The following is an 84,986-nucleotide window of genomic DNA, read 5'->3' as shown; positions in this document are numbered from 1 at the left end:
GCGAAGTGGCTAAACGCGGCGGACTGTAAATCCGCTCCTTCGGGTTCGGCAGTTCGAATCTGCCCCCCTCCACCATTATTTTAATAAGCTTTGAGTAATGGACAAGATATTGTCCCTTTTTTTCTTTTTGGGCTATAGCCAAGCGGTAAGGCAACGGACTTTGACTCCGTCATTCGTAGGTTCGAATCCTGCTAGCCCAGCCATTTAGAGCCATTAGCTCAGTCGGTAGAGCATCTGACTTTTAATCAGAGGGTCGAAGGTTCGAGTCCTTCATGGCTCATTTTGCGGAAGTAGTTCAGTGGTAGAACATCACCTTGCCAAGGTGGGGGTCGCGGGTTCGAATCCCGTCTTCCGCTCCAAAATTTTATACGACTATTTTAAACCTTAAATGCATTGCATTTTAAGGTTTTTTTTATTATAAAAACCATTAAGCCCTGCGATAAGAAGAATTGGCACGCATCAAAAGCAAGAATTAAACTATTCAGCTACCGTTTTATTGGTACTAAAGAGGCTCTTTACTCTTGAGAAACGATTTGCGAGACTGAACTAAGCTAATAAGGTATGATAGAAGTTAAGTGTGTACTTTTAAAACCATTATATAAGCGATCTATAGATTAAAGAGTATTAGCATAAAGGTTCGGTGAATGACATTGCCTGATCGATAGGGGAAAAGGTGCTCTTTAAGTAATGCCAGTACGTTTGAAGAAGTTAATCTGGTTATGATATATATCAACAAATCCTGTCGATTATATATAGATGTTTTATAAAGAATCTACGGTTTGTTTGAGAGGTAGGTTAATTCAAGAATAAGGCATGGGGTCAAACGTAAAGAAAAACGACATTGAATGATAAATAGTGAAGGGCACAGGAGAAAATTTATATGACTGTCTCCTGGCTGTATACTTAGTACAGTAAAAGTTGACCCTTATCCGGAATGGATGAGGCAATGAATAGGGCCTATTCATTCTGGGTCTAAATATAATGAGTGAAACTAATACCAATTGGGATTTTGTTAGCCGTCAGTGGATACCAGAGATCATCATTCCACAAAGAAAAGCAGCAACCTTTTTAGGATTACTGCTTTACATATCTTGTGTGAGTTTGATAGAGATTGATTAATGAGTCCAGTTCAGTACTTGCTTTGATGACATCAGAGTCAAGCATTGAAGTTGAAGAGGCAAGTAGTATCATTCTTTGGCGGCATTGTTCAATATCCTTCATAAGTATATGTAGTTCCAAGTCTTCACTCCTATCTGCAAGAGGTTTTGTTACCTTTATTACCCATATTTATAAAGATTAAACAGTGTGTCAATGTAAAAAACAAAAATTATTTTTTATTGAAACTTTTCTCAAGGCCAGTGCGTATAAATGCTGAAGGCCGCCAATGCGGAGGATGGACAATTTGGAAGGACTTATTAAAGAAAGAATACAGGAAGTGCTGGGTGGTAAACAACAGGCATATGAAGACATCGTTCAGTTTTATAAAGACAGAGTATTTCAATTGTGCTATCGCATGCTGGGTGACCGCCATGAAGCAGAGGATGTGGCACAGGAAGCTTTTTTACGGGCATATATGAATATACACACTTTCCAGATGAACCGAAAGTTCTCCACCTGGTTATACCGGATTGCTACAAATTTATGTATAGACCGTATACGTAAAAAGAAGCCGGATTATTATCTCGATGCAGAAGTAGCAGGTACAGAGGGGCTTGATATGTATTCACAGATTCCATCGGATACAAAGTTACCTGAGGATGAACTGGAGAGTTTAGAGCTTAAAGAAAAAATGCAAAAGGAAATTCAGAATCTGCCTGAAAAATACCGCTCAGTTATTGTATTAAAATATGTGGATGAGTTATCTCTGAAAGAAATTAGTGAAATCCTTAATTTACCGGTAGGAACCGTGAAAACACGAATTCATAGGGGAAGAGATGCACTGAGAAAATCGATGCGATCTATATAAATGAGGTGGATTAAAATGAAACAATGCCCAGAAAACATCGCAGATTATATGCATGATTATCTCGACGATGACATTAATGAAGAACATTCCAATGTGCTTCTTTCGCATATAGCAGAATGTGATGAGTGTAAGAAAACCTTTCACGAGTTGAGTAAAACAGTTGCCTTTCTTCAAAGTAACCATATTACAGCACCTAGCGGATTTACCGCAAATGTAATGAGAAATCTACCTAAACAATCGAAAAGGCGAAGGTTTGAAAAATGGCTGCAGCGCAATCCAGTGTTAATTGCCGCTTCGCTCTTTATTCTATTGATGGGCAGTAGCTTATTTTCCTATTGGGGAGAGGATGAACAGTTCTCATTCTCTAAAGACCCTAACTTGGTCGTCGAAGGACAAACTGTGATTGTTCCGGAAGGAAAGACGGTCAAAGGGGACCTTGTTGTCAAAAATGGAGATATAAAAGTTGAGGGCAAAGTCAATGGGAACGTAACGGTTATTAATGGAGATAACTATTTAGCAGGAGCTGGTGAAGTGACTGGAAATATAGAAGAGATTGATCAACTGTTTGAATGGATTTGGTTTCATACTAAGGATATAGCATCAAGAGTTTTTTAATCTATAGATAGAAATAGACCTATTTAAGGCAATCCACCGCGGATGGCCTTTTTCTTTTTCTATCAATGAATTTGGGACTGAATTCTTAGAGTTTGTGGAACAGTATGTTATAATAGTGGGGTTATACAACATAGCGGTATATACACCGTTCATGGGAAAGGACATGACTGGAGGAAATGACATGCCGTTTCTAAACAACTTTTCTTTATTAGATTATATTATAAACATAACCGACATCTTTCTCGTTTGGTTTGTTTTTTATAAATTATTGCAAATTATTAAAGGGACAAAAGCCGTACAGCTATTACGTGGAATCCTTTTAATTGTGATTGGACGCTTTGCGAGTGAAATCCTTGGCTTAAATACAATGAGCTATTTAATGGAAAATGTAATGACTTGGGGAGTTTTAGCCATCATTATTATCTTTCAGCCTGAATTACGACGAGCGCTCGAACAGTTGGGGAGAGGCCGTTTATTTTCCAGGACAAATTTTCAGGAAGAGAATGTGCAGGAGCAAACAATTGAAGCTATTATTAAATCGACAACCTATATGGCCAAGCGCCGGATTGGTGCCCTTCTTTCAATTGAAAGAGAGACGGGTCTTAATGATTATATTGAGACAGGTATACGTCTCGATTCCAGAGTGTCATCTGAGTTATTAATTAATATTTTTATACCGAATACACCACTGCACGATGGAGCGGTAATTCTGCAAAATGGCACAGTTGCTGCAGCAGCATGTTATCTTCCTTTATCTGAAAGCCCATTTGTTTCAAAGGAACTGGGAACAAGGCACAGGGCGGCGCTGGGAATAAGTGAAGTTACCGACAGCTTGACAATCGTTGTTTCGGAAGAGACAGGGAATATTTCTTTAACGAAAAACGGAGAGCTTTATCGGAATCTTTCGTTAGATGAACTGCAAAATATGCTTGAAAATGAATTGTCCATAAATAATAAAACGACCTCTTCGAATCTTTGGAATTGGAGGTCGAGAAAAGATGGATAAACTTATTTCTAGCAGTTGGTTTATGAAAATTGGGGCTTTTCTGATTGCACTATTCCTGTTTTTCTCTGTCAATAGTAACCCAATCAATAATTCCAGTAATCCTTATAATACACCTTCAAGCACAGAAACAGCCACGATTAAAAACGTGCCTGTTGAGGTTTATTATGATACCGATAATTTAATTGTCAGCGGGATACCCGAAACTCTGGATATTACGATTGAGGGACCTAAGAGTATAGTTATAACTGCTAAATCTACAATGGACTTTGAGATTTATGTAGACTTATCCGATCCTAAAATTGGTTCTCAAAAGGTACCAATCAAGGTAAAGAATTTATCGGATAAAATTAACTATACACTGACACAGGCCAATGCAACAGCAGTGGTAGAGGAGAAGGTAACAGAGAACTTCAAAGTCGAGGCTGAATTTGATAAAACACTATTAGCAGAAGGATATTCATCAGACCCGCCATATCTAAGTCCAACAGAAGTGGAAATAACGGGTGCCAAGAGCCATGTCGATAAGGTTTCTGTTGTAAAAGCAACTGTTAAAACGGACTCACATGTAACGAATGATATTCTAACTGAAGCAACAGTACAGGCATTTGATAGCAATATGAACTTGTTAGATGTGAATATTGAACCTAGTACAGTTGATATCTCGATAAATGTAAACAGTCCTTCAAAAGAGGTCAGCCTATCTGCTAAAGCTACAGGAGCACCGCCTGAAGGAGTTAAAATTGAAAGTATTAAAATTGATTCGGAGACAGCTACCATCTATGGAGGAGAATCCATTCTTAAAGATATAAAGGAGATAACGGTACCTGTTGATGTCAGCAATATTGATGAGGATACTGTAATTGAAATTCCAGTCAGCTTGCCTGATGGAGTGGTTGGATCTTCTATAGATACGGTTAAAGTGACAATTAAGATAAAGAAGGAAAATACTCAAACAATCTCGAATATACCTATTGAAATAAAGGGACTAGACAATGAGAAATATGAGGCGGAAATTCTTAATCCTTCAAAAGGGATGGTGGACCTGGCCATTGAAGGCGAGGCATCTAAGATTAAATCCCTGAAATCCAGTGATTTTGATATATTTATCGAGGTAAAAGAGTTAAATGTAGGAAACCATACAGTACCCTTAAAGGTGAATGCACCAGATGAGGTACATTGGGAACTGCCTAACAATAGTAAGACAATTACAGTGGAAATCTCAGAAAAAAGTTCAGATGGATAACAACCTACACTCTTTCATAAGACAGTTAGGTATATATAGGCAATAAAATATGAAGTGTATTAGTAGAAGGAGAGATTTTTAATGGGTAAATATTTCGGTACAGATGGTGTGAGGGGTGTAGCAAATAGCGAACTGACACCGGAGCTTGCTTTTAAGCTAGGCCGATTTGGAGGATATGTGTTAACAAAACATAATGAAAACCGTCCAAAAGTAATCATTGGCCGTGATACAAGAATATCCGGCTTCATGCTGGAAAGTGCCCTTGTAGCAGGTCTGCTCTCAATTGGAGCGGAGGTCATGCGCTTGGGAATCGTTTCAACACCTGGAGTTGCTTATTTAACAAAAGCATTAGGCGCAGAAGCAGGTGTAATGATTTCTGCCTCCCATAACCCTGTAGCGGATAATGGTATTAAATTCTTCGGATCTGATGGGTTTAAGCTTTCAGATGATCAGGAAGAAGAGATTGAAGCATTATTAGATATGGAAGAAGATCAACTCCCAAGACCAATCGGAGAAAACATTGGTAGAATCAATGATTACCTCGAAGGTGGGCAAAAATATATTCAATACTTAAAACAAACGGCGGACGAGGATTTCACAAATATCCATGTAGCCCTCGATTGTGCACACGGAGCTACTTCTTCTTTAGCAACACACTTGTTTGCTGATTTAGATGCTGATGTTTCGACTATGGGTGCTTCACCAAATGGTCTTAATATTAATGAAGGAGTCGGATCCACGCATCCAGATAAGCTGGCTGAATTTGTTCTCGAAAAGGGAGCGGATGTTGGTCTGGCTTTTGATGGAGATGGAGATCGATTAATAGCTGTCGATGAGAAAGGTAAAATCGTTGATGGAGATCAAATTATGTTCATTTGTGCAAAATACATGAAAGAACATAACCGCCTTAAGCATAATACAGTTGTTTCAACAGTTATGAGTAATATGGGATTTTATAAAGAATTAGATGTAAACCAAATCTTAAGTGCGCAGACAGCTGTTGGAGATCGGTATGTTGTAGAAGAAATGAAAAAAGGTGGATATAATCTTGGCGGAGAGCAATCAGGGCATATTATTTTCCTTGATTACAATACAACAGGAGACGGATTGCTGACAGGTGTACAGCTCATTAATATTATGAAGCTGACAGGTAAGCCACTTTCAGAACTTGCAGGCGAAATGAAAGTTTATCCACAAAAACTTGTTAATATCCGTGTAACAGATAAGCATCATGTAACGGATAATGATAAAGTGAAGGCAATTATTGATCAAGTGGAAGAGGAAATGAGCGGAAACGGGAGAATTCTTGTTAGACCGTCCGGAACTGAACCACTCGTTCGTGTAATGGCTGAGGCACCTACACAGGAACAATGCGATCAATACGTTGAGAGAATTGCCGATGTTGTAAGGGCAGAGATGGGCTTATAATAATAATCAATAACAATTAATGCATAAGGGGAACAGTTCTTCCTCTTATGCATATTTTATATATGTATAGCTGAATTATGAGATTTAAATGTATATTTTTGTAAATGTTGACGGAATGAGAGCAAATAGTGTATGCTGAAAATTGAGTTCAAAATAGAAGAGGAGGGAAGATGTTATTTAGTTATTAAAGCGCCAGGACTGGAGTAACCCAGTTGACGAGGTGGAGGTTATCGATCTTTCGGCGGATGCCTTCCGGTTGCATGCACAACTGACCCTCTTTTTACTAAATCAGTTTGGTGACAAATTGGACAGAATAAAAAGAGATGCATATATCAACTAAAAATTATTCAGAGATAAGGGGGCAAGTGTGCCCCCCTGGGCATTCTTGTTCCCTTCATCTTTTTTATAGGAGGATAAACAAGTATGTGTGGAATCGTAGGATATATTGGACATCAAGATGCTAAAGAAATTTTACTAAAAGGCTTAGAAAAGCTTGAATATAGAGGATATGATTCAGCTGGTATTGCTGTTATGAATGAGAACGGTGTACATGTGTTCAAAGAAAAAGGAAGAATAGCTGATTTACGTGAAAGCGTAGATTCATCTGTACAATCTTCTAAAGGAATTGGACACACTCGCTGGGCAACTCATGGAGTACCAAGCATAAGAAATGCTCACCCTCACCAAAGTTCGAATGGACGTTTTACGATCGTTCATAACGGTGTAATTGAGAACTATGAATTATTAAAGAGGGAGTACCTTCAAGATACTGATTTAGTGAGTGATACGGATACTGAGGTAATCGTTCAGCTTATCAGCAAATTTGTTGAAGAAGGACTTAACGTAGAAGTAGCTTTTGCAAAGGCTCTGGGTCTATTGCATGGTTCATATGCAATTGGCTTACTGGATGCACAAGATGAAGAAATCATTTATGTAGCTAAAAATAAAAGCCCATTATTAGTAGGTGTAGGTGCTGATTTCAATGTAATCGCTAGTGATGCGATGGCTATGCTGCAAGTAACAGACCAGTTTGTTGAACTTATGGATAAAGAAATTGTTCTTGTTACAAAAGATCAAATCACCATTAAACAATTGGACGGTACAGTAGTTACTCGTGAGCCTTACACAGCACAGCTGGATGCAAGCGATATTGAAAAAGGAACGTATCCGCACTACATGCTAAAAGAAATTGATGAGCAGCCTTTAGTAACTCGTAAAATCATTCAAGCTTATCAGAATGAAGCGGGTGAGCTAAAAATAGACGACGCAATTATTAATGCGATAAATGAAGCGGATCGTCTGTACATTGTTGCTTGTGGAACAAGCTATCATGCTGGCCTTGTTGGAAAACAAATGTTTGAAAAAATGGCGAAAGTACCGGTAGAAGTTCATGTAGCTTCCGAATTTGGCTACAATATGCCTTTACTATCAGAAAAACCATTGTTCATTTTCATTTCCCAAAGCGGAGAAACAGCAGATAGCCGTGCCGTACTTGTGCAAGTAAAAGAGATGGGCTACAAAGCCTTAACGATTACTAATGTACCTGGGTCAACATTGTCTCGTGAAGCTGACTTTACGTTGTTATTACATGCTGGTCCTGAAATTGCGGTTGCATCTACTAAAGCATACACAGCACAAATGGCTGTATTAACAATCCTGGCGGCTGTTGTGGCGAAAGAAAAAAATCAATTAGCAGATTTTGATGTAGTAAAAGAATTGGGAATCGTTGCGAACGCAATGGAGGCTCTATGTGATGACAAAGATAAATTCGAAATGATTGCACGCGAATATCTTGCTGTTACACGTAATTGTTTCTTTATTGGACGTTCTGTCGATTATTTCGTTGGCCTTGAGGGTGCGTTGAAGCTAAAAGAAATTTCCTATATTCAAGCGGAAGGCTTTGCCGGCGGTGAACTAAAACACGGTACAATTGCCTTAATTGAAGAAGGAACACCTGTTATTGCTTTGGCAACACAGGAAGCTGTAAACTTAAGCATCCGTGGTAACGTAAAAGAAGTGGTTGCACGTGGCGCTAACCCTTGCATCATTTCCATGAAGGGACTTGATCAAGAAGGAGACGCATACGTACTTCCAGAAGTTAACCCAATGTTAACACCTCTTATCTCTGTAATACCATTACAACTAATTGCTTACTATGCATCCCTTCACCGTGGCTGTGATGTGGATAAACCTCGTAATCTAGCAAAATCGGTTACGGTTGAGTAAGGAATCAATATAGTATAAACTCAATACCCAGCTACTCTTCGTTTGAAGGGAGCTGGGTTTTTTGAATTTGATAGAGGAAATTTTAGATGTACAATTAGTAAACTCATCCTTACTAGGTTATTTCTAAAGGTTAAGACTAAATGGGCTGTACACAAGAGCAAGTATATCTGGCTTCCCAGTACAGCCTATTTGTATATTCATACTCCCTAATTTACGAAAAATATAGAGGAGAATACAAATATAAGTTTGATAGACTAATGAGTCTGCACATTTTACATATTACTAAGCCGGTAATGATTTAATTTTGTTGAAGAGTTAGTAACTGTTTTCTCAAACAAATCACTCTTATAACGGAATACTATCCTTTAATAAAATTATACAAAAATTATATTTTTTCTATATATTTTGGTTTAAGTATCCGTGATTACGTGAATATAGTAAATGATTACAAAAAACTTACAAAGGGGAAATGAAAATTGAGTATTCTACAGAAAATAGCACTTGTATTAACGATCATTGGAGCTATAAATTGGGGGCTGATAGGTTTGTTTCAATTTGATCTTGTAGCAACTTTATTTGGAGGACAGGATGCCATTCTTTCTCGAATCGTCTATGCGTTAGTAGGTATTGCTGGTTTAACTAATATTGGGTTGCTCTTTGCTCCATCAAAGGAATCACGTATTGCGGCTTAATGATAATTTTAATCTCCCCCCTCTGTAAAGAGGGGGGTGTTTATGGGAAGATAGATGAGCTGACCAAAGATGAGGTCCTTTTCCTTGGACCTCTATTTGCCTAATGGGTGAACCTCAGGTGAGCTAATGAATTTTTATAGAGAAGAACGTAAGCGGTATATACATATTCTTGTTTAAGTTAGAAAATGGATAAAAAGTTCAAAATTGAGTAAGACACAGATAGCCCCGTGTAGTATCTTTTTATAGCTTCCCTCTTCATCCTCCTTTTAGCATAAATTTAAAAAGGTCGGCATATCGACCAAATTCATAAATGAAAATGATTGACAACATTCTGTAAAATCATGTAATGTATTATGTAACCGGTTACATATGGTACCGGTACCATATTTTGTTTGGAGATAAAATGGCTACTATAAAAGATGTTGCAAAGTATGCAGGAGTTTCTGTAGCGACTGTATCGAGATATTTAAATCAAGGCTACATAAGCGAAAAGGCACGTATGCAAGTAGAGGATGCAATTAAAGAATTAGGATATCTGCCCAGTATAATTGCTAGATCCTTGAATACAAAGCAGACAAATGCAATTGGGCTCATCATACCAGATATAACAAACCCTTTCTTTCCAGAGCTGGCAAGAGCAGTGGAAGACGCAGCATATGAAAATGGCTACACGGTTATTCTCTGCAATACAGATGAGCAGGCGGAGAAAGAACGCCAATACATTGAAACACTAACGAGAAAGTATATAGCAGGTATTATTTTGGCAACAAACGAGTTGGATAAGGAATATTACAAAAGCCTTAATGTCCCATTAGTGGCGCTTGATCGGTCAATTGGCGAAGGTTTTCCTACAGTAATGACCCAGAATATAGAAGGGGCGAAACTCGGATCTGAATTTTTGCTTAGGCAGCAAATCAATCATCTTGTTTGTTTACGCGGCCCAGATGGACTGAAGCCGGCTGATGATCGATTGAAAGGATTTTTACAAGCTACTGAAACCAGCCAGATTAAAACTACTATACTTGAGTGTCCATTTGATTTTAATGAGGCTGAGCAGATTGTTTTTAAATTATTGAAGGAGGACTCATCGATTGATGCAATTTTTGCCTGCAGTGATGTTTCGGCAATAGGAGCATTAAAAGCAGCCCATTCTCTCAAAATAACAGTGCCCGATCAATTGCAAATTCTCGGATTTGATGGGATTATGCTTGGACAGATGACGACACCTGGGTTATCGACAGTAGCACAAAATATTTATGAGCTTGGTTCTAAAGCAACTAAATTACTGATTAAACAAATTGATGGAGAATTACTCGAACAAATGACTGAATTTGTAGCTCCGCAATTAACCATAAGAGATTCAACAAAGGGGGCAATTCAATGATTACCATAATAGGAAGTATAAATATGGACTTAGTTTGCCAATCAGGGCTATTTCCTCAGCAGGGTGAAACAGTACTGGGAGAGCGGTTTGAAACAATTCCTGGTGGAAAAGGAGCTAATCAAGCAGTTGCTGCAGCCCGCTTAGGCAGCCAGGTTGCGATGATCGGTGCAGTGGGTAACGATAGCTTTGGTGACATGCTGATTGATAACCTTGAAAAAGAAAAAATTGATACAAATGGTGTAAGCAAGGTATCTGAAAGCACTGGTATAGCTAATATCATTGTGCATAATCAGGATAACCGCATTATTGTTGTGCCAGGTGCGAATTTTAAAGTAGATAAGACCTTGATAGACAAACACCGCAGGACAATTGAACGGTCAAAACTGGTCATCATGCAGCTTGAAATTCCGGTGGAAACAGTAGAATACACTTTGGATTTATGTTCCGAATTAAAGGTTCCCGTAATTGTAAATCCTGCTCCAGCCCAAAATTTCCGAGTGGAATGGATGGATAAGATTACGTTTTTAACACCTAATGAAACAGAATGCAATGTAATATGGGGTCTTTCAGCAGAACAAGCAGTTAGAGAGTACCCAAATAAATTAATAGTGACCTTGGGAGATAAAGGAGCTATGTATAGTGATGGTAATGAGATTATCCATGTAGAAGGATACAGAACGACCCCGGTTGATACGACGGGTGCAGGCGACACATTTAATGGCGCTTTTGCTCATGCCTATGTAAACGGAAAATCTCTTAATGATGCAACTCATTTTGCCAATATTGCAGCTTCGTTATCGGTTGAAGGATTTGGCGCTCAAGGCGGAATGCCTGGAATAGATGCGGTTGAGGCAAGGTTAAGGGGGAAGCTTGATGAAGAAAAAGGGAATCATTAATCGTGAATTAGCCGGTATTTTTGCCAAGCTTGGCCATACAGATCAGATTGTGATTGCTGATTGCGGACTTCCAATTCCAGATGGAACTGTATGTATCGACTTAGCCTATAAGCTCGGAGAACCAGGATTCATTCCTGTTTTGGAAGAGGTTTTAAAAGATTTGGAAGTAGAGCAGGTCTTTATAGCAGAGGAAATGAAGGAAACAAATCCTGATATAAACCACTACGTTCATGAATGCTTCAATGATATACAGAAGGTAACGCATGAGCAATTTAAAATACAAACAAAGGCAGCTAAAGTAATCATTCGTACCGGTGAAGCTTCGCCATATGCAAATATTATTTTACAGAGTGGCGTTATTTTTTAACAGAGGGTGGGTGAACGGCAAATGATTCAGATGTCCGGTATTTCAAAAGCATTCAGTGGTAATGTCGTACTCAGGGATGTCCAATTTGAATTGCTTAACGGAGAAATTCATGCGCTTATGGGAGAGAATGGAGCAGGAAAATCTACACTGATGAAAATCATGTCAGGTATTTATACGAAGGACAGCGGAGAGGTAAGAGTCGACGGTCAATTGATGGATTTTAAGTCGGCGAAGGATTCTGAGAACCAGGGTATCCATGTGATTCATCAGGAGTTAAATATTTTACCTGACCTTACCGTGGCCGAAAATCTATTTCTCGGCAAGGAACTAGAGTATGGACTTGGAGTTTTGAAACGTAAAGAAATGGAACAGGAAACAAAAAGGCTATTGAAAAAGCTAGGCCTGGATGTTCATCCACGGACCAGAGCGGGAGACTTATCGGTCGGGAAGCAACAAATTATTGAGATTGCAAAAGCGATTGCTTCTGAAGCCAAATATATTGTTATGGATGAACCTACTGCTGCCTTGACAGACCGTGAAATCCAAACCCTGTTTAAAACAGTTAGAGAGCTGAAAAGCAAGGGGATTTCATTCGTCTATATTTCCCACCGTATGGAAGAGATATTTGCAATTTGTGATCGGATTACGGTATTGCGTGATGGAGAATATGTAGGAGTGAAGGAAATCTCGGAGACAACATTCGATGAAATCGTTGCTATGATGGTTGGACGTCAGTTAGGAGAACGATTCCCTTCCAGAAATGCCAAGATAGGCAACAAGAAGCTGGAGGTGAAGGGTTTAAGTGCGGATAATGCCTTTCAGGATGTGTCATTTACCTTGCATCAAGGGGAGGTATTGGCACTCTCAGGATTGATGGGGGCTGGTAGAACTGAAATAGCAGAAGCTCTATTTGGACATAGGAAATCTACCCAGGGGGAGATTTTTATTGATGGTCAGAAGGTCCAAATTAAAACTCCCATAGAAGCTATGAAGCTTGGAATTGGTTTGGTGACAGAGGATCGAAAATCAAAGGGATTAATATTAGATTTCTCAATTAAAGAGAATATTATGTTGGCAAATTTAGAAAAGGGCTCTAAAGCTAGCGTTATACAGCCAGGCAAGGAGAATGAGTTTGTTCAAAATTACATAAATCAGTTACGAATACGCTCCTCTGGTGCAGAACAAATCGTTAAGTCTCTATCAGGCGGTAATCAACAAAAGGTTGTTATTGCCAAGTGGCTCGGCACTCAACCAAAAATTCTGATTCTGGATGAACCGACACGAGGGGTTGATATTGGCGCTAAGAAGGAAATCTATCACATTATCAATCAATTAGCCGAGGCTGGGGTAGCTATTTTAATGATTTCTTCAGAACTACCGGAAGTCATAGGTATGGCGGATAGAGTGCTAGTGATGCAGGAAGGTAAATTGACAGGGGTAGTAGAGAAGAAAGATATGACACAAGAAAGAATCATGCATTTTGCGACAGGGGGAGAGAAGATTGTCTAAAGTGAACTACAAAAAGTGGCTTTCCAAGCTAGGTCCGCTATTTGGTCTATTGTTATTAATTGTGGTAATTACAATCATGAATCCGAGTTTCTTGACGGTCTCAAATATTTTAAACGTTTTACGACAAGTTACAATTAGCGGGCTGATTGCATTTGGGATGACATTTGTGGTCTTGACTGGGGGAATTGACCTTTCTGTCGGCTCTACATTGGCATTGACCGGTGCAGTGGCAGCAAGCCTTCTTGCCAGTGGTACAGATCCAATCATAGCAATGGGTGCTGCTCTAATACTTGGGTTAATCCTGGGTGCAATTAATGGAGTGATCATTACAAAAGGAAAAGTTGCTCCATTTATTGCTACTTTAGCAACAATGACTATTTATCGCGGATTAACGCTTGTTTATACGGAAGGAAAGCCAGTTTCGGGGCTGGGTGACTCTCTTACTTTCCAAATGTTTGGTAAAGGATATTTATTAGGAATTCCTGTTCCTGTTGTTACAACAATTTTGGCCTTCATTATATTATATTTCATTCTCCATAAGACAACTTTTGGCCGCCGAGTTTATGCTGTAGGTGGAAATGAAGACGCTTCCAAGCTATCTGGAATCAATACGGATCGAGTGAAAATTTGGGTTTACGCAATTACAGGTCTTTTAGCCTCTGTCTCAGCATTAATTTTAACATCACGTCTGAATTCAGCTCAGCCGACTGCTGGAGAATCCTATGAGTTGGATGCGATTGCCGCAGTTGTTTTAGGGGGTACTTCGCTAACTGGAGGACGTGGTTGGATATTCGGTACATTAGTAGGTGTATTGATAATCGGAGTACTGAATAATGGAATGAATTTAATTGGGGTTTCATCATTCTTCCAACAGGTTGTGAAGGGTGCAGTTATATTAATGGCAGTTCTTTTAGATCGCAAAAAACAAGCATAAAAGGGAGTGTATTAAATGAAAAAGTATTCATTAATTCTGTTGGCAGCAATGTTATCTGTTGTGTTGGCAGCCTGTTCAATGGAATCAGGAAGCAAATCAGAATCCAAGTCATCCAAGGAAAAAGGAGATATGGTTATCGGGTTCTCAGTATCTACATTAAACAATCCGTTCTTCGTGTCACTAAGCGAAGCTGCTGAAGAAAAAGCGGATAGCCTTGATGCAAAGATAACAGTAGTAGATGCTCAAGATGATGCTTCTAAGCAAGCGTCTGACGTAGAGGATTTAATTCAGCAAAAAGTTGATATGATCATGATTAATCCTGTAGATTCTTCTGCGGTTTCTTCAGCGGTTGAATCAGCTAATAGCGCTGGGATTCCAGTTATTACAGTAGACAGATCATCAGAGGGTGGAGAAGTTATATCTCATATAGCATCCGATAATAAGGCAGGCGGTAAATTAGCAGGCGAATATTTACTTACTTTAGTAGAAAAAGGTGCTCAGGTTGCTGTATTAGAAGGGATAGCTGGTTCATCAGCTGCTATTGACCGTGGAGAAGGATTTAATGAAGCAGTAAAAGAATCAGTAGAGATTAAAGCTAGCCAAACTGCTAATTTTGATAGATCAGAAGGATTAACAGTTATGGAAAACATTCTTCAGGCTAATCCAGATATTGAAGCAGTATTCGCACAAAATGATGAGATGGCTCTTGGAGCTCTAGAAGCAATTGAAGGAATCGGTAAAGATATTATCGTTATTGGCTTTGATGCGACAGATGATGCATTGAAAAAGGTTGAATCCGGTGAGATGGCTGCTACCGTTGCTCAACAGCCAGGTTTAATTGGTGAAAAAGCAGTTGAGGCTGCCGTAAATCATTTAGACGGCAAAGAAATCGATAAAGCTATACCTGTAGAGCTTAAGCTTATAAAAAAATAATAGATTTCTGTATATTTGTTAACTGAAAGAATAGATTTAGAGTGTCTTTACAATGGACAGTTGTCGATAGAGTCGGCAGCTGTTTTTTTGTGTGCATATTAATAAAATGGGAACTCTTTTACCCTTCAAAATCATTTGCCAGTAGATAGAAGAAAGACGTACTTTTATTGCTGTATCTTTCATATAAATATAAAACTTGGACAATATGGAGGAATGCAAATGAACTGGGATGAAGAATATGACGTTATAGTAGTAGGCAGTGGTGCGGGAGGATTGGTAGCAGCTAATTACATCTGCGTATGGCGGTCTTCGCACAGCTATTATTGAAAAAGGATCTGTATGGGGTGGTTCATCGGCTTTATCTGGCGGAGGTTTGTGGATTCCAAATAATCATGTTTCGAAAAATGCTGGCTTACAGGACAGTGAAGAAGAAGCTCTTACTTATATGCAAGAAATAATAGAGGACACAGGGCCAGCATCTACGTATGAGCGAAAAGAGGCCTATGTGAAAAATGGTCACAGGATGGTAAAGTTTTTAGAGGATTTAGGGATGAAGTGGGTAGCGGGCTCATTGTATCCAGATTATTATCCTGAAAGACCTGGTGGTAAAATAGGTCGCTCCATTGAGGCGGAAATTGTTGATGCTAGGCTTTTAGCAGAGAACGAAGAGACCTTGCGAACGGGTGAGCTTGAGGCTCCGATGCCCATCTATTCCGGCAAAGTAGCCTCTTTACCAAAAGCCTTTACAAATGCAAAAGATTTTAACACGGTTGTCGGTATGTTCCTGAATGGATTTAAGCATAAGATCAAAGGTGAACATGCTATATCGATTGGAGGCGGATTGGTCAGCCGTTTACTCATAATTGCAAAGAAATATCAAGTCCCACTGATGTTATCTACACCCTTAAAGGATTTAATCATGGAGGAAGATAAAATTGTAGGGGCCGAGGCAGAAAAAGAGGGGAAACCATATTTTATCAAGTGTCGGTCAGTGATTTTGGCGGGTGGAGGATTTGAACGAAATCTGGAGCTGCGCAAAAAATATCATTATGTAGGAACAGACTGGACAGCTGCAAGTCCGGATAACACAGGAGATATGCTGTTAATCGCAGAAAAGCATAACTTAGATACTGCTTTATTGGATGATGCCTGGTGGGGACCTACAGCGATTGACGCAAGCGGTGCCCGAAAATTCCTTGTGCATGAACGTTCAATGCCACATTGTATAATAGTGGATCAAATGGGAGAACGTTATTTTAACGAGTCACAATCTTATACAGATGCTGGCCATGCGATTCTTGAAAGGCAAGAAAAGAATGGGAAAGCGATTCACTCATGGCTTATTATGGAGAGCAGACATCGAAATAAGTATTTGTTTGGTAACATGCTCCCAAGAAGAACTCCTAAAAGTGCAATTGAAAGCGGATTCTTAATTAAAGCGAATTCCATTGAAGAATTGGCGGAGAAATGCAAAATTAACATAGAGGGGTTAAAAAATACGGCTAACAGGTTTAATGATTTTTCAAAAAAAGGGTTGGATGAAGATTTTGGGCGTGGAAACTCAGTTTATGATAATTATTACGGCGATCCTACTTATAAAAATCCTAACCTGGGTGCTATTGAAAAACCGCCATTCTATGCCTGTAAAATTTATCCTGGTGATTTAGGGACAAAAGGCGGAATTGTAGCTAATGAACATGGGCAAGCTCTTCGCAATGGATTACCGATAGAAGGGTTATATGCAACTGGAAATTGTTCAGCATCCGTTATGGGACGTGTATATGCTGGTCCAGGTGCCACATTAGGACCATCAACGGTATTTGGCTATATATCCGCTAACCATATTAAAGAGAAACTACTAGTATCAGCTGAATAAGCCTTAGAGCTCGATATTTCACCAACGCACTCTGTATTAAGTATTAAAATCAACTCCGGTTTGAAAGTCTTCCTCTACTTGATAAAGGAAGACTTTTTGAGTTCGCTAAAATTCTTTCTTATTATTAGTTAAAATGATTTTTTCTATTAAATCAGCAATCATACATGCTTGTTTTTTTCCAAGATTTATATAAAGACGGTGCCTCCCTAACAAGATGAAGCTTATAATAGACTCAGGACATATTGTACTTGAAAGTAGGAATGTAATTCATGAGTTCGAATGAAGATAAACCTTTTCGGGAGATGGGGATAAAAGAAAAGATTACAACTGTGGTGATTATCTGCCTAATTGTACTCATTCCTTTGTCGTTTGTGTTGGGTGTTACTTACTTTAGTTTTGCGGGCTTTTTTAGATTGTTTGGGGGAGAGTATGACTCTCGATTTACACTCTTCCTATTTGTTGTGTTTCTCTTTTTGCTTGGTTTGGTGTTGGATTTGTTTTCAATGGTGCTTGTTAAATTATCAAAACTCTATATATCTGGGACCTACCAATTATTCGCTGTGAAGTTTCTGTTTAACTGTATCTTTAGTTGGCTGACTATTTATACAGTAGACGAATTTATGGATCGCATTACAGTTCCTTTTATAGTGGAAATAATCGTGGTTATTTTTATGTTCTTCCTTGAAGAGGCTTTAGAGCAGAAGGAAACTTGAAAGACTATTAATATTTAAATACATATAATTGGTAAAAAATTTTATTATTAATCTGCTTAATTTTTAATTGGGAGGAGATTGTGATGGAAGAGGTTAATAGTAACGAGGTTTCAGGATATAAAGAAAAGCGAATTCGTTATTCCATTTTCAGTACAAATAAAGATTCACGTAGCCTGGCCATTATGTTTCCTGGGTTGGGATATACGGTTCATGGACCTCTTTTTCATTTTGCCACAGGGTTATATTTAAACAAAGGGATAGATGTATTGCAATTAGAGTACCCATATGGAGATTCTTTTTATGAGGATTTCACCTACAAACAGCTAGTTGAAGCGGTTATCTATGATTCCGGAGCAATGATTGATCATGCTCTGAAGGATAGAGAGTATGAAAATTTCTACCTGATTGGAAAATCACTTGGTACGATCGCGATGAGCAATGAGCTGAAAAAATCTCAATTCAAGGATGCAAAAGCTGTTTGGCTGACACCTTTACTAAAAAGAGATGATGTATGGAGTGCTATGAAAGACAGTTCTGTCAAAGGATTATGCTTTATTGGCGACCATGATCATCAATATATAGAGGATAGATTCAAACAATTGGATTATCATCCAAGTATGAAAACAAGGCTCTACCCAAAGGTGTACCACGGCATGGATTATGAAGGAGATATACTTAAGTCGATAGATGTATTAAAGGATATCATAGGTGAGATTGATCAATTTTAATTTCCATATAGGATGGAAAGTTTAAAAGCTTCATGCTGGGAGAGAAAGAATTTAAATCGTTTATGTGAATGAAATGCATAGGGACTATACCTTTTTTACATAATAAGAAAAATAAACAACTTAGGAGGATTCTTTATGAGAAAAAGAAGTATAGCAGTACTATTGGCATTCCTATGTATGTTCAGTTCACAGGTTCAGGCGGAAATTGGTCCTAAGGAAAAGGACTATTATGATAATTATCGAAGTATTTTGCAGGTTATGAAGGAAAGTATGTCTGAGGCTCCTAAAACAGGGGATCCATCGCTCGATTTTTTGTATGAAATGATTCCGCATCATGAAGCAGCTGTTTCTATGGCAGAAAATTTATTAAAATATGACGGTGCCAATAATCAGCTGAAAAGACTGGCAGATACGATAATTAAGGAACAGTTAAATGGTATAAGACAAATGGAGGAACTGAAAAATAAGCTAAAAAATAATCCTCAAGTGAATAAGCAGGCAGAAGCTGCTTATCTACAGACCTATAATAACATTTATAGCTCAATGATCACTCAATTGGAGGCTGCGAAACCAACGGGAAATGTTAATAGAGACTTCCTGACTGAAATGATTCCACATCATGAGGCTGCTATTGAAATGGGCAAAAATATATTAAGGTATACTCAAAATCCTGAATTAAGGACAATCGTACAAAAGATGATTGTTACACAACAAAGGCAAGTTGCAGAAATGAATAATTTATTAAAAACTATTCGATAAGCATAAAGAAGGTGACGTGAGAGTAAACCACGTCACCTTCTTGCTTTTTTTAGCATTCATATTAATCGTTATTGCGTGCTTCTCCGCCTTTTTTGCCGATCTCGCGGTAGAACTCTTTATCATGGTTATCGGAAGTAGCTTCTCCGCCCTTTTTACCGATTTCTTGGTAAAACTCTTTATCATGATTATCAGAAGTGGATTCTCCACCTTTTTGTCCAATTTCTTGGTAGAATTCTTTATCATGATTTTCGGAAGTAGCCTCTCCGCCTTTTTGTCCAATTTCTTGGTAGAATTCTTTATCATGGTTTTTCGAAGTAGCTTCTCCGCCTTTTTTGCCAATTTCTTGGTAGAATTCTTTGTCTTGCTTTTTAGATGTAGCTTTTCCGCCTTTGCGTCCTGCTTCTTCTCTAGACATTTTGTCTGCCATAATAAATCGCTCCTTTGGGTTTATTTTAATTGTTTTGTTGTATACTCTGTATATTTCCAACGTGAGTATAGTAAAAACGCTAAATTGAGTCTTTAATTCAAATGTAACGTGTTTGTAAATAGTTGAAAAAAAGAATCCTTTTTGAGGAAATTGAAATGTATTAGTAAGTCTGTAAGCCTAATAGAATCAACAATTCGGTTCATAAATTTCTATGTTTATACCAATATGCTTTGAACTATTTTATTAATTTAAAAGTGTATTTAAAAGATTGAGAGTTATAGGATATTCGAATTGTATTGAAGAATAAGTAAATCTATTCCTTTTTAAAACAGAATTCGCATTTATATTTGAGAGATATTGATATAATGGATGAGTTGAGACTAGAAAAGAGAGGAATAAAAGGATGCTGGGGAAATTTTTTTCATATTATAAACCGCATAAGCGGCTATTTTTGATTGACTTTACTAGTGCCATTATAGTTGCGTTGCTGGAGTTGGCTTTTCCGATGGCAGTCCAATGGTTTGTTGATGAATTGCTGCCGACAGGAAATTGGAGCATGGTCGTGACGGTCAGCATTTTATTATTAGCTGTTTATTTACTGAGTACATTCCTGCAATTTATTGTGAACTATTTGGGGCATAAGCTGGGAATAAATATTGAAACAGACATGCGACAGGAGCTCTTTAATCACGTTCAGCGGCAATCATTTCGATTTTTTGACAACACAAAAACCGGCCACATAATGAGCCGAGTGACAAATGATTTATTTGATATTGGTGAATTTGCCCACCATGGACCTGAGGATCTTTTCATCGCAATTATGACATTCTTCGGTGCCTTTGCCATCATGTTTAATATTAATCCTACTTTAGCGATCGTGGCGGTTATTCTAATTCCATTTTTAATATGGCTGGTGACATTCAGCAATATGAAAATGAACGCAGCATGGAAGAATATGTACGGAAGTATTGCTGATGTAAATGCTCGGGTGGAAGACAGTGTAGCAGGTGTGCGCGTTGTTCAATCGTTTACTAATGAAGCGTTTGAAATGGATCGCTTTGAATTGAATAACAGGTTATTCTGTTCTGCCAAGCTTGTTGCATACAAGGTGATGTCGTGGACACATTCTTCTATTTATATGATAACAAGGATGCTGACATTGTTGGTTCTTGTAGTAGGAGCCTGGCTCAGCTTTAATGGAACATTATCTTATGGAGAGTTGATAAGCTTCGTATTATATACGAATGTATTAATTAAGCCTGTTGATAAAATCAGTGCACTGCTTGAGCTATATCCAAAAGGAATGGCAGGCTTCAAGCGTTTTCGCGAGCTTATTGAACAGGAGCCAGATATACAAAATAAAGAAAATGCCATCTCAGTAAGTGGTTTGAAGGGGGATATTTCCTTCAGTCATGTTGATTTCAGCTATGATGAATCCAAACCAGTCTTACACGATGTCAATCTTGATTTAAAGGCAGGAGAAACAACTGCATTTGTTGGTCCATCCGGTGCCGGAAAAACCACGATATGCTCACTTATCCCACGTTTTTATGACGTGGATGCAGGGTCTATTAAAATAGATGGAATGGACATTCGCGATATGACAACTGAGTCACTCCGTAAACATATTGGAATTGTACAGCAGGATGTTTTTTTATTCACAGGAACCATTCGCGAGAATATTGCTTATGGGAAACTGGATGCCTCATTTGAGGAAATTGTAGAAGCGGCCCGAAAAGCTCATTTGGAAAAGATGATTGAACAGCTGCCGGATGGATACTATACGCAGATTGGCGAGCGGGGGTTGAAGTTATCTGGAGGGCAGAAACAGAGGCTTGCAATTGCACGTATGTTTTTAAAAAATCCGCCAATCCTTATTTTAGATGAGGCTACATCTGCCTTAGATACGGAAACGGAAAGAATCATTCAGCAATCGTTAAATGAATTGGCAGCGAACCGTACTACGTTAGTAATCGCACATCGCCTGGCAACCATTCGTAATGCCGACCGTCTGATTGTTGTAACTGAGGATGGGATAGCTGAAGATGGGTCATATGAAGAATTGCTGAATCAAAATGGGATATTTGCAAACCTGCATAGAATTCAATTTGGGAAAGAGACTGTTTGATAAAACATTAAAAAAACAGGTAGAAGATGAACGGCGTCTCCAATTGTTTAACAATCGGGAGCTTTGTTCAGACAGCTACCTGTTTTTTTGTATTATTAGTTGTTTACAATCTGCCTTGGAGTGCCACCATTGTGCGGTGAGTTTGGTTTAGAGTTCGGTTGGGCAGGCTTCTGTTGGTCAAATGATGATCTGTTCTTTTCGTTGTTTAATTGATTAGCTTTTTGTTTTTCTCTCACTTGTTGTTTGGCTTTTTCATTCTCTTTGGCTTGCTGCTCTTTTAACTCTTTTGCAGCCTTCTCTTTTTCTTGTTCCATTCTTTTTTGATCTTCAGCTTTTTTGGCAGCTTCTTCTGCCTTGGTGAGAGCGTCTGTTACTTCTTTCTGTAATTCAGCTATTTTAACTTTAAAGTTATTTTCCCATTTCATATAAGTTGGGTACTTACTTAGATTCTTTTTCTTTAAATCTATGGATTTTTTCTCAAGTGCAGGCAGCTTGTTTAAGTTCTTTTGGGCGTCCGTAAACTTATTTTCCTTCACTTGTCCTTCTATTAAAACGAGTAAGTTATAGCGTTCCACATCATATTTAGTGTCTTCAGCCGTACGTTTTGCTGGTGTAACATATTTCTGTGTAAACAGAGTACGAGCACCTTTGCCATAAAGCGGGGTCACTTTTTTCTGCATTTGCGTAATAGTTTGGTTTAATTTTTTATGTGAATCAGGTAATTTTGAGCTTACTATACCATCATTTATCATTTTGACTACTGCTTTGTCAGCAGTTTGAAGAGTGGATCCATATTTGACCGCATTCATAAAGGTCAATGAACGTGATGTATATGTTTTCATGGCGGTGATATCTGCCTTAATTGATTTCGTATGCTTGCTTGGCAGTTTATTTACTTTAGATTGCAGGGCTTTAATATCCTTTGTCACTGTATTATAGAGCTTCTGGTGAGCGTCTGTTATTTTTAGGTTAGAGGTACTCTTAATGTCAGTATAATAGTATTTTTCGAGTTTCTTAGCCGTTTTTAATTTAGCAGCGGAGTCTTTTTTCAATGTGGCTGCCGACTTTTTATCCCGTGCGTCTTTTAGCTTTATGCTCTCCTGTGCAACGTATAGGCCTACTCCCTGATTTTCTTTCCAAATCTGAGAAAACTGTGACACGGGTAGGTTTGTTTCACCTGCAGGTTTCCCAATCTCAGGTGTAAAGCTAGGCCTTTTTTTAGTACTGATAAACCAATCCGAAAATCCACCGCCTGAAGGGTTTTTGCCTGGATATACCAATGAGTAGCCTGTCATTTTGCCAATCTTCTTAGCGTATACATGATCTCTATTATAATTGGTTTTACTTTGTTTATAATTCCAATACAGAATACGGCCGCTGCTATGATAGGCAACAGTCATTTCTGGATTAATTTGATTAACAAATTTTACAACAGCCTTTACTTCCTTCGCTGATTCAGGTGCTTTCCCTTTATAGTTCTTGTAGCTTGGAGATTTCGGAGAGTTTTTGATTTTACCCCAATCTGCCTTATATTGTCTATTTAAATCAATCCCTTTGGCATTTGCCTTCCATCGTTTAAAGTTTTTGCTTCCATTATTCATTTTGATAATTGCTTTATGAGTGCTCTTAGGAAATGCCTTTAAACCTTGTTGCTGAAGAGTTACTCCATCAGGATTCACCATTGGAACAAACCAAATAGTGGAGGAATTAAGAAGACTTTTTGCGTTGTATCCGCTGATTTTTATATTGCCCTTATAGGCCGCTGCATATTTTTCAATCATGTACATATTTAAGCTGGTCGTCAGCCATTCACGAGCATGATGGGAACCATTGATAAAAACATTGGTACTTCCCTTTCCAAGACCTACAGCATATATTTTTCTGCCGTATTCAGATGCACCAATTGTCTTTACTTGTACCAAATCCGGGTAAGCTTTCTTTAAGGTTGTAATGTCTTTCCCCATTTGTGTGTATGTATACGTCTTATTCGGATTGACAATCGTTTTCGAAGCAGCTTTCGTTTCCCCGGGTAGCTGAATCAAAAGTGAGAGTACTAGCATCATGACAATTAACTGACTTATTCTTTTCAAATATCCCCAACCCTTTCTAGTTTTGTAATCATTAACCATCTATAAGTATATTATATTTACTTAGTTAGCAGAACTTTAAGATATAGGATTGTCGAAAATTTGTGTTATTTTGGAGGGATACCTAGAGTTTGTTGTCTAGCTACCAAATTTTATAGGTCAATATCACTGTTAGAAAGAATAAGACAATGGATACAGTAAATTCCTATTCATTTTTATATAGAGAGGTATAGAGACATTGTTGGGGGGATTTTTTATCCAGTAGATTTATAAACAAGAAGTTTTGCTTCCGCCATTTGCAGGGTAGATATACTCTCATTTATAGTGAATCTTTGGAGGTGCGGATTTGGCTATTCTGTCTATACCAATTTTAACAGCAGTTTCAGTTTATGAACTCCAAAAAACAGCCTGGACGTTTAATCAGTCCAGGCTGTTTCAACTTATTCTATTAAATTGCTTCTTGCTGTGATTCAGCAGGAGGGGAGAATGCTTTTTCTGATTTGGAGATTACCACTGATGCAAGAGCATTACCCAGTACGTTTACAACCGTTCTACCCATATCAAGGATACGGTCAATACCAGCGATGAACGCTAAACCTTCAACTGGAATACCTACAGTACCTAGGGTAGCTAATAAGACAACGAAGGAGACTCCGGGTACGCCTGCTATACCTTTAGAGGTAATCATTAACACAAGCATTAGAGTTACTTGCTCCATTATGGATAAATCAATATTGTACATTTGTGCAATAAACAGTGCTGCTAAGGCTTGATAAAGAGTAGAACCATCCAGGTTAAAGGAATAACCTGTTGGAATAACAAAGGTAGCAATATGCTTTGGACAGCCCTCTTGTTCCATCTTATCCATGATTCTAGGTAAAACGGCTTCAGAGCTTGCTGTAGAGAAAGCAAGGATTAGTTCGGCTTTTAACACCTTAAACAATCTGAAAATACTGTAGCCGACTGCCTTGGCAATTAATCCTAAAATAATGATCACAAAGAAAATCATCGTTCCATAGACCGTTATAACTAACTTACCTAAGGGGATAAGAGATTCCAATCCAAATTTAGAAATTGTAACACCAATTAATCCAAATACACCAATCGGTGCAAATTTCATAATGAGGTTAGTTATATAAAACATAATCTGGGCCACGCCATCAAAGAAGTTATAAACAGGCTTTGCTTTATCACCTACAGCAGCAACACCAAGTCCAAAAAGGACAGAGAAGAAGATAATAGCAAGCATATCTGTTGTAACAAATGCTTCAAATGGGTTGGCTGGGACAATATGAACGATCATATCAATAATAGATTGATCTTCCTTAGCTTCAGCAGACCCAACATAGCTGGATATATCCGTTTGCTCCAAATTTTCCATGTTTACGCCTTTTCCGGGCTGGAAAATATTTGCGGATACTAGTCCGACAACAATGGCTACCATAGTTACACATACAAAGTAAAGTAACGATTTACCACCAAGTTTCCCGACTGCTTTTATGTCTCCAACGCCAGCTATAGCAACAATAATACTTGAGATAATGATAGGTACGACAATCATTTTAATTAAATTGAGGAAAATATCTCCAAGCGGCTGTAGGTACGTTTGTGCAGTTGTGTTCTCATAAAAAATTGCACCAACAATAATTCCTAATACTAAGCCGATTAAAATCTGAGTAGCTAATGAAAATTTAAGTTTAGATGTTTTCATATAGTTAGCTCCCTTCTTTGGATGTTTTTTAGGATAAAAGCGTTTCGTGTTGAAATTCTTACTTCCTATCTATCATAAAGAGGAATATTAAAAGAGTGCGGATAGAAAGAGAGAGCAAGAAATATGAGTAGTTAGCTATGTAATAAACTAACTAAATCCTTTTAGACAGAATTAACAAAACAATAGAGGTATTACCACGGAGAGGCAAATTTAACAGCTAAGGGTATTAATGGCACAATAAACACATTTTAACACAAATGTTCAGAAAAGAGGAAATTTGAGAAACCGAGCATTTAAGATAGTATATTTAGGACTGGTAAATTAAAAGGTAAGGGTAGACTTCATTACAGAACTGTACAAGAAAATATATACATCAATGTTATTTAACAGTTGTTTTCAGGACTTAGGACACATTTTTAAAAATAATTGTTTATTTTTGGGAATGGATGGTATGGAGATACAAAAGGAGGAAGCGATCTATGTTAAAGAAAAAAGGGATGTTCTTCGTACTGTTCATACTAATTTTATTGGTAGCCTGCAATAAAGACGTAGCCGAGCAAACAACGAATGATACAAAGAATAGTGGCTCGGATAAGGTAGAGAGTAAAGTGATAGATATATACAATAATAAAGAAGAGAATATTGGAACAGCAGAGCTTAGTGAGGTAGCGAAGGGAGTAGTGATAGAACTGAAAGCAGATGGACTGCCGCCAGGACTGCATGGATTCCATTTTCATGAAACAGGAAAGTGTGAGGCACCTAGTTTTGAGACTGCAGGCAGTCATTTTAATCCAACTGATGCGAAGCATGGCATGGAGCACGAGGATGGTCCGCATGCCGGCGATCTTCCTAATTTGGAAGTGGGTGAGGATGGGTCCGTTAATGTGACGGTAAACGCAGAAAATGTGTCACTATCTAAAGGGGCCGATGCTGCTTTAGTAGATTCTGATGGAACCGCCTTGATTATACATGAAAATCCAGATGACGGAAAAACTCAGCCAACAGGCGATGCCGGTGATCGGTTGGCGTGCGGAGTCGTAAAATAAAATGAATCATAGGAAGAGTGTCATAAGGAGAGAAATATCAGGTAGGCTGAATCGTACTGGTTCAGCTTTTCTTTTTAACCAGTAATTTTTATAAAAAAGAGATTAGACAGGGGTTCTCTCTTGAATTATAGTAAATAATATACATATTAATCCCGTATTGGAGGTATTACATCAATGACAGAACCTCTTTTTTTAAAACCTGTCTTTCAGGAGAGAATTTGGGGTGGAACAGAGCTGAAAACTAAATTTGGCTATGAGATTCCATCTGAACATACAGGTGAATGCTGGGCGATATCCGGTCATAAAAACGGCCCGTCCATTATCGAAAATGGCCCTTATGCAGGCAAGACTTTAATCGAATTGTGGAATGAGGAACGCCATTTATTTGGTGAGATGGAAGGGAATGTGTTCCCTCTGTTAACAAAAATATTAGATGCCAATGCAGATTTATCCGTGCAGGTTCATCCGAATGATGAATATGCAAACATTCATGAAAATGGTGAACTTGGCAAAACAGAATGCTGGTATATCATTGATTGTAAGGATGGCGCTGAAATGATTTACGGGCATACCGCGCAATCCAAGGAAGAGTTTGCTTCCATGATTGAGAAGGGCGAGTGGAATCATTTACTGCGTCGCGTTTCCATAAAGCCAGGAGATTTCTTCTATGTTCCAAGTGGAACGGTCCATGCTTTATGTGAAGGGACGCTTGTACTTGAAACACAGCAGAGCTCAGATACAACCTACCGTGTATATGACTACGACCGCACGGACCAAAACGGACAAAAACGTGAGTTGCATATTGAAAAATCAATTGATGTGAGTATGGTGCCGCATCAGGATGCAGAAGTGCAGGTTTCCAAGACCGTATTGCCAGGGGCAGAATTGACTACGTTTGTGGAAACGGAGTTTTTCTCAGTTTATAAATGGGATATTAGTGGATTATCTTCATTTGACCAGAATCAGCCCTTTATGCTTTTTAGTGTTATTGATGGAGAAGGGGCTCTTAGAATGAATGAGGAGACTTATCCGTTAGAAAAAGGTGCTCACTTTATTCTTCCATCGGGTACAGGTAATTTTGAACTTGAGGGGAATCTTTCCTTGATTGTGTCACATCCATAAAGAGAAGCGTAAGGGGAATATCCTCTTACGCTTTCATTTTTTCTGTGAATCGCTTTGTGATTTGCTGAGGTCTTGTTATTGCACCGCCTACAACAACAGAATGGGCACCAACCTCTAAACAGCGCTTAGCCATTTTAGGAGTTAGAATATTTCCTTCTGCAATGACTGGGATTTTGACGGTTGATACAAGATCCCGCAATAATTTGAAGTCATCGTTATAAATGAATTTCCCCTTTGAATAAGGTGTATAACCAACTAGTGTGGTTGATATACAATCAAATCCAATTCGTTCTGCTTCAATTGCTTCGCCCAGAGTGGAGATGTCAGCCATAAGTAATTGATTAGGGAAGTGCAGGCGAAGAGATTGGACAAAAAATTCAAGTTCCACATTAGATGGTCTGGGACGATAAGTTGCATCCATCGCGATCATATCTGCTCCGGCAGATACAATATCGCTTACCTCTCGGAGCGTCGGAGTGATATAGACAGGTGAATCAGGATATTCACGCTTCACAATTCCTATAACAGGTAAGGGGACCTCCTGTTTGATTGCAACGATGTCATCATGTGAGTTGGCGCGTATTCCGCCAGCACCCCCCTGCATGGCAGCAAGCGCCATTTTCCCCATAATCATTGGGCTGTGCAGCGGTTCATCTTCAAGTGCTTGGCATGAAACGACTAAACGTCCTTTGATAGCCTGTAACATATGTAATCAAGACCTCCTGTAATAAATATACGAGTTACTATCCAATTCTATTTTACACAGTTGAGCTAATCATGTTTAGGATAATTAATTAAATATTATCCTGCGTTGTAATCTGTTGAGAGAGGAGTTGATTTTGTATGAAAAATATTTCACTTTATATGAGTGCTACATTAAGAGATATACCAGAAGCTATCTTACCAAGCGGTTTTAATTTTCGACTGTTCAGAGAAGGTGATGAACAATATTGGGCTGAAATCAATACGGCTACAAAGGAGTTTACCAATATGAAATCCGCTCTGAAACGGTTTGAGTCTGAATTTATGCCATATAGGATAGAGGCGAAAAAAAGGGTAATCATTCTTGAGACAGACGAAGGAAAACCGGTGGGAACCGCTGCTGCCTGGTTTGGCGATTTTAACGGTAAACAAACTGGCAGGCTACATTGGGTTGAAATACTGCCTGAATATCAGGGAAGGAAATTAGGTAAACCCCTTGTAATAAAGGCACTCGAAATTCTGAGCTCTTTCCATAATGAAGCCTATCTGAAAACCCAGACAACGAGTCTGACTGCTATCCATATTTATCTTAAACTCGGGTTTAAGCCGGTCATCAGAAACGCTGAGGATCAGGAGGGGTGGAACTTAGTGTTTTCTCATTTTCAATGTAAAAAATAGCGGTCCTGTTGACTGCCTTTTTAGATATGGATAAAAAATATATCAAGAAGATGATAAACATCTTTTTCGAATATTACTTGCAATAAGTATGCTTGGAACAAATTATCCATACCTACGAGATAAGCTAATGTACATACTATCTAGTGAAACCGCCGTATGGAAAAGATTCCTGTTTCGTGGAAACGGGTGGAATTGAGGGGCATTCTTTTTTGTAAGAATAGTAGTGATAGAATTAATAATAGTGTAAAGGAGGGAACTCGTTGAATCAGGAATTTTTATATATTGTAATCATTATTGCACTCGGTTACCTTCTAAAAAGGACTGGAATTCTAAAGGAATCTGATGGAGAGGTAATTTCGAGAATCATCTTTAACATCACCTTGCCATCCCTAGTCATTGTATCCCTGCAAACCTCCACTATAACGGTATCTTTATTGGGAATCACTCTTATTGTTATTCTTTACGGGATTCTTTCTACAATAGTGGCCTATTTTGTGTTTAGGAATGAGACACGTGAGATTAAAGGAACTTTTATGATGCTTGCCTCAGGATATAATGTCGGACTGTTCGCCTTTCCGCTTGTTGAGGCCTTTTGGGGCACAGAGGGATTACTGTATTTTGGTATGTTTGATGTTGGTAATTCTTTTATTGTATTTGGATTGGCCTATATAGTAGGAAGTTATTTTTCTGAAAATGGAATGAAGCTGGAGGGGCGCGCCATCCTTATGAAATTTGGTAAGTCCATTCCTTTAATGACATACATTGTTATGAGTGTCTTGAATTTTGGTCATATCCAGCTTCCATCGGCGCTTTTAGAAGTAGCAACAATCATATCTAAAGCGAATATGCCACTGGCCTTATTGCTGCTCGGAATATATTTGAAATTTTCTTTTGAAAAACAGTATATACGCCCAATTATAAAATACTTATCATTCCGATATGGCTTTGCATTGCTGGTCGGTATTTCATTATATTTTGTTCTTCCAGTTGATGATATGTTTAAATACACGATACTACTCGGTTTAGTCCTGCCAATTGGCCTCGCTGTTATACCGTATGCCCATGAATTTAAATATCGAACGACAATGATGATAGGTACGGTCTCAAATTTATGTATCCTCATCAGCATGATCTTAATGTATTTATTTTCCCTGTTTATTTTATAAGTACAATAGAAAACCCCTTTTTCAGCTATGTGAAAAAGGGGGCTTTTACATCTATATTAATTGATGGGGTTTACCAGTTGGAAGCCATCTTGCTTGATTTTTACCGGATGAGCCTGCTCCTTTGTTTTGTGGATAAGAGAGCGGTCTGCCAGCACGCTTTGAATTCCTCTCAGCATGAGGTTCAGAGAAAACAAGCTAAGTATAAAACCAAGTGATGGGCCAAGGACAATCCATTTATTGTAACGCAGTTCATGATAGGAGAGACCGATCATCCCGGACCATTCATGTGAAAGAGAGGTGGCAACATTATAAGGATCACTCATTGGAGCACTAAGGTCTATTGTTTCATAACCCCCAATCACGCACATAAAAGCGCCTAGCTGAACTAGCAGCACTAATGATTGGGCGATTTGCTGAAGAAAAATGACAATCAACCTTGATCTTAAATGATGCCTAATATGGACCTTTACAATCCACCATTTAGATCCTCCCAACAGACGGGATGCATCGATGAATTCATTTTTTAAGTAATACCGAAGTTCATCTCCTATTACGGAGGTTAAAGGAAGAAAGGTAATCAATGAAAGCATTAAGCATTGCTGAAAAATCACATCTATTCCACTTTCAGATATAAAAAACATCATGGCAATCAATATGGTTGGAATAAAACGAAATGCTCGAGTCAAAGGTTCTATTACCCAGTTGAAACGCTGATGATACAATCCATATAAGATTCCACTTCCCATTCCTAAAAACATCCGCAAAAGTCCAATTAATACAGCAATGAATAATGTATATTTAGCTCCTTCAATTACGTTCCAAAATGTATCCTGACCAAGTCTGTCTACTCCGAAGGGATGCGTTAAGCTTGGTGGATAAGCCGGTTGATCAACAAGTTTTCCATCTTCATAAATAAGCTCAGGCGGAGGCTCGAGATGCGGTTTAATCCAAGCGGGATAGAGAAGGCTGGTTACAATAAGGATGAATAAAAATAGAAAACCAATCATAAAAGAAGGATTTTTAAGTAATTTTTTTATCATCCGTGTTCACCGCCCATCACTCGTTTTACAATCGTTTTCCCCCATATATCTAATAAATAGAAGGGGATAAATAAGAAGGTCAATCCTACAGCTATAAACTTGATGTCCAGCCCGTTTATAAAGGAGAATAGTCCATCCATATTTAATAAGCGCTCCAGAATGAGCAGGCTTGAGATGATGAACCACAGTAGATATTGCAGATTTGAAAAAATAGTGATTGTCGTGTTGCGAAGGATATGTTTGAAAAATATCTCTCTTTTGGACAAGCCCTTTGCATAAGCATATTCCACATACATCTTTTGTTGCTCTTCACTGACAGATAAATCAATCATTTGGAATAGCATAAAAATCGGCAAGATAGATAGAGCGATAATAGGCAGAAGGTAGACATGATCCTCTCCTAAAGCAACGGGATCCAGAATAAGCAAGCCTGTTTTTTTGAAAATCCATATTGATAATAATTGAATCGCGAAGATCATGATGACATCTGGGATAGACTGAATAAAGAAGGCAATTTCACGAAAAAAATTCTGAAGGATTCTTGGTGAAAAGTAATGGAATACTTCAAATAATAGAGCGGCAATAAATGTTGCTAGTAAAGTGCCTCCTAAAATAAGAAGTGAATAAATAAACGGGTCTTTGAGACTGACCCAGAACAGTGAAAATTTCGGTATTCCTTGAGAAAAACTATAGTCTACCATGATTTGAATTTGATCGATAAATAAAAATGCCTCATAAATATCCTTGGCCTGGTTTGAGAAAGCCTTCCACCAGCTAATGGATGGATCTGCATTATTCCATACCCATAAAGAACTAAAAAAAAGAATAATAAGGTTTATAGCCAGAATGGTTAATATAAAATCTAATAAATGGGCAGAAATTTTTTTAAACTGTTTCATATGTATATTCACCTACTCCAACATGCTTTCTATATTGGCAAAATCTGAGACCAACTCCCATGACTTGTGTTGGCTTTTGCCATCTGTTTCTTTATCAAAGGTTGTCAAAATTCCATACATAACGATCCCGTCCACTTTTTTTCCGTCATATGTATAAGACCTGTATCCCAGACTGTCTTCTCTGATATACTCTCCAGATTCTCCATATATCTCTTTTACAGAAGCGGGTTGCTTTTCAGGTACAAAGAGGACTTCAAGTTTATACTGCTCTGAAATCTTAGGGCGTTTGAATTCATATTTTATGTAGCCGTCTTCTTTGACTTTTGTTTCACCTTCCCATGTGATTTGGTCACTGCCGTTTTCTTTTAAGGTCACATGGAGAATAGAATTTTCATGAAGTGTACTTGAAAGTGACAAAATAACACTTCTATCACTATATTCCTTTATTGATCCCATAATTAAAACATCCTGTCTCAATTGGCCTCTGCATCCTATTAAACTGCAGAATAGGGAAATTATGAAAACTCCCATAACCCACTTCTTAAGCATGTCAATCTATCCCCCTTTTATCCCGGTATGTTGGCACTATAATGTTCATTCTATCCAAAGATTAATCAATATGTAAACAAAATATTTAGAATTTTTAATTAATCGATTGATTAAAAAAATACAGCTTCCATTTGGAAGCTGCATTCCTTTTATCTATTTAAATCGCTTATCCCTGGAGCGTGCTCGTTTGGCATTTCCGGTAGCTGTGGAACAGGGAATCCTTGCGGTGGAGGAGTGACTGACAAGGTTCCACCGTTTCTGCTCGGTGTTTGTCCCTGGAAAACTTCGGCGATTCTAGTTGGATCTAATCGGAAGTTAAACTGAGCATTATGGAATCCCATATCCACAAACTTTTTACATTCAGGATATTTATTTATATCATAATTTGGAACAGGGAAAATTTTGCCCCAATCCACACCCAAGGTTTCAAGAGCTTTGGCAAAAGCATTTTGATGAGCATTATCCCGGACAATCAAAAACCCGAGAGTCTCACGAAACGTTTGATTATTGCTCATTTCATATATTCTTGTTTTCTGAAGTACACCCGTTGATTCAAGCATCAAATTATTCAGCAGATTAGCAATTAAATTACCATGGTCATAAACCCATGAGCCATTCCATGGATTGCCGCCTGCATCTACTGGAAGAGATGACTGAGCTCCCATAATATAATGGTGTGGATTGGCATGTTTGATTGCTTCATCTAAAGGAGCTCGATCTGAGCCGCCATCACCAGGCTGTGAAGAAAGGCCAGAATCATTTAATAGTTGATTAATCGTGTTCTGAACAAGCTCGACATGACTGATTTCTTCTAAAAAGATCCCTCGAAGCAAATCCTTATACTGAGTGTCTTTACCCCTGAAATTGTTGCTCTGAAAGAAAAATTGCATCATTGTGCGCATTTCGCCAAATTGACCTCCTAAGGTCTCCTGTAAGACTTTAGCAGCAGCAGGGTCTGGCTTATCTGGTTTGATAATATTGATTAGCTCTTCTTTGTAATAATACATGTATGCTTCTCACCTTTCTTAATGAATCTATTAGTCAGTTGTCGTTACAACATGAAGAGGTGGCGGAACTAACCAGCCTTTTTCTTTGTTTATTTTTAATAATGCGGCCCCGAATTGCGCCTTTTTCATATGGAATTGTCCAAACATTAAGCCAATATCTTCACGAATACATTGAGCCATTGCCTGAGCACAGGCAACAAGTCCAGCAGCAATATCAGCCGATACAAGTCCAGAAACCTCTTGGTCTGTAAAACGTGCACCAGGAGGAATAGCCTCGATTTGGCTTTCTGGTTTTTCAGGTGGTGCAGGCGGCAGAGCAATACCATTATGCTTTAGTAATTCCTGCAGTTGTTTTACATCTGACCTAGCATTGGCAATCATGTCATCTAATAAATCTTTTAAATCATCATCACCAGTATGGTTTTTTAGGGCTTGAAAGCCAGGAATCATGGCCTGTGCACCCATTAATTGTGACCATACAGCAAATACCTCACCATAATGCATTGGTTCTTTTTGCGGATTTCCACTTAAAATGCCCATTAATCAGTCGACTCCTTATATTTAAATTTGAAGAACTCATCTGTTAATATGAACCAATTAACTACCAATTATACGTAAAAGAGGCAACCGATTGAACGGCTGCCTCTACATTGAATATTTTAATGATGGTGTCCATGTCCGCCTTTATGAGGGTTTGTTATTTCAAAACCTGGTTCAGGTAGATGGAAGTACTTAATCCACACTCCATCCAGGAATTCTTCTCGCTTATCAAGCAAGACATCAATATCCTTATCAGTCTTAACAATTTCGTCATGCTCAGTTGGTGTACTCAATTCAATATCATAGTGAGCATGGTCGCCATGCATATGGGAAATCACTACACGAATCATTTTCCCGTCGGCTTCCTCTGTACTCAATAATTTTTTTAATTCTTTGGCGGCATTCCGATTTATTTTACAATTCATTCTATCTCCTCCAATCTACTAGATCTCTAATAAGTGTAACTTAAAAATTTCCATTATTAAAATAATGAAGTATAATATAACCATAAAACTAGTTTTACGGTTATGTGAAGAGGAGGGGAATGTAAATGTCTTGGGTAATGAAAACAGATCATCGAATGCGCTGTATATGCGAAGAAGGTAAACAACAGCTACCAGCCGTTCATAATGAACAATCATTACTGGAGCTAGCAGAAATGTTTAAGGCACTTGGTGATTCTACTCGCCTGGAGATTCTGTCATTATTATTAATTGAAGATTTATGTAAATGTGAAATTGTTACAGCTCTTTCGCTTCCTAATTCCACGGTCAGCCATCATATTAAAATTATGGAAAAAGGCGGAGTTATTAAAGGAAGAAGAGAGGGGAAATATACAATTTATCGATTATGCGAAGAAAGGCTGGAGTCAATTATCAGCTTTTTACGTAAGCAGTAAAAAAGATAGGGGGAAACAAGATGAAGGGTGCTTATAACTTAACAGAAAATGCAATCTCCTCATCTCTTCTGAAGCTTTCCGTTCCTATAATAGCAACAAATTTTATTCAAACCACATATGGAATGGTCGATATGATTTGGGTTGGCAAGCTTGGCAGCGGTCCAGTTGCTGCCATAGGTACGGCAAGTTTCTTCGTTAATTTGGCCCTGGCACTTGCAACAATGGTTTCGATTGGGAGCGGAGTCAAAATCGCTCATTGTATGGGGGCGAACCAAAAAGAGGAAGCGGCAGAATACATAAAAAACGGGTTTATCATGTCACTGATCCTGGCTATTTTATATACGCTTGTTGTATTTATCTATAAAGATTCATTTATTGGCTTTTTTGAGCTGGGCGATTCTCAGGTGGAGAGAATGGCTGTACAATTTTTAGTCATCTCAATGATTGGCGTTATATTTTCTATTATAAATTTACTGTACAGTATGATTTTAAATAGTATGGGAAACAGTAAAACACCATTTCGCGTCTACACTATTGGTTTTATCGTTAACATGATCTTGGACCCTTTTTTAATTTTTGGGATTGGATTTATACCTGGAATGGGGGTTGTTGGAGCTGCGCTTGCAACATTAACAGCAAACATTATTGTTACGCTTCTTTTCTGGTTTAATTCTAAACGATTCATATCATTAGGGAGCCATACAAATTGGAATGGACGTAAGATGATAGAAGTAATTAAAATGGGGATTCCAATTACAGTCCAAAGAGTAGTATTCATCGGTATATCCATCATTATTGCAAAGATTATTGTGCAATGGGGAGCAGAGGCGATTGCTGTTCAAAAAGTTGGCATCCAAATTGAGTCGATTTCCTATATGACTATTGGGGGGCTGCAGGGTGCGATTGCCGCCTTTATTGGACAAAACTATGGTGCAAATAAAATGGACCGAATCCATGCAGGATATAAAATAGCATTGGCTATGACCATAGGGTTCGGTTTACTTACGTCACTACTATTTATCCTGTTGCCAGAGCAGCTTTTTTCTATTTTTATCAGTGAGCCTGAGAGTATAAAACTCGGAGCGGACTATATGAGAATCCTTGGATACTCGCAGGTATTTATGTGTATGGAACTTTTAACAGTCGGAGCATTTAATGGGTTGGGGAAAACCTATATTCCGCCTATTTTTAGTATCACCTTTACAGTGCTCAGAATCCCGATGGCCATCCTTCTTTCCGGTCCATTTGGATTAAATGGAGTATGGATGAGTATCGCAATCAGCAGTCTTTTGAAGGGTGTTGTATTGGTAATTTGGTTTATGTTTACATTGCGAAAAATAAAAAATAAGACAGCAAGAATACACGCATAAGAACGGTTGGTAAGGAGAGTACATATATGACAAATATAGACCATAGACTTCTAACGCTCATGAAAGAAAAACACCTATTGGAGACATTGTTTAGGGGGAATTTTGGCCTTGAAAAAGAAAATAATAGGGTTCATAAAAATGGGACATTAGCTTTAACGCCGCACCCGTTTTCATTCGGTGACAGAGCAAAGCACCCGTACATTACAACCGACTTTTCTGAGTCTCAGATAGAGATGGTGACTCCGGTGTTCCCGATTATTGATGAGGCGTTTGATTTTCTGGAAAATATACATGATATTGTGAGTTTAGAATTATCTAAGCAAGGAGAATACTTATGGCCAGGTAGTAATCCTCCTATTTTACCCGATGAATGGATGATTCCAATTGCCAAGCTGGAAAACGATCAGGAGACAGAGTACCGATATAAACTTGCACAGAAATACGGAAGAAAAAAGCAATTGATAAGCGGTATCCATTACAATTTCTCGTTCTCTGATGAACTGTTGCACGTGTTGTATGATGAACAATCCAGCCATAAAACATATAAAGAGTTTAAAAATGATATTTATTTAAAAATCAGCCGTAATTTTAACCGCTATCGAGATTTATTGGTTGATGTGACTGGGGCCAGTCCAGTGTTTCATAATACTTATAACCAAGACTGCGTCTTAAGGGCAGAGCAATTGAATCAAGGAAGTTATTATCTCCCTCAAGTTCATTCATTTAGAAACAGCGTATGTGGTTATAAAAATCGAAAGGACTACCAGGTTTCCTATCAATCAGTTGAAGAATATGTTGAGGATATTCACAATTTGATTCAGAAACATGAATTGTTGAGCGCAAAAGAATATTATCATACGCTCCGCTTGAAGGCAGGTGCTGGTGAAGACCCCCTGCAAGGTCTTTTAGATAAAGGGATTCAATATATTGAGATTCGGTTGTTAGATTTGAATCCTCTATTTAAGATCGGTACAAGTAAAGAGATTCTCTATTTCATTCACTTATTTATTTTGTATATGCTTCTGCTTGAAGAAGAGGAAAAGTCCGGTTTAAATTATTTATCCATCATAGCTGGAATGAAGGATATGGCAAGAGAATTATCTCTAGCTGATAAATACATCCGTATACTGGACGAAGTTAAAAATACGCTTATTGATCCGGAACTTTCATATGCAGCAAGAATAAAGGAAGGTATTAAGCAGTCATCCTATGAATTGTTTCATATGAAACATTCTTTTGATTATTTACACGAAAGTGAAAAACATTCATTCACTTTATTGGGATATGAGGATATGGAGCTTTCAACGCAAATTTTAATTAAAGATGCCATTAAAAGAGGAATAGGAATCGAGATTGTTGATCGAGATGAAAACTTCATTGCTTTATCTGATGGGAAGAAAACAGAGTATGTGAAGCAGGCGACCAAAACATCGCTCGATTCATACAGTACTGTTTTGGTTATGGAGAATAAGCTTGTTACGAAGAAGATTCTTCGAAATGCTGGGATGAGAGTTCCGAATGGAGAGGCCTATCAATCTCTAGAGGAAGCAGTTATGGATTATGAGAAATATAAGGCCAAGCAAATTGTAATCAAGCCGAAATCAACAAATTTTGGTTTGGGAATTACGATTTTCAAAGATTCATTTTCAAAAGAGGACTATGAAAAAGCATTAGGGATGGCTTTTCTTCATGATCGTACTGTGTTGGTTGAGGAATTCCTCAGTGGAAAGGAATATCGGTTTCTTGTAATGGGAGATGAAGTGACAGGGATCCTTCATCGTGTCCCAGCCAATGTGAAAGGTGATGGACAATCCAGTATTGCTGAATTGGTTACAGCGAAAAATAAAGATCCTTTACGGGGAAAGGGCTATAAAACACCCTTGGAGAAGATTCAGTTAGGGGAAAGTGAAGCACTTTTCCTAAAGGGACAGGGAAAGGATTTCGATTATATCCCGGCGGAAGGAGAGCTTGTTTATTTAAGAGAGAATTCCAATATCAGCACTGGCGGGGATAGTCTAGATCTTACTGATGCTATATCAGGGAGCTATAAGGAATTGGCCATTCAAGCTGCAAAAGCTGCTGGTGCTACAATCTGTGGAGTCGATATGATGATTGATGATCCGACTGCCAATGTTAGTGAACAAAATTATGGAATTATCGAACTTAATTTTAATCCTGCGATCCATATTCATTGTTATCCTTACAAAGGAGAAAATAGAAGAGCAGGGGAGCGAATTCTTCAATTACTTTTTGGGAAGTAAAAAGCGGCCGCAACAGGTTTAGTAATATCTGTTGCGGCCTTTTGCTAAATATAAGAAAATAAACTCCTGCCATATTGATTTAGGCAGTCATGCTGAGACAAGCATCAGCGCATTTGAAGCAAGCCCCGGCACATTTTTGACAATGGTCATAATCGTGCTTTTGACATTCCTCGCCGCAAGCTTTACAAATCACTGCACAAAGATTACAGATTTCTTTTGCAAAAGGACTGTTAGATTGCATTGATTTAACCGCCAATGCACAAATGTCCGCGCATTCTCGATCCAGGCGGATGCAATCTGCCATCATCTTCATGTGATCCTCTTCTAAGCAAGCATCGAAACATACATTACAAGCATCTATACATTCAATACAGGCATCTATACAGACTTGGTACATGTCTTTATTCATAAAAAAACCTCCTCATTAAAAATGGTTATATCCCTATCTATTCACATTCCCTTGCTGGAAGGGAATAAACTCAATATGGATGTTGACGTTCGCTAATCTCATTAAAATATCTAAAATGCTTTGACTCTAACGTTACGTCATCATTTACGATATAGGAAGGGAGGGGTGAGAGAGGTGTATAAGATAAAGGAAGTCTCCGAGCTTGCTGGAGTCAGTGTTAGAACTTTACATTATTATGATGAAATTGATCTGTTAAAACCAGCTTATATTGAGGAGAATGGATATCGTTTATATAATGAGGGAAATTTAGCACGCCTTCAGCAAATATTATTTTTTAAAGAAATGGACTTACCGCTAAATAAGATCAAAGCTATTCTTGATGATCCCCAATTTGACCACTTGGATTCCTTGATGAAACATAAAAAGGTTATGGAGGAAAAGCAGAAGCGGCTGGAGAAAATTATTCAATCCATAGATCAGACCGCCCAGGCAAGTAAAGGAGGAAGGAAAATGTCAAGGCAGGATATGTTCGAGCCATTTGATATGAGTAGAGTTGAAGCACATCTAAAAAAGTATGAAAAAGAAGTTAAGGAAAAGTATGCAGACACGGAGGTATTTCGCCAATCCCAGCAAAAAACAAATGGCTATCAAGCAGATGATTGGAAGGCAATTGAAATAGAAAGACAACAAATTTATCAGTCTTTAGCTGAATTAATGGACCGGGATCCTGCGGATAGTGAGGTTCAACAAATCGTCCATGAATGGCGAATGCATATTTGTAAACATTTTTATAATTGCACACCGGAAATATTTAAAGGGCTTGGCGAGATGTATATTTCTGACAAACGTTTTACTGATAATATCGATAGTACAAAGCCGGGGCTTGCCCGATATTTACATGATGCTATTCAAATCTATTGCCGCTAATTAAATAGAATGACGTATAGGTGCCTGAAAAGATAGGCACCTATTTTTTATAAAATTTAAAAATCTTATTTTGCTATATATTTTTGTTGATGTTTCCTAAAAATGTTGTATAATAATCTGAGTTTGGTAGTAAACATTAAGTTTGATAATAATAAACTTTCTCTAGTTAGAGTTTACTTATAATAAACGAAATTGAGGTCATACCATGTTAATGGAAATCGGAAGCAAAATTAAAAATTTAAGATTAAAAAAAGGTCTGACTCAAGAAGAACTTGGTGAAAGAACAGATTTAAGTAAAGGGTATATTTCACAACTTGAAAGAGGTCTCAGTTCACCATCTATCGAAACATTCTTCGATATACTCGAGGTTCTCGGCTGTACCCCAAAGCAATTTTTTGATGAGGAAGAACGTGAACAAAAAGTAGTATACGGAAAAAATGATACGACAGATTTTATAGATGAAGATCGGGGTTATCAAATCCAATGGCTTGTTCCAGAATCAAATGAAAAAGAAATGGAACCCATATTGCTCACATTGCAGGAAAAGGGAGAGTTCAAAAAATTTGAGCCCTCACTTTCAGAGACATTTGGCTATGTATTAAAAGGGAGAATCATGATAACACTCGGCAGAAGGACATACTTTGCCAAGGCAGGAGAAGCAATTTATTTTAACGCAACCGAAGAACATCAGATAATTAATGATTTCAACGGGATTTCAGAATTATTGCTTGTAGCGACGGATTCTTATCTATAATTAATATCCACAAGAAGGAGTAATGAACATGAATGATCATACAATTATTCGTTTTGAGAACGTCACGAAGCAATATGATGACGATCCAGCGGTATTAAATGATGTTAGCTTTGAAATTGAAAGAGGGAAATTCTATACACTCTTAGGACCATCAGGTTGCGGAAAAACGACGATTCTCCGCTTAATTGCCGGATTTATGCAGCCCTCTGAAGGAAAGATTTACTTTAACGGTAAATTAATAAATAATGTCCCGGCCAATGAGCGCCAGGTAAATACAGTATTCCAGGATTACGCCCTATTTCCACATCTAAATGTATTTGAAAATGTTGCATTTGGTTTACGCATTAAAAAAATGAAAAATGCAGACATTGCCAAGAAAGTGACAGAAGCATTACGCTTTGTTAACCTGGCTGGTTATGAAAACCGTGAAATTAAAGAAATGTCCGGTGGACAGCGTCAACGTGTAGCCATTGCCCGTGCGATTGTAAACGAACCGGAAGTAATCTTACTTGATGAACCTTTATCGGCGCTCGATTTAAAGCTTCGTACTGAAATGCAATATGAATTGCGTGAGCTTCAACGCCGCCTTGGTATTACCTTCATCTTTGTTACGCATGACCAAGAAGAAGCATTGGCGATGAGTGATGAGATTTTTGTTTTGAACAAAGGCAGAATTCAGCAAAGCGGTACGCCAACTGATATCTATGATGAGCCTGTTAACCGATTCGTCGCAGACTTTATCGGAGAATCCAATATTGTTCCCGGTAGAATGATTGCCGACTATATAGTAGAATTTGCAGATAAACGTTTTGACTGCGTAGACGGCGGTTTCAGAGAAAATGAGTCTGTAGAAGTGGTAATCCGTCCTGAGGATTTAGAGATTACTACACTCGAACAAGGAAAAATGCAGGTACGCGTTGATTCCCAATTATTCCGTGGTGTTCACTATGAAATTTGCTGTTTTGATGAAGCGGGTAATGAGTGGCTAGTACACTCTACGAAAAAAGCGGTTGTTGGGGAAGAAATTGGGTTGAGTTTTGATGAAGAAGCCATTCATGTCATGCTGCCGGGGGAAACGGAAGAAGAATTCGATAAACGCTTAGAAGCATATAATGAGGCCGGCCATGAAGAATAAAGCGAAAACTCTCTATCTGATTCCATACTCTATTTGGATTGCATTGTTTGTTGTATTCCCGATTATCCTGGTTGTCTATTACTCCTTTATTGGGATTGACGGCCAATTCACGTTGGATAATTACAGCAAATTCTTTACACCAGTCTATTTGAAAATGACATTAAGTTCGTTTTGGTATGCTTTTTTAGTTACAGTTATTTCTTTATTAATTGCATACCCAACGGCATTTTTATTAACGAAAACAAAGCATAAGCAATTATGGCTCTTATTAATTATCTTACCAACCTGGATTAATCTACTTTTAAAAGCATATGCCTTTATTGGTATTTTTGGCACATATGGTGCTGCCAACGCCTTTTTAGAGGTTTTTGGAATAGGAACAAAGCAAATTCTATTTACTGATTTTAGTTTCATCTTTGTTTCTACCTATATATTTATACCGTTTATGCTATTGCCAATTTACAATGCGCTAGAGGAAATGAACCAATCCTATGTAGATGCAGCCAGCGATCTTGGAGCATCCAAATGGATGACTTTCCGCCGTGTCATTTTCCCTCTGACACTCGACGGAGTGAAATCAGGTGCACAGGCTGTCTTTATCCCAGCCCTGTCATTGTTTATGATTACTCGTTTGATTGCAGGTAACCGAGTGATTACATTGGGAACAGCAATTGAACAGCATTTTCTCGTTACGCAAGATTGGGGAATGGGTGCTACGATAGCGGTATTCCTAATTATTGCAATGGCATTAATCATGATTCTGACAGGCAGAAGAAAGTGAGGGATGGACAATGAAAAAGAAATTTAAGCTATCAAATCTATATTTAATCTTAGTGTTTGCCATCCTTTATGCACCAATTTTCTACCTGATGTTCTATTCATTTAACAGCGGCGGAAAAATGCATGGCTTTGATGGTTTTACGCTGCAATGGTATAAAGAAGTTTTCGCCGATACGCGATTGCTTATTATTGTGTTGAATACATTGGTTATTGCTCTGCTTTCAGCTACAATTTCTACAGTGATTGGTGTATTTGGAGCACTGGCCATACATGAGGTACGCAAGAGAAGGACGAAAAATACATTACTTTCCTTGAACAATGTTTTGATTGTAAGCCCTGATGTCATTATTGGTGCTTCCTTCTTAATTATGTTCACCATTATTGGGATTAAACTTGGCTTTATGTCCGTCCTTTTATCCCATATTGCTTTCAGTGTTCCGATTGTTGTAATTATGGTATTACCTAAACTTCAGGAAATGAGCCCGACATTGATCGATGCGGCTCGTGACTTGGGGGCGAGCCAGTGGAATGTGCTGACAAAGGTTATCCTGCCTTACATCACATCCGGTATTTTTGCTGGTTTCTTTATGGCATTGACCTATTCACTGGATGATTTTGCTGTAACCTTCTTCGTGACAGGGAATGGATTCTCCACACTATCCGTAGAAATCTACTCCATGGCTCGTCAAGGTATATCGTTAACGATTAATGCATTATCAACCTTGCTATTCTTATTTACAATTTTATTGGTTATTGGATATTACTTTATTACACAAAGAAGCACCAAACCGCGAATGGGGGTTAAGGAATGAGCAAGCTAACCCGTACCCTGATTCTGATTTTGGTTGTATCATTCGGCCTTTTATATTTGATCAATCGATTAAATGCACATGAAGGATATGCCGGAGATAATACCTTAACGGTTTACAACTGGGGAGATTATATCGATACGGATTTAATTGAAAAATTTGAAGCGGAAACAGGTATTAAAGTCATATACCAAACCTTCGATTCAAACGAAGCGATGATGACGAAAATCGAACAGGGCGGTACGTCCTATGATGTAGCCGTTCCTTCAGAATATGCAATCAGCAAAATGAAGGAAGAAGACCTGTTGATTGAAATTGATCATGATAAAATACCAAATTTAAAGCACATTGATTCTCGCTTCCTCGACCTTTCCTTTGATAAGGGAAATAAGTATTCCATTCCATATTTTTGGGGAACAGTCGGAATTGCTTATAATACAAAGCTCCTTCCGAATAAAGAATTCAAAAGCTGGAATGATTTATGGGACGAAGAATTAGAAAATAAAATCTTGCTTGTTGATGGTGCTCGTGAAGTTATTGGAATGGGATTGAATAGCCTTCATTATTCATTAAATGACACAAATGAAGAGCATCTGCAGGAAGCTAAGGATAAATTAGATACATTAACTCCGAACATTAAAGCAATCGTGGGTGATGAGATCAAAATGCTTCTCGCTCAGGAGGAAGCAGCAGTCGGACTGGTTTGGTCCGGTGATGCAGCTGATATTATGTGGGATAATGAAAACATTGATTATGTAGTGCCGGAAGAAGGCTCTAATCTCTGGTTTGATAATATGGTTATTCCGAAAACATCCAAAAATGTGGACGGAGCACACCAATTCATTAACTTCATGCTGGATCCTGAAAATGCTGCTCAAAACGCAGACTATGTAGGCTATTCCACACCAAATAATGCAGCGTTAGAAATTTTAGGAGAAGAAGTTTCAGGGGATGAACGCTTCTATCCACCTGCTGAGCTAACAGACCGACTTGAGGTCTACGATAATCTCGGCAAAAAGATGCTCGCGCATTATAATGAACTTTTCCTTGAATTTAAAATGCATAAAAAATGACACTTAGAAAACCGATTTCACCTGGGGGTGGGGTCGGTTTTTCTATGTAGGTTTAAAATTACTGGGCCCGTTGATAATTTGTCCAATGTTGACAATCCATTAAGTTCTTTGGTAGCTTTTTATATATTGAAAAGGAAAATAGAATGAAAGAATTCACCTAATAAATCCTTATTATTTTCTAAGGGAGTACCTTGGTCTGAGGGGAGACATATGAAAATCTTTATTATTAAGTTATTTAAAGTACATCTTAGGATTATCTATTTTTTCATTAAATTAACAACTAATATGAAGAACCGAATAGTATTTATAAGCAGGCAATCCAACCAACCTGGTATTGATTTTCTCTTGTTAAAGGAAGAGATACGTAAGGAAAATCCAGATTATCAGGTTGTATTTTTGTGCCAAAAATTAGATAAAGGATTAAAAGCGAAAGTGAACTATTACTTTCACTTATATAAACAAATGTACTATTTAGCTACTTCTGAAATATGTATTATTGATTCATATTGCATTCCTGTCAGTGTGCTGAAGCATAGAGAAAATTTGAAAATTGTACAGATTTGGCACTCCTTAGGTGCAATTAAGAAGTTTGGTTTCCAAACCCTTAATAAGTCATTTGGCAGAAGTGGAGATTTGGCCAAAGCAATGGATATGCATAAAAATTACGATGTGGTAATATGTGGATCTAATGCAATGATTCCAAAATATTGCGAAGCCTTTCAAACAACTGCTGATAAAATAAAGGTAATCAGTCTGCCGAGAATTGATTATCTTATTACAGAAGAAACGGAGATTCAAAATAAAATAATTACAGCCTATCCATCCTTAAAGCAAAAAAAGGTTATTTTGTATGCTCCTACTTTTAGAGAAGGTGAGCGTATCCCGTATGATACGGTCATAAAAAATGTGGATTTAGATGAGTATTCGCTCATTATTAAGGGACACCCTGTAAGAAGTGGTGAGTATTTTGATGATCGAGTGTATACATGTCCGGAGTTTAGCTCACTTGAGTTACTTACGGTTGCAGATTATGTCATAACCGATTACTCTGCTATATCCATAGAAGCATCTATATTAGTAAAACCTCTTTATTTTTATGTATATGATTATGAAAACTATAAGGATAAGAATGGGTTAAACATGGATTTATATGAGGAAATGCCAGGTTGTGTATATGGAGATATAAATGAATTAATGGATGCGATTAAACATACAGAATATAATCTTAACCTGGTGAGGAATTATAGAGATAAGTATATATCGAATCAGGAAGGAACAGCGACAAACACATTAGCTAAATATATACTGGATTTGTGTGAGCAAAATCAGGTGAAAAAATCTGCGAATTAAATGATATGAAAAACTTTTTAGTTTAAATTGAAAATAGCACCATAGCTACTTATTACACATAATGAGAAATTTGGCTATTAGTCCGATGGATAGTATAGACTATCTAAAAATAAGGTGAATAGTCAGGATTATTAGCATATAAGAACAGCGGAGGACTACGATGAAAAAGACTAAAAAAAACGTAAAAGCCCTTATGGTTGATATATCTAAAAAAAATAGTGCATTTCGAAAAATCTTCCGGTTTGCATTAAATAAGTATCGTGCCATCAAATACAAAAAATATAATAGGATGGTGATAAATGACAAGCATATTATATTTGAATCATTTATGGGCAGAAGTTACACAGATACCCCTAAAGCTATCTATGAATATATGATAAATAGTGATCAATTCAAGGATTATACATTTATTTGGGCATTTAAAAAACCTGAAGATAAGGCACCTTATTTCACTAACTCGAATACGAAGTTGGTGAAATGGGGATCGGATGAATATTATAAATATTACTCAACATCAAAATACTGGATATCTAATTCAATGGTTCCCATCCATGTTGAAAAAAGGCCTGGACAAGTGTATGTTCAAACATGGCATGGAACACCACTGAAAAAACTGAGGTATGACATTGAAGTCAGTGGAAGTGTACTGAACGATATAGATGATATTAGAAAACGAAACGATCAGGATGCTAGCAGATTTGATTACTTCATATCACCTTCACCTTTTGCTTCCGATAAGTTTATTTCAGCGTTCAATTTGAAGGGGTTAAATAAGGAAGGCATTATTATTGAAGAAGGATATCCGCGTAACGACTATCTGTTTAACTATACTGAAAAAGATATAAAAAACATTAAGGAGAGACTAAATTTACCGGATGATAAAAAAATAATCCTTTATGCTCCGACATTTAGAGATGATCAACATAAATCAGGGTTAGGTTATACGTATAATTTAGAGTTGGACTTCGAAAAACTTCAAAAAGAGATTAGTTCAGATTACATTATTCTATTTAGAACTCATTATTTTGTGTCTAATATGTTTGACTTTGAAAAATATCAAGGCTTCATTTATGATGTTTCCAATTATGATGATATAAATCATCTCTATGTGATAAGTGATTTGTTAATAACTGATTACTCCAGTGTCTTTTTCGATTATGCTAATTTAAACAGGCCTATCCTCTTTTATATGTATGACTTAGAAAATTATCAAAATAACTTACGAGACTTTTATATAAGCTTAGATGAGCTACCAATGCCTATTATAAAAAAGGAAGACGATTTAATCAGAGCTATCAAATCTGTGGAGGATGACTTTAAAGAATACAAAGTCAGATATGCACAATTTAATAAAAAGTTTAATGATTTAGATGATGGAGAAGCAAGTAAAAGAGTAGTGGAGAAGATTTTCAAATAATTATAGAGGCGATATTTAAAAAGGTGGAGAAAAGCGGATTAGTTTTTCTTCACCTTTTTTTGCGCTCTTATTTATAAATAATTGCCTTGTTAGCATCATGTACTTAACAGGAGATAGAAGAAATTATATGCATGTTATAAAAAACACAAAAATAGAGGGAATAAGCTTCAAAAGGACGAAATAGTATTATAACAACTTTAAAGGAGGTACTATATTGCTCGATTTTGATGCATTGCAAATTTATCACATCACCAATAGAGGTGTAAGAAAAGAACCAATATTTTATAACATGATTGATAAGCATAAATTTATCATCATTCTTGCTGAAGCTCATAGCAAATTTAAATTGAAAATTCATGCCTACTGTCTTATGAACAACCACTTTCATCTTCTTATTGAACTCTCCGATGCATCCTTAAGTAAAATTATGCAAACCATTCAACAAAGATATGCCATATACTTCAATCAGACCTATCAATCTCAGGGACATGTATTCCAATCTAGGTATTATTCCAGACTAGTAGATAATCAAAATGACTTTCTAAATGTAAGCAAATATATCCATATGAACCCTGTTGCAGCAGGCTTGGTTACAAGTCCTCAGGATTATCAGTGGAGCAGCTATGCCACTTTCTCCAATCATTCTCCTCGAAATCATCCGCTTATCGACACGGATACAACCTATACTTGTTACCCTAATAATTCCAAAGAATTATATAAAAAATTCGTTGAAAAACAATCCTAATTAAAGTGTGAGTGTGGGGTGAAAAGGTGCCATCTGGCACCTTTTTGTATTGGTTTGGAAAGCAGAGATATGTCACGTCGTATGTAGTATTGATTCACGGTAAAGTTAAAGGAAGTATGTGTAAATGAGGGAGAAAGCTCGGGAGGACCTATCCTGCACCTATATCACAGCTATACCGGGGGAAAGGTGCATCAAAGGTATAGGAAGGGTGAGGGAAAGCAGCTATGATACACCTATGCCACAGCTATTCGACACCTATCTCACACCCTTCCCCCGCCTATCTCAAGATGAAGAAGCATCCACATAAAAAAACTTCCCAGGATTGCTGGGAAGTTTTTCAACGTACAATGGTGATGACGGTCTATAACTGACTTCCAAAGAACTCTCGTGTCCGTTCTTCTTTAGGATTTTCAAATATTTGCTCAGGAGTGCCTTTTTCCAGGATGTTTCCTTCGTGCATAAAGAGGATTTGGTCAGCAACTTCGCGTGCAAAGCCCATTTCGTGAGTGACAATAACCATCGTCATTCCATCCTGGGCGAGTTCCTTCATGGTGGTCAATACTTCACCAACCAGCTCTGGATCCAGGGCAGAGGTTGGTTCATCGAATAGCATGATATCAGGTTTCATCGCCAGGGCACGGGCGATGGCTACACGTTGCTTTTGTCCACCGGATAGTTTATTTGGGTAAACATCTGCCTTGTCATCAAGGCCAACCTTTTTTAATAGCTCTAATGCTTCTTGTTTAGCTGTATCTTTGGCTATTTTCTTTACCATAATAGGTGCTTCAATTATATTTTCCAGTACAGTCTTATGAGGAAAGAGGTTAAAGTGCTGAAAGACCATCCCGATTTTTTGGCGTACTTCATTAATATTATGGGTTGTTGTTTCGATTTGTTCACCTTCAATAATGATGGAGCCGCTATCCTTTTTTTCAAGATAATTTAAGCAGCGCAGCAATGTACTTTTACCAGATCCGCTTGAACCAAGTAAACAGACAACATCGCTTTCATAGACAGTCAAACTAATATCTTTTAATACATGCAGATCTCCAAAGGATTTATTCAGATTTTCGACTTTTATCATTTCTCGTAATTCATTCATTTTTGTTTCCCCCTCTTACTAATCGCTAATTGCCATTCTTTTTTCAAGTGCTCGAAGACCCAGTGTTAACACAGCAACCAATATTAGATAGTAGACAGCAACAATGAGTAAATAGGTCATCTCGTCAAAATTATTGGATCCGAGAGTGGTCGCCACATTAAACAGCTCATTCAATGAGATGAAAGCAGCGAGAGAAGAATCCTTTAGACCGATAATAAATTGGTTACCGAGTGGCGGGAGGGCTCTTCGTAAGGCTTGAGGGAAAATGATTCGGCGCATGGCGAGTCCGCGTGTCATACCAAGCGAGCGGCCAGCCTCCATTTGTCCTTTATCAATGGATTGAATTGTTCCCCGGAAAATCTCAGCAATATAGGCCCCGTTATGAAAGGCGAGAGCCAATGATGCTGCCCAGAAATCCGGTATAAGAAAGATGCCGCTGAACCCAAAATAAAGAATGAAAATTTGGACAATTAACGGGGTTCCGCGAACAAGATATATATAAGCATCGGAAATGTAACCGAGCAATTTAATTTTCGAGATTTTAAGTAAAGCTACAAATAGTCCTATTATAATTCCGATTATGATGGAGACGACAGTCAATTCAAGAGTTAACAGAAGTGCATCGAAGAATACCCCGCGGGTATCAACTAATGTTTGAAAAAAGTGTGATAAATCTTGCAATCGTAACAGCTCCCTTTCATTCTTTATTATCTGGTTTTTGAGTAATATCTTCGCCAAAGTATTTCATACTAATTTTTGATAGAGTACCGTTTTTGCGCAGTTCCTCAAGTGCTTTATTAACCTCTTCAAGAAGTTTTGGATTATCCTGTGGAAGCACTATAGCTTGCTCACTTCGTTCAATCAGCTGTTGTCCAACAATTTTGAAGCCTTCTTTGGCAGCGGTTTTCCCAGTGACAAAATCGGTAATGACAGCATCATGTCGGCCATTGCTTAATGCCTTGAGTGCAGTCACATCACTATCGTATGTTTTAATATCAGATGTATATCTGCTCGCAGTGTCTGCATATGTAGATCCTTTGGCGGCTGCAACTTCTTTCCCTTTTAAATCTTCAACTGTCTTGATATCACTGTCTGGACGGGTGAAAATTTGTGGTCCTGAATAGTAGTAGGGAGTGGAAAAGAGGACGAATTTTGAACGTGCCTCATTAATGGTATGGCTGGCCACTGCGGCATCAGCTCTCCCGGTTTTTACACCTTCAACAATTCCCTTGAATTTCATTTGTTTTTGGACAGGCTCAAGCCCCAATTGTTTAGCGATGGCTTCCCCAACTTCAATATCAAAGCCAGTCATTGTCATATCATCGTTCATATAGCTGAAGGGCTTAAATTCCCCGGAAGCGGTGAAAACGAATTGATCGTTATTAATCAATTCTGCCCCGCTTGCCATTTGCTCCTTTTCTGCACAGGCAGTCAAGGAACCTAGCAGAAGGAGTAGAAAGATAAACGGAAGAATATTTTTTTTCATTCCAGTTGAATCTCCTTTCAGTGTCAATAGAGCTTGCTTTCTAACTAAATACCCATTAATGCCAGTAATTAACCAAAATACTAAAAAACAACTTTATTGGAATAGCAAATAGTAAGAAGAAGGACCTGTATGTCATCATAGAATACGCTGAGATTTTCAGGTATACTGATACTAATTAATAGGGAATAAATAGTATAAAGAAGAAGCTGAAAGATGAATTTATCGCTGATATAGATTTGAATAACTTAAGGAGTGATTTTCAGATGGAATATGATGATAAAGTCAAAAACCGTATTAAGAGGATGGAAGGTCAATTACGCGGGATACTTAAAATGATGGAGGATGGAAAAGATTGCAAAGAAGTCGTGACTCAGTTATCTGCGGTAAGGTCTGCAGTAGACAAGACAATTGGAGTCATTGTCAGCAGTAACCTTATTGAGTGCGTGGAAAATGCGGAAGATGTAGAGAAGGAAAAGTTAGTGAATGAAGCAGTGCATCTGTTGGTCAAAAGTCGCTGAGAGTTTCGGTTGGCTTTTTTTAATAAAATTTGATATACCTATAGGGGTAATGTTACGTTGAAATCTTAAAGGAGGCGGAATCAGTACGATGAAAACAATTGAGCCACAAGAAGTGGAAGCAAAACTAGCTGAAGGGCAGTCCTTAAATATTATTGATGTTCGTGAAGTAGATGAAGTACGTAACGGGAAAATTCCAACAGCGGTTAATATTCCATTAGGCCTGCTTGAATTTCGGATGAATGAGTTAGATAAATCAAAAGAATATATAGTTGTTTGCCATGCAGGAGGAAGAAGCGCCAGAGCTGTTCAGTTCCTTGAATCTGAAGGATACGATGTGACCAATATGAATGGTGGCATGCTAGAGTGGGAAGGGAAAACTGAATAATAAGAAAAGACGAGAACTTGGGGTCTATCCCATTCTCGTCTTTTTTTGCAATCATTTTTTTGAAATTAATTGAGTTCAGGTGAATTAATAGAATCCTAATGTTTTTTATTGATGTCCATATCAGTTTACTGGATCCAATTAAATTCTTTGCTCCTACATAATAGGAAAATCCAAATGTAATCAACAAAATCTTAATAAAAATGGGTTCATAATACTAACTTACTATTCTAGCAATAAGCATACAACCATTCAGTGTGTATGCTCCTTTTATTATTTACTCGGATGCTTTTTTCACTTCAATATATAAAAGATGGTGATCTTCAGCATCCTCTACAGTAAAGATGAATCCATCCTCTTCCAATGTATCCCCAATGGCTGCATCGATTTTATGAGTTAAAAACCAACCGCCTAATGTATCTACATCCGGATAGTCCATTTGTATTCCAAGCAAATCCTCAATCTCAGACAATAGCATTTTTGCATCTAGAATATAATGATAGTCACTTATTCTACGAATCTCTGGTAGCTCATCTGTATCGAACTCATCGCGGATTTCCCCAACGATTTCTTCAAGAATATCCTCAACCGTAACAATACCGGAAGTACCGCCGTACTCATCAAGTAACACGGCTATGTGTATGCGTTCCTTCTGCATTTTCACAAGTAAATCGTGAATAGGAATCGTTTCAATTACCGTGATAAGTGGTTTAACATAATCACGGATTGGCATATCTGTTTTCAAACCGCTTCTAAGACTGGCTGTTAGTAATTCTTTAACATTCACAAATCCAATAATCGTATCTTTATCTCCATCTGTAACGGGATAGCGCGTATATTGTTCATTATTTAAAGAAGCAACAATATCTTCTAAAATATCATCCTTTTGAAACGTTTGAATTTCTGTTCGAGGCACCATGATTTCTCTGGCAATCCGATCATCAAATTCAAAGATATTGTTTACATATTTAAATTCAGATTGATTGATTTCTCCCTTTTTATAACTGTCAGTCAGAATCATCCGCAACTCTTCTTCAGAATGGGCAATGTCTCCTTCGCTAGCCGGTTTAATGCCAAATAGGCTTGTGATAAATCGGGCAGAATGGTTCAATGCCCATATAATCGGAAACATCACTCTATAAAACATAATAAGCGGCCGTGCGAAATTCATTGTAATCGTTTCTGCTTTTTGAATCGCAACGGATTTAGGCGCCAATTCTCCCACTACAACATGTAAAAAGGTAATAATAGAAAATGCAATCACAAAGGAAATAATACTTGCTACAGAATCCTGGATGTGCAGTTTTTCAAATAGGGGATCAATGAGATGTTTAACGGTGGGCTCCCCAAGCCAACCGATCCCTAATGATGTAATCGTAATCCCAAGTTGTGTCGCTGACAAATATTCATCTAAATGTGTTACGACCCTCTTGGCTGCCATTGCTTTTCGATTTCCTTCTGCAACAAGCTGATCTATTCTGGTCGCACGGACCTTAACAATGGCAAACTCTGATGCCACAAAGAACATCGTACTCACCAATAAAAATAAAAGTAAAACTATATTAACTATGTCCATCGTCTCCATTCAATCTCTTTACCCGTCCGGAGTAAAGATTCACCTCCTGACAAATATCCTTTTGTATATTTCTTCACCATCAGGAACGGGTTTAAACTTTTTTGCGACATATGGGAAAAAATACACATATAAACAGGATACTCCTGTAAGTGACTTTGCTCAATCTTTATGATACTCTTTAAATAGAAAGAATCATGAATGGTGGGCATTCATGATTCTGCAAAAGCCACTCCTTAACGGAGACGAGTATTGATTTTTTTAGGCCTCACTATCTTTTTAGAGCAGTGAGGTCTATTTTTTATTATTTATCGTGATTACTGTTAGAAGTAAGGTGGCAAAGCTGAATGTTACCATAAATGTCTCAAAGATTGACATGGGACATCACTCCATTTCGGATGGTTGGTGTCTGCTTAATGGAATTGACTTTTGCTAGTTCATTATAGCATACATTTAGTAACAATAAGAACAAGTGTTCGTTTTAAGTGGAAATAATGACTTTCGACTCATCAAAAAAGCCGAGATATATTTATCCCGACTTGGATTCCAATGGTTTTTCTGAAATAATAATCCCATCATCATCAGCATACACAAATTGTCCAGGAGTCCATTCTACGTTTCCGAATGATAGGGTTCCGCCTTTTGTACCTTCGCCTCTCTTTTTACTTTTAAATGGGCATGTTCCAATCGCTTTTATTCCAACTTCTATATGGGCCAAGTCAGCTGAATCCCGGACACAGCCATTAATAATGATTCCGTTTATTTTTCTCTCAGCTGCAATGGCTGCCAACTGGTCACCCAATAATGCACAATTTAGAGAGCCCCCACCATCTACAACTAAAATAGTTCCAGGCTCAATCGTTTCCAAGCTTTCTTTTACCATTGAATTGTCTTCATATACCTCAACGGTTCGTATTTCGCCCTGAAATTCCTTTTTCTTACCATAAGAATAGAAAGGGGTTTTACATAGACTTAACCTGTCAGCGTACTCATCACATAAATCAGCCGTTTTCATGGAAAACATCCTTTCAAAATTTAGTTGCAAGTTAATTATATTGAATTTTCTGTAAATTTTCCATTTATTAAGAGATGAATGTTTCTAAATACCGGCTTCATGGGAATATAAGAGATACAAGCTTTCTGAAGATAAGGAGAAAAAATAATGAGTATGTTTAATAAGGTACTATTTATTTACAATGGTTCTGCCGGTCAGACAGAAACAGATCGGGCACTTGCCGCCGTACTCCCTGTAATTAGTACTGAAACGAAAGAATTAAAAGTGGTGCAAACGGAAGAGGCAGGTGAAACCAAAAAAATCTGTCTTAAGCTTGGGGAAGAATATGACCTTGTTATTATCCTTGGTGGAGATGGAACGGTACATGAAGCTGTCAATGGGCTTGCTGCTCTGGATAAGAGGCCTGTTTTAGCTATTTTGCCGGGTGGTACATGTAATGATTTCAGCAGAATGCTTAATATCCCGCAAAATCTAAAAAAAGCGGCAGAGACAATCATGAGTGGCCAACAAGTTCCGGTAGATGTAGGAAAAGTTAATGATGACCACTACTTTCTTAATTTTTGGGGGATCGGGCTAATCACCCATACATCAAGCAATATTGATGAAAACCAAAAGAGATTAATGGGGAAAATGAGTTACTTTATTAGTGCATTACGAACGGTGAAAGAGGCAGAGACATTTCATTATAAAATGAAGACTGATCAAGGTGAGTATGAAGATGAGGCAGTCATGATCATGGTGCTGAATGGGAAATTCATTGGATCTAATCAAATCCCTCTGCCATCCATTAATATGGATGATGGATTATTTGATGTATTAGTAGTGAAAGAATCATCATTTGGTGCGTTTCTTGATTTATTTTCACTTAATTCTCCTGATATAAACCTAAATGATGCTGAAACAAGGCTGTTCCATTTGCAGACGAAATCATTGTCAATTGAAACAGAAGAAGTTCTGGAAGCGGACACAGATGGCGAAATTTATTTGGAAACTCCCGCAACTATGGAAATCCTAAAGCATCATATACACATGATCAAGGGTTATTAGTATCTTGGGGTTACAAAGTATACCTTTTCCTTTAAAATTGTAGAAAAGCCAGAATCGGAAGTGAATTTATGTCTAAGTTGATAGAAAATACACCATTTCCCCGTACAAGAGAGGTGCTACGTACTGACATGCGCGAATTGGGGTTAAAAAGAGGTATAAATGTCCTTGTTCATTCCTCGCTATCATCAGTTGGATGGGTGAATGGAGGGGCTGTTGCCATTATTCAGGCATTGATGGATACTGTTACAGAAGAAGGAGCCATTATCATGCCGGCTCAATCTGCGGATTTGTCGGATCCGGCTGAATGGTTGAACCCACCAATCCCTTGGGAGTGGTGGGAAACCGTGAGAAATACAATGCCAGCTTTTGAACCTGCTATTACACCTACATATGGCATGGGGAAAATTGCAGAGCTATTTCGTACATATCCAGGTGTTTTAAGAAGCAACCATCCAAATGTTTCGTTTACTGCATGGGGTAAGCGTAATGGTGAAATCCTTGCCAATCATCAATTGGAAAATGGATTGGGTGAAGGATCTCCACTAAGAAAACTCTATGATTTAGATGCTCATGTCCTGTTTATCGGAACGAGCTATGAAACGAACACCTGCTTTCATCTGGCAGAGTATCGATCTGGTACCAGGGAAGTAATCCAAAAAGGTACTCCCATTTTTGTAGATGGAGAGCGGAAATGGGTGGAGTATACGGATATTGAATATGATGATACTGAATTTGATACAATCGGAAATGCTTTCGAACAACAGTACTCTGTTAGGAAAGGTAAAATCGGCAGTGCTGATTCCAAGTTATTTTCCTTTTGCGAGGCAGTTGATTATGCAGTAGAATTTTTTAAAAATGAAGCGAAGGCGAAGGTTTAGCTACCCAAGAATGAGAGTCTTTTATTTGCTATGTCTTTTTTACTTGGTGGCTGTCTCCGGCTTGATTAAACTTCCTCACTGATCTCCACATCTATCCTGTACAAAAAGAGGCTTTCCCAATAACTTGACTATGGGAAAGCCTCTTGGATTATTTATTCTACGTGCTGCATATCATTTTCGAATAAAAGTTCCATTTTACCATCATGAAATTCAAGCTTCGTTAAACTTGTATTCCCTGGCGGTGTCGCTTTAAAGACATCTGAAAGTGGTGTGTTTTTAATATGCGTAAGCAGAACACGCAGGAAAATAGAATGGGTCACAATAAGGATGGTACCGGAAGGGTTTTCGTTTATAATTCTTTCGAACACATCGACAGCTCTTTTCTTGAGCTGATTAAAGGTTTCACCTGTTTCTGTCTCAAATAAATGTGGCGTTTCCCAAAAGATTTTAAATTCCTCAGGAAATTCTGCCTCAATCTCATCTCTAATGCGCCCGTCCCAATCTCCAAAATGCATTTCACGTAAGTCATCTTCCTTAATCAGGCTAATCTCACGATCACCGATGATATATTGAGCTGTTTCATAAGCACGTTTTGATGTACTGCTGTACACTTTATCAAGTTTTACATCAGCAAGCCTCTTTCCAAGAGCTTTTGCATCATTAATACCTTTTTCGGTCAGTTCGCCATTTCCCCAGCCTTGCATAATACGATTGACATTCCATTCTGTAAGTCCATGTCTAGTTAAGTAGATTGTTAGCAACGTACATGTCTCCTTTGCAATTTGTGAATAATCATAAGTATAACGCAATCAAGGTTGGATAGAAAAACAATGGATTGTCAGTCTAATTTTAAAAAGATCGATCATAAGTGATAAACGTTGAAGAATATACTATAGGGGGGTATAGTATATTTAATAATAGAAAAACGGGAGGGAGGTCACTATGAGCGAGATAGAGATTACTGAAGATATGGGTAATCATTGCCATCATGACCAAGAACGAAAAAGCCATCATTCTGATAACGTAAAAAAAAATTTGATCAGTCGTTTAAATAGGGTTGAAGGGCAGATTAGAGGGATTAAAGGCATGATTGAAAAGGATGTATATTGCGATGATATTATAACCCAGATTGCAGCTACACAATCAGCCCTGAATGCTGTTGGAAAGTTGATGCTTGAAGGCCATATGAAATCATGTGTGGCAGAAAGAATTCAACAGGGTGATATGGAAGTACTCGATGAAGTATTAATTACCATACAAAAATTAATGAAAAAATAGGAGGAATTTAAAATGGAAACAACGATCTTAAATGTAAAAGGTATGTCCTGCGAGCATTGTGTGAAAGCAGTCGAAGGCAGTGTAAGTGAGTTAAACGGAGTTAGTTCTGTGAAGGTTACATTGGATACGGGAAAAGTGGAAGTCCAATATGACCCGGCAATGGTTAATCTAGAAACAATTAAAGAATCTATTGATGAACAAGGATATGATGTCGATTAATATATGATTCGAATTAATAGGCTAAGCCACGCCCTATTTAAATAATGCAAGTTCAACAATAAGGTGGTGAGTTTATGAAGCATGTCCATTTGCAGATTACGGGAATGACCTGTGCCGCCTGTTCAGCAAGGATTGAAAAGGTACTGGGGAAAATGGAGGGAGTTAAAGAGGTAAATGTGAACTTAGCCACTGAAACATCTGCTATTCTTTATGATCCTACTCTCTTATCAGCGAACGATTTAAGAGGAAAAATAGAAAAGCTAGGGTACGGGGTTACGACTAGAGTATCGGAACTAATGATTACCGGAATGACCTGCGCCGCCTGTTCAGCAAGAATTGAAAAGGTATTGAACAAGACGGAGGGTGTCTTAATTGCCAATATAAATCTGGCCTTGGAATCAGGCACGATTGAATATTCTAGCAGTGAGTTATCTGAGGAAGATCTCATTGCCAAAATAGAAAAACTAGGCTATGGTGCTTCACCAAAGGAACAGCATAAACAGGAAAGTGAAGACCCGAGGCAATCGGCTATAAAAAAACAACAGCTTAGGTTTATAGCAGCTGCTTTCCTTTCATTGCCACTATTATGGACGATGGTAGCCCATTTTTCTTTTACCTCCTGGATGTATATACCGGATATTTTACTGAATCCGTGGGTTCAGTTGGCTTTAGCGACACCTGTTCAATTCATTATTGGTTGGCAATTTTATAAAGGGGCCTATAAGGCTCTGCGAAATGGCAGTGCCAACATGGATGTATTAGTGGTGCTTGGTACATCTGCTGCCTATTTTTATAGTTTATATGAATCTATAGTAAAAAGTGGGCATCATCATGCTGAGATGCCGCATCTTTATTTTGAAACAAGTGCCATTTTAATAACTTTAATTTTACTGGGTAAATTATTTGAGGCTAAGGCAAAAGGCCGTACATCAGATGCGATTAAGAAGATGATTGGCTTGCAGCCTAAAACGGCGATTGTCATTCGTGATCAAAAAGAAGTGAAAGTTCCGCTTGCCGATGTAGTAGTAGGGGACTTAATCTATGTGAAACCCGGAGAGAGAATTCCAGTAGATGGTGAAGTGCTCGATGGCAGCTCAGCTGTGGATGAATCCATGTTAACGGGTGAAAGTGTTCCGGTTGATAAAAATCCAGGGGACCAAGTCTTCGGAGCCACCATTAATAAAAATGGTGCATTAAAGGTGAAAGCCATTAAAGTGGGTAAAGATACAGCCCTATCCCAAATTATTAGAGTGGTTGAACAGGCACAGGGTTCGAAAGCTCCAATTCAGCGGTTAGCGGATAAAATATCAGGTATCTTTGTTCCGATTGTAGTGGGAATAGCCGTTTTGACATTTATAGCATGGTATTTTATCGTGGATCGTGGAAATTTCACTACGGCACTAGAAAATATGATTGCTGTTCTTGTAATAGCCTGTCCATGTGCGTTAGGGTTGGCTACGCCGACATCCATAATGTCTGGGTCTGGCCGGGCAGCTGAATTTGGTATTTTATTTAAAGGCGGAGAGCATTTAGAGACCGCTCATCAGATTAATACCGTACTGTTGGATAAGACAGGGACAATAACGAATGGTAAACCGATTTTAACGGATATTATACCAATCGGAAATTGGGAGCAGGAAAAACTGTTAAAACTCATAGCGGCAGCAGAGAAACCATCCGAGCATCCTCTAGCACAGGCAATAGTCGAAGCAGCCCATGAACATAATCTGGAGCTTACAGAGGCAGTAGATTTTCAAAGTACTCCTGGATTTGGAATTCGCGCTTCTGTTGGGCAGGATAAAGTCCTGGTAGGAACGAGAAAATGGATGACGGCTAATCAGCTTGATATCACCTCAACTCAGCCTTTTATGGAGGATCTTGAGAAAGAAGGGAAAACGGCGATGATTGCCGCGGTGAATGGAAATGTGGCTGGTATCATTGCTGTTGCTGATACGATTAAAGAGACATCCGGACAGGCGGTGCAACGTCTAAGGGATATGGGCATCGAGGTGTGGATGATTACAGGAGATAATCAGAGCACCGCGGAGACAATCGCAAAGCAGGCGGGTATTCAACATGTGATTGCTGAAGTTCTTCCAGAAGGAAAGGCGAATCAGATTAAAAGATTCCAATCTGAAGGAAGAAAAGTAGCGATGGTCGGCGATGGAATTAATGATGCTCCGGCCCTAGCGTTGGCCGATATCGGTATTGCTATCGGAACAGGTACAGATATTGCAATAGAAGCAGCGGACATTACCTTGATGAAGGGCGACTTAAATGGAATTGCAGATGCGTTTTATTTAAGTAAGCAGACGATGCGTAATATTAAACAAAATCTATTTTGGGCTTTTGGCTATAATACCCTTGGAATTCCAGTGGCGTTTATGGGACTGCTCGCCCCATGGTTGGCAGGTGGTGCTATGGCATTCAGTTCGGTGAGTGTTGTCTTAAATGCCCTGCGCCTTCAACGAATTAAGCTAAAGTAAATAGAGTGAGGAAATGCCGACATGGTATGTGTCGGCATTTTTTTGCGTTGTATAACAAGTATAAGCAGCTGAGGCAATGGTTTAAAACAAATAAAGGAAACTCTCATCTTTTATAGAATGTAAAAAGCATGAGAGGTGGGATATTATGGAAATGAAGATTCCAAGGAAACGGGTGTCAAAGGGGAAGAAAATTAGTTTATGGGTAATTGCTATTTTAGTAGTCATTCTTATAATTGGTTCACTGGGAGCGGTTTATTTTGTTAAACGGCCTTTACCGCAAATGGAAGGTGAACTTGAACTTTTGGGTTTACATAATGAGGTAGAGGTTTTGCGTGATCAAGAAGGAGTTCCGCATATAAAGGCCGATGATACACAGGATTTATTTTTTGCCCAAGGTTATGTACAGGCTCAGGATAGGATGTTTCAAATGGATTTATCAAGAAGGCAGGCATCAGGCAGATTAAGTGAAGTAATAGGGGAAGCCATGCTTAAAAACGATAAATATTTCCGAACGCTAGGTTTGAGGAGAGCTGCTGAAGATTCTTATGAATCCTATTCACCGGAGGCAAGAGAAATACTTCAGTCATTTGCTGAGGGTGTAAATGCCTACATAAAAGAAAAAAAGGCCAAAGGGAAATGGCCGATAGAATTTACCTTTCTTGGGTATGAGCCAGAGGAGTGGACTCCGATTGATTCACTGACGATTGGTAAGTATATGGCTTTTGATTTGGGAGGAAACTGGAACAGTCAGGCTTTTCGTCACTATTTGCTGCAAAGTTTCCCGAAGGAAAAAGCATATGAACTATTCCCAAGCTACCCTGCAGGAGCACCAGTGAATATAACCAAGGATGAACTCGACATAGAAGGCAGTTTATCTTCTTCTGTTGTCCCGAATGAATATAACGGAAGCAATAATTGGGTAGTCTCAGGTGAGAAGACCCAATCTGGAGAACCATTATTGGCGAATGATCCACATTTATCTTTGGCCACCCCCTCTGTTTGGTATCAAAATCATTTGGAAGGGCCTGGCTATAATGTTAGCGGTGTCATATTTGCCGGTATTCCTGGAATCATTTTAGGTCATAACCTAACTATTGCATGGGGAGTTACGAATGTGGGTCCTGATGTACAGGATTTATATATTGAGAAGAGAAACCCTGAACAGGAAGATGAATTTCTTTACAAAAAAGAATGGGAAAAAGCTCAGGTTATTCATGAGAAGATAAAGATAAAAGGACAGAAATCGGAGGATTTTAAAATAACCATTACACGTCATGGGCCTGTCATCTCAGAATTTTTAGGAAGTGTTGGCAAGGAGCATGTTTTGGCTTTAAAGTGGACCGCTTTGCAACCCTCAAATGAGCTGGAAGCCGTGCTTAATATGGGTAAATCAAAAGATTGGACCGAATTCGAAAAAGCGCTGGAGGATTTTGAATCGCCGGCACAAAATTTTGTCTTTGCCTCAAAGGAAGGAACAATTGCTTATAAGGCTAATGGGAAGATTCCTATTCGAAAAGATAAGCAGGATGCTCTTTTACCGGTAGAAGGCTGGACGGGAGAAAATGAGTGGGTTGGATATATTCCATACAACGAATTACCGCGTACGATTAATGCTGAAAAAGGATACATATCAACGGCTAACAATAAAGTAACAGATGAACACTATCCGTATCATATAAGCCATGATTGGGCCCAGCCCTATCGCCAAATGAGGATTGATGAAGTTCTTTCAGGCAATGATAAATTAACGATTGAAGAGATGAAGAATTTGCAAATGGATCAGCGAAATCTGCAGGCGGAGGAGTTCCTGCCGAAGTTTATAGAAGAACTATCAGAGACTAAAGAAACAGAGGCCATTGATGTTTTAGAGGACTGGAATTACATGGATGACAAAGAAATGGCAGCTCCGTTACTCTTCCAACTATGGATGGCAGAAATCTCGGACACCTTATTCGCAGATGATATATCTGAAGAAATGCTCACCCTTTTCAGAGGCAGAAAGCAAGCTGTTGATCAGCTTCTTAGAAAAGCGTTAAATGGTGAAAAGAGTATTTGGATTGAAGACAAGGGTGGCTTAAAGACGGTGCTGGAAACCAGCTTGAAGAAAGCTGTTACAAAAGGGAAAGAGATACAGGGAGGGGTTCTTTCTAATTGGAGATGGGGGGATTATCACCAAATTCAATTTAAGCATCCGCTATCCTCAGTCAGTCCTCTTCAATATGTGTTTAATTATAAGGGGGAACTAGAGAGTGGGGGAAGTGCGGTTACAGTTCAGGCAGCTGGTTACGATACGAAGGGAACTATTAATCATGGAGGATCATGGAGGTTTATTGCGGATCTCTCTGATTTATCCAAGGCCTCACATATAGTCGGACCAGGACAGTCCGGGCAATTGGGAAGCGAATGGTACCAAAACCAAATGGAAGATTGGGTTACAGGGACATATCATCTAACGAAACTAAATGAAAAGAATGGAGTCAAGCTCCGGTTAATACCAAAAATAAAAAGGTAGTATTTTCCGAATAAGTAAAATAATTTAAAACGGTGCGTAAGTTTAGTAATGTTGGGAAAAAAGTCTTATAATTTTATACGAGAAAGTTTGAATCTTTTAAAACAGTGGGATTATATAATTTTAATCTTTATTTAAAAAATAAGGCTGGTGCCTACTCACTTTTTGCTACAGGTCAGATTAAAGGATTACCAATGTTACAACAACTTTACAATATAATTTTTTTACGGTTTTTTGAATCTTTTTTGGTTTAATATCGTCTAGAATAAAGGAGAAACTATTTACACCGATAGGATAAGCAGGGGATAGGTAATTAGATGTAGGCTTGACTAATCAAAATAGTCTAATAGCCACCTAACATCGTATTGATGAAGACATGCCGGAGGGGTTTGTATTGAAACATGGTAAAAGAGATTTTATATACCTTCATAAACAAGAAGCTGAGCATTTTGTAGCTTCATTTGGCATAGACTTTTTTAGTTTTATGCAATCGTTGAAAGAGCCGCCGCCAAATGTTTTATTATTGGATCATCCTTTTATGGATGTTGAATATGATATGCATACACAGTTTAATTATGTTTCCTTTCCCTCATATAAGAAATATTATAAAGAAAGTGGGAAGGAGTATGGGCATATAAGCTGGATTGATTTTGAGGATATTGAGGGGCTGGAAGAATTAGCTCCATGGGAAATCGCTGAAATCCTGTATTTCAGACATACATTTAACCATCTAAGATCTCCCTTTTATCCAAAATTAAATAATCGGTTTGTCTATTTAACATTAGAGGATGGCTTTTATAATAAAGTTTATTACCGGTATTGGAATGATTTTTACCAGTTAATTTCCAAGCTAATTCCTGAGCATGTGGAGATAAATAAGCCGGATCGATTATGGCTTGGCGGTAGAAAAAGAACAGAGAACGCAATAATCCCTTTAGAGATTCTGAAACAGTTATCCCCTTTGTTTAATGAGGGCGTAATCATTAGCTTTCATAAGTCAATTCAAACAAGACAAACTATCGAGATTCCAGTATGGGTTGTTGGAGATTATCGGCATGAAGATGAGCTAAGAGATGAGTTAAGGACGATTTATCAAAAGCGGCAAACTGTTAATCTCGTTTATCAGAAGAAAATGAAAGAATGGGTCATAGATGGAAAATAAACCTCCTGTAAAATTAAGGAGGTTTTCCTAATTTATTATACAGATATTCAGGTTCACAAATTATGTTCGAATATGCATATAATAAGAAGAATATAAGTTTTTCCTATAAAAAGTACCTGTCACATATTAATTTAATGTTCTGAAAAGGAAATGATACAATATATTATGTATCAATTAACGGAGGGTAAATTCAATGAAAATTAAACTAGGATTATTATATGGTGGAAAATCTGCTGAACATAAAGTATCCATGCAAACTGCTATGGCAGTCATCAAAGCATTGGATTCATCTAAATATGAGATACATCCGATTTACATAAATGAAGAGGGGGAATGGATTAAAGGACCGCAATTACAAGGACCAGTTGAATCTGTTAAAGAGCTGGAATTTGACCACAGAAGTCAGGCTGTTCAAACAACTGGTTTTAACAGTATTATCGCTAACGGATCTGATGATGCATTCGATGTTATTTTCCCATTATTACATGGCCCTAATGGCGAAGATGGTACAGTGCAGGGGTTGCTCGAGCTGCTTAATATTCCGTATGTAGGAAATGGTGTTCTTGCTTCTTCAGCAGGTATGGATAAAGTAATCATGAAGAATATATTTGCCCAGGCTGGGTTAGGGCAGGTTGGTTATGTTTCTTATTTACGTTCAGAATGGAGCGGAAATGAAGAAAAGGTATGCCAAGAGGTAGAAAAAGCATTGGGATATCCATGTTTTGTTAAACCGGCTAACTTAGGTTCCAGTGTTGGGATTAGTAAATGTGAAAATGCTGAAGAGCTGCATAAAGCATTTGAAGAGGCATTCCAATTCGACCGAAAAGTAATCATTGAAGAAGGTGTTACTGCAAGAGAGGTTGAGATTGGCGTTATTGGAAATGATTATCCTGAGTGTTCTGTTGCAGGGGAAATTATTCCGAAAAAAGCGTTTTATGACTATAAAGCCAAATACGAAGATGGCGATACAGCATTGGTAATACCTGCAGAGATTTCTCAGGAAGAATATCAAATGCTGCATGACATGGCAATTAAGGCATACAAAGCATTGGATTGTTCCGGGCTTGTAAGGGCAGATTTCTTCCTTACACATGACGGAAAAGCTTATATTAATGAAGTAAATACAATGCCAGGATTTACGCCATTCAGTATGTTCCCATTACTTTGGAGCCACACTGGAGTGGAATATCCGCAATTAATTGAAAAACTGATTAATTTAGCTATTGAAAGACATGCTGAAAAGCAAAAAATTAAATATACTATTTAATATAATGTAGCCTGGCTGTATAAATGAGAAATGTAAGAATCTGCGCATTAGATATTCTCGATGGGTTGATTTACGAACATCATTTCCGGCTTATTACTATTGATAGGGTTATGCATACTCAATTAAACGGCAGAGGAATGCTGTACAGCCGATTATTTAATTGGCTGTATCTGTTTTTTTTCAGGGATGATAAAGGGTAATGGAGGATTAATATGATCAAACGTACATTGGCTGAAATTGCAGCTATGGTAGATGGCAGCATAAATGAAGGTTTCAAAGATATACTTGTTTCAGGAGTAACAAATGATACAAGAAAAATCGAGGAAGGCAATCTATTTGTTCCTTTGCAGGGTGAAAATAGCAATGGACATAATCATGTAGAGGCAGCATTCGCTCAGGGAGCAGCTGCTACATTTTGGGAATCAGATGCACCGAATCCTCCTGAAAACAGAGCACTGATTTTTGTTAAGGATAGTTTAAAGGCATTACAACAGTTATCTAAAGCATATTTACATGAATTGGATACGAAAGTGGTCGGAATTACAGGCAGTAATGGGAAAACGACTACTAAAGATATGACCGCCTCGATCATGAAAACAAAATATCGGGTACATAAAACAAGTGGAAATTATAACAACCACATTGGATTGCCACTTACGATTCTGTCTGCTCCGGAAGATACAGAAATCCTGATTCTAGAAATGGGAATGAGCAGCAGTGGGGAGATTTCACTCCTTTCGCAGATTGGACAACCTGATGTAGCGATTATTACTAATATTGGTGAGGCGCATTTACTTGACCTTGGTTCTCGCGAAGGAATTGCAGACGCCAAAATGGAAATTGTCGAGGGTTTAAAGAAGGATGGAACACTCATTTTTAATGGGGATGAACCTCTTCTGCTAAGCAGGGTATCCAAGCATGCCTATAAACAGATTACCTTTGGCAGCAGCATAACAAATGACTATTATCCTGTTCAAAGCAAAGCAGGAGAGAATGAAATGGAATTTACAATTGATGTAGATGGTAATCATCCTTTCGTATTGCCGCTCTTAGGCAATCATAATGTGCTGAATGCATTGGCGGCGATAGCTGCTGGCAGAACGATGGGAGTCTCCTGGGAACAAATCACGACAGGCCTTGCTGAAGTAAAACTATCTAATATGCGGATGGAAGTATCCTTTGGAGCGAGAGGCGAAAAAATCATAAACGATGCTTATAATGCCAGCCCGACTTCAGTTAAAGCAGCTATTGAATTAGTGAAAAGGATGACAGGTACGGGCAAGAAGATTCTTGTACTAGGCGATATGCTTGAATTGGGACCAGAGGAAGAGATGTATCACTCCAAAATGGGTGAATTAATCACAGAGGAGATTGATTATGTCTTTACGTATGGTAAATTGGCTGAAAAGATTGCCGAAGGTGCTGCAGAAAATTTGAATAAAGAACGCATTTATCATTTCAGTGATAAGGATCAATTATCATTGAAGTTAAAAGAAGTCATTGATGAACATTCTATTGTGTTGGTCAAAGCTTCGAGAGGGATGAGACTTGAAGAAGTCGTTCGTAGCCTTCAAGACTAAACCTTAAAGATATACTATCCCACGATGTCATTCATTCTTTAAGGATGAATGACATTTTTAAAAATTTCATACATATCTGCATGATTTGAATGAAATCTGGGTAATATATAACTGTATGTAAATAGAGGTTATTTATTAGTTAATTGGCGTTTTTATGCTGCACACTAAACTAGGTTAGTTAATCAATCGATTGATTAGTAGGTAAATGTAATATTTTATTTAATTTTGATACCAAGATCCGATTGCTTTGTATAAATCGAGTCCTGGCATAAATCATCTATGTGTACTACAAACAAAATTCTGTAAATATGTTTATAAACCTCTATTTTATTTAAAACAAATCGTGACTATAACGGCTTATCGTGTACAAGATTAGTGTGCAGCGCCTATTCTTCACCCATCAACGGCTTTAAAAAGGGAGAATACAGTTCTTAAATTAGCTAATTTAGAACCACAAAAGTATCTGTTAATAGCTTGAAGATTTGAAGCAGGAAAAATAGCATAATAGAATATTGCAAGTGCGATTATTTGCAATCCCGGTCTGTTTTTGTTAACATAAGTTAAATACATGCGTTTCATGAAAATTTTCCAAATGAATTGGACTTATGAACTCATGCTGCCGGGATACTGACGGCCGCTTTTTTTTGTGAGATCGAACCCTGTGCAACAGGCATGATTAAATTGACCGTAATCCTGTTTTACAGGAATGAAAAATATATTGAAGCAATTGTTAAAATAACACCTATCTTGGGGGTAGAAAAATTAATGACATTATTTAGTGAATTAGGAATTAGCAGCGACACATTAAGAGCAGTAGAAGGCATGGGGTTTGAAGAAGCAACTCCAATCCAATCTGAAACGATTCCACTTGCATTGCAGGGTGGGGATTTAATCGGACAAGCTCAAACAGGTACTGGTAAAACTGCTGCGTTTGGAATTCCGATGATTGAAAAAATCGATGTAAAAAGAGACGAAATTCAGGGATTAATCATTGCACCGACACGTGAACTTGCTATTCAGGTTTCTGAAGAGCTTTACAAAATCGGAGCAGGCAACCGTTCCCGCGTTCTGGCAGTATATGGCGGTCAGGATATAACTCGTCAAATCCGTGCGTTAAAAAAACGTCCGCATATCATCGTGGGTACACCAGGCAGACTGTTGGATCATATTAACAGAAAAACAATTCGTTTGAACAATGTTCATACTGTAGTTCTTGATGAAGCAGATGAAATGTTGAACATGGGATTCATTGAAGATATTGAATCTATTCTATCTTCTGTTCCAGATAATCACCAAACTCTATTGTTCTCTGCAACTATGCCTGATCCAATTCGTCGTATAGCCGAAAGATTCATGCATGAACCAAAAACAGTTCGTGTAAAAGCGAGAGAAATGACTGTACCGGCAATCAGCCAATATTATGTACGTGTTCCGGAAAGAGAAAAATTCGATGCATTAACTCGTCTAATTGATATCCATACGCCGGAATTAGCTATTATATTTGGCCGTACTAAACGTCGTGTTGATGAATTAGCAGAAGCATTAACAGTACGTGGTTATACAGCTGAAGGAATCCATGGTGATTTGACACAAGCACGTCGTATGTCAGTCTTACGCAAGTTTAAAGAGGGAGCAGTCGATATATTGGTAGCTACGGATGTGGCTGCACGTGGTCTTGATATTTCCGGTGTTACTCATGTTTATAACTTTGATATTCCTCAGGATCCTGAAAGTTATGTTCACCGTATTGGACGTACAGGAAGAGCGGGTAAAGAAGGTATGGCAGTTACATTCGTAACTCCACGTGAAATGTCTTATCTTGAAGTGGTTGAACGCACCACTAAAAAGAAAATGGAGCGTATAAAAGCTCCAACTGTTACAGATGCGCTTGAAGGACAGCAAAGAACTGTAAAAGAAAAATTGTACAATGTTGTTTCTTCTGAGGACTTAACGGCATATCTTCCGTTGGCTAAAGAAATGATAGAAGATCATACTGCAGAGGAATTAGTTGCTGCAGCATTGAAATTGTTCATTAGAGAGCCGGATGAAAAGCCTGTAACCATCTCAGAAGAGAGACCACTTCCATTCCGCAAAGATGGCTATAAAGGCGGAAAAGGTGGCGGAAGCAAACGTCCATATAACAGAGGCGGAGACAGAGATAGCCGTGGTGGCGGAGACAGAAGACGCAGCAGCAGCACCAATCAAGGTGGACGCAGAAAGTCTTACTCAAACTCTAAACCAAAAAACACAAGTAAATAAGATTTAAATAAAGGCCAATCCTACACATTAGGATTGGCCTTTTTGTAATGAATTACCTTCCATTGTTCATAATAAGCATAGGAGGTGAGTAAATCTTATGACTATTATTCGCTTAGGTTATGTAGCTATGAGTATGGAATTGAAAAATGCATCCCCCTCAAAAACAATGACATATGCGCAATTCAGCAAGCTGGCAAATAGAGAAGCCGCTATAAAAAGACTGGAGAAAATTGCAAAAACCAATCTTAAAAACTGCCTTCGTTTATTAATTCATAATGAAGTAAATGGTATCCAATTCTTTCGATTTTCCTCAAAATTAATACCACTTGCCAACCATCCGGATTTAGAAGATTGGAACTATATGGCCGGTATAAAAGAGGAAACAAGTGCGATTAAAGAATATCTAAAAAAGCATTCTCATATGAGAATTGATTTTCATCCGGATCACTTCGTTGTTTTAAATAGTGAAGATAAGAATATCTTGAAAACATCAATTAAGACATTAAGGATGCATTTTCGATTACTAAAAGCTTTTGGATTATCGCCAAAACATCGTTGTGTATTACATATTGGTGGTTTATATCAAGATAAGGAACAAGCTCTTGAACAATTTATTCATAATTGGGGATATGTGCCTGTGGATATTCAGGAAATGATTATATTGGAAAATGATGATACGCTATTTGGCATACAGGATACCCTTTACCTATGTGAAAAACTATCCATTCCAATGGTATTTGATTTACACCATCATAAACAAAACTGTCAGGGAGATTGGAAAGATCACTGGCCAAGGATTGTGCAAACCTGGAGTAATTCAAGCTTGCCTGTTAAAGTCCATCTTTCATCCCCGAAGAATGAAAAAAATAAAAAAGCACATGCTGATCATGTGCAAAAAGAAGAAATGATGGAATTAGTGCAGGGGAATAATAATTTGACAAGCCAAGTTGATTGTATGCTGGAGGCTAAGCATAAAGATTTTGCTGTTTTCAAGTTGATTGAGCAATTAAAATTGCTAGATGGCTTTAAAATAATGGATGGTGCTATATTTTCGTATGAGCCTGTGACAAATGAAAGTCGATAAGCTTGGCATAATAGTAATTACGGCTATGTATGAAAAGGTTCTGTGCCTCTCGTAATTCATGAGGACCTTTACCAATAGCTAAATAAAAGTGTTCAAAAAGGGTGAGTGATCCTTTTTCTGTTTGCAAAGTCTCTAATATCTTGCTTCCTAGATGTGTTTGGCCAGTCACCATATAACGATAGGCTTTTTCAGATGGGGATGTCGGTTGTATATCCAATTCTCTGCGCCATAAGCTCCTGAATATATCCAAAGAACAATTAAGTGAAGCCTCCAAATAAGGTCTGCGTTGCATATGGACATTTTTCAGCAGAGCTAATCCCTTCGTAACCCATTCTTTTGCTATAGGGAAGCTATCGAACATATAAGAATGAGCTATGATGTGAGACAGGCTGATTTCCAGAGTAGGGAATTGTTGCAATAAATCTTTATTGTTAAAGTATTGTTGGCAGGCGTTTCGAACGTTCTCTGGATTTGTGCTGCTGCATAACATAGAGACTAAATACATTTCTCCAAGCTGTATTTTAAAGATAGACAGCAAATCCTCCTCTTTACATAGTAAAAGCATGGGTTCGACAGCCTTTATTAATTTATTGAGTGGCTCTTGCAATCTTAACTGACTAATCCCATACATATGTGAAATGATAGAAGCAATATTAATTTCTAAACAGCTTGAAGACAGATTGAATACTTGATCAATAAGCTCTGAGTTATCGATCTGAGCCTCTGCCTGAGCAATATAAATAGAAAATACATTTCTTAATTCATTATTTTCTGGGTTGGAGGAATCTTCGAGTATTAATGTTTTAATCCAATCCATGCATCCTAAACGGAATAAATATTCCAGGACAAAGAGTTTCTGAACTACTCCAGATGTACATTTGCAGTAATATGATTTTACAATTTTGAAGGCTTCCTTTTCATTTGTTAGTGATAAAGAAGCCATTGCCTGCATGACATAGATTGGATGATACTGTTCATATGTATGAATAGAGAAGGTGTCAGATAAATTCATCCATTCAGGGATAGAAAATGTAAGGCATTCTTGGCCATTTCCTTTTATGGGTTGAGGAATCAAAAATTCACTGAATGATAAATCCATAGCTTCTACCTTCTCTCTCTAATTTAAAGATGCTATTTCTATTATAGTTAATTTTTCCTAGAGAGGAAATAGATTCATCTAATTATCGATTAACTAAAAATAGACGGGAGAGTGCAAAGCCCATTATAAGGCCGCCAATATGCCCTGTGATATTAATGGATGATTGGAAAAAAGACATGACTACCCCGATAATAATTAAAGCTAGTATAACCTGTGAATTTTGCTGCGAAATTAAATCTTTTCTAAAAAAGATGATATAGGCAAAACATCCAAATAGCCCATAAATGGAACCGCTGGCTCCCACATGAGCATACATTAAAGGTTCTGCAAAGAATGTAAGAACATTCGCAATGGTACCGGACAGTATAAAAAGGAGACTGAATCTAAATGTACCTAATATATTTTCCAGTCCAGGACCAATAATAATTAAGGAGAAACTATTGAATAATAGATGGGAAAAGCCAATGTGAAGAAAGATTGGTGTGACCAATCTCCAATATTCACCCTCTGCAATGAATAAGTTAACTCCGCTTAATAAGGTGTAAAGATCTCTTCCAAGAGAGATTGGTAAAGAAGTGATAATAAAAAGAACTATACACACAGCTGTTAAAAGACTGACTCCCGGGTAAAAACGGATAAATTGCCCGAAACTTTCGGTACGAGTGAACAAAAGACATCATCCTAACATAATAAGATTTGGTAAATCATTTATAATGAGGTAATGTTTAAACTAAAATAGCTATATAAATTGTGAGGGTGTGAACCAATGATTGTTGGAATTGGTATCGATATTATTGAACTTGAGAGAGTGAGAGATATTCTTAAACGGCAGCCGAAATTTGTTGATCGTATACTAACTGAAGATGAAAAGGAATACTATCTGTCACTTGGTGAAAATCGAAAAATCGAGTGGCTTGCCGGACGATTTTCTGCTAAAGAGGCATTTTCAAAAGCAAATGGTACAGGTATCGGCGGTAAACTATCGTTCCATGATATTAGCATTATTCCTGACAAGAATGGTAAACCGATTATCAAACATCCTTTAGAGGTAAAGGCACACTTAAGTATTACCCATACTAAACAATATGCGGCTGCCCAGGTTCTACTTGAAAAACGATAAAAATAAATTGTTTGTCCCCCGCAAGCACATATTCAGAAGGATTGTCTCATATATTCAATTAACGAATTGGAGAGACAAGGCCTTGTTTTGGACATTTACTACCCATATGTATTTAAGATAAAACACTCTTTGCGGGCTTTCAACAGCGTTATTGAATTAACATAAGAATAGCAGAAATAAAGAATGTTTTGAAAGGATGTATCTTAAAAATGTACTGGAATGTAAATGAACAAACCGGATCGGGCTTTCCTCTCCCTTTTACTTACTACTGTTAAAAGGGGATGAGATCTTGAGGAGGTTAATGATGCTGACGCTGACATTGGGATTTATGTTGGTCTTAGCAGGCTGCGGGGAAAAATCGCAAACTGAAGTTGTGGATGCGTTAACGGAAAAGATGAATGAATTAAAGGGATACAAAGCAGATGCGAAAATGACTTTAAAAATGGGTACAGAACCACAAGTATATGATGTGGAAGTATGGTATCAATCTCCATCAAATTACCGGGTAAACTTGAAAAATGCTCAAAAGGATCAAAGTCAAATCATCCTGCGGAATGAAGAAGGGGTATTTGTATTAACTCCAGCGCTTAATAAAAGTTTTAAGTTTCAAAGTGAGTGGCCAAAAAACAGCTCGCAGGCCTATCTGTATGAGTCTTTAATTACAGATGTAACTGTTGATAAGGATGCAACCTTTAAGGCAACAGATGATAGTTATGTGTTTGAGACAAAAACAAGATATCAGAACAATAAGATGCTTCCATTGCAGGTCGTGAAATTTGACCGCAAAACACTAGAGCCTGTAAGTGTAGATGTAATGGATTCTGATCGTAATGCATTAGTTCAGGTTGAATTTGAAAAAACGAAGTTCAATCCGAATTACAGTAATAGTGATTTTGATGTGAAAAAGAATATGACAGGAGCGCAATTGGAAGTGCCGGTAATGTCTTCTGAAGAAGATATTGATTTTGAAGCTCAATATCCAACAGCCGAGATACAGGGTGTGGAGCCTGCAGGAGAGAAAATGATCAAAACAGAGGAAGGAAAACGAGCCGTTCTGACATTTGCGGGTGATGAAAAACAATACACGTTAATTGAAACTAAATCAAAGATTGTCAAAGAAGCTGCGGTCACCATAGCAGAAGGTGAGCCGGTTGATTTAGGATTCACAATTGGCAATATGACAGAAAACTCAATATCCTGGTCTTATGAAGGGATAGATTTCATGCTCGCTGCAAAAAATCTCACATCAGACGAGATGATCATGGTTGCGAAATCAGTGCAGGAAACTGCAGAAAAATAGAAGTGGATGGACCTGTTAATAAAGGCAGGTCTATTTCTTTTTAGTTTCTGAGGAATGAATTGACTATCCTTTCATTAAGGGGAATAATCAAATTATAATCATCTAAAGGTAGGTAAACCTCTTATGAAAAATAGTCAATTATCCTATAGAGATACATGGGCAGAAATCAATTTAGATCATATAAAGCATAACGTTGAACAGATTAGGCATCTGTTGCCTCAAACTACTGACATCATGGCGGTTGTAAAGGCAAATGCATATGGACATGGAGATCGGCAAGTGGCTGAAGTGGCATTAGGTGCCGGAGCAACCAGTTTGGCCGTAGCTTTCTTGGATGAGGCGATCAGGCTTCGTCAGGCAGGTATAAAAGTGCCGATCTTAGTACTAGGTTCCACTAGGGCGGAAGACTCCAAGGTAGCCGTGCAGTACAATATCTCTTTAAATGTACATGACATTGATTGGATAGGGAAAGCTATAGTATATTTACAGGGAGAAAATATACAGCAACCGCTAAATATACACATAAAAATTGATACAGGCATGGGCAGACTTGGGATAAGGAATATACAAGAGATGAAAGAAATAGAATATATGCTTAAGAATCAAGATTATATTCATCTTGAAGGTATATTCACTCATTTTTCCAGTGCAGATGAGCTGGACTTGGACAAAACTCAAAACCAATTGTTGAAATTCAAGGAGATTCTTGATAATATGGAATACTTGCCGCCTTACATTCATACTAGTAATAGTGCGGCAGCTATGAGATATCCTGATGCCTATTTCAATACAGTAAGGCTTGGTATTTCCATGTATGGCTTAAGTCCATCACCGGAAATATCAAAAGACCTCCCAGTAACGTTGAAGCCTGCCTTATCTCTTTATACAAAGATAAAGCAAATCAAGAAGATTTCAATGGGTGATACAGTTGGGTACGGTGCAACGTATACAGCGAGTGAGCCTGAATGGATAGCCACTTTGCCTATTGGATATGCGGATGGATGGATCAGAAAACTATCTGGGCAATCTGTACTGGTTAAAGGACATAGAGCACCTATTGTCGGACGCATTTGTATGGATCAGTGCATGGTTAAATTAGATCAGTCTGTTCCTGAGGATACAGTGGTTACTCTTATCGGGAACGATGGTGATGAGACAATTACAGTTGATGAGATCGCCGAGAAATTAGAAACGATTAATTACGAGGTTATTTGTCAACTATCAAGCAGAGTCCCTCGAGTGTATAAGCAGGATGGTTTAATTGTTGAAACTGTAAATCAGTTATTTCATTATTAATTATTTAACACATATGTGCATGAATAATGAATAAAGGACAACTATTTAGCCTCATAATAAGAAAGAAATGTACTAGACACCTTTGCATGCAGAAGTAATAATGGTAAGATATAATAGTAAAGAACTATGTGGTTTGTAGTGATGGTGGAGGTGTTTGCCTGTGTCTGAGTCCAGTGCAACTACGGAAATTCTAATACGCTTGCCCCAAAATTTGCTAAGTGAGTTGGATGGATACGTGAGAGAAGAAAATGTGAATCGAAGCGAATTTATTTATCAAGCAACTAAAATGTATTTGCAAGAACGCAAAAAGAAAGAGTTTCGCGAATCCATGCGCCGTGGATATATGGAGATGGCCAATATTAATTTAACTATGGCTGCAGAAGCTTTCCAGGCAGAATATGAAGCTGAACATGCTGTGGAGCGTTTAGTTAGCGGTGAATAAGGGTTTAAATGTTAAACGTGGTGATGTGTATTTCGCTGATTTGTCTCCAGTGGTTGGATCTGAGCAAGGAGGGGTAAGACCTGTACTTGTTATTCAGAATGATATCGGAAATCGATTTAGCCCTACCGTAATTATTGCGGCAATTACGGCTCAAATACAAAAAGCGAAACTGCCGACCCATGTAGAAATTGACGCCCAAAAATATGGATTCGAACGCGATTCTGTTATTTTACTTGAACAAATTCGAACAATTGATAAGCAGAGATTGACAGATAAAATAACACAGCTGGATGATGAAATGATGCGTAAGGTTGATAATGCGCTCCAAATCAGTCTGGGACTCGTGGAATTGTAATAGTAAAAAGATTATAAATAATAAATATACTTCTGTGTTGAAGGTTAGGCTGCCAAGAATCCGAATTCTTGGCAGTTTTTTTTTGCACTTTTTAACTTAGAAAAACTTATTTTTGGTTTAAGTTAGTTACAAAAAGGGAATGAAGTACAGGTTATAGAAATTACAAATACGTTGTTGCTGTATTACGGCAATATTACGAAGGAATTTAAGATTTCCTATTTCCTTTTTAAGTGTTTATAATAGTTTGTGAATATGGTTTTTTTGAAATTATTAAATAAATTAAAGTACATGTATCCATATAAAAGAATCTAACAGAAAACTTGATGGAGGAGGAACTAATGAATAAACTTGTGCAAAACTATATCCAGGGTCATAAAGACATCATTTTGCAGCAGTGGATTGAACGTGTAAAGGATAAAGCGGATGATCGAGTCGTGAAGATTGTTTCAGATCAAATGTTTATTCACACCAGTAATGAATTTATTGAAGTGCTGATTTCTAATATTAAAGATTCTGATGAAGAATTTAAAGTGAAACTTAGTGATTTTGCAGCTAAAATTATTCGTTTAGGCTGGCCGTTAACATTTGTGAATGAGGGATTGAAAGCATTTAATGTAGTTGTTACAGACGGTATGGTAAATGAAGGGGTAATGACAAAGGAAAATCAGCTTGAGATTGTGCTGGATTTTGACGAGTGGATTACCCCTTTAAATAATGAAATTCTGAATGTTTATACATCTACGTGGGAACGAACCGTTTCTTTGCAAAAAATTGCACTCCAGGAATTATCAGCACCTCTTATTCCTGTGTTTGAAGGGATTACTGTAATGCCTCTTATAGGTACAATAGATACAGAGCGCGCGAGACAAATTATGGAAAATCTTTTGGATGGCGTAGTAAAGCATCGTTCTGAGGTAGTGTTGATTGATATTACTGGAGTGCCTGTTGTTGACACTATGGTGGCTCATCATATTATTCAGGCAGCAGAGGCTGTTCGTTTGGTTGGTGCCCGTTGTATGTTGGTGGGAATACGTCCGGAGATTGCTCAAACAATTGTCAACCTCGGCATTAACTTAGATGAAATCATAACTAAAAATACATTGAAAAAGGGTGTAGAGGCTGCCCTGGAAATTACAAATAGAAAAATTATCGTAACCCCGGAGGAATTAGTATGAGGATTCCGATATTAAAGTTGCATGATTGTCTCCTGATTTCTATTCAATGGGAATTGGATGATGCAACAGCGCTGCAATTTCAGGAGGATTTACTGCATAAGATACATGAAACAAATGCAAATGGAGTGGTGATTGATCTAACTTCAGTAGATATCATTGATTCTTTTATAGCTAAAGTCCTTGGCGATGTCATTGACATGTCAAAATTAATGGGAGCAAAAGTAGTGATTACAGGGATACAGCCTGCAGTTGCCATCACATTAATTGAATTGGGCATTACATTATCCGATGTGATGACAGCTTTGGATCTTGAAAAGGGTTTGGAGAAATTACAAAAGGAACTGGGGGACTAGCATGATGAGCACCCAATCCTACGTAAAAATTCTTAATGAGTGGGATATTGTTGCAGCCCGACAAGTGGGCAGAAATGTGGCCAAAGAGTTGGGGTTTGGCACCGTGGATCAGGCAAGAATAACCACAACCATAAGTGAATTAGCAAGGAATATCTATCTCTATGCAGGGCAGGGCCAAATATGCATTGAAAAAGTCTATGACAATGGGAGAACGGGTCTCAGAGTCATAGCAGAGGATAATGGTCCGGGAATAAGTGATATAAGAAGAGTAATGGAAGATGGATATACAACATCGGGAGGTCTGGGAGCTGGTTTGCCGGGAGTCAAGAGATTGATGGATGACTTTGATATTGACTCTGATGTTGGAAAGGGTACGCGAATAATGTCTACTAAATGGCTCCGATAGGGGGAAGGTATGTGGAAAATAGAGAGTGCATGGAGGAAAGATACCGTGAAGCTCTCTCGAATTACTTGAAAGAGCATACGGAAAAAGCGTTATATCTCGGACATAAAATCAGCAAAGAAGCTATAGAACAGATGGTATCACCTGAAGAGATAATAAGTTTGCATAAAAATACGCTAAAAGAAATACTTCCTGATATTTCGGAAGAAGTCAGCCACTCTTTTGATTTTTTGTTGGAAATTATGATGGAGTATGGTGTAGCCTTTCGTGAATTACAGAGTCTCCGCCATCAACAAAGAGAACTGAAGAGTGAGATGGAGATAGCGGCTAATGTTCAGCAGACTTTATTGGAAACGCGAGTTCCTGTACTAAAAAATCTTGAAATTGGAGCCATAAGTGTTCCGGCTAAGCATATGAGCGGAGATTATTTTCATTTTGTTCAGGATGAGCATAATCGAGTGGCTGTAGCGATTGCTGATATTATTGGCAAAGGGATACCGGCGGCGTTATGTATGTCCATGATTAAGTACGCGATGGATTCTTTGCCGGAGCATCGCACATCCCCAGCGAGTGTTCTGGAAAGTATTAACCGTGTTGTGGAGCAAAATGTTGGACCGAGTATGTTCATAACGATGTTTTATGGTCTATATGATCCCTCAAATCATATTTTTACATATGCTTCAGCAGGCCATGAACCGGGATTTTTCTATAATTACGAAAAAAATGAATTTACCGAGTTAACTGCTAAGGGTCTGTTGCTTGGTGTAGATAAAAAAACAGTATACAGGCAATATGAAAGAAAGATTGAAATAGGCGATATGATTATCCTTCTATCTGATGGGGTAACAGAGTGCAGGACAAATGAGGGATTTATAGAAAGAGATACGTTGGTTCAATTTATTCGGGAATCTATTCATTTAGATGCCCAAACCATTGTAAACAATCTCTATAAAAAGTTGGAAAAGATGCAACATTTTCAATTAAGAGATGATTTCACCTTGATAATTATGAGACGGAAGTTTTAAGTGGATAATTTCGGGTAAAGAAGGATAGCGGAACATGACTTTTTGAGGAGAGGTACAAATTCATGAATATTTCTATTGATGTACAGAATGTAAATTCTGAAATACATGTAAATGTTAAAGGCGAGATAGATGCATACACAGCACCGAAGTTAAGAGAGACACTATTTCCTTTGTCGGATCAAGATAAAGTAGTCATGATTATTGATTTAACCGATGTTTCTTATATGGACAGCACAGGTCTTGGGGTATTTGTAGGATTATTTAAAAATGTTCGAGCGCACAATGGGGATTTTAGAATCATCGGACTATCAGAGAGATTACATCGTCTTTTTGAAATCACTGGTTTAGCGGATATAATCCATATAAAAAGCCATGCAGAGGGTGGAACGCAATGAGTGAAACATACGAATATATTGAAATGAAGATACCTGCAAAACCTGAATTTATCGGGGTAATGAGATTAACTTTATCAGGAATAGCCAGCCGTATGGGGTTTTCATATGATAGTATAGAAGATTTGAAAATTGCTACGAGCGAGGCTTGTACAAATGCAGTTCAGCATGCGTACAAGGGCGAGCGAGATGGGGAAGTTATCATAGGCTTTGGATTATATGAAGACCGTCTTGAAGTAATGGTAGTCGATAATGGCGAAAGCTGTGATTTTGAAGAGGTGCGACAAGGCTTGGGGCCTTATGAGAGAGACCAATCAGTGGAATTCTTAAGAGAAGGAGGATTAGGTCTATATCTGATTGAAACGCTCATGGATGAAGTGAAAATACACCATAATGAAGGTGTGACAGTATTCATGACGAAGTTTCTTGAGGGAGAGCAGGTGGAGAGTGATGCAGAAACAATCTCAAACTAGTGATGAGAAAAAGGCACAAATGAGAGACCAAGTCACGGAATGGATTAAAGCCTATCAACTCCATGGAGATGAAGAAGCACAGGCTCAACTTGTTCAGCACTATACCGGGCTAGTTGAAACGATTGCGAGAAAGTATTCAAAGGGAAAATCATATCATGAGGATATTGCCCAGGTTGGCATGATTGGATTGCTGGGTGCGATTCGCAGGTATGATGATTCCTTCGGAAAAAGCTTCGAGGCTTTTGCTGTCCCGACGATAATTGGAGAGATTAAACGCTTTTTACGTGATAAAACATGGAGTGTTCACGTTCCTCGCAGAATTAAAGAGCTTGGTCCAAAAATCAAGTCGACTGTTGAAGAACTTACCTCAGAATTGCATCGTTCTCCTAAGATTGAAGAAATTGCTCAGTACTTAGAAGTTTCTGAGGAAGAAGTTTTAGAAGCGATGGAAATGAGTAAAAGTTATCAGGCGCTATCAGTGGATCACTCAATCGAGGCGGATTCAGACGGCGGAACAGTCACTTTGTTGGATATCTTCGGAAATGTGGATGAAGGATATGAAAAGGTGAATCAGCGGTTGGTTTTGGAGAAAGTTCTCCATGTATTGTCAGATCGCGAAAAGAAAATCATACAATACACCTATCTAGAAAATCTAAGTCAAAAGGAAGCGGGAGATCGATTAGGTATATCTCAAATGCATGTATCCCGTCTTCAACGCCGTGCTATAAAAAAACTGCAGGAAGCCATTAATGCTGAGAATTCGGAGTATATACGGTGAATCAAGAAGTGCTAAGGGATAGTAGAGTGCAATTAATTGTGTCTCAATCACCTAAACAAGGAAAGCTGTTATGTGGTGATGACTATTTTTATGAAGTGACGGATGATTACTTTATTTGTGTCATCGCAGATGGATTAGGATCAGGGGAGTTTGCTCATGAATCCTCTCGGGCAGTTACTAATGTAGTTCGGGAGTATCAGAGCGAGGATGTTGGAGATATTATGGAACGATGTAATCAGGCCCTGCTAAGAAAGCGAGGCGCCGCTGTCGCTATTTTAAAAGTGGACTTCAAAAAGAAAGAATTTCAGTACAGCTGTGTTGGTAATATCCGTTTCTATCTATATCCTCCAAATGATAAAATGATCTATCCCCTACCTGTAACCGGATATTTATCTGGAAGAAAGCAGAAATTCCATACTCAACAGTTTACATATACTCCGTCCACTAAATTTTTCATTCACTCCGATGGATTTGAAATGAAGGGGACGAAAAATTTCCTGCGAAATGCTAGTTCTCTTGAAGAAACTGCGAAAAAATTAGAAAGTCAAAATAGTGCCTTGAACGATGATATTACATTCATTTTTGGGAGTCTTTTATAATTATAAGAGACTTCTTTTTTGTGTTATTTATGAGAGTCCAGTATTTGTAGCAGAAAAGGTTATGATACTATAAAGGTAATTATTTGCAGAGGGAAGGTTTGTTAATGAAGTCGAAGAGTGAATTGGTTCAATATATAGCGTCAGAGCTTTCAGTGAAGGGGAGTCAAGTATCCAATGTATTGGCGCTTTTAGAGGATGGTAATACGATTCCATTTATAGCGCGTTATCGAAAAGAAATGACCGGCTCATTGGATGAGGTTGAAATTAGAACAATTTCTGAGCGGTGGACCTATCTCGATAATTTGGAAAAAAGAAAGGAAGAAGTCCTGCGTATTATTGAGGAGCAAGGGAAACTCACAGAGGAGTTATCACATGAAATCATCAAGGCAGTAAAACTGCAAACTATTGAAGATTTGTATCGTCCTTTTAAGCAAAAGCGTCGCACAAAAGCAACGGTCGCAAAAGAAAAAGGATTAGAACCGTTGGCGAAATGGATCATGGAAGCTCCTCAAACTGCAAACCCACTTGAAAAAGCTGCTCAATTTGTTGATGTGGAGTTGGGAGTGACAACGCCAGAAGAAGCTTTAGATGGTGCGAAAGATATTATAGCAGAGAATATCTCTGATAATGCCTCTTTCAGAAAATGGATTCGGGATGAAACATTTAAGTTTGGCTTGATTAAATCTGTTAGTAAAGATGAGAAGAAAGATGAGAAAAAGGTATTTGAGATGTACTACGACTATGATGAAGCAATAGGAAAAATAGTTCCTCATCGCATTTTGGCACTTAATCGTGGTGAAAAAGAGGGAGTGCTTCGAGTTTCCATCAAAACCGATACACAGAAAATACTGGATTATCTCGCTAGAAAAATGAATTTGAATACAGCCAATCCGAGTGCAGTGATTATGAAGGAAGCAATAGAAGATAGCTATAAGCGATTGATTCAGCCTTCTATTGAAAGGGAGATTCGTAATGAGTTGACGGAAAAGGCTGAAGACCAAGCTATCTATATTTTTTCTGAGAATCTCAGAAATTTACTGCTTCAGCCGCCTTTAAAGGGAAAAATGGTATTGGGTGTAGATCCGGCTTATCGTACAGGCTGTAAATATGCAGTAGTCGATCCTACAGGAAAAATGCTTGAGGTAGGAGTGATTTATCCGCATCCGCCAGTAGCTAAAAAGAAAGAGGCAACGGAGGCTATTCTGTCTATACTCAAAAGATATAACATAGAAATCATCACAATCGGGAACGGAACAGCATCTCGAGAAACAGAACAATTCATTGCAGATACGTTGAAGAAGCAAAGTGAAAAAATCTATTACGTAATTGTAAATGAGGCCGGTGCAAGTGTTTATTCGGCATCGGATATCGCAAGAGAAGAGTTTCCAGATTTACAGGTGGAGCAGCGAAGTGCGGTCTCGATTGCAAGAAGACTACAGGATCCCTTGGCAGAATTGGTGAAGATAGATCCTAAATCAGTAGGTGTTGGGCAATATCAACATGATGTTTCAGAAAAAAAACTGAATGAGTCACTTGGTTTTGTGGTTGAAACGGCAGTAAACCGAGTGGGGGTTAATGTGAACACAGCCTCTCCTTCCCTATTGCAATATGTGGCGGGTCTTTCCAAGTCTGTAGCCCAAAATATCGTAAAAAAGAGAGAGGAAGAAGGAGCTTTCCGAAATCGAGCTTCTTTAAAAAAGATTCCAAGGCTTGGTGCGAAAACCTATGAACAAGCCATTGGGTTTTTAAGAGTAATTGGTGGGGAAGAGCCGCTTGATCGGACATCCATACATCCTGAAAACTATCAGTCCGTTCGTTCTTTGTTGAAAATGCTCGGTTTCACAACGGATGATTTAGGAAGTGAACGATTAAGAGAAGCTCTAACCACGGTGAAGAAAAGTGAAATGGCGGAGAAATTGAATATTGGCGAAATCACATTGGGAGATATTCTGGATGCCTTGATGAGACCAGAAAGAGATCCGCGTGACGAATTGGCTGCACCTCTATTAAAATCCGATGTGCTGAAGATGGAGGATCTTAAGCAAGGGATGGAGCTTCAAGGTGTTGTTCGTAATGTCGTTGATTTTGGCGCATTTATTGACATCGGCGTAAAGCAGGCTGGTCTAGTTCATATCTCAAAATTGAGCAATCGATATGTAAAGCACCCAATGGATGTTGTATCAGTTGGGGATGTGGTTACTGTCTGGGTTGATCAAGTTGATATACCTAAAGAACGAATTGCCCTTACAATGATAAATCCGGCCGGCTAATATGAACGTAAAGCATTGCCTTAATCGTATTGGGCAATGCTTTTTTTATAAAAAAACCAACATTGATTCAATAGTTGCACTTGCTTGCTGTTTTTTTCAAGAAAGGCTCTTTGGATTTGGTTTTGCAACCAAGCAGGCATATTTAGACCTCCTTTCATAAATGATGTACTATGAATAGGTGATAAGCCCATGGTTAGTTTATTGTATGTAACAGCCGCCGGGTTTGTTACTTTAAAAGTGTGGAGGTTTAACTTATGACGGACCGGGAATTACAGAAATTAGTTGAAAAAATATCCATAGAGGATTTTGGGATACCATTCACTCATAAGGCAATCTTTAATAACAGATTAAGGACAACAGGCGGACGGTATTTATTAGTGAGCCATAATATTGAGATTAATCGAAGATACTTAGATGAACTAGGAATGGAAGAGATAAAGGGAATTATTAAACATGAATTATGCCATTATCACCTGCACCTGCAAGGGAAGGGATACAGGCATGGAGATCGGGACTTTAAACAATTGATGGCAAAGACCAACTCACCTCGTTTTTGCTCAGCCCTGGAAAGCAATATCCGTGCTGTACGGCCTGTGAAATGGCTATACGAATGCCGATCTTGCGGTCTGGAATATCGACGAAAAAGAAAGCTTGATACAAAGAAATATGTATGTGGAAAATGTCGTGGAAAAATTATTTTAAAAAAATCGTTGACATAGACCTTGCTAACATGGTAACTTATTTGAGCGGCCTTATTAAAGCCGAAAGCAAAATGACATCAAACTTTAACGAAAAAAACTTTTAAAAAAAGTGTTGACATGTTAAAAGAGATTCATTACAATAGATAAAGTCGACTGGGTCGCTTGAAGTTCTCGCAAAGAGATGAGAAAGTGCTTGAGAGACTGAAAGTTAGTAATGAACGGCCCCTTGGTCAAGCGGTTAAGACACCGCCCTTTCACGGCGGTAACACGGGTTCGAATCCCGTAGGGGTCACCAATCAAACCTCAGATTGTTTGAGCGAGATTAATATCGTCGCGGGGTGGAGCAGTCTGGTAGCTCGTCGGGCTCATAACCCGAAGGTCGCAGGTTCAAATCCTGTCCCCGCAATTAAACAAATGGTCCGGTAGTTCAGTTGGTTAGAATGCCTGCCTGTCACGCAGGAGGTCGCGGGTTCGAGTCCCGTCCGGACCGCCATTTATAAAATAACACTTATCTTATAAGAGAAAAGTGATTATAATAAAAAGTGTGTTATAAAACACCTTTGGGCTATAGCCAAGCGGTAAGGCAACGGACTTTGACTCCGTCATTCGTAGGTTCGAATCCTGCTAGCCCAGCCATTTAGAGCCATTAGCTCAGTCGGTAGAGCATCTGACTTTTAATCAGAGGGTCGAAGGTTCGAGTCCTTCATGGCTCACCATTATAAATATGCGGGTGTGGCGGAATTGGCAGACGCACCAGACTTAGGATCTGGCGCCTTACGGCGTGGGGGTTCAAGTCCCTTCACCCGCACCATTTATTACCACTTGAATTACGGTGGAATAAATACTATAATGATTGTTGTCGTCGCGTTATAACAAAACGCGGTCGTGGCGGAATGGCAGACGCGCTAGGTTGAGGGCCTAGTGGGGGTTAACCCCGTGGAGGTTCAAGTCCTCTCGGCCGCACCAACCAAATTAAATTATGCGCCCGTAGCTCAATTGGATAGAGCGTTTGACTACGGATCAAAAGGTTAGGGGTTCGACTCCTCTCGGGCGCG

The 84,986-nt window shown here is 38.2% G+C and carries 83 protein-coding genes and 11 tRNA genes; 73 read left to right on the top strand and 21 right to left on the bottom strand.

Translation table 11 applies throughout. From position 1 onward, the window contains the following. Positions 1-128: 128 nt before the first annotated feature. From AC4BHA_RS17015 to AC4BHA_RS17005, 3 genes are all read left to right on the top strand, one after another. Positions 129-203, top strand: a tRNA-Gln gene (locus tag AC4BHA_RS17015). A gap of 4 nt (positions 204-207) precedes the next feature. After that, positions 208-280 (top strand) — tRNA-Lys (locus tag AC4BHA_RS17010). Positions 281-284: 4 nt separating this feature from the next. Next, positions 285-359: transfer RNA gene (locus AC4BHA_RS17005), tRNA-Gly, on the top strand. Between the two features lie 715 nt (positions 360-1,074). On the opposite strand, the gene AC4BHA_RS17000 is transcribed toward AC4BHA_RS17005, so the two are convergent. Continuing rightward, a complete protein-coding gene (locus AC4BHA_RS17000; protein WP_077247995.1) occupies positions 1,075-1,239 on the bottom strand; it encodes an aspartyl-phosphate phosphatase Spo0E family protein in 165 nt (54 codons plus the stop codon). Positions 1,240-1,393: 154 nt separating this feature from the next. On the opposite strand from AC4BHA_RS17000, the gene sigW reads away from it, so the two are divergent. The 17 genes from sigW to AC4BHA_RS16915 all read left to right on the top strand — a co-directional run bounded on the left by sigW (position 1,394) and on the right by AC4BHA_RS16915 (position 19,275). Beyond that, entirely contained in the window at positions 1,394-1,966 is a 573-nt protein-coding gene (gene sigW / locus AC4BHA_RS16995; RefSeq protein WP_375138423.1) for an RNA polymerase sigma factor SigW, read from the top strand. A 15-nt stretch (positions 1,967-1,981) separates the two neighbouring features. Further along, positions 1,982-2,581 carry an anti-sigma factor family protein gene (locus tag AC4BHA_RS16990; RefSeq protein ID WP_140462300.1) on the top strand — a complete coding sequence of 200 codons (600 nt, stop codon included), beginning with the start codon at positions 1,982-1,984 and terminating at the stop codon, positions 2,579-2,581. A 181-nt stretch (positions 2,582-2,762) separates the two neighbouring features. Beyond that, positions 2,763-3,587: a diadenylate cyclase CdaA gene (gene cdaA, locus AC4BHA_RS16985; RefSeq protein WP_066102658.1), complete on the top strand. Its 825-nt coding sequence runs from the start codon at positions 2,763-2,765 to the stop codon at positions 3,585-3,587. After that, entirely contained in the window at positions 3,580-4,830 is a 1,251-nt protein-coding gene (locus AC4BHA_RS16980; RefSeq protein WP_066102655.1) for a CdaR family protein, read from the top strand. Before cdaA ends, AC4BHA_RS16980 begins: the two co-directional genes overlap by 8 nt. Before the next feature lie 81 nt (positions 4,831-4,911). Beyond that, positions 4,912-6,258 (top strand): phosphoglucosamine mutase, encoded by a 1,347-nt coding sequence (gene glmM, locus AC4BHA_RS16975; RefSeq protein WP_066102649.1) that lies wholly within the window; start codon positions 4,912-4,914, stop codon positions 6,256-6,258. A gap of 423 nt (positions 6,259-6,681) precedes the next feature. Beyond that, positions 6,682-8,484, top strand: coding sequence for a glutamine--fructose-6-phosphate transaminase (isomerizing) (gene glmS, locus AC4BHA_RS16970; protein ID WP_490553598.1), 1,803 nt, complete (start codon positions 6,682-6,684; stop codon positions 8,482-8,484). Between the two features lie 476 nt (positions 8,485-8,960). Continuing rightward, a complete protein-coding gene (locus AC4BHA_RS16965; RefSeq protein ID WP_066102643.1) occupies positions 8,961-9,176 on the top strand; it encodes a DUF378 domain-containing protein in 216 nt (71 codons plus the stop codon). A 403-nt stretch (positions 9,177-9,579) separates the two neighbouring features. Then, a complete protein-coding gene (locus AC4BHA_RS16960; RefSeq protein ID WP_148631208.1) occupies positions 9,580-10,560 on the top strand; it encodes a LacI family DNA-binding transcriptional regulator in 981 nt (326 codons plus the stop codon). Then, on the top strand, positions 10,557-11,456 hold the full coding sequence (gene rbsK, locus AC4BHA_RS16955; RefSeq protein ID WP_490558960.1) for a ribokinase: 900 nt from the start codon (positions 10,557-10,559) through the stop codon (positions 11,454-11,456). The genes AC4BHA_RS16960 and rbsK overlap by 4 nt, the downstream gene beginning before the upstream one ends. Beyond that, on the top strand, positions 11,434-11,823 hold the full coding sequence (gene rbsD, locus AC4BHA_RS16950; protein WP_066102633.1) for a D-ribose pyranase: 390 nt from the start codon (positions 11,434-11,436) through the stop codon (positions 11,821-11,823). Before rbsK ends, rbsD begins: the two co-directional genes overlap by 23 nt. Before the next feature lie 21 nt (positions 11,824-11,844). Continuing rightward, positions 11,845-13,332: a sugar ABC transporter ATP-binding protein gene (locus AC4BHA_RS16945; protein WP_139892853.1), complete on the top strand. Its 1,488-nt coding sequence runs from the start codon at positions 11,845-11,847 to the stop codon at positions 13,330-13,332. Position 13,333: 1 nt separating this feature from the next. After that, positions 13,334-14,266 (top strand): ABC transporter permease subunit, encoded by a 933-nt coding sequence (locus AC4BHA_RS16940; protein ID WP_373925508.1) that lies wholly within the window; start codon positions 13,334-13,336, stop codon positions 14,264-14,266. Positions 14,267-14,281: 15 nt separating this feature from the next. After that, the gene (gene rbsB, locus AC4BHA_RS16935) at positions 14,282-15,199 is read left to right on the top strand and encodes a ribose ABC transporter substrate-binding protein RbsB (RefSeq protein WP_490558959.1); all 918 of its coding nucleotides are present in this window, start codon (positions 14,282-14,284) and stop codon (positions 15,197-15,199) included. 286 nt (positions 15,200-15,485) lie between these two features. Beyond that, complete coding sequence (locus tag AC4BHA_RS16930) at positions 15,486-17,075, top strand: FAD-binding protein (RefSeq protein WP_490558961.1); 1,590 nt, start codon at positions 15,486-15,488, stop codon at positions 17,073-17,075. A 269-nt stretch (positions 17,076-17,344) separates the two neighbouring features. Then, positions 17,345-17,788 carry a YrvL family regulatory protein gene (locus AC4BHA_RS16925; protein WP_148631214.1) on the top strand — a complete coding sequence of 148 codons (444 nt, stop codon included), beginning with the start codon at positions 17,345-17,347 and terminating at the stop codon, positions 17,786-17,788. Positions 17,789-17,871: 83 nt separating this feature from the next. Beyond that, positions 17,872-18,516: a hypothetical protein gene (locus tag AC4BHA_RS16920; RefSeq protein ID WP_066102615.1), complete on the top strand. Its 645-nt coding sequence runs from the start codon at positions 17,872-17,874 to the stop codon at positions 18,514-18,516. Between the two features lie 135 nt (positions 18,517-18,651). After that, the gene (locus tag AC4BHA_RS16915) at positions 18,652-19,275 is read left to right on the top strand and encodes a DUF305 domain-containing protein (RefSeq protein ID WP_066102612.1); all 624 of its coding nucleotides are present in this window, start codon (positions 18,652-18,654) and stop codon (positions 19,273-19,275) included. A gap of 61 nt (positions 19,276-19,336) precedes the next feature. Here the strand turns inward: AC4BHA_RS16915 and gsiB are convergent, their stop codons facing one another. Continuing rightward, a complete protein-coding gene (gene gsiB / locus AC4BHA_RS16910) occupies positions 19,337-19,702 on the bottom strand; it encodes a glucose starvation-inducible protein GsiB (protein WP_066102606.1) in 366 nt (121 codons plus the stop codon). Positions 19,703-20,105: 403 nt separating this feature from the next. Between gsiB and AC4BHA_RS16905 the strand changes: the two genes are divergently transcribed. Further along, positions 20,106-21,830, top strand: coding sequence for an ABC transporter ATP-binding protein (locus AC4BHA_RS16905; protein ID WP_490558958.1), 1,725 nt, complete (start codon positions 20,106-20,108; stop codon positions 21,828-21,830). Positions 21,831-21,925: 95 nt separating this feature from the next. Here the strand turns inward: AC4BHA_RS16905 and AC4BHA_RS16900 are convergent, their stop codons facing one another. Both AC4BHA_RS16900 and AC4BHA_RS16895 read right to left on the bottom strand, forming a co-directional pair. Further along, entirely contained in the window at positions 21,926-23,920 is a 1,995-nt protein-coding gene (locus AC4BHA_RS16900) for a M14 family zinc carboxypeptidase (protein WP_490558957.1), read from the bottom strand. A 445-nt stretch (positions 23,921-24,365) separates the two neighbouring features. Then, complete coding sequence (locus AC4BHA_RS16895) at positions 24,366-25,628, bottom strand: cation:dicarboxylate symporter family transporter (RefSeq protein ID WP_066102597.1); 1,263 nt, start codon at positions 25,626-25,628, stop codon at positions 24,366-24,368. Positions 25,629-26,107: 479 nt separating this feature from the next. Between AC4BHA_RS16895 and AC4BHA_RS16890 the strand changes: the two genes are divergently transcribed. After that, on the top strand, positions 26,108-26,674 hold the full coding sequence (locus AC4BHA_RS16890) for a superoxide dismutase family protein (RefSeq protein WP_066102594.1): 567 nt from the start codon (positions 26,108-26,110) through the stop codon (positions 26,672-26,674). 174 nt (positions 26,675-26,848) lie between these two features. Beyond that, positions 26,849-27,796: a mannose-6-phosphate isomerase, class I gene (gene manA, locus AC4BHA_RS16885; protein ID WP_066102591.1), complete on the top strand. Its 948-nt coding sequence runs from the start codon at positions 26,849-26,851 to the stop codon at positions 27,794-27,796. Positions 27,797-27,821: 25 nt separating this feature from the next. Here manA and AC4BHA_RS16880 read toward each other — a convergent pair whose 3' ends face one another. Continuing rightward, positions 27,822-28,502 (bottom strand): N-acetylmannosamine-6-phosphate 2-epimerase, encoded by a 681-nt coding sequence (locus AC4BHA_RS16880; RefSeq protein WP_490558956.1) that lies wholly within the window; start codon positions 28,500-28,502, stop codon positions 27,822-27,824. Between the two features lie 137 nt (positions 28,503-28,639). Between AC4BHA_RS16880 and AC4BHA_RS16875 the strand changes: the two genes are divergently transcribed. Then, positions 28,640-29,176 (top strand): GNAT family N-acetyltransferase, encoded by a 537-nt coding sequence (locus AC4BHA_RS16875; RefSeq protein ID WP_066102583.1) that lies wholly within the window; start codon positions 28,640-28,642, stop codon positions 29,174-29,176. Positions 29,177-29,436: 260 nt separating this feature from the next. Continuing rightward, a complete protein-coding gene (locus AC4BHA_RS16870; protein ID WP_140462295.1) occupies positions 29,437-30,342 on the top strand; it encodes an AEC family transporter in 906 nt (301 codons plus the stop codon). Between the two features lie 56 nt (positions 30,343-30,398). Here the strand turns inward: AC4BHA_RS16870 and AC4BHA_RS16865 are convergent, their stop codons facing one another. From AC4BHA_RS16865 to AC4BHA_RS16840, 6 genes are all read right to left on the bottom strand, one after another. After that, positions 30,399-31,382: an ABC transporter permease gene (locus tag AC4BHA_RS16865; RefSeq protein ID WP_490558955.1), complete on the bottom strand. Its 984-nt coding sequence runs from the start codon at positions 31,380-31,382 to the stop codon at positions 30,399-30,401. Then, positions 31,379-32,281 carry an ABC transporter permease subunit gene (locus tag AC4BHA_RS16860; RefSeq protein ID WP_490558954.1) on the bottom strand — a complete coding sequence of 301 codons (903 nt, stop codon included), beginning with the start codon at positions 32,279-32,281 and terminating at the stop codon, positions 31,379-31,381. Before AC4BHA_RS16860 ends, AC4BHA_RS16865 begins: the two co-directional genes overlap by 4 nt. A gap of 12 nt (positions 32,282-32,293) precedes the next feature. After that, positions 32,294-32,830 (bottom strand): hypothetical protein, encoded by a 537-nt coding sequence (locus tag AC4BHA_RS16855; protein WP_490558953.1) that lies wholly within the window; start codon positions 32,828-32,830, stop codon positions 32,294-32,296. Between the two features lie 149 nt (positions 32,831-32,979). Beyond that, entirely contained in the window at positions 32,980-33,837 is an 858-nt protein-coding gene (locus AC4BHA_RS16850; protein WP_490558952.1) for a manganese catalase family protein, read from the bottom strand. Between the two features lie 30 nt (positions 33,838-33,867). Further along, complete coding sequence (locus tag AC4BHA_RS16845; RefSeq protein WP_490558951.1) at positions 33,868-34,377, bottom strand: DUF3231 family protein; 510 nt, start codon at positions 34,375-34,377, stop codon at positions 33,868-33,870. A 119-nt stretch (positions 34,378-34,496) separates the two neighbouring features. Further along, positions 34,497-34,802, bottom strand: coding sequence for an iron-sulfur cluster assembly accessory protein (locus AC4BHA_RS16840; protein WP_066102565.1), 306 nt, complete (start codon positions 34,800-34,802; stop codon positions 34,497-34,499). A gap of 125 nt (positions 34,803-34,927) precedes the next feature. Here AC4BHA_RS16840 and AC4BHA_RS16835 point away from each other — a divergent pair, with 125 nt between their 5' ends. The 3 genes from AC4BHA_RS16835 to gshAB are packed head-to-tail and all read left to right on the top strand — an operon-like array spanning position 34,928 to position 38,906. Further along, positions 34,928-35,275 (top strand): ArsR/SmtB family transcription factor, encoded by a 348-nt coding sequence (locus tag AC4BHA_RS16835; RefSeq protein ID WP_066102562.1) that lies wholly within the window; start codon positions 34,928-34,930, stop codon positions 35,273-35,275. A 20-nt stretch (positions 35,276-35,295) separates the two neighbouring features. Further along, positions 35,296-36,645, top strand: a complete 1,350-nt coding sequence (locus tag AC4BHA_RS16830; protein ID WP_490558950.1) for an MATE family efflux transporter — start codon at positions 35,296-35,298, stop codon at positions 36,643-36,645. 26 nt (positions 36,646-36,671) lie between these two features. Continuing rightward, positions 36,672-38,906: a bifunctional glutamate--cysteine ligase GshA/glutathione synthetase GshB gene (gshAB, locus tag AC4BHA_RS16825; RefSeq protein WP_490558949.1), complete on the top strand. Its 2,235-nt coding sequence runs from the start codon at positions 36,672-36,674 to the stop codon at positions 38,904-38,906. Between the two features lie 79 nt (positions 38,907-38,985). On the opposite strand, the gene AC4BHA_RS16820 is transcribed toward gshAB, so the two are convergent. Further along, positions 38,986-39,315, bottom strand: coding sequence for a four-helix bundle copper-binding protein (locus AC4BHA_RS16820; protein WP_490558948.1), 330 nt, complete (start codon positions 39,313-39,315; stop codon positions 38,986-38,988). A gap of 174 nt (positions 39,316-39,489) precedes the next feature. On the opposite strand from AC4BHA_RS16820, the gene AC4BHA_RS16815 reads away from it, so the two are divergent. The 9 genes from AC4BHA_RS16815 to AC4BHA_RS16775 all read left to right on the top strand — a co-directional run bounded on the left by AC4BHA_RS16815 (position 39,490) and on the right by AC4BHA_RS16775 (position 48,305). Continuing rightward, positions 39,490-40,242, top strand: a complete 753-nt coding sequence (locus tag AC4BHA_RS16815; RefSeq protein ID WP_490558947.1) for a MerR family transcriptional regulator — start codon at positions 39,490-39,492, stop codon at positions 40,240-40,242. 211 nt (positions 40,243-40,453) lie between these two features. Further along, positions 40,454-40,996 (top strand): helix-turn-helix domain-containing protein, encoded by a 543-nt coding sequence (locus AC4BHA_RS16810; protein WP_066102679.1) that lies wholly within the window; start codon positions 40,454-40,456, stop codon positions 40,994-40,996. 28 nt (positions 40,997-41,024) lie between these two features. Beyond that, positions 41,025-42,131, top strand: coding sequence for an ABC transporter ATP-binding protein (locus AC4BHA_RS16805; RefSeq protein WP_066102548.1), 1,107 nt, complete (start codon positions 41,025-41,027; stop codon positions 42,129-42,131). Next, entirely contained in the window at positions 42,121-42,912 is a 792-nt protein-coding gene (locus AC4BHA_RS16800; protein WP_490558946.1) for an ABC transporter permease, read from the top strand. Before AC4BHA_RS16805 ends, AC4BHA_RS16800 begins: the two co-directional genes overlap by 11 nt. A gap of 10 nt (positions 42,913-42,922) precedes the next feature. Further along, entirely contained in the window at positions 42,923-43,723 is an 801-nt protein-coding gene (locus tag AC4BHA_RS16795; protein WP_066102542.1) for an ABC transporter permease, read from the top strand. After that, positions 43,720-44,793, top strand: coding sequence for an ABC transporter substrate-binding protein (locus tag AC4BHA_RS16790; RefSeq protein WP_490558945.1), 1,074 nt, complete (start codon positions 43,720-43,722; stop codon positions 44,791-44,793). Before AC4BHA_RS16795 ends, AC4BHA_RS16790 begins: the two co-directional genes overlap by 4 nt. A gap of 210 nt (positions 44,794-45,003) precedes the next feature. Further along, positions 45,004-46,143: a CDP-glycerol glycerophosphotransferase family protein gene (locus AC4BHA_RS16785; RefSeq protein WP_490558944.1), complete on the top strand. Its 1,140-nt coding sequence runs from the start codon at positions 45,004-45,006 to the stop codon at positions 46,141-46,143. 160 nt (positions 46,144-46,303) lie between these two features. Beyond that, a complete protein-coding gene (locus AC4BHA_RS16780) occupies positions 46,304-47,560 on the top strand; it encodes a CDP-glycerol glycerophosphotransferase family protein (protein WP_490558943.1) in 1,257 nt (418 codons plus the stop codon). A 214-nt stretch (positions 47,561-47,774) separates the two neighbouring features. Beyond that, entirely contained in the window at positions 47,775-48,305 is a 531-nt protein-coding gene (locus tag AC4BHA_RS16775) for an REP-associated tyrosine transposase (RefSeq protein WP_490558942.1), read from the top strand. 361 nt (positions 48,306-48,666) lie between these two features. On the opposite strand, the gene AC4BHA_RS16770 is transcribed toward AC4BHA_RS16775, so the two are convergent. Genes AC4BHA_RS16770 through AC4BHA_RS16760 form a run of 3 tightly spaced genes read right to left on the bottom strand, consistent with a single transcriptional unit; the run spans position 48,667 to position 50,893 of the window. Beyond that, positions 48,667-49,407: an amino acid ABC transporter ATP-binding protein gene (locus tag AC4BHA_RS16770; protein ID WP_066102530.1), complete on the bottom strand. Its 741-nt coding sequence runs from the start codon at positions 49,405-49,407 to the stop codon at positions 48,667-48,669. Positions 49,408-49,425: 18 nt separating this feature from the next. Further along, positions 49,426-50,088, bottom strand: coding sequence for an amino acid ABC transporter permease (locus AC4BHA_RS16765; protein ID WP_066102526.1), 663 nt, complete (start codon positions 50,086-50,088; stop codon positions 49,426-49,428). Between the two features lie 16 nt (positions 50,089-50,104). Beyond that, positions 50,105-50,893: a transporter substrate-binding domain-containing protein gene (locus AC4BHA_RS16760; RefSeq protein WP_066102523.1), complete on the bottom strand. Its 789-nt coding sequence runs from the start codon at positions 50,891-50,893 to the stop codon at positions 50,105-50,107. 263 nt (positions 50,894-51,156) lie between these two features. Here AC4BHA_RS16760 and AC4BHA_RS16755 point away from each other — a divergent pair, with 263 nt between their 5' ends. Then, on the top strand, positions 51,157-51,411 hold the full coding sequence (locus tag AC4BHA_RS16755) for a metal-sensitive transcriptional regulator (protein WP_139892867.1): 255 nt from the start codon (positions 51,157-51,159) through the stop codon (positions 51,409-51,411). A gap of 88 nt (positions 51,412-51,499) precedes the next feature. After that, complete coding sequence (locus tag AC4BHA_RS16750; protein WP_066102518.1) at positions 51,500-51,796, top strand: rhodanese-like domain-containing protein; 297 nt, start codon at positions 51,500-51,502, stop codon at positions 51,794-51,796. Between the two features lie 274 nt (positions 51,797-52,070). Here AC4BHA_RS16750 and AC4BHA_RS16745 read toward each other — a convergent pair whose 3' ends face one another. After that, complete coding sequence (locus tag AC4BHA_RS16745) at positions 52,071-53,369, bottom strand: hemolysin family protein (protein ID WP_490558941.1); 1,299 nt, start codon at positions 53,367-53,369, stop codon at positions 52,071-52,073. Between the two features lie 526 nt (positions 53,370-53,895). Then, positions 53,896-54,381, bottom strand: coding sequence for a ribonuclease E activity regulator RraA (gene rraA, locus AC4BHA_RS16740; protein ID WP_066102514.1), 486 nt, complete (start codon positions 54,379-54,381; stop codon positions 53,896-53,898). Positions 54,382-54,528: 147 nt separating this feature from the next. Here rraA and AC4BHA_RS16735 point away from each other — a divergent pair, with 147 nt between their 5' ends. Then, the gene (locus AC4BHA_RS16735; protein ID WP_490558940.1) at positions 54,529-55,428 is read left to right on the top strand and encodes a diacylglycerol/lipid kinase family protein; all 900 of its coding nucleotides are present in this window, start codon (positions 54,529-54,531) and stop codon (positions 55,426-55,428) included. A gap of 68 nt (positions 55,429-55,496) precedes the next feature. Then, complete coding sequence (locus tag AC4BHA_RS16730) at positions 55,497-56,306, top strand: AAC(3) family N-acetyltransferase (RefSeq protein WP_490558939.1); 810 nt, start codon at positions 55,497-55,499, stop codon at positions 56,304-56,306. A gap of 152 nt (positions 56,307-56,458) precedes the next feature. Here AC4BHA_RS16730 and AC4BHA_RS16725 read toward each other — a convergent pair whose 3' ends face one another. Further along, the gene (locus tag AC4BHA_RS16725; protein WP_175354241.1) at positions 56,459-57,067 is read right to left on the bottom strand and encodes a histidine phosphatase family protein; all 609 of its coding nucleotides are present in this window, start codon (positions 57,065-57,067) and stop codon (positions 56,459-56,461) included. 181 nt (positions 57,068-57,248) lie between these two features. Here AC4BHA_RS16725 and AC4BHA_RS16720 point away from each other — a divergent pair, with 181 nt between their 5' ends. From AC4BHA_RS16720 to uvsE, 9 genes are all read left to right on the top strand, one after another. Next, the gene (locus tag AC4BHA_RS16720) at positions 57,249-57,584 is read left to right on the top strand and encodes a metal-sensitive transcriptional regulator (protein WP_066102506.1); all 336 of its coding nucleotides are present in this window, start codon (positions 57,249-57,251) and stop codon (positions 57,582-57,584) included. 12 nt (positions 57,585-57,596) lie between these two features. Then, complete coding sequence (gene copZ, locus AC4BHA_RS16715; RefSeq protein WP_066102503.1) at positions 57,597-57,803, top strand: copper chaperone CopZ; 207 nt, start codon at positions 57,597-57,599, stop codon at positions 57,801-57,803. Positions 57,804-57,877: 74 nt separating this feature from the next. After that, positions 57,878-60,289, top strand: a complete 2,412-nt coding sequence (locus AC4BHA_RS16710; protein ID WP_490558938.1) for a heavy metal translocating P-type ATPase — start codon at positions 57,878-57,880, stop codon at positions 60,287-60,289. Positions 60,290-60,434: 145 nt separating this feature from the next. Continuing rightward, entirely contained in the window at positions 60,435-62,801 is a 2,367-nt protein-coding gene (locus AC4BHA_RS16705; RefSeq protein WP_490553705.1) for a penicillin acylase family protein, read from the top strand. A 391-nt stretch (positions 62,802-63,192) separates the two neighbouring features. After that, entirely contained in the window at positions 63,193-63,960 is a 768-nt protein-coding gene (locus AC4BHA_RS16700) for a hypothetical protein (RefSeq protein ID WP_077247991.1), read from the top strand. A 193-nt stretch (positions 63,961-64,153) separates the two neighbouring features. After that, positions 64,154-65,227 (top strand): D-alanine--D-alanine ligase, encoded by a 1,074-nt coding sequence (locus AC4BHA_RS16695; protein ID WP_066102491.1) that lies wholly within the window; start codon positions 64,154-64,156, stop codon positions 65,225-65,227. A gap of 212 nt (positions 65,228-65,439) precedes the next feature. Then, positions 65,440-66,807 (top strand): UDP-N-acetylmuramoyl-tripeptide--D-alanyl-D-alanine ligase, encoded by a 1,368-nt coding sequence (locus tag AC4BHA_RS16690; protein ID WP_490558937.1) that lies wholly within the window; start codon positions 65,440-65,442, stop codon positions 66,805-66,807. 765 nt (positions 66,808-67,572) lie between these two features. Beyond that, positions 67,573-69,066, top strand: a complete 1,494-nt coding sequence (cshA, locus tag AC4BHA_RS16685; protein WP_066102485.1) for a degradosome RNA helicase CshA — start codon at positions 67,573-67,575, stop codon at positions 69,064-69,066. 97 nt (positions 69,067-69,163) lie between these two features. Continuing rightward, complete coding sequence (uvsE, locus tag AC4BHA_RS16680; RefSeq protein WP_066102482.1) at positions 69,164-70,150, top strand: UV DNA damage repair endonuclease UvsE; 987 nt, start codon at positions 69,164-69,166, stop codon at positions 70,148-70,150. Here the strand turns inward: uvsE and AC4BHA_RS16675 are convergent. Further along, positions 70,110-71,249 carry an AimR family lysis-lysogeny pheromone receptor gene (locus AC4BHA_RS16675; protein WP_490558936.1) on the bottom strand — a complete coding sequence of 380 codons (1,140 nt, stop codon included), beginning with the start codon at positions 71,247-71,249 and terminating at the stop codon, positions 70,110-70,112. The genes uvsE and AC4BHA_RS16675 overlap by 41 nt on opposite strands. Before the next feature lie 82 nt (positions 71,250-71,331). After that, complete coding sequence (locus AC4BHA_RS16670; protein ID WP_490558935.1) at positions 71,332-71,919, bottom strand: rhomboid family intramembrane serine protease; 588 nt, start codon at positions 71,917-71,919, stop codon at positions 71,332-71,334. Between the two features lie 96 nt (positions 71,920-72,015). On the opposite strand from AC4BHA_RS16670, the gene acpS reads away from it, so the two are divergent. The 14 genes from acpS to AC4BHA_RS16600 all read left to right on the top strand — a co-directional run bounded on the left by acpS (position 72,016) and on the right by AC4BHA_RS16600 (position 83,230). Then, on the top strand, positions 72,016-72,369 hold the full coding sequence (gene acpS / locus AC4BHA_RS16665; RefSeq protein ID WP_066102473.1) for a holo-ACP synthase: 354 nt from the start codon (positions 72,016-72,018) through the stop codon (positions 72,367-72,369). Between the two features lie 289 nt (positions 72,370-72,658). Beyond that, a complete protein-coding gene (locus AC4BHA_RS16660; protein WP_306821568.1) occupies positions 72,659-73,669 on the top strand; it encodes a LolA family protein in 1,011 nt (336 codons plus the stop codon). Positions 73,670-73,792: 123 nt separating this feature from the next. Then, entirely contained in the window at positions 73,793-74,965 is a 1,173-nt protein-coding gene (gene alr, locus AC4BHA_RS16655; RefSeq protein ID WP_490558934.1) for an alanine racemase, read from the top strand. Between the two features lie 160 nt (positions 74,966-75,125). Further along, on the top strand, positions 75,126-75,407 hold the full coding sequence (locus tag AC4BHA_RS16650; protein WP_049672447.1) for a CopG family ribbon-helix-helix protein: 282 nt from the start codon (positions 75,126-75,128) through the stop codon (positions 75,405-75,407). Next, entirely contained in the window at positions 75,400-75,762 is a 363-nt protein-coding gene (locus AC4BHA_RS16645) for a type II toxin-antitoxin system PemK/MazF family toxin (protein ID WP_066102464.1), read from the top strand. The genes AC4BHA_RS16650 and AC4BHA_RS16645 overlap by 8 nt, the downstream gene beginning before the upstream one ends. Positions 75,763-76,100: 338 nt before the next feature. Then, a complete protein-coding gene (locus AC4BHA_RS16640) occupies positions 76,101-76,937 on the top strand; it encodes an RsbT co-antagonist protein RsbRA (RefSeq protein WP_066102461.1) in 837 nt (278 codons plus the stop codon). Then, positions 76,934-77,290, top strand: coding sequence for an STAS domain-containing protein (locus AC4BHA_RS16635; protein ID WP_066102458.1), 357 nt, complete (start codon positions 76,934-76,936; stop codon positions 77,288-77,290). The genes AC4BHA_RS16640 and AC4BHA_RS16635 overlap by 4 nt, the downstream gene beginning before the upstream one ends. A gap of 4 nt (positions 77,291-77,294) precedes the next feature. After that, positions 77,295-77,696, top strand: a complete 402-nt coding sequence (locus AC4BHA_RS16630; RefSeq protein WP_066102671.1) for an anti-sigma regulatory factor — start codon at positions 77,295-77,297, stop codon at positions 77,694-77,696. Between the two features lie 11 nt (positions 77,697-77,707). After that, positions 77,708-78,718 carry a PP2C family protein-serine/threonine phosphatase gene (locus tag AC4BHA_RS16625; RefSeq protein ID WP_139063803.1) on the top strand — a complete coding sequence of 337 codons (1,011 nt, stop codon included), beginning with the start codon at positions 77,708-77,710 and terminating at the stop codon, positions 78,716-78,718. Positions 78,719-78,780: 62 nt separating this feature from the next. Next, positions 78,781-79,113, top strand: a complete 333-nt coding sequence (locus AC4BHA_RS16620) for an anti-sigma factor antagonist (RefSeq protein ID WP_066102453.1) — start codon at positions 78,781-78,783, stop codon at positions 79,111-79,113. Next, a complete protein-coding gene (gene rsbW, locus AC4BHA_RS16615; protein ID WP_066102448.1) occupies positions 79,110-79,583 on the top strand; it encodes an anti-sigma B factor RsbW in 474 nt (157 codons plus the stop codon). The genes AC4BHA_RS16620 and rsbW overlap by 4 nt, the downstream gene beginning before the upstream one ends. Further along, positions 79,561-80,361: an RNA polymerase sigma factor SigB gene (gene sigB / locus AC4BHA_RS16610; protein ID WP_066102445.1), complete on the top strand. Its 801-nt coding sequence runs from the start codon at positions 79,561-79,563 to the stop codon at positions 80,359-80,361. Before rsbW ends, sigB begins: the two co-directional genes overlap by 23 nt. Continuing rightward, positions 80,358-80,960 (top strand): PP2C family serine/threonine-protein phosphatase, encoded by a 603-nt coding sequence (locus tag AC4BHA_RS16605; protein ID WP_225983640.1) that lies wholly within the window; start codon positions 80,358-80,360, stop codon positions 80,958-80,960. Before sigB ends, AC4BHA_RS16605 begins: the two co-directional genes overlap by 4 nt. A gap of 104 nt (positions 80,961-81,064) precedes the next feature. After that, positions 81,065-83,230: a Tex family protein gene (locus AC4BHA_RS16600; RefSeq protein WP_490558933.1), complete on the top strand. Its 2,166-nt coding sequence runs from the start codon at positions 81,065-81,067 to the stop codon at positions 83,228-83,230. A 20-nt stretch (positions 83,231-83,250) separates the two neighbouring features. Here AC4BHA_RS16600 and cmpA read toward each other — a convergent pair whose 3' ends face one another. Beyond that, a complete protein-coding gene (gene cmpA, locus AC4BHA_RS16595; protein WP_139063802.1) occupies positions 83,251-83,370 on the bottom strand; it encodes a cortex morphogenetic protein CmpA in 120 nt (39 codons plus the stop codon). 114 nt (positions 83,371-83,484) lie between these two features. Between cmpA and AC4BHA_RS16590 the strand changes: the two genes are divergently transcribed. From AC4BHA_RS16590 to AC4BHA_RS16550, 9 genes are all read left to right on the top strand, one after another. Next, complete coding sequence (locus tag AC4BHA_RS16590) at positions 83,485-83,949, top strand: SprT family protein (protein ID WP_490558932.1); 465 nt, start codon at positions 83,485-83,487, stop codon at positions 83,947-83,949. A gap of 202 nt (positions 83,950-84,151) precedes the next feature. Continuing rightward, a tRNA-Glu gene (locus tag AC4BHA_RS16585) sits at positions 84,152-84,226 on the top strand. Between the two features lie 37 nt (positions 84,227-84,263). Next, positions 84,264-84,337: transfer RNA gene (locus tag AC4BHA_RS16580), tRNA-Met, on the top strand. A gap of 10 nt (positions 84,338-84,347) precedes the next feature. Continuing rightward, positions 84,348-84,424 (top strand) — tRNA-Asp (locus AC4BHA_RS16575). 68 nt (positions 84,425-84,492) lie between these two features. Beyond that, positions 84,493-84,567, top strand: a tRNA-Gln gene (locus AC4BHA_RS16570). Positions 84,568-84,571: 4 nt separating this feature from the next. After that, positions 84,572-84,647 (top strand) — tRNA-Lys (locus AC4BHA_RS16565). Positions 84,648-84,657: 10 nt separating this feature from the next. Further along, positions 84,658-84,742: transfer RNA gene (locus tag AC4BHA_RS16560), tRNA-Leu, on the top strand. 68 nt (positions 84,743-84,810) lie between these two features. Further along, a tRNA-Leu gene (locus tag AC4BHA_RS16555) sits at positions 84,811-84,897 on the top strand. 15 nt (positions 84,898-84,912) lie between these two features. Further along, positions 84,913-84,986 (top strand) — tRNA-Arg (locus tag AC4BHA_RS16550).

This window comes from Pradoshia sp. Z3_51 (assembly GCF_058215915.1).
This window is presented reverse-complemented; position numbering and strand designations above follow the sequence as displayed.

Excerpts from the sequence above, each read along its gene's own strand:
- AC4BHA_RS16880 (WP_490558956.1), bottom strand. The coding sequence starts at position 28,502 with ATGTTACAGGCTATCAAAGGACGTTTAGTCGTTTCATGCCAAGCACTT.
- AC4BHA_RS16990 (WP_140462300.1), top strand. The coding sequence starts at position 1,982 with ATGAAACAATGCCCAGAAAACATCGCAGATTATATGCATGATTATCTC.
- AC4BHA_RS16850 (WP_490558952.1), bottom strand. The coding sequence starts at position 33,837 with ATGTATTATTACAAAGAAGAGCTAATCAATATTATCAAACCAGATAAG.
- AC4BHA_RS16720 (WP_066102506.1), top strand. The coding sequence starts at position 57,249 with ATGAGCGAGATAGAGATTACTGAAGATATGGGTAATCATTGCCATCAT.
- AC4BHA_RS16770 (WP_066102530.1), bottom strand. The coding sequence starts at position 49,407 with ATGAATGAATTACGAGAAATGATAAAAGTCGAAAATCTGAATAAATCC.
- glmM (WP_066102649.1), top strand. The coding sequence starts at position 4,912 with ATGGGTAAATATTTCGGTACAGATGGTGTGAGGGGTGTAGCAAATAGC.
- sigW (WP_375138423.1), top strand. The coding sequence starts at position 1,394 with ATGGACAATTTGGAAGGACTTATTAAAGAAAGAATACAGGAAGTGCTG.
- AC4BHA_RS16755 (WP_139892867.1), top strand. The coding sequence starts at position 51,157 with ATGGAATATGATGATAAAGTCAAAAACCGTATTAAGAGGATGGAAGGT.
- AC4BHA_RS16735 (WP_490558940.1), top strand. The coding sequence starts at position 54,529 with ATGAGTATGTTTAATAAGGTACTATTTATTTACAATGGTTCTGCCGGT.
- AC4BHA_RS16845 (WP_490558951.1), bottom strand. The coding sequence starts at position 34,377 with ATGGGCATTTTAAGTGGAAATCCGCAAAAAGAACCAATGCATTATGGT.
- rbsK (WP_490558960.1), top strand. The coding sequence starts at position 10,557 with ATGATTACCATAATAGGAAGTATAAATATGGACTTAGTTTGCCAATCA.
- AC4BHA_RS16635 (WP_066102458.1), top strand. The coding sequence starts at position 76,934 with ATGAGGATTCCGATATTAAAGTTGCATGATTGTCTCCTGATTTCTATT.
- AC4BHA_RS16800 (WP_490558946.1), top strand. The coding sequence starts at position 42,121 with ATGAAGAATAAAGCGAAAACTCTCTATCTGATTCCATACTCTATTTGG.
- AC4BHA_RS16600 (WP_490558933.1), top strand. The coding sequence starts at position 81,065 with ATGAAGTCGAAGAGTGAATTGGTTCAATATATAGCGTCAGAGCTTTCA.
- AC4BHA_RS16945 (WP_139892853.1), top strand. The coding sequence starts at position 11,845 with ATGATTCAGATGTCCGGTATTTCAAAAGCATTCAGTGGTAATGTCGTA.
- AC4BHA_RS16785 (WP_490558944.1), top strand. The coding sequence starts at position 45,004 with ATGAAAATCTTTATTATTAAGTTATTTAAAGTACATCTTAGGATTATC.
- rbsD (WP_066102633.1), top strand. The coding sequence starts at position 11,434 with ATGAAGAAAAAGGGAATCATTAATCGTGAATTAGCCGGTATTTTTGCC.
- AC4BHA_RS16630 (WP_066102671.1), top strand. The coding sequence starts at position 77,295 with ATGAGCACCCAATCCTACGTAAAAATTCTTAATGAGTGGGATATTGTT.
- AC4BHA_RS16960 (WP_148631208.1), top strand. The coding sequence starts at position 9,580 with ATGGCTACTATAAAAGATGTTGCAAAGTATGCAGGAGTTTCTGTAGCG.
- AC4BHA_RS16920 (WP_066102615.1), top strand. The coding sequence starts at position 17,872 with ATGGAAGAGGTTAATAGTAACGAGGTTTCAGGATATAAAGAAAAGCGA.
- AC4BHA_RS16980 (WP_066102655.1), top strand. The coding sequence starts at position 3,580 with ATGGATAAACTTATTTCTAGCAGTTGGTTTATGAAAATTGGGGCTTTT.
- AC4BHA_RS16840 (WP_066102565.1), bottom strand. The coding sequence starts at position 34,802 with ATGAATTGTAAAATAAATCGGAATGCCGCCAAAGAATTAAAAAAATTA.
- AC4BHA_RS16795 (WP_066102542.1), top strand. The coding sequence starts at position 42,923 with ATGAAAAAGAAATTTAAGCTATCAAATCTATATTTAATCTTAGTGTTT.
- AC4BHA_RS16705 (WP_490553705.1), top strand. The coding sequence starts at position 60,435 with ATGGAAATGAAGATTCCAAGGAAACGGGTGTCAAAGGGGAAGAAAATT.
- AC4BHA_RS16590 (WP_490558932.1), top strand. The coding sequence starts at position 83,485 with ATGACGGACCGGGAATTACAGAAATTAGTTGAAAAAATATCCATAGAG.
- AC4BHA_RS16905 (WP_490558958.1), top strand. The coding sequence starts at position 20,106 with ATGCTGGGGAAATTTTTTTCATATTATAAACCGCATAAGCGGCTATTT.
- AC4BHA_RS16805 (WP_066102548.1), top strand. The coding sequence starts at position 41,025 with ATGAATGATCATACAATTATTCGTTTTGAGAACGTCACGAAGCAATAT.
- AC4BHA_RS16855 (WP_490558953.1), bottom strand. The coding sequence starts at position 32,830 with ATGCTTAAGAAGTGGGTTATGGGAGTTTTCATAATTTCCCTATTCTGC.
- cmpA (WP_139063802.1), bottom strand. The coding sequence starts at position 83,370 with ATGCCTGCTTGGTTGCAAAACCAAATCCAAAGAGCCTTTCTTGAAAAA.
- AC4BHA_RS16710 (WP_490558938.1), top strand. The coding sequence starts at position 57,878 with ATGAAGCATGTCCATTTGCAGATTACGGGAATGACCTGTGCCGCCTGT.
- AC4BHA_RS16620 (WP_066102453.1), top strand. The coding sequence starts at position 78,781 with ATGAATATTTCTATTGATGTACAGAATGTAAATTCTGAAATACATGTA.
- glmS (WP_490553598.1), top strand. The coding sequence starts at position 6,682 with ATGTGTGGAATCGTAGGATATATTGGACATCAAGATGCTAAAGAAATT.
- gsiB (WP_066102606.1), bottom strand. The coding sequence starts at position 19,702 with ATGGCAGACAAAATGTCTAGAGAAGAAGCAGGACGCAAAGGCGGAAAA.
- rraA (WP_066102514.1), bottom strand. The coding sequence starts at position 54,381 with ATGAAAACGGCTGATTTATGTGATGAGTACGCTGACAGGTTAAGTCTA.
- rbsB (WP_490558959.1), top strand. The coding sequence starts at position 14,282 with ATGAAAAAGTATTCATTAATTCTGTTGGCAGCAATGTTATCTGTTGTG.
- AC4BHA_RS16875 (WP_066102583.1), top strand. The coding sequence starts at position 28,640 with ATGAAAAATATTTCACTTTATATGAGTGCTACATTAAGAGATATACCA.
- rsbW (WP_066102448.1), top strand. The coding sequence starts at position 79,110 with ATGAGTGAAACATACGAATATATTGAAATGAAGATACCTGCAAAACCT.
- AC4BHA_RS16675 (WP_490558936.1), bottom strand. The coding sequence starts at position 71,249 with ATGGATTTATCATTCAGTGAATTTTTGATTCCTCAACCCATAAAAGGA.
- AC4BHA_RS16780 (WP_490558943.1), top strand. The coding sequence starts at position 46,304 with ATGAAAAAGACTAAAAAAAACGTAAAAGCCCTTATGGTTGATATATCT.
- AC4BHA_RS16730 (WP_490558939.1), top strand. The coding sequence starts at position 55,497 with ATGTCTAAGTTGATAGAAAATACACCATTTCCCCGTACAAGAGAGGTG.
- AC4BHA_RS16830 (WP_490558950.1), top strand. The coding sequence starts at position 35,296 with ATGAAGGGTGCTTATAACTTAACAGAAAATGCAATCTCCTCATCTCTT.
- sigB (WP_066102445.1), top strand. The coding sequence starts at position 79,561 with ATGCAGAAACAATCTCAAACTAGTGATGAGAAAAAGGCACAAATGAGA.
- AC4BHA_RS16860 (WP_490558954.1), bottom strand. The coding sequence starts at position 32,281 with ATGAAACAGTTTAAAAAAATTTCTGCCCATTTATTAGATTTTATATTA.
- AC4BHA_RS16925 (WP_148631214.1), top strand. The coding sequence starts at position 17,345 with ATGAGTTCGAATGAAGATAAACCTTTTCGGGAGATGGGGATAAAAGAA.
- AC4BHA_RS16810 (WP_066102679.1), top strand. The coding sequence starts at position 40,454 with ATGGAAATCGGAAGCAAAATTAAAAATTTAAGATTAAAAAAAGGTCTG.
- alr (WP_490558934.1), top strand. The coding sequence starts at position 73,793 with ATGAAAAATAGTCAATTATCCTATAGAGATACATGGGCAGAAATCAAT.
- AC4BHA_RS16695 (WP_066102491.1), top strand. The coding sequence starts at position 64,154 with ATGAAAATTAAACTAGGATTATTATATGGTGGAAAATCTGCTGAACAT.
- AC4BHA_RS16690 (WP_490558937.1), top strand. The coding sequence starts at position 65,440 with ATGATCAAACGTACATTGGCTGAAATTGCAGCTATGGTAGATGGCAGC.
- acpS (WP_066102473.1), top strand. The coding sequence starts at position 72,016 with ATGATTGTTGGAATTGGTATCGATATTATTGAACTTGAGAGAGTGAGA.
- gshAB (WP_490558949.1), top strand. The coding sequence starts at position 36,672 with ATGACAAATATAGACCATAGACTTCTAACGCTCATGAAAGAAAAACAC.
- AC4BHA_RS16640 (WP_066102461.1), top strand. The coding sequence starts at position 76,101 with ATGAATAAACTTGTGCAAAACTATATCCAGGGTCATAAAGACATCATT.
- AC4BHA_RS16745 (WP_490558941.1), bottom strand. The coding sequence starts at position 53,369 with ATGGACATAGTTAATATAGTTTTACTTTTATTTTTATTGGTGAGTACG.
- AC4BHA_RS16890 (WP_066102594.1), top strand. The coding sequence starts at position 26,108 with ATGTTAAAGAAAAAAGGGATGTTCTTCGTACTGTTCATACTAATTTTA.
- cshA (WP_066102485.1), top strand. The coding sequence starts at position 67,573 with ATGACATTATTTAGTGAATTAGGAATTAGCAGCGACACATTAAGAGCA.
- AC4BHA_RS16915 (WP_066102612.1), top strand. The coding sequence starts at position 18,652 with ATGAGAAAAAGAAGTATAGCAGTACTATTGGCATTCCTATGTATGTTC.
- AC4BHA_RS16835 (WP_066102562.1), top strand. The coding sequence starts at position 34,928 with ATGTCTTGGGTAATGAAAACAGATCATCGAATGCGCTGTATATGCGAA.
- AC4BHA_RS16790 (WP_490558945.1), top strand. The coding sequence starts at position 43,720 with ATGAGCAAGCTAACCCGTACCCTGATTCTGATTTTGGTTGTATCATTC.
- AC4BHA_RS16895 (WP_066102597.1), bottom strand. The coding sequence starts at position 25,628 with ATGAAAACATCTAAACTTAAATTTTCATTAGCTACTCAGATTTTAATC.
- AC4BHA_RS16760 (WP_066102523.1), bottom strand. The coding sequence starts at position 50,893 with ATGAAAAAAAATATTCTTCCGTTTATCTTTCTACTCCTTCTGCTAGGT.
- AC4BHA_RS16750 (WP_066102518.1), top strand. The coding sequence starts at position 51,500 with ATGAAAACAATTGAGCCACAAGAAGTGGAAGCAAAACTAGCTGAAGGG.
- cdaA (WP_066102658.1), top strand. The coding sequence starts at position 2,763 with ATGCCGTTTCTAAACAACTTTTCTTTATTAGATTATATTATAAACATA.
- manA (WP_066102591.1), top strand. The coding sequence starts at position 26,849 with ATGACAGAACCTCTTTTTTTAAAACCTGTCTTTCAGGAGAGAATTTGG.
- uvsE (WP_066102482.1), top strand. The coding sequence starts at position 69,164 with ATGACTATTATTCGCTTAGGTTATGTAGCTATGAGTATGGAATTGAAA.
- copZ (WP_066102503.1), top strand. The coding sequence starts at position 57,597 with ATGGAAACAACGATCTTAAATGTAAAAGGTATGTCCTGCGAGCATTGT.
- AC4BHA_RS16865 (WP_490558955.1), bottom strand. The coding sequence starts at position 31,382 with ATGATAAAAAAATTACTTAAAAATCCTTCTTTTATGATTGGTTTTCTA.
- AC4BHA_RS16820 (WP_490558948.1), bottom strand. The coding sequence starts at position 39,315 with ATGAATAAAGACATGTACCAAGTCTGTATAGATGCCTGTATTGAATGT.